The sequence below is a fragment of the Mixta intestinalis genome, assembly GCF_009914055.1.
Classification (GTDB): Bacteria; Pseudomonadota; Gammaproteobacteria; order Enterobacterales; family Enterobacteriaceae; genus Mixta; species Mixta intestinalis.
In genome coordinates this window covers 2,351,410-2,466,752 of the sequence record NZ_CP028271.1, presented here as the reverse complement: position 1 = coordinate 2,466,752, position 115,343 = coordinate 2,351,410, and the positions used below count along the sequence as shown (strand labels likewise).

Below are 115,343 nucleotides of genomic sequence, written 5' to 3'. Positions count from 1 at the left end.
CCTGTTTGTCTGGCGTTCTAACCTGCTGGGCTCCTCCGGTAAAGGGCATGAATATATGCTCAAATACCTGCTGGGCACCGAAAATGGCATTCAGGGCAAAGACCTGGGTGAGCAGGGCAGCGTGAAGCCGCAGGAAGTGGAATGGCAGGATAACGCTGGCGTCGGTAAATTGGATCTGGTGGTGACGCTCGACTTCCGTATGTCCAGCACCTGCCTCTACTCCGATATCGTACTGCCTACGGCAACCTGGTATGAAAAAGACGATATGAATACCTCGGATATGCATCCGTTTATTCATCCGCTTTCTGCCGCTGTCGATCCGGCCTGGGAAGCGAAAAGCGACTGGGAAATCTATAAAGGTATCGCTAAACGCTTCTCCGAACTTTGCGTAGGCCATCTGGGCAAAGAAACCGACGTGGTTACGCTGCCGATGCAGCACGATTCTGCCGCAGAGCTGGCGCAGCCGTTCGGCGTGCAGGAGTGGAAAAAAGGCGAATGCGATCTGATTCCAGGCAAAACCGCGCCGCATATCATCACCGTTGAACGTGACTATCCGGCTACCTGGGAGCGCTTTACTTCCGTGGGTCCGCTGATGAATACGCTGGGTAACGGCGGTAAAGGTATCAGCTGGAATACCGACACCGAAATCGATCTGCTGAAAAAACTCAACTACGTCAAGCAGGATGGTCCGGCTGCCGGTCGTCCGAACATTGACAGTGCGATCGATGCGGCAGAGGTTATCCTGACCCTGGCACCGGAAACTAACGGCCACGTGGCAGTCAAAGCCTGGGGCGCGCTGAGTAAAATTACCGGACGCGACCATACGCATCTGGCGCTGAATAAAGAAGAGGAAAAAATCCGCTTCCGCGATATTCAGGCGCAGCCGCGTAAGATTATCTCCAGCCCGACCTGGTCTGGCCTGGAAGATGAGCATGTCTCCTATAACGCCTGCTACACCAACATCCATGAGCTGATTCCGTTCCGTACGCTGAGCGGTCGTCAACAGCTTTATCAGGATCATGAGTGGATGCGCGCCTTTGGTGAGAGCCTGCTGGTTTATCGTCCGCCGATCAATACGCGTGCCGTAGAGCCGTTGCTGAACAAAAAACCAAACGGTAACCCGGAGAAAGCGCTCAACTTCCTGACGCCGCATCAGAAGTGGGGTATCCACTCTACCTACAGTGACAACCTGCTGATGCTGACGCTGTCACGCGGCGGGCCAATTGTCTGGATGAGCGAAGACGATGCGAAAGAGCTGGGCATTGAGGATAACGACTGGATCGAAGCCTTTAACGCCAACGGTTCTCTGACGGCGCGTGCCGTAGTCAGCCAGCGTATACCGGCGGGTATGACCATGATGTATCACGCTCAGGAACGTATCGTGAATATTCCAGGGGCGGAAATCACCGGTCAGCGCGGCGGTATTCATAACTCAGTAACGCGTGTTTATCCGAAACCGACCCATATGATCGGCGGCTACGCGCAGCTGGCCTACGGATTTAACTATTACGGTACCGTAGGTTCGAATCGTGATGAGTTTGTAGTGGTCAGAAAGATGAACAATATTAATTGGTTAGATGGCGAAGGCAACGATGATTGCCAGGGTACCCGTCAGGAGGCTCAGCAATGAAAATTCGTTCGCAAGTCGGCATGGTGTTAAACCTCGACAAATGCATCGGCTGCCATACCTGTTCGGTCACCTGTAAGAACGTCTGGACCAGTCGCGAGGGCATGGAATATGCCTGGTTTAACAACGTAGAAAGCAAACCGGGCGTCGGCTATCCGCACGCCTGGGAAGATCAGGAAAAATGGAAGGGCGGCTGGATACGTAAAATCAACGGTCAGCTACAGCCGCGCATGGGTAGTCGGGTTGGCCTGCTGTCAAAAATCTTCGCCAACCCGGACGTACCGGCGCTGGACGACTATTACGAGCCGTTTGACTACGACTATCAAAATCTGCAAAACGCACCGGAAAGTAAACATCAGCCGATCGCTCGCCCGCGCTCGCTGATTACCGGTCAGCGGATGAAGAAAATCGAAAACGGACCGAACTGGGAAGAGATCCTCGGCGGCGAGTTTGAGAAACGTTCGAAGGATAAGAACTTCGATAACATCCAGAAGGAAATGTACGGCCAGTTCGAAAACACCTTCATGATGTATCTGCCGCGTCTGTGCGAGCACTGCCTCAACCCGGCGTGCGTGGCAACCTGTCCGAGCGGCGCAATTTATAAGCGCGCGGAAGATGGCATCGTGTTGATCGATCAGGACAAATGCCGCGGCTGGCGTATGTGTCTGACCGGTTGCCCGTACAAAAAAATCTACTTCAACTGGAAAAGCGGTAAATCAGAAAAATGTATCTTCTGTTACCCGCGTATCGAGTCCGGTCTGCCGACCGTTTGCTCCGAAACCTGCGTGGGGCGTATCCGTTACCTGGGCGTGCTGTTATATGACGCCGACCGTATCGAACAGGCCGCCGCGGTTGAAAATGAGAAAGATCTCTACCAGAGCCAGCTGGATATCTTCCTCGATCCGCACGATCCAGCGGTTATCGAGCAGGCACTGAAAGATGGCATACCGCAGGGCGTTATCGAGGCGGCACAGAAATCACCGGTATATAAAATGGCAATGGACTGGAAGCTGGCGCTGCCGCTGCATCCTGAATATCGTACGCTGCCGATGGTTTGGTATGTTCCGCCTCTGTCTCCGATCCAGTCTGCTGCTGATGCGGGCGTGCTGGAGCAGAAAGGCGTCCTGCCGGACGTGGAAAGCCTGCGTATCCCGGTACAGTACCTGGCGAACCTGCTGACCGCAGGCGATACCGCACCGGTGCTGCTGGCGCTGAAACGTATGCTGGCGATGCGTCACTTCAAACGTGCGGAAAGCGTGGACGGCGTAGTGGATACCAGCGCGCTGGAACAGGTGGGTCTGACCGAAGCTCAGGCGCAGGAAATGTATCGTTACCTGGCTATCGCCAACTACGAAGATCGCTTTGTTATCCCGTCCAGCCATCGTGAGCTGGCGCGTGAAGCGTTCCCGGAAAGCAAAGGCTGCGGCTTTAGCTTCGGCGACGGCTGTCACGGCAGCGATACTAAATTTAACCTGTTCAATACGCGCCGTATTGATGCTGTCGACATCACTCGCCAGACCAACCGTCAGGAGGATGCCTCATGATGGCACTACGTATCATAGCGCGCCTGCTGGATTACCCCGATCGTGCGTTGTTCGATCACCAGCAGGATCTGGAAGAGGCGCTGGCGTCAGCCAGCGAACTCCAGGAAGCGCAGCGCGATCGTCTGCTTGCGGTGCTGCGCGATTTTAGCGCGCGCCCGCTGCTCGATCTGCAGGCGGATTACTGTGAGCTGTTCGATCGCGGGCGTGCTACCTCGTTGCTGCTGTTTGAACACGTTCACGGCGAATCACGCGATCGCGGTCAGGCAATGGTCGATCTGCTGGATCAATATCGTGCGGCAGGTCTGGAACTTGACAGCCGCGAGCTGCCAGATTTTCTGCCGCTCTACCTGGAATACCTGAGTAGCCGCAGCCCTGAGGATGCCCGCGAAGGTTTAGTTGATATCGCTCCGATCCTGGCGCTGCTGAGCGCGCGCCTGCACCAGCGTAACAGCCGCTGGGCCGATCTGCTCGATCTGCTGCTGACGCTTTCTGAAAGCGGCGTCGAGGCTCAGGCCCTGCAGGCGCAGGTAGAGCAGGAAGCGCGCGACGATACGCCGCAGGCGCTTGATGCGGTCTGGGAAGAGGAGCAGATCCGCTTCCTGGGTGAACAGGGCTGCGCTTCGGCGCAGCAGGAAGCGCATCAGCGCCGCTTTGCCGGAGCCGTTGCGCCACAGTATCTGGATGTGGCGCAAGCCACGATGGGAATGACAGGACGCTGATCATGCACTTCTTGAATCTGTTTTTCTTTAATATTTATCCTTACCTTGCCGGTACGGTATTCCTGGTCGGCAGCTGGTTACGTTATGACTACGGGCAGTACAGCTGGCGCGCTGGTTCCAGCCAGATGCTGGATAAAAAAGGGATGCGCCTGGCGTCTAACCTGTTCCACATCGGTATCATCGGTATCTTCTTCGGCCACCTGGTCGGGTTGCTGACGCCGCACTGGATGTATGAGTCATTCTTGCCGATTGCGGTAAAACAGCAGCTGGCGATGGTGGCTGGCGGTATCTGCGGTGCGATGACCCTAATTGGCGGTGGTCTGTTGCTGAAACGTCGTCTGACCAATCCGCGCGTACGCGCTACCAGCAGCACCGGCGATATCCTGATCATGACGTTGCTGGTGATTCAGGCAGCGCTGGGCCTGCTGACCATTGTTTTCTCTGCCCAACATATGGACGGCATTGAAATGATGAAGCTGGTTGGCTGGGCGCAGGCTATTGTCACCTTCCAGTCTGGTGCAGCAGCGCACCTGGAAGGTGTCGCGCTGGTCTACAAAATCCATATGGTGTTGGGCATGACGTTATTCCTGCTCTTCCCATTCTGCCGACTGGTGCACATCTGGAGCGCCCCGGTAGAATATCTTACCCGTCGCTATCAGCTGGTGCGTAACCGTAACTGACAGCGTTTGCCGCAGGCCAGCACGGCCTGCGGCAGTTTTGTTCTTTCAGCGCTTTTCCCTGATTTTCTGTTTTCCCGCCCTGATCAATTATCAATTTTACTCCCGACAGGCTTACGGGCTTTCGCTCAGGTTGTTATCTGTTTTTAACTATGTCCAGACATGAAACCGCCCAATCGGGAGCGTAATTCGGATAGTTTTCCCGCAGAGGCAGCCTTATCATCTCTGGCTCCGGTTTAATTTTAGGAGCCCGCTATGTCTGCCCCCATCAAGCTGATCAAAGAGAAACTGCTGTCGGAAAACTGGTTTGTTCTGCGCAACTACACCTATGACCTTACCACCGGCAGCGGTGAAACGGTGCGGCATAAACGTGAAGTCTACGATCGCGGCAACGGTGCCACTATTCTGCTCTATAACCGTGATAAAAACAGCGTGGTGCTGATTCGACAATTCCGTATGGCGACCTGGGTGAACGGCAACGAAAGCGGCATGCTGATTGAGACCTGCGCCGGTTTGCTGGATGATGACACGCCGGAAGACTGCATTCGCAAAGAGGCGATTGAAGAGACCGGTTACGCCGTCGGCAAAGTTGAAAAACTGTTTGAGGCCTATATGTCACCTGGCGGCGTGACGGAGCTGTTACATTTCTTCGCCGCTGAGTACGATGAATCGCTGCGCGACAATGCCGGAGGAGGGGTGGAAGATGAGTCGATCGAGGTGCTGGAGCTCTCTTTCCCTCAGGCGCTGGCAATGATTAAAAGCGGTGAAATACGGGACGGTAAAACCATTATGCTATTGCAGCATGCACAGCTCAGAGGCTGGCTACACGCCTGACTTTTGACCTGGCTATCGCCTGGATTGTTCTGTTACATGAGCCGCTAAATATGTCTTCTTAATAAGATATTTTTACGCATAGTCCGGCTCATTTATCCTTTCATATCCGTTATCAAGCGTTAAAAATATTATGCTCAGTTTTATCTTAATAAGATTAACTGCGCATAAGTCCGTTATCTTTCCCTGCTAATAATGCTGACTTCATAAAATACAGGTGAGCCTTTGAGATGTAATCCTTTGCTCATGCTCTCATTATTTGCTGTTGCTGCGTAAAGTTGAACTGATGTCGTTACCCTTAGCTGTTCAGACATTCTTGACGTAGTGAGTAAAAAATGCGCTTGTACCACCGGTTTTTCCGGTGAATTTGAACCTTTTATGACATCTTTGTAGAGTGCGAGAAATCTGATTGAGCTAGAGTGAGAGGCAAAGGATGATGAAATATACCGTTACGCTATCACCGCATCCGCTCATGTGCATTACAGGTTCCTTTTTCTGCCGGTTGGGGAAAGCATGGTGAACTGCCGTCGTTGCGCTATCATCAATGAATTAATTTAGGGATTGGGTCATTAGATGCCTTACTGGATGAAATCGCTGTTGCTGCTTTTCTTTTTCAATGCCAGCGTACAGGCGGCACCGTTGCAAAAAACATTTACTGACTGGCAAATCACCTGTAATAACCTTAATTATTGTGTGGCGCGTAATATTCCTGGTGATAATGGCCTGGTGATGACAATCTCGCGCCACGCTGGCGTTAACGATCGTCCGTTGCTGCGCATTGATTATGGCAACCGCTATACCGGAGAGCTAAAAGGGGAGGCGTTAGCGGACAATTTACTTCTCGATCAGCAACGTCTGCGGCCAGATTTCAAGCACTGGACGATAGAGATGCACCACCTCACGACATCACATCCTATCGCTATTGATGAATTCCTGGCGCAGATAATAAATGCCGATAACATCCAGTTTACTGCGCGCCCGCAGGCGATGATTTCCCTGCATGGATTAAAGGCTGCGTTGCTGTTGATGGATGATATCCAGGGGCGTGTTGGCACTCTTAGCGCCTGGATTAAGCGCGGTAACCGCAAAGTCTGGGAAGTGCCGCCGGAGCCTGCGCTGCCGCTGTTGCGTCGTTTCGATCGTTCTCCGGCTCCGTTGACCCGGGAAGAAACAAGCGGACTTATCGATTTTGGTACCTGGCGAGTAAATGCTGATGAGTGTTCGCTGGACCCGATGCGCCGCGAGGTTAGAGTCGCGCCGTTAACGGATTCGCGTGCACTGTTGCTGGTCAGCTGTGAAATGGGCGCGTATAACGTTATCGATCTGGCTTTTGAAGTCACCCGTTCGCAGCCCTGGGTTGCGCGCGGACTGACGCTAACGCTGCCTTTCGTACCGCCGCAGCGTACTGAAAAAAATATGGAAATTATTAATGCCGAGTATGATGCGGCAACCGGGCAACTCTATACTTTTGCTAAAGGGCGTGGGCTTGGCGACTGTGGAAATGCCAGCCGCTGGCAGTTTAACGGTCAGGAGTTCGTGCTGGCGGAATATGCCGAAGAGAGCACCTGTGACGCCTGGCACGGCAGCGATGACTGGCCCACGCTCTGGATCAGCCAGCGCCCGGCATCACCTTAGCAGGCCTTACGCAATGCGCCGGGACTGGCTGAACAGGAGCGGGCAGAATAAAGCCGCGCCGCTCCGGGTTTATCATTTTATTGAATCGCCTGTACCAGCATCGGCGAGCCGGTTTTATTGCCGACCAGCTCTGCCAGCAAGTCATTAACGCCGTCGCTCATGGCGCGAAAGCGCGTTAGGTTGGTGCGGGTAACCACTACAAATACGCCAACGTTATGCTGTGGCACCATTGCCATATAGGTGATAAATCCGCCGCCGCCGCCGGTTTTCTGGATAATGCCCGGATGACCGTCAGCAGGCGCGATATAAACCCAGCCCATCCCCAGCGCCTCCGCTTTGCCGGGCACATCCATTCCCTCAATCTTACTGAGCTGGCTGCGCCGATAGATAAGCGTTTGCAGCCGATCGGTTTGTGGCGTACGCGTATTAACATCGGAATTCAGAAACTGCTGCATCCAGCGTCCCATATCATCAGGCGTTGAATAAACACCGCCGCTACCGATGGCGGCCAGCGTTGATGTACAGGGGCTAGCTCCGCGTTCGGGCACCATCAGCCGTCGACACTGATCCGGTGAAGGGGTAAAAGTCGTATCCTTCATACCCAGTGGGCGAGTGATAAACTGACGAAACAGATCGGGCCAGGGCTTACCTGCTGCGCGCGCCAGCGCATCGGCCAGTAAATCATAGGCAAGGTTAGAGTAGGCGGCATGTATGCCCGGTGGGGTTTTCAGCGGTGCCTGCTGTAACCAACGCCAGCGTTCAGCTTTGGTCGGCCAGACAAAAACCGGACGCCCGGCCTGTCCGCCAGGCTGTTCACGAGGTAATCCGCTGGTATGGGTAGAAAGGTGAATCAGCTGAATAGGTTGACCACCATAGCTGGGAACGCGCATTCCGGGCGGCGCATATTTTGCGAGCGGATCGTCCAGACGGATCTTTCCCTGCTCCGCCATTTTTACCATGATTTCGCTGGTCATCAGCTTGCTAAGCGAAGCAATGCGAATCAGCGAATCTTTTTGTGGACGCGTTTCATTGCCGGGGCGCGTTTCCCCAAAGCTGGCGAAGACACGTTGATTACCATCTATCGCCACCAATGCCATCCCGGTAGCGGCGCTGCCATAAAAAATATGTTCTGCATAACGATCAACAATTTGTGAAGCCAGTAGCGGATCGGGAGACGAAAGAGACTGAGCCTGACTGCGTAGCGGCAGGGTGGCAATGATAGCGGCCAGAAGATAAAAGCGCGTTTTCAACGGGGTAGCATCCAGTTAGGTTAATAACCAGCAATAATAATTGTTTTTCCATAAGAATAAAGATGTAGTTAAGCGCGTTTTTACTATCTGATTATCGTAATAGCACGTTATGCTTAGTTAAAATCCAGAGTGCAATAATTAATTTCTAAACGTTATTTATTGCCAGTTAAGTATGGTCTTGTTTGGTCAGGCTATATTTTGTGGTATTGCAACAATCGCTATAAATATATTCACTGGTTGTTTTATGTTTGGATGAATTACTATACTTCCTGTTGTTGTACTATGTTAGATTTCATCTCGCTAACACATAGTAGCAATAATATTTAAATTTCATATTCAGGAGAAAAAATGAAAGAATTAACTATGGAACAAATCAATGTCGTTTCTGGTGGCAACAGCGAAGGTCTGTTTGATAGCCTGTTTGGCGCGGTTGTTGGCGCTGCAGCTGGTGCTATGGGTGGTGTATGGGCAGCTTATAATATCACCGCTAAAGCACCTATGCTGGCTGGTATCCTCGCACCGGTTCAGGGCGTTATCGGCAGCGTTATTAACGGCCTGTGGGGCGCTGTGTTTGGCCTGATTGGCGGCGCGGCTGTTGGCCTGGATGAATCTATCATGCGTCTTAATGAAGTTTGGGATAACATTAACAACGCTGGTTAATAATTATAATAAATACTATATGCTTACTGATTAATTACCTTGCATAAGGTAACGTGTCATTTTGCCGCTTTTTACTTGTTATATTTTTTTTGAGTGGCGTCAGATTAAAATAATGATAAACAAACTGACATTGATTTTATCTTTAAGTTGTTATTTAGATCGGGGCGAAAAAAGTCGCCCCGATTGTTTATCTTATCCTCCATCCCGATAAGTACAGTTTCGACGTAGCCGTACGATTTCCTGCTATAAAATTCTCTCTGGTACTATCCCGTTCAATGACAAGCCCTTAGAGACGTACCTGCGACTATGGTTCTGTCCCGATTTAAATTCGACGATCTCCTGAATGTCGGCTTACTGCCTTAACTGTGAGCCTCGTTAATTAACACAGCAGTAAAATAAATTAGTTTTCGAAGTGTATCGATAAGGCTCAGATTATTGCATAACGGCCCGTTTTGCTGTTAAGTCATCTTCAATAGCCATTTTATTAAAGCAGGATCGCACGCTTCGCTGAACAAAACAGATCGGTAAATTCATCAATTCCCGGTTGTTAAGAAAATAAGAGTATATCTTATAAATGCATCTGGCTGGCACAGTAAAAAAGGAGGATATTTCATTGAAATATTGCCCAGCGCCAGTCAGGATGCCATCTCAGGGCCGAACCGCCAGGGATCTGTCGGTATCCGTGCGGTGCAATAAAACGTCAGAAGGGCAAAGATTTCTGCGATAATAATAGTATGGCTCAATGTCAACCGGAAAAAACAGCACAAAAAAATTGCTGCATATTCTTCATCTGGGGATTTATCTGAATAAATAGCGTTTTATTTTGATTTATTTATCAGTAAACCATTTTAATAATAAATAATATCCCTGTCTGATTACAGGAAGCGAAAAAAGGGGAGTATAGATAGGTTTGTACCAATAAAAATACGCCCGCAGGCGCATTTTTTTACTTTAAACGTTAAGTCGTTTCCTGAGAAACGGCTTTCGGTTATTTATCGATCAATGCGGTTTTAACAGCGCTTCAGCATGGCTGACAATGTTTTCTACCGTAAAGCCGAATTCAGCAAACAGCTTATCTGCCGGGGCGGATTCACCGAAGGTAGTCATACCAACAATGGCTCCGTTCAGGCCGACATATTTATACCAGTAATCAGCAATACCCGCTTCTACCGCTACGCGTGCAGTAACGGTTGAAGGCAGAACTGATTCACGGTAAGCCGCATCCTGCTTATCAAACAGGTCGGTTGACGGCATAGAAACCACACGCACTTTGTGTCCGGCGCGGGAGAGTTTATCCGCTGCGCCCAGGGTGATCTCCACTTCAGAACCGGTGGCGATCAGGATAACGTCCGGCGTACCGTCGCTGTCACGCAGGATATAACCACCACGGGAGATATCGGCCAGCTGTTGCGGCGTACGTTCAGGTTGCAGCAGATTCTGACGTGACAGGATCAGTGCGGTTGGGCCGTTATGACGCTCAATCGCATGCTTCCACGCGACAGCCGTTTCTACCTGATCGCAGGGACGCCAGGTGCTCATGTTCGGCGTCAGGCGCAGGCTGGCAAGCTGTTCTACCGGCTGGTGCGTCGGGCCATCTTCACCCAGGCCGATGGAGTCATGGGTATAAACCATAATCTGCCGCGCTTTCATCAGCGCCGCCATACGTGCGGCGTTACGCGCATATTCCACAAACATCAGGAAGGTGGCGGTATAAGGCACAAAGCCGCCGTGGTGAGCGATGCCGTTAGCGATAGCAGTCATGCCGAATTCACGTACGCCATAGTGGATATAGTTACCGGCAGCGTCATCCTTAATCGATTTAGAACCGGACCAGATGGTGAGGTTACTTGGTGCCAGGTCAGCCGATCCGCCAAGGAATTCTGGCAGCAATTTACCGTAAGCTTCCAGCGCATTCTGGGAGGCTTTGCGGCTGGCGATTTTGTTGGCGTTGGCCTGGAGCTGCTCGATAAATTTCTGCGTTTCCTGCTGCCAGTTTTCCGGCATGCCGCCGGTCATGCGGCGCGTATATTCCGCTGCCAGCTCCGGCCAGGCGGCTTGATAAGCGGCGAACTTTTCGTTCCACGCTTTCTCGCGCTCGGCGCCCGCCTGCCTGGCATCCCACTGCTGATAGATGTCCTGCGGGATCTCAAACGGCGCGTGGTTCCAGCCCAGCTGTTTACGCGTCAGTGCGATTTCGTCATCGCCCAGCGGCGCGCCGTGCGACTCCTCTTTACCTGCCTTGTTCGGCGAACCAAAGCCGATAATGGTGCGGCAGATAATCAGTGAAGGCTTATCGGTTACGCTCTGCGCTTCTTTAATCGCGGCGGCGATCGCTTCTGCATCGTGACCGTCGATTTCACCGACCACGTGCCAGTTATAGGCTTCAAATCGTTTTGCCGTATCGTCGGTAAACCAGCCTTCGGTTTCGCCGTCGATGGAGATGCCGTTGTGATCGTAGAAGCCAATCAGTTTACCGAGGCCCAGCGTACCCGCCAGCGAACAAACCTCATGAGAAATACCTTCCATCAGACAGCCGTCGCCCATAAAAACCCAGGTGTTATGGTCGATGATGTTGTGGTCAGGGCGGTTAAACTGCGCGCCCAGCGTGCGTTCGGCGATGGCCAGGCCAACAGCGTTCGCCAGCCCCTGGCCCAGCGGGCCGGTAGTGGTTTCCACCCCAGGGGTATAGCCTATTTCCGGGTGGCCAGGCGTTTTTGAGTGCAGCTGACGGAAGTTTTTCAGCTCTTCAATCGGCAGATCGTAGCCGGTCAGGTGCAACAGGCTGTAAAGCAGCATCGAGCCGTGGCCGTTAGAGAGAATAAACCGGTCGCGGTCAGCCCAGGTCGGGTTGGTCGGGTTATGTTTCAAAAAATCACGCCATAGCACTTCGGCAATATCTGCCATGCCCATTGGCGCGCCCGGATGGCCCGATTTTGCTTTTTGCACCGCGTCCATGCTCAGCGCACGAATCGCATTCGCCAGTTCTCTACGTGAGGACATGTTTTTCTCCCTTGAAGGAAATAAAGAGGGGGATGAAAACGGGGCGAAAATTCGCCCCTGAATTAACGTTGTTAGTCGCCGTTACAGCCGGGCGGCCAGCGTCTCTTCCAGTTTTATCTGGTCAGCAGCAAACTGGCGGATACCTTCAGCCAGTTTCTCTACCGCCATCGGGTCCTGGTTATGTTCCCAACGGAATTCCGCTTCAGAGAGCGGAGCCGGTTCGTGGAAGCCTTCCGTAGACGGCGTCAGTTTACGTTCAACCGGTGCATCGCTGGATTGCAGCTCCTGAAGCAGGTTAGGGGAGATAGTCAGGCGATCGCAGCCCGCCAGCGCCAGAATCTGCTCGGTTTTACGGAAGCTCGCGCCCATAATGATGGTTTTGTAACGGTGTGACTTGTAGTAGTCATAGATATTACGTACAGACTTCACGCCCGGATCTTCATCAACGATATAGGGATCGAGCGGTTTGCGGCTGTTGTACCAGTCGTAAATGCGGCCCACAAACGGAGAGATCAGGAAAACGCCCGCTTCGGCACAGGCACGCGCCTGGGCGAAGGAAAACAGCAGCGTCAGGTTACAGTTGATGCCGTTTTTCTCCAGCTCCTCTGCCGCGCGGATGCCTTCCCAGGTAGAGGCGAGTTTAATCAGAATTCGTGAACGATCGATGCCGTTGTCTTCATACATCCGCACCAGTTTTTCCGCTTTGGTGACGCACATGCCACGATCGAAGGAGAGGCGCGCATCCACTTCGGTCGAAACACGGCCCGGCACGCTCTTCAGGATTTCCATGCCGAGGTTAACCGCCACTTTATCGCTGGCGTTGATAATCTGCGTTTCTTTGCTGCCGCCCTGTTTTTTCGCGTAGTCGATCGCGTCGTCAATCAAATGCTTATAGGATTCAAGACCAGCGGCTTTCAGGATCAGAGACGGGTTAGTGGTGGCATCTTCAGGATGGTAGTTACGAATAGACTCAATATCACCGCTGTCCGCCACGACGGTAGTAAACTGTTTCAGTGCGTCTAGCTGATTCATCTCTTATCTCCTTGGTACCCAAAGGGTAATACGAAAGTAAACGTGATTCCCGACGGCTGTCCGGGGAACGCTGTCCTTTGTTACAGGCGATCCACATTGCACCAGCTGCCTGACAGGGGGAATGCGTTTTCTCTGATTGTTGCAATGGGCTCATTCAATAGCGGTACGCCCGCCGACACGCTGCGATCTGACGAACCTGAACGCTATGCAGATGCCGCGACGTCTTCAGGCAGGATGCCACGTGAATAGCACATTGACTTGATGACCAGTGCCTCTTGCGCCAGCGCGAGCACTTTCCCGCTGGCAGAAAAATGACCGCCATAACGCCCCTCCGCCAGGGGCGGATTGCGTCACAATTGGACCATTAAGAAGCATAGCAGATGTGAAAAATAGCGTGTCTGACGCCCAGGTAATGTGCAATTCATTATAACGGGTTGGACAATTCTTCGGTCCGCTTCAAGTTTTTCTGCGGTAACGCGCTTTTATACTGCGAGGGTGAAGCTTTAACCCACGTTATCAATCGAAGGAACCGCTGATGGACGATCAACTGAAGCAGAGCGCGTTAGATTTTCACCAGTTCCCCCAGCCAGGAAAAATTCAGGTCTCTCCCACCAAGCCGTTAGCAACGCAGCGCGATCTGGCGCTGGCCTATTCGCCGGGCGTGGCGGCACCCTGTCTGGAGATTGCCGAAGATCCGCTTGCCGCGCATAAATATACCGCGCGCGGCAATCTGGTCGCGGTGATTTCCAACGGGACAGCGGTATTAGGGCTGGGAAATATCGGCGCGCTGGCCGGGAAACCGGTGATGGAAGGTAAAGGTGTACTGTTCAAAAAGTTCGCCGGAATTGATGTGTTCGATATTGAAATTGATGAGCTGGATCCGGATCGGTTGATTAACGTTATTGCCGCGCTGGAGCCGACCTTCGGCGGCATTAATCTGGAGGATATTAAGGCACCGGAATGTTTCTATATTGAAAAAGCGCTGCGCGAGCGCATGAAAATCCCGGTGTTCCATGACGATCAGCACGGCACCGCGATTATCTGTACGGCGGCGGTACTCAACGGGCTGCGCATCGTAAAGAAAAACATTTCCGACGTGCGGCTGGTGGTTTCCGGCGCGGGCGCATCCGCTATCGCCTGTATGAACCTCCTGGTCGAACTGGGGATGGAGCGCCGTAATATTATCGTCTGTGATTCAAAAGGGGTAATTTACCAGGGGCGCGAGGCGCAGATGGTGGAAACTAAAGCCGCCTATGCCATTGAGGATAACGGTATGCGTCGGCTGGAGGAGGCGATCGTCGATGCGGATATTTTCCTCGGCTGCTCCGGGCCGCAGGTGCTGACGCAGGAGATGGTAAAGCGTATGGCACCGGACCCGCTGATCCTCGCGCTGGCAAATCCTGAACCAGAAATTCTGCCGCCGCTGGCAAAAGCGGTGCGCCCCGATGCGATTATCTGCACCGGACGTTCGGACTATCCCAACCAGGTTAATAATGTACTCTGCTTCCCGTTCATTTTTCGCGGCGCGCTGGATGTGGGCGCGACGGCGATTAACGAGCAGATGAAGCTGGCGGCGGTACATGCCATCGCCGAGCTGGCGCTGGCGGAGCAGAGTGACGTTGTGGCATCGGCCTATGGCGAAGAAGAGCTGTCGTTCGGGCGCGACTACTTAATACCCAAGCCTTTCGATCCGCGCCTGATCGTGAAAATTGCGCCAGCGGTAGCGAAAGCGGCAATGGAATCGGGTGTGGCAACCCGGCCAATCAAGGATTTTGACGCCTACCGCGAGAAGCTGACCGAATTTGTTTATAAAACTAATCTCTTTATGAAGCCCGTTTTTGCTCAGGCGCGTAAAGATCCACAGCGGGTAGTGCTGGCAGAAGGGGAAGAGGCGCGGGTACTGCATGCCACGCAGGAGCTGGTGTCGCTGGGCCTGGCGAAGCCAATCTTGATCGGGCGCCCTAATGTGATCGCCATGCGCTTACAGAAGCTGGGGCTGAAAATCGAAGCCGGGAAAGATTTCGAGGTGGTAAATAACGAATCCGATCCACGCTTTAAAGCCTACTGGAATGAGTATTACCAGATGATGAAGCGGCGCGGTGTATCGCCGGAGCAGGCGCAGCGCACGGTGATCGGTAACCCGACGCTGATCGCCGCCATTATGTTACATCGCGCAGAGGCGGATGCGATGATTTGCGGCACGATAGGCAATTATCAGGAGCACTACGATATCATTGAGCAGGTGCTCGGCTTCCGTCAGGGAATCAACGTGGCGGGCGCGATGAATGCATTGATGCTGCCGAGCGGCAACACCTTTATCGCCGATACCTATGTCAATGAAGATCCCACGCCGGAGCAGCTGGCGGAGCTGACGCTGATGGCGGCGGAAACGGTACGGCGCTTTGGTATCGAGCCAAAAGTGGCGCTGCTCTCTCATTCCAGTTTCGGTTCTTCCGATGCGCCGGCGGCGCGCAAAATGCGTGAAACCCTGGCGCGGGTACAGGCGTTGGATCCGACGCTGGAAATCGACGGCGAAATGCATGGCGATGCCGCGCTGGATGAAAGTGTGCGCCGGGATCTGATGCCCGACAGCCCGCTAAAAGGCTCCGCAAATGTGCTGATTATGCCGAACGTGGAGGCGGCGCGAATCAGTTATAACCTGCTGCGTGTCTCCAGCTCAGAAGGGGTAACCGTGGGGCCGGTACTGATGGGCATCGCCAAACCGGCACATGTGCTGACGCCGATCTCATCGGTACGCCGCATCGTTAATATGGTGGCGCTGGCGGTAGTGGAGGCGCAAACCCAGCCGCTGTAGCTCTGACGTTCAGGCGGTGGGCCTGCGCGGTAACCGTGAATAAAGCCAGCCGCCGTTACTCCCGCGTCGTGCAGGGGGCGGAAGTAACAGCGTGAGATCTACAGTATTTGCTCTTGTCAGGTATTATTTGCCAGCCAGTCTTTAACCGGCAGGAAATCGCGGTAGAGCGCGGCCTCCGGTGAATCCGGCTGTGGCTGATAATCATATTCCCAGCGCACCAGCGGCGGCATCGACATCAGGATAGATTCGGTACGTCCACCGGTTTGCAGGCCAAACAGCGTGCCGCGATCCCAGACCAGATTAAATTCTACATAGCGCCCGCGACGATAGAGCTGGAACTGACGTTCGCGCTCGCCCCACGGCGTACCTTTACGGCGTGCAACAATCGGCAGGTAGCCGTCGAGGAAGCCTTCGCCAACCGCGCGGGTAAAGGCGAAGCATGTGGCGAAATCGGGGGCATTCAAATCGTCGAAAAACAGGCCGCCGATGCCGCGCTGTTCGTTGCGGTGCTTCAGAAAGAAGTAATCATCGCACCATTTCTTGTAGCGAGGATAGCGATCGGCACCAAACGGCTGGCAGAGATCGAAAGCGGTCTGATGCCAGTGCACCGCATCCTCCTCAAAGCCGTAATAGGGCGTGAGATCGAAACCGCCGCCGAACCACCAGACCGGATCGGCGTCCGGCTTTTCAGCAATAAAAAATCGTACGTTGGCGTGGCTGGTCGGGATATAGGGATTTTCCGGATGAATCACCAGTGAAACGCCCATCGCTTCAAAGCTGCGCCCCGCCAGTTCAGGCCGGTGTGCGGTAGCGGAAGCCGGCATCTGGTCACCGTGGACGTGGGAAAAGTTTACCCCGGCCTGCTCAAAGACTGCGCCCTGACGCAACACCCGGCTACGACCGCCACCGCCGCCGGGTCGTGTCCAGCTATCTTCCTGAAACTGCCCGACGCCATCCGCCAGCGTCAGTTGCTGACATATCTTGTCCTGTAACGTCAGCAGGAAGGCTTTTACCTGCTCAATATTGGGAGCACTCATATTCACTTCACTGTTGTAGAAAAAAGGACCGTCGTTTGGCCCTTTGGTTGCAGGTCAAAGATTATACCTAACCCGGACGCTGATTGCGGCGGTCAAATTCAGCAAATTACGTTTTAGCGGTGGCCGTACCTGCAGGCTGATATGTTCGCTGTTTGCCAGTGCCTGTAAAGTAAAAAAAGCGTTATAACTTAACGGCAGACGAGGTGGCGACGGGCGAGCCGTTTCAGGCTTTTGCTATTTATTTCAGCTAAATAAATAGCAAGCATCAATTTTTTTCCCGACAGGCGCGCTGCGAGGGTTGCGCCGCCGAAAGAATGCGTGATAATCAATGAATTGTGAGTAACCTCTGAGAAAATTTCATGGAAATCCGCGCATTCCGCCAGGAAGACTTTGAAGAAGTCATTACGCTTTGGGAACGGTGCGATCTGCTACGGCCGTGGAACGATCCGGAAATGGATATCGAGCGTAAGCTAAATCACGATCCCGATCTGTTTCTGGTTGCGGTCGTTGGTGGCGAAATTGTTGGTACCCTGATGGGCGGTTACGATGGCCATCGTGGTTCGGTTTACTATCTGGGCGTTCATCCCGACTACCGCGGGCGCGGCTTTGCCAACGCACTGCTGAATCGTCTGGAGAAAAAACTGATCGCGCGCGGCTGCCCGAAAATCAACCTGATCGTACGCGAAGAGAACGATGCGGTTATCGGTTTTTACGAGAAGCTGGATTACGATATGCAGGATGTGGTCTGCCTTGGCAAACGTATAATTGAAGATCGTGAATATTAATCTTGTCCGGTCGCGGCAGCGCGGCTAACCCTTTCTTTATGTTACCTTTCTCTCCGGATGATTATGACGGTAAAGGCCAGCTGCGTTTGCCGCTGGCCTTTTGGGCGATTCTGCTATTGCAGGCGCGCACCTGGGTGCTGTTTGTGATGGCTGGCGCATCGCGTCAACAGGGTAATGCGCTGCTGTCGCTCTTCTATCCCGATAGCGGCGCTTTCTGGCTGGGGCTGGGGCTCGGCGTACCGGCGGCGCTTGGGCTATTGCTGACCGGCTATCGTCAGCGGCTGCCGCGACTTTGGCAAAGCTGGCGCTGGGTATTGTGCGCCAGCCTGCTGCTGAGCGTGGCGCTGATGGTTTGGCAAAGCTGGCAGGAAGGCGATCTTGCTACGCCAGCGCTGTGGCTGCCCGCCTGCTTTGACCTGCTGGCGCTCTGCTGGCTGCTGCTCAGCCAGCGGCTGAAAGCCTGCTTTGATGCGGATTTGAACCGTCCAGAATAAAACTTTTTGCGCTTATGCGACTCCAACCTGACTGGCGAAAGTCGCATTACCATCTCAGGAGTTGAAATGAAATCAGTACGATCGGCATTGATTGTCGCTACCTTATTACTGGTAAGCTGCGCCAGTAGCGGCTCACACCATAGCGAAGCCAGCTGGTGGAATCCGCTTGACTGGTCTTGGTCTACCCTGTGGCCGGGCAACTGGTTTGGCGCTTCGTTAACGGTTACCGAGCAGGGCGTTGGCGCGGTTAACGGCGAAACGCCGTTGCAGGAAAGCGCTATCAGCGAAGCGCTGAACGGCGATTATCGGTTGCGGCAGGGGATGCGCAGCGAGCAGGGCAGCATCGTCAGCTTCTGGCAGGCACTGAAAGATGATGAAGTCAGGCTGATCCTGAGCGGTAAAGAGAGTGTCAGCCGCATTGAGATTAGCGATCCGGATATTGCCAGCGCCGACGGCACGCGTATCGGCGATGCGTTCAGCAAACGCTATCAAAAAGCCTTTGGGCACTGTCAGCCCGTAGTGAATGAAGCTTCAGTGCTGTGTCAGGCACCCGACAGCCAACACATCAGCTATCTCTATCAGGGGAAATGGGCCGGTCCGCAGGGGTTGATTCCGCCGGATGACGTATTACAGAGCTGGCGCGTCAGTAAAATTATCTGGCAGCGTTAAGCGTTAATCGCGGCGGCTGCCTCACTTTTTGCCGCCGCTTTCCGGTATGATATGGCCCTGTTTTTTCATTTCCGGAGTAACGCCTAATGTCTCAGCATCAGAGCGGCATCCTGACCGAACACAGCCGCTTTGCCATCTGGCTGGAAGCCACCGTCCACGGCGATCTGCAACAGGTGCGCCAGGGCGTCAACGATTTTTATCAACAGTTAACCGCACTGCAACAGCGCTATGCCGATGCTGAACTGGGCGCGGTGATTGCCTTCGGCAACGCGCTGTGGCGTGACCTGGCACCGAAAGGAAGCGCGCCGGAACTGAAGGATTTTCAGCCGCTGGGAAAAAATATGGCACCCGCTACCCAGCGCGATCTGTTGATTCATATTCAATCTCAGCGTCATGACGTCAACTTCTCATTGGCACAGGCGGCGCTGGCTGCTTTTGGTGCGGCGCTGCATATTGAAGAAGAGACGCACGGGTTCCGCTGGACGGAAGATCGCGATCTTTCCGGCTTTGTGGACGGCACAGAAAATCCGCAGGGCGAAAAACGTCAGCAGGTGGCAATTATCGCTAATGGCGTGGATGCAGGCGGCAGCTATATCTTCACCCAGCGCTGGGAGCATAATCTGTCGCAGCTGAACCGCCTGCCGGTGGCGAAGCAGGAGCAGATGATCGGGCGTACCAAGCTAAGCAATGAGGAGCTGGAGGGCGATGCGCGTCCTGATACCTCGCATCTCAGCCGGGTCGATCTGAAAGAGAACGGACAGGGGCTGAAAATCCTGCGTCAGAGCCTGCCTTACGGCACCGCCAGCGGTACCAATGGGCTCTACTTTATCGCTTACTGTGCCACGCTGTATAATATTGAACAGCAGTTGCTGAGCATGTTTGGTGAACGCGATGGTAAATATGATGCCATGTTGCGCTTTACCAAACCGGTTAGCGGCGCATGGTGGTTTGCCCCTTCCATTGAGACGCTGTTAGCGCTGTAAATATCCAGGCGACGTCGTTTCAGGCGTCGCTTTTCCCGTCTGCCTGAGGCCACTTTTTTCTGCCGCTTCTTTTGCTGGTTTGCTGCTAACCTTTCCCGCCTACTTATGCTTTTTTCGACTTTAAAATCAGCAAACGATATATAAAACCGTTACAGCTTTGCGCTGAGTTATAAATACACTGAGCATACGGTGCATGAGCCGGAATATGACTCAGGGTGTGAAATGACATTTTCCGTAACGAAAAGGTTTCTCAGTGGTACAGCGCTCTGCTTGCTGTTAACCGCCAGCGCGCAGGCGACCGAGCTGCTTAACAGCTCCTATGACGTATCGCGTGAACTCTTTACCGCGCTGAATGCCCCTTTCATTAAACAGTGGGATGAAACGCATCCTGGCGACAAGCTCACTCTGCGTCAGTCTCATGCCGGTTCGTCAAAGCAGGCGTTAGCGATTCTTCAGGGTTTGAAGGCTGATGTGGTGACCTACAACCAGGTTACCGATGTCCAGATTCTGCACGATCGCGGCAGGCTGCTGCCTGCTGATTGGCAAACGCGCCTGCCAAACAACAGTTCGCCTTTCTACTCCACTATGGCTTTCCTGGTGCGCAAAGGTAATCCGAAACAGATCCACAGCTGGAACGATCTGGTGCGCAGCGATGTAAAACTGATATTCCCGAATCCTAAAACCTCTGGTAACGGGCGTTATACCTGGCTGGCGGCATGGGGCGCGGCGGAGCTGGCGAATCACGGCGATCGTGCCAAAACCGAACAGTTTATGCAGCGGTTTGTGAAGAACGTTGAGGTTTTCGATACCGGCGGGCGCGGCGCGACCACTACCTTTGTTGAGCGTGGGTTAGGTGACGTGCTGATCAGCTTCGAATCGGAAGTAAATAACATCCGCCAGCAGTACGCCAGCCAGGGTTATGAAGTGGTGGTGCCCGATGTGGATATTCTGGCTGAGTTCCCGGTGGCGTGGCTGGATAAAAACGTACAGCAAAATCATAGCGAAGAGGCGGCGAAAGCCTATCTCAACTATCTCTACACGCCGACGGCGCAAAAAATTATGACGCAATTTTATTATCGGGTAAGCAACCCGCAGCTGATGGCGCAGGCGACATTCCCGCAAACTGAACTGTTTCGTGTTGAAGATCGCTTTGGCAGTTGGGAGCAGGTGATGAAAATCCACTTCGCCAGCGGCGGTGAGCTGGATAAGCTGTTAGCGGCGGGGCGTGGCTAATGTTTGCTGCAAGTAGTAAGCGCGTACTTCCAGGATTCGGCATCAGCCTTGGCAGCAGCCTGTTTTTTACCTGTCTGATTCTGCTGCTGCCGCTGAGCGCCCTGTTAATGCAGCTGGCGCAGATGTCGCTGGCGCAGTATTGGGAAGTGATTACTAACCCACAGGTGGTGGCCGCCTATAAGGTCACGCTGCTTGCGGCAGGTGTCGCTTCCGTTTTCAACGCCGTATTCGGCATGTTGATGGCCTGGATTCTGACGCGCTATCGCTTTCCAGGACGCAGCCTGCTCGACGGACTGATGGATTTACCTTTCGCGCTGCCGACGGCGGTAGCCGGTTTGACGCTGGCGGGCCTGTTTTCGGTTAACGGCTGGTACGGTCAGTGGCTGGCGCAGTTTGATATCAAAGTTTCCTATACCTGGCTCGGCATTGCGGTGGCGATGGCTTTTACCAGTATTCCCTTTGTGGTGCGTACCGTTCAGCCGGTGCTGGAGGAGCTGGGACCAGAATATGAAGAGGCGGCGCAAACCCTGGGTGCTACGCCATGGCAGAGTTTTCGTCGCGTAGTGCTGCCGGAAGTCGCACCTGCGCTGCTGGCGGGAACGGCGCTTTCGTTTACCCGTAGCCTGGGTGAGTTTGGCGCGGTTATTTTTATCGCCGGTAATATTGCCTGGAAGACGGAGGTCACCTCGCTGATGATTTTTATCCGTTTGCAGGAATTTGATTACCCAGCCGCCAGCGCTATCGCGTCAGTCATACTTGCCGCCTCGCTGCTGCTGCTGTTTGGTATTAACACCTTACAAAGCCGCTTCGGGCGTCGTCTGGGAGGTCACTGATGGCCGATGTCACTCAGTTGAACGGCGTGGAACGCCAGCCTGTTAACTGGAGTAAGTGGTTACTGATCGCTGTCGGCGCGCTGGTTTCATTTCTGCTGCTGGTGGTGCCGCTGATCGCCATCTTTACCGAGGCGCTGGCGCAGGGCGTTGGCTCGGCGCTGACCAACCTCGCCGATGCCGATATGCTGCATGCCATCTGGCTAACGGTGCTGGTGGCGCTGATTACCGTCCCGGTTAATCTGGTGTTCGGTACGTTGCTCGCCTGGCTGGTAACGCGTTTTACCTTTCCGGGGCGTCAGCTGCTGCTGACGCTGTTCGATATTCCTTTTGCGGTATCGCCAGTGGTTGCCGGACTGATCTATTTGCTGTTCTGGGGCGTTAATGGACCGGTGGGCGGCTGGCTGGATGCGCACAGTATTCAGCTGATGTTCTCCTGGCCCGGTATCGTGATGGCAACCATCTTCGTTACCTGTCCGTTCGTGGTACGCGAACTGGTGCCGGTGATGCTCAGCCAAGGCAGCCATGAGGATGAGGCAGCGGTGCTGCTGGGTGCCTCCGGCTGGCAGATGTTCCGCCGCGTAACGCTGCCGAACATTCGTTGGGCGCTGCTGTACGGCGTGGTGCTGACCAATGCACGCGCCATCGGTGAGTTTGGTGCGGTCTCGGTAGTATCGGGATCGATTCGCGGCGAAACCTATACGTTGCCGCTACAGGTTGAATTACTGCATCAGGATTACAACAGCGTCGGGGCCTTTACCGCCGCCGCGCTGCTGACCCTGATGGCGATAGTGACGCTATTTCTGAAAAGCGCGCTGCAATGGCGGTTAGAGAACCAACAGAAGCGCTTACAGCAGGAGGGAAATCATGAGCATTGAGATTAACCAGATCAACAAATCCTTTGGCCGGACGCGTGTGCTTAACGACATCTCGCTGGATATTCCTTCTGGTCAGATGGTAGCGCTGCTTGGTCCATCCGGCTCCGGTAAAACCACGCTGCTGCGTATTATTGCCGGGCTGGAACATCAGAACAGCGGGCATATCCGCTTTCATGGTAAAGATGTTAGCCGTCTGCACGCGCGCGATCGCCAGGTGGGTTTTGTCTTCCAGCATTACGCGCTGTTTCGCCATATGACGGTATTTGACAATATCGCTTTCGGCCTGACGGTATTGCCGCGTCGTGAACGTCCAACGGCGCAGGCGATTAAACAAAAGGTAACGCAGCTGCTGGAGATGGTGCAGCTGGGGCATCTGGCTAATCGCTACCCGGCCCAGCTTTCCGGTGGACAAAAACAGCGCGTGGCGCTGGCGCGAGCATTAGCCGTCGAGCCGCAGATTCTGTTGCTGGATGAGCCGTTTGGCGCACTGGATGCGCAGGTGCGCAAAGAGCTGCGTCGCTGGCTGCGTCAGCTACACGAAGAACTGAAGTTTACCAGCGTGTTCGTTACTCACGATCAGGAAGAGGCGATGGAGGTTGCCGATCGGGTAGTGGTAATGAGTCAGGGCAATATCGAACAGGTGGGTACGCCGGACGATGTCTGGCGCGAACCCGCCAGCCGTTTCGTGCTGGAGTTCCTCGGTGAGGTTAATCGCTTCGATGCCAGCGTTCATGGTTCGCAATTCCACGTTGGTGCTCATCACTGGCCGCTGGGCTTTACGCCAGCGCAGCAGGGCGCGGTTGAACTCTTTTTACGCCCCTGGGAGATCGACGTTAACCGTCACAGTAGTCTGGAGACGCCGTTGCCGGTGCAGGTGCTGGAAGTCAGTCCGCGCGGACACTTCTGGCAGCTGCTGGTTCAGCCCGCAGGCTGGCAGGCTGAGCCGTTCAGCCTGGTGTTTGATGGTGAACATATCGCGCCGCTGCGCGGGGAACGCCTCTATGTAGGTCTGCAACAGGCGCGCCTCTATCAGGGCAATACTCCACTGCGTACGGTTGCCTTTGCCGAAAGCGCCTGATATTTTCTCACTTCTTTACTATGGCGGGCTATTCCTGCCCGCCATATCTTGCCTGCCAGGATAAATATTGTGACCACGCTGGAAAGCACCATCGGTAATACGCCGCTGATTAAACTGCAGCGCCTGACGCCTGCTAACGGCAGCGAAATATGGCTAAAGCTTGAGGGCAACAATCCTGCCGGATCGGTAAAGGATCGGGCCGCGCTGTCAATGATTCAGGGCGCAGAGCGGCGTGGTGAAATCAGCCCCGGCGATCGGCTGATTGAAGCAACCAGCGGCAATACCGGTATCGCGTTGGCCATGATCGCGGCGATTAAGGGCTATTCGCTGAGGTTGCTGATGCCCGACAATATGAGCGCCGAGCGTCAGGCAGCAATGCGCGCCTATGGTGCTGAGCTGGTGCTGGTCAGTCGCGAGCTGGGCATGGAAGGCGCACGCGAGCTGGCGCAGGCAATGGCGGCACGTGGCGAAGGCAAGGTGCTGGATCAGTTTAACAATCCCGATAATCCGCTGGGGCATTACACCACCACCGGGCCGGAAATCTGGCGGCAGAGCGCTGAACGTATCACCCACTTTGTCTCCAGTATGGGCACCACCGGCACCATTACCGGAGTTGGCCGCTATCTGAAAGAGCAAAATCCACAGGTACAAATTATCGGATTACAGCCGCTGGAAGGTAGCAGCATTCCCGGTATTCGCCGCTGGCCTGCCGCCTGGATGCCGGGGATCTGGCGTCCGGAACTGGTCGATCGCATCATAGATATGGGCCAGACGGAAGCAGAAGAAACGATGCGTCAGCTGGCGCAGCGTGAGGGGGTGTTCTGCGGCGTCAGTTCCGGCGGCGCGGTAGCCGGGGCACTGCGCATCGCCGCCGAACATCCAGATAGCGTGGTGGTGGCGATTATTTGCGATCGCGGCGATCGCTATCTCTCCACCGGCGTCTATCAGTAACGCAGCCCCTGGTGGGGCCACGGTTATTCGCGTTCCAGAGCGTGAATCGGATCGAGCCGGGCAGCACGCCGTGCCGGGAAGAAGCCGAAAATCACGCCAATCAGGCTGGAGCAGATAAAGGCTGCCACGATAGAGAAGGGCGAGTAGATCATGCTGAAGCTGTTGGTCACCTGAGCGAGAATCAGGCCCGGCACCAGCGACAGCAGCACGCCGATAATGCCCCCGGTCAGGCAGACCAGTACCGCTTCAATCAGGAACTGCTGCATGATATCGCTGGCGCGCGCGCCTACCGCCATACGAACACCAATTTCCCGCGTGCGCTCGGTTACCGATACCAGCATGATATTCATCACGCCAATGCCGCCTACCAGCAACGAAATCAGGGCAATCATCGCCACCAGCAACGTCATGGTATTGGTGGTATTTTCAATGGTCTGACGGATGCTGTCGGCATTGAAGATGAAAAAGTCTTTATCGGTGTGGCGCTGCGTCATCAGGCGTGTAACACCCTGTTCCGCCAGCGCCAGATCGACATTATCCTTCACCCGCACAGTAATGCCGCTGAGCCAGGTTTGCCCCACCATACGCTTCATTACCGTGGTGTAAGGCAGCCAGATATCAAGGTTACTGTCGTTAACGAAGCTGCTCTGATGGGTAGCGACGCCCACAATGCGCACCGGCATATTTCCCAGCATTAACACCTGGCCCAGCGGATTTTCACCGTTGGCAAATAGCCGATTAAGGGTATTTTTATCAATCACCGCCTCCTGCGCCAGCGTATCAACGCTGTGGCGGTCAAAAGCTTTTCCACTGGTAATCTGATAGCCACGCACGGCAAAAAATTGTTCGCCGACGCCGTTAACCGAGACCGATAGCGCCTGATTACGATATTTCAGCGTGGTATTGGTAGAAAGCAACGGCGTAACGCTGTGGACATAGGGTTGATGTGCCAGCGCGTCCGCATCGCTGGCACGCAGCGTCTGGATCGATGAGGCATGCATGTCGCCAAAATCTTTCCCCGGATAGATCTCCAGCGTGCTGGTACCCATTGCGCTGATTTCATTGAGGATTTTTTGCTGCGAACCCTTGCCAAGCGCCACCACCGCCACCACCGAAGCGATACCGATAATAATGCCCAGCATGGTCAGGAAGGTGCGCAGCCGCTGCGACAGCATAGAAACCAGCGCCATACGGAAAGCTTCGGTGAGACGATCGCGCGCGGCGCGCCAGGCGCTGCCTTTATCACGCGTAGCCAGCCGCTGCGGTGGCGCGGAGCTGGCTTCCTCACGCCGGGTATCGCTAAGAATTTCACCGTCACGAATTTCAATGATGCGCTGGGCGTGCTGCGCAATGTTCATATCGTGCGTCACGATAACGATGGTGTGCCCCTGCTGATGCAGATCGTGCAGAATACGCATCACCTCTTCGCCGCTACGGCTGTCGAGCGCGCCGGTTGGCTCATCGGCCAGAATCACTTCGCCACCGTTCATCAGTGCACGCGCAATACTGACGCGTTGCTGCTGACCGCCGGAAAGCTGGCCGGGGCGGTAATGCAAACGCTCACCCAGGCCGAGACGGGTTAGCAGGGCGGTAGCGCGTTCCCGGCGTGCCTGTGGTGCTTTACCGGCATAGATAGCGGGCATTTCGGCGTTGCCCAGCGCCGTCAGCTCGCTCAGCAGGTGATAACGCTGGAAGATAAAGCCGAAGTGCTCACGACGCAGCGCCGCCAGCGCATCATCGTCCAGCGCTGAGACGGCACGTCCGGCAACGAGATAGTCCCCGGAACTGGCTTTATCAAGACAGCCGAGGATATTCATCAGCGTCGATTTGCCCGATCCTGATTGTCCGACGATAGCAACAAACTCTCCGGCTTCGATAGCGAGATGAATGTTGTGCAGCACCTGCACTTGCTGTTCGCCGTTCTGGAATGAACGGCTGATATTGTTAAGTTCCAGCAGCGCCATTAGCGTGGCCCCGGTCCGGGAGGTGCATCGTTGGCGGCCGCCTCACTACGCTGACCCAGCACGACTTTTTCGCCCACTTTCAGGCCGGAAACAATTTCGGCTTCGATATTATCATTCAGCCCTACCTGCACTTCGCGGCGCGTTAGCTGCTGGTTAGCCTCTAACACCTGCACCGTGGTTTTGCCATCGACGTTGTCAATAGCGGTGGCAGGGATGACCAGCGCGTTTGGACGCTCGCCCAGCACGATATGCACTTCCGCCGACATAGAAATACGCAGGCGATGCTGCGGGTTAGGCACGTCAAACAGACCGTAATAGTAGATAGCCTTTTTATCGCTTGAGCTGCTGGAAGAACCGGTCAGGCTGCTGCTCTCTTCATTAATGGAGTCTGGCGCGGGTTCAATGGCGCGCAGGGTTGCTTCGTAACGTTTATTCGGTTCGCCAAGAATAGAAAACCATACCTTCATGCCTGGTTCGACTTTAATCACATCCGCTTCGGAAATTTGCGCTTTCACCGTCATGGTATCGAGATTGGCAACTTTCATCAGCGTCGGGGCGCTTTGCACGGCGTTAACCGTCTGTCCGGCCTCGACCGGTACGGAAACCACGGTGCCATCAATCGGTGATACGATGCGGGTATAGCCTAAATTTACCTGCGCGGTATTTACCTCAATCTGTGCCTGAGCAATCTGCGCTTCCAGCGCACGAATTTCCGCTTCGGTGGCGCTTAGCGTCGCCAGCGCGCTGTCATAATCCGCTTTCGGCGTCAGGTTTTTCTCTAACATTGCTTTCTGGCGTGCAAAGGCGGCGCGGAAGTTGGTGAGCTGGGCCAGCTTTGCCGCGCGCTGTGCTTCAATATTTTTTAGCGCCGCCTGCGCGTTTTGCAGGGCATTTTGCTGTGTCATGCTGTCGATTTCTGCCACCAGCTGCCCCTGTTTAACCTGATCGCCCAGATCTACCAGCAGGCGTTTGATCTGACCGGACGCCTGTGCACCGACGCTGACCAGCTTGCTGGCAGAAAGCGTACCGTCTGCCAGGACTTCCTGCTGTAGCGGACGCTGCTCAACGGTGGCGGTCAGAAATTCTGCGGGAGCCTGATGTGGGCGCAGCAGTAGCCAGGCGATAACGGCGGCAATCAGCAAAAAAATCAGCAGTAAGAAGCCTTTACGTTTAAATAAGGTGCGGCGTAATGCCATGACGGAGATCCCTGAAACGAAGAAAGCACTGGTATAACGCAAAAGGCTGCCACAATAAAGCGAAACGACCGTTCAATAAGGTGCCATTCTCTGTAAGGATTCAGTAAAACCTGCTGCGCAACGACAGGCTTACGGTCAAAATAGCGTCAACCGTGATTGAGAGTAGATGTATGAAGATTCTGTTAGTTGATGACGATCTTGAGTTGGGCACCATGCTCAGCGAATATTTATTGGGTGAAGGCTTTGAAGCCTCGCTGGTGCTGACCGGACAGGCGGGTATTGATGGCGCGCTGTCGGGGAAATTCCAGGCGGTGATCCTGGACATTATGCTGCCGGATATGAGCGGCACCGATGTGCTGCGTCAGGTACGGCAGAGCAGCCGCATTCCGGTAATTATGCTGACGGCGAAAGGGGACAATATCGATCGGGTTATCGGCCTGGAGATGGGGGCTGACGATTATGTGCCTAAGCCCTGCTATCCGCGTGAGCTGGTGGCACGCCTGCGTGCAGTGCTGCGTCGCATAGATGAGCAGCCGATGCAGTCGGAGAAAAAAGAGGTGGTGCGCTGGGGCGACCTGACGCTGAATCCGGCCACGCGCATCAGCGAATGGAAAAACAAGCCGTTTGATTTAACCGCTTCAGAGTTCAACTTACTCGATCTGCTACTACGCTCGCCCGATCGCGTGGTAACAAAAGATGAGCTGTCCGAGAAAGGTCTGGGGCGTCCGCGTGAGGCTTATGATCGTAGCGTTGATGTGCATATCAGCAATATTCGACAGAAGCTGGCGGGGCTGGCCGGTGATGCGATCAATATCGAAACCGTGCGCAGCATCGGCTACCGCATTCGATGAGTAGCCGTTTTCAGGGGCGTCTGTTCTGGAAAATCCTGTTTGGCTTCTGGCTGGTCTTTTTTCTGATTAGCCAGCTGCTGTGGCTGGGTTTTACGCTTTATGGCAAACATCGGGAACCGCCGGAACATATTGCCACGCGGCGCATCGTTAATTTGCAAATGGCTTCGGCGGTATCGGTTTTGCAGCATGGTGGCCTGCCTGCGCTGGATAATATGATGTCGGACTGGTCGCCCGGTGACCGACGCTTTTTTTCAGTAACGCCGATGCCTTTTCCGCCGCAGGAAATGTCGCGCCGTCAGCTTAACGCCACACTACAGGGGAAGGGTTATCCCGATCAGGTGATAGAGTGGGTGACCGGCGCGGACGGGCAGCAGTATCAGCTGCGTTACGATGTAAAAGGGCTGCGCGAGGATAGCGAGATGGGTGGCCCGCCGCCTAAAATTCTCAATATCCCGGAGCCGATTTTCTGGTTTGCCGGGCTGATGGGGCTGCTGTTCAGTTCGCTGCTGGCCTGGAACCTGACGCGTCCGATGCGCCAGCTCCGGCTGGGATTCGCCCGCGTCTCAAATGGCGATCTTTCCGTACGGCTCTACCCGCAAATGCGTCGCCGCCATGATGAACTGTCGGTTGTGGCGCGCGATTTTGACGCTATGGTGGAGCGCCTCGCGGTGCTGGTAAAGGCGCGTGAAGAGCTGCTGCACGATATTTCCCATGAGTTGCGCTCGCCGCTGGCGCGTTTGCAGCTGGCAACCGGGCTGGCTCGACAGACGCCGGAAACGGTGCAGGCGTCTCTCGATCGCATTGATGACGAGGCACGACGCCTGGATAAGATGATCGGCGAGTTGCTGACGCTGTCGCGTGCGGAAAATGAAAATATGCCCGACGAGCAATATTTCGATCTCTACGGTCTGCTGGAAACGGTGGTCAACGATGCCCGCTATGAGGCGCAGTTGCCCGGCGTGGAGATAGTGCTGGAGGCGGACCAGGACGCAGATTATACCGTGAAGGGCAATGCGGAGCTGGTACGGCGGGCGGTAGAGAATGTGGTGCGTAACGCGCTGCGCTATTCGTTACAGGGCCAGCGGGTGATGATCGCTTTACGCGCTGAGGACGGCTGGCTTGCGGTCCGCGTCAGTGACAGCGGCCCAGGCGTGGACGCCGATAAGCTTTCCAGTATTTTCGATCCCTTTGTGCGGGTGAATTCGCCGTTGCAGGGTAAGGGATATGGGCTGGGATTATCTATCGTGCGCAAGGTAGTGCTGGCGCATCATGGCGAAGTACAGGCGGCAAACGGGCGTAACGGCGGGCTGGAGATGACAATTCGTCTGCCGCACTGGCAGGGGAATTAAATAACAGGCATCAAGTATTAAGCAAAATAAAAACGGCGCCCTGAAGCGCCGTTCGTTTTATGACGTTAGCCGTTATTTTTTAATGCGGATAACTGGCGTTTCACCTACGGTGACCTGACCAGTGAGCTTGGTCAGCTCTTTAATTTCATCCATATTAGAGATCACAACCGGCGTCAGCGTAGATTTGGCTTTCTCTTCCAGCAGTGGCAGATCGAACTCAATAACAACATCGCCTTTTTTCACTTTCTGGCCTTCTTCCGCGATGCGTTTAAAGCCTTCGCCTTTCAGCTCTACGGTATCAATACCAAAGTGAACAAACAGCTCAATGCCGTTCTCAGATTCGATAGAGAATGCATGGTTGGTTTCGAAGATTTTGCCGATGGTGCCATCAACCGGAGCAACCATTTTGTTGCCTGCCGGTTTAATTGCGATACCATCGCCGACAATCTTCTCCGCAAATACTACGTCTGGCACGTCTTCGATATTTACGATCTCACCAGAGAGCGGGGCGACGATCTCAATAGTGCCAGATGCGCTTTCTGTTTTATCACCAAAAAGTTTGGAAAAAAAACCCATGATCTTCTCCTAAGCAGTAATGTTGGGCCAGCGTATCGCGGAATCAGCAGAGTGTTTTTTCTTTAATGAACTTGTTGACCAGGTTCATCAACTCTTCCGCGGTCGGTTGAGCCAGAGCCTGCTCTGCTAATGCCTTAGCATCTTCGAAGTTCGTATTACGAATGATCTTCTTGATGCGCGGGATAGAAATGGCACTCATGCTGAATTCGTCCAGCCCCATTCCCAATAACAGTAGTGTAGCACGTTCATCACCTGCCAGCTCACCACACATGCCGGTCCACTTACCTTCGGCATGAGAAGCATCAATAACCTGCTTGATCAAACCAAGCACCGACGGCGTCATTGGGTTATAAAGATGGGAAATCAGATCGTTACCACGATCCACCGCCAGAGTATACTGCGTTAGGTCGTTTGTCCCAATACTAAAGAAGTCAACTTCTTTTGCAAGATGACGAGCAATGACCGCCGAAGCCGGGGTTTCAACCATAATCCCCACTTCAATGGCTTCGTCGAAGGCTTTGCCTTCTTCACGCAGCTGCGCCTTCAGCATCTCCAGTTCCGCCTTCAGGAAGCGAACTTCTTCTACCGAGATGATCATCGGGAACATGATACGCAGTTTGCCGAACGCAGAAGCACGCAGGATTGCGCGCAGCTGCGCGTGCAGAATTTCTTTACGATCCATGGCGATACGGATCGCACGCCAGCCGAGGAACGGGTTATCCTCTTTCGGCAGGTTCATATAAGGCAGGTCTTTATCACCGCCGATATCCATAGTACGGACGATGACCGCCTGCGATCCCATTGCTTCGGCAACGGCTTTATAGGCCTGGAACTGTTCTTCTTCGGTCGGCAGCGCGTCACGGTCCATAAACAGGAACTCGGTACGGTAGAGGCCGACACATTCAGCGCCGTTGCGCTCTGCGCCAGGGATATCGCGCACGGTACCGATATTGGCACCTACTTCAACCTGATGGCCATCCAGCGTAATTGCTGGCAGATCTTTCAGCTTGGCCAGTTCATTTTTTTCGCTCAGGTACTGATGCTGTACCGCTTTCAGCTCTTCGATGACTTCAGCAGTCGGGTTAACGTAAATCTTGTTGTTAACGCCATCCAGAATCAGATAATCATCGTTCTTAACGCGACTGGTGACGTCACCGGTGCCGACAATAGCAGGCAGCTCAAGCGAACGGGCCATAATAGAGGTGTGAGAAGTACGACCGCCCAGATCGGTAATAAAGCCCAGCACTTTTTTCAGGTTCAGCTGTGCGGTTTCAGACGGCGTCAGATCTCTTGCAACCAGGATGACTTCATCTTTAATCGCGCTCAGATCAACAATGTGCAGGCCGAGAATGTTTTGCAGCAGACGTTTACCGATGTCACGTACGTCAGCGGCACGTTCTTTCAGGTATTCGTCATCGAGCTCTTCCAGCGCCTTCGCCTGGCCTTCGATCACACTATGGGTCGCGGCATCGGCAGAAGCCAGTTCATCTTTAATCAGGCTGATGATTTCCTGCTCAAGCTCTTCATCTTCCAGCAGCATGATATGACCTTCGAAGATGGCTTCTTTCTCTTCGCCGAAGGTTTCACCTGCTTTAATTTTGATGGCTTCCAGCTGTGCAGCCGCTTTACGGCGACCTTCAATAAAGCGCGCAACTTCTTGATCAACCTGATCGGCAGAAATTTTCTTCCGGTTGATAACGATTTCATCTTCTTTCAGCAGAAGTGCCTTGCCGAAAGCGATACCCGGTGATGCTAAAATGCCTGAAATCATAACCCTACCTTTTTATAACGATGCCTACCAGGCTAAACGAGGTGCCAGGATCCTGCGGGACCGTATTGTACTGAGGCAACAACGCGGACTTAATGTCCGCGATCGATATGTTTGCACTCAGTTGCCTGATGAAACGGTTTTTCGTCGACTGGTCGATTACTCGAGTTCAGCCATCAGTTTAACCAGATGCTCAACGGCCTGCTGCTCATCTTCACCTTCAGCAGACAGCGTCACCACGGTACCCTGAGTCAGACCCAGCGTTTGCAGTTTAAACAGGCTTTTTGCACTGGCGGATTTGCCGTTGGAAGTCACGGTGATTTCAGAGGCAAACGCTTTTGCTTCTTTAACGAACTGAGCAGCCGGACGAGTGTGCAGGCCATTAGGTGCGGTGATGGTAACTTCTTGCTGGAACATTATATTTCCCCAACTTAATTAGGTTTGGTGTTTTGTCTCTAAAGTCTAGCCTGGCGGTCAGACTTTAGCCTGTGAAGGTCGCGCTGGTTCGAGTACGGGACTCACCAAAAGATGCGCAGTTAAGGCATGAGAGCCAGCGGCGCAAAAACAAGTTTTCGCTTCGCTGCTCCACTCCTCATTATGCCGCCTGTTACGCTATTCCGCCAAATCAGTAAATCGATTCAGCTTGATCCAGTTCAAGCGGCGATTAATTTTGTGGTTCGAAATAATTGCATGCTTAAATACCAGAGCCATTACCCTGAATCAACGCTTATGGGGGGTAAAGTTTGATGTATGCCACAAAAAAGCGCCCCTTTGGGCGCTTTTTGCTACATTTTTAATTTTCTGGCACTGTTATTGCATTTCTTTTTCGCTGAACAGATCGGCAAACAGCGCGGTACTTAAATAGCGTTCACCGGAAGAGGGCAGGATAACGACGATATTCTTGTTAGCGAAAGATTCATCTTCCTGTAACTTAAGCGCAGCGGCAACGGCGGCACCGGAAGAGATACCGGCCAGAATGCCTTCTTCGTCCATCAGACGACGAGCGGTAGAAATGGCTTCTTCATTCGTTATGGCAACCACGCGATCCACCAGGCTCAAATCAAGGTTACCTGGAATAAATCCAGCCCCAATACCCTGAATCTTGTGGGGGCCAGGCTTCACTTCCTGTCCGGCCAGGGTTTGGGCGATTACCGGCGAATCAGTCGGCTCTACCGCAACGCTAATCAGCGATTTTTTTCCTTTGGTGTTCTTAATGTAGCGCGTCACACCTGTCAGCGTACCGCCGGTGCCGACGCCGGAAATAAAGACGTCCACTTCGCCATCGGTATCTTCCCAGATCTCCGGGCCGGTCGTTTTTTCGTGGATCTCCGGGTTTGCCGGATTACTGAACTGTTGCAACATCAGAAACTTATCAGGATCGCTGGCAACGATCTCTTCCGCTTTGGCAATGGCACCTTTCATGCCTTTGGCACCTTCGGTCAGCACCAGGCTGGCACCTAATGCTTTTAACAGCTTACGGCGCTCAACGGACATCGTTTCCGGCATCGTCAGCGTCAGCTTATAGCCGCGCGCAGCGGCAACGTAGGCCAGTGCGATACCGGTGTTACCGCTGGTTGGCTCTACCAGCTCAATGCCCGGTTTCAGGATGCCACGTTTTTCCGCATCCCATATCATATTGGCACCGATACGGCATTTGACGCTGAAGCTGGGGTTACGGGACTCAACCTTCGCCAAAATGCGACCATTGCCGATGCGGTTCAGTCGAACCAGCGGCGTATGACCGATTGTCAAAGAGTTGTCTTCATAAATCTTGCTCATAGCCCGTCCTTAACTGTATGAATTTTGGGAAACCCTGAGAGCATACCTTTTCCAGTTTCGCAAGGAAGGAAGGAAATAGTATATGGATATGTTTAGTCGAAATAAGCCGCAGTGAAAATGCATAAGCGCCTAAGCCTGCGGTAATAATCGCCCGCCGCGCCGTAGAAAAAGGCGGCGCGGCGCGATTTATCGTATGTCGTTACGCCGCCGCGTATCCTGCCCCAACTGATGACGATAGCGATCGACCCACATTGCCGTCGCGCCGCAAACCGCTACCGGCATAATCGCCAGATTCAACAGCGGGATCATAGTGAACAGGCTGACCAGCGCGCCAAACTGCATATTGTCAGTTTTGTGCTGGCGCAATGCGCTACGCATTTGCGGAAAACTCACCTTATGATTATCGAAAGGGTAATCACAATATTGAATCGAAAGCGTCCAGGCGCTGAACAGAAACCACAGCACTGGCGCAACGGTCTGGCCGAAACCGGGAACAAAGTAGAGCAGCAGCAGGCCCAGTGCGCGCGGTAAATACCAGGCGAGCTTCTGCCACTCCCGCTTCATGATGCGCGGAACGTCTTTACACATCGCCAGCCAGCCGCTGTCCGGCATTGGCTGCCCCGTCAGACGGCCTTCCAGCTGTTCCGCCAACAGCCCGCAAAAGGGGGCGGCGATCCAGTTGGCGAGGGTAGAAAAGAAATAGCTAAACACCAGCACGATGGAAAGGACGGTCAGCGGCCAGAGCAGATAGCTTAGCCACTGTAACCACTCCGGTACGTGCGACATCAGCTGGGGTATCCAGCGCCCCAGGCTGTGAAATAGCCAGGCAAAGGCACCGCCAAGCAGGATAACATTCACCAGCAACGGAATAAGGACGAAGCGGCGAATGCCCGGCAGGCGGATTAATTTCCAGCCCTGTGCAAAATAATGGATGCCGTTACCGGCAGCGGGAGGATGGGTGGTCATCAACAGTTTTTCTCCTCGATTGGTCAGGCGAGGCTATCATAACCTGACTTTTTTCGCATACCAGATGTCTGGTGGCTGAAAAAGCAGCAAAAAAGCGAGGTGTCTCTATCTTATTTGTCATAAAATACGGCGCAGACTTGCACTTGTTTAGCGGGACAAATACAGTTAGAGGATAAAGTTTGCCGTGGTGGCAAGGTATTGGAACAACAGAGAATACAATGATGCAGGATTTGCGTCTGATATTAATCGTTGTTGGTGCGATCGCCATAATAGCGCTTCTCCTTCACGGCCTGTGGACCAGCCGTAAAGAGCGCTCATCCGTTTTTCGCGATCGCCCGCACAAGCGTTTAAAACAGGATGATGAAGAGAACCTGACCGGGGATGATGATTCCGGCGTGGGCGAGGTACGCGTGCGTCGCGCACCCGCGAAGTCTTCCCATAATGAACCCTCTTTTGATGGCTTTGCCGCAGAGGACGAAGAGCCAGTGCCACGTCCTGTACCGCGTAAGCCGCAAACGGCTCGTGGTGGCGTTCCGGTTGCCGCACGCCCGGAGCGCGATCCGCTGTTTGACAGCGAGCCAGCCGCAGAGGCTGATAACGAGACGCCGGTAATTGAACCACAGAGCGAGCGGCAGCCGGTTGCTGCGCCGCGCACGCCGCAGCCAGCGGCACCGCGTCAGCCTGAAGAACCAACCATAGCGCTGCCGGAAGAAGATAATCCGCAGTGGCAGGATGAGGACGACGAACCGACGCTTGCTGCGCCTGCTGAAGAGTCTACCGCGCCTGCACCCGCTGCGCCGAGAGAAGAAGCGCGTCGTAAAGAGACGGTGCTGGTTCTGCACGTAGCAGCCCATGCTGGCGGTACGCTGAATGGCGAAAGCCTGCTGCAGGGGATTTTGCAGGCGGGCTTCCAGTTCGGTGAAATGAATATTTTCCATCGCCATCTTAGCCCGGCTGGAAGTGGGCCGGTGCTGTTTAGCCTGGCGAACATGGTAAAACCTGGCTCGTTTAACCCGGATGCGATGGGTGATTTCACTACGCCCGGCGTCTCTATCTTTATGATGGTACCGTCCTATGGCGATCCGAACCAAAACTTTAAGCTAATGCTACAGTCGGCGCAGCGCATTGCTGATGATGTCGGCGGCGTTGTGCTGGATGATGAGCGTCGCATGATGACGCCGCAAAAACTGGAAACCTATAAGGCGCGTATTCGCGACGTTATCGACGCTAACGCCTGATTGACCGGTTTACTTTTCCTTTTCTGAACCCCCGCTTGCGGGGGTTTTCTTTCTCTGATGGTGCGTTATGGAATCCGTACAAGACAAAATTACCGAGCTGCGAACCACGCTTCGTCATCATGAATATCTCTATCACGTGCTGGACGCGCCGGAAATTCCCGATGCGGAATACGATCGCCTGATGCGTGAGCTGCGGGCGCTGGAAGAACAGCATCCCGATCTGATTACGGCGGATTCGCCTACCCAGCGCGTTGGTGCCGCACCGCTGACGGCGTTTGAGCAGGTGCGTCATGAGGTGCCGATGCTGTCGCTCGATAACGTATTCGATGAGGCGGGCTACCTGGCGTTTAACAAGCGCGTGCAGGATCGCCTGAAAAGCAGCGATGATATTACCTTCTGCTGCGAGCTAAAGCTGGATGGGCTGGCAGTCAGCCTGCTGTATGAGGATGGCTTGCTGGTACGCGCCGCTACGCGCGGTGATGGCACCACCGGCGAAAATATTACCGCCAACGTGCGAACTATTCGTGCGATTCCGCTGCGTCTGCATGGCGATAACATCCCGGCTCGCCTGGAAGTGCGCGGCGAAGTGTTTATGAACCAAAGCGGCTTTGAAAAGTTGAACGAAGAAGCGCGCCGCACCGGTGGCAAAGTCTTCGCCAACCCGCGTAACGCGGCGGCGGGATCGCTACGTCAGCTCGATCCGCGCATTACGGCGAAACGCCCGCTTACCTTCTTCTGCTACGGCTTTGGGCTGGTAGAAGGCGGCGAGTTGCCGCATAGCCACTGGGAGCGGCTACAACAGTTTAAAGCCTGGGGAATTCCGGTCAGCGATCGCATTCGTCTTAGCCACAGCGCGGAAGAGGTGCTGGCTTTTTATCATCAGGTAGAAAAGGAACGCCCGGAACTGGGCTTCGATATTGATGGCGTGGTGATCAAGGTAGATTCACAGGCGTTACAGGAACGGTTGGGCTTTGTTGCACGCGCGCCGCGCTGGGCGGTTGCCTTTAAGTTTCCGGCGCAGGAGCAGCTTACCACGGTACGTGACGTTGAGTTTCAGGTAGGGCGCACCGGGGCCATTACGCCGGTTGCGCGACTGGAGCCGGTGCAGGTGGCGGGCGTTATGGTCAGCAATGCGACATTGCACAACGCAGATGAAATTGCCCGCCTGGGGCTGCGCATTGGCGATCGCGTGGTAATTCGCCGTGCGGGTGATGTCATTCCGCAGGTGGTTAACGTGGTGGAGTCGGAGCGCGGCAGCGATACGCGAGAGGTGGTTTTCCCCAGCCATTGTCCGGTATGCGGCTCGGATGTCGAGCGTGTCGAGGGCGAAGCGGTAACGCGCTGTACCGGTGGCCTGATCTGCGGTGCTCAGCGTAAAGAGGCGTTAAAGCATTTCGTTTCACGGCGCGCGATGGATGTTGAAGGAATGGGCGATAAAATTATCGACCAGCTGGTAGAGAAAGAGTATGTCAAAACGCCTGCCGATCTGTTCCGCCTCAGCGCCGGGATACTGACCGGTCTGGATCGAATGGGGCCAAAATCGGCACAGAACGTTGTGGACGCGCTGGAGAAGGCGAAGGCCACTACGCTGCCGCGCTTCCTCTATGCGCTGGGCATCCGTGAAGTTGGCGAAGCGACAGCGGTAAACCTGGCGAACCATTTCGGCACGCTGGAAAAGATCATGGATGCCGATCTGGAGGCGCTGATTGCCGTGCAGGACGTTGGTAAAATCGTGGCGACGCACGTGCGTAACTTTATGGAAGAAGAGAGTAACCGCGAGGTCATTCGTCAGCTGGTTGAGGATATCGGTATTCACTGGCCGGAGATCACCCTGATTAACGTCGAACAGCTGGATAATCCGTTCGCGGGTAAAACCGTGGTGCTGACCGGTTCATTGAGTATTATGTCACGCGACGAGGCTAAAGATCGCCTTAGCGCGCTGGGGGCAAAGGTCAGCGGCAGCGTCTCGAAGAAAACCGATCTGGTGATTGCTGGCGAGGCCGCAGGCTCCAAGCTGGCGAAAGCGCAGGAGCTGGGTATCGAAGTGATTGATGAAGCGGAGATGATCCGCCTGCTGGATGCTTCGCATGGATAAGCAGCAGCTGGTGGAGATCGCCAATACCCTGATGCCGTTTGGTAAATATCAGGGACGGCGGCTGATCGATCTGCCGGAGCCTTACCTGCTGTGGTTCGCCCGTAAGGGCGAATTTCCGGCAGGAAAACTGGGAGAGCTGATGCAGCTGACGCTGGCGATTAAAATCGAAGGGCTGGAAAGCCTGGTGCAGCCGCTGAAACAGTAAAATTAATCGGCGCCGCGTTTAACGGCGTCCGTTTGCTATTTCTGAATTTCCACCGTGGTTTTATCCTGCGTGGCCTCATTTTTTTTATGGTAACGCTGGGCGATAAACGAACAGACCATCAGCTGTACCTGATGGAATATCATTAGCGGCAACACGATAATGCCCACCGAAGCGGCAGGAAACAGAATGTTTGCCATCGGTACGCCGTTCGCCAGGCTTTTCTTCGATCCACAGAACAGAATAGTAATCTCATCGGCGCGGTTAAAACCAAACAGACGCGCCGCCAGTAGATTTATCACCAGTACGATAGCCAACAGCAGGATACTGCCTGCCAGAATCCAGACCAGCGTCATCACGCCGACGCGATGCCAGATGCCGTTCACTACCGCTTCGCTAAAAGCGGAATAGACCACCAGCAAAATTGAGGACTGATCCGTTTTACCGATCAGACCGCGATGGCGTTCCACCCAGCCGCCGATCCAACGCCGTGACAGATGCCCCAGCACAAAAGGCACCAGCAGCTGCAACATAATGCGGCCTACCTGCTCCAGTCCGTTGCCCGGCATTTCGCTGTGAATATTCATTACCAGATTAACCAGCAGCGGAGAGATAAATACCCCGAGCAGGCTGGAAGCGGATGCGCTGCATACCGCCGCGGCGACGTTACCGCCCGCCATTGAGGTAAAGGCGATGGCGGACTGTACCGTTGCAGGCAGAATGCAGAGATAAACAAAGCCGGTATAAATTTCGTCGCTAAGGTTAACCGGATGCCACCAGACCAGCAGCAGACCCAGAATCGGAAACAGGACAAAGGTGCTGAACAGAATCCACAGATGCAGACGCCAGTGGCTGCTGCCCGCAATGATTTTTTCACGCGACAGCTTGGCCCCGTGCATAAAAAACAGCAGGGCGATAGCGGCGGTGGTTAGCCAGTCGAACAGCGGGACGAATATGCCCTGAGCGGGTAAAAAGGTGGCGAGCAGTACCACAATCAGCAGTTTGACCATCATCGGGTCGAGGCGAAAAATTCCCATTGTTAAAACCTGGTTAAAAATGGATGGATGTATTGTGCGTCAGCGGTGTTTAGAAATAAAATTGATTTATTGCATCCATTAATGAATATATTCGATGAATTATACCTTACGTCAGCTACGGGTGTTCGTTGCCGTAGCACAGCAGGGCAGCTTCAGTCAGGCGGGGCAGGCGATAGGTTTAAGCCAGTCCGCCGTCAGCCACAGCATTAAAGAGCTGGAGGCAGAAATGGGAATACGCCTGCTGGATCGAACCACACGTGAAGTGATTCTGACCGGAGCCGGTCAACAGCTTGCGACGAGGCTGGAGCATCTGCTGGAAGAGTTGCACACCACGCTGCTTGATAGCCGTAGCTTTGGTCAGCAGCGCAGCGGCACGGTCAGAGTTGCTGCCAGCCAGACTATATCGGCTCATTTAATGCCCCAGTGCCTCGCCGCCAGCCAGCGTCGTTACCCGGAAATTAAGGTGACGCTGCGCGATCGCCCTCAACAATGGGTGGTGCAAAGCGTGCGCGATGCGGAAGTTGATTTTGGCATTGTGGTCGGCCCGCTGGCGGCAGGCGAGTTTGAATCTCAGTCAATTCTGGCGGAGCCTTTTCTGCTGCTTTGCCGTCAGGATGATGTGCTGGCGCAGGCAGAAACGGTTTACTGGTCGATGCTGAGCGGGCGCACCATGGTGTTGCAGGATTACGCCTCCGGCAGTCGGGTACTGATTGATGAGGCGTTGAAACAGCAGCAGGTTTCGGCAGAGATCGTACAGGAGATTGGACATCCCACCACGCTCTATCCGATGGTGGAAGCGGGGATCGGCATCAGTATTTTACCGGCGCTGGCGTTGCCGCTACCGGCAGGTCGCCCGTTGATGGTGCGCAGGCTGGAGCCGGAAATCAATCGTACCTTAATGCTGATTCGGCGCAAAAACCGCTCGTTGTCGCCAGCGGCTGAGGTGATTTGGCAGGAAGTACGCCAGCAGGCGATGCTGCTGACGCAACAGCGGCAACAAATGCCCGCTTTTTAGATATAAACGTTAATCTGATTATTGTCAGTCGGACGGTTAACGCCATCGGCGATTTTTGTGTTCTCGCTGTCGTTTTCGTGCGTCTGTTGTTTTTTATTCGCCTCTTCTGCCTGCTGGCGCTGTAGCTGGGCCAGCTGCGCCTGTAACAGCTTAATTTGCGCCTGTAGCTGCTCCTGCTGCTTCTGTTTTTCCTCGGTAGTGGAATCGGAGTTATTCACCTCCTTTAGCTGCTGTTGCAGTTTAGCCACCTGACTGGTGAGGCGTGAAATTTGCGATGAAACGTCACTGCTGCCGCTGGCGTTACCGGAACTGACGGCACTGGTAAAGGTATTGATGGTTGTCATGACTGTCTCCCTGGTTATAGGTCACTATAAACATCGGTCAGCGCAAGATGGATCTTAAGTTGTCCTGGCGTAAAATATTTGCAAAGAAAGCGAAAAGCTCATAAATGTTTTAATTAAAGTGGGGATGAGCAACGCGGAAAACACATTACAGTCAGTACTATGCCTGAAGCCAGGAAACCCTGATAAAAGCGTTATCCGTTATCCGCGTTATTGTCTTGCTGGCCTGTGGGAGCGCTTATTCGTGATACAAAGATGGAGAACCTTTGATACCCAGTAATCTATCCACTTTCCGTGTAATCAGGAAGCTAATTAAGCTCATTAACGCGCCGATAATAATGGCATAAATGCCATAGGGCTGCCCCAGACATTGCCATATTATCCCTGCCAGGGTGCCGACAATAATCGACAATAAGCCAGCGCGCGGTGTAACGTAATCCGCCAGCAGGCCGTACAGATAAGCGGCAAACGGGCCGGTAGCGCGAATCGTAAAAGCGAAAATCAACAGCTCAATAATCTGCTGGCTAAAGAAAGCGATAATAATAGCGATAACACCGGTAATGATTACAATTCTTTTACTGCTCTTTAGTTCGCTTTCCGACGTATGCGCTTTTTTATTAATGAAACCGTAATAGATATCTTTAACCATAATACTGGAGGCACCCAGTAAATCACCAGAGCCGCTCGACATGGTAGCAAACAGAACGGCGGACAATATCACGCCGGCAAACAGCGGCGGTAGCTTATTCGCGGCGGTAATTGCCAGCGCATCGTTAGCCGTAATATCAGGATAATAGACGGAGGCGATAAGACCGAAAATAGCCGGTACCAGCGCATAGGCCGCGATCACCAGGCCGCACAGCAGGGCACCGCGTATCGCTATTTTTTCATTTTTAGCCGAGTAAAAACGCTGAACCGCTTCCTGTCCGGTACAAAATGTCATGAAATACATAACGATCAGACCAATGATTGAGCCCCAGCCCAGGCGGGTGGTGGATAATTTTTCCTGAGGCAGGGCGTGGAAAACGTGCGTCCAGCCAGCGGGATCGCTGGCCAGAATATAGATCACAGCAATGGTGAAGCCGAAAACGATAATAAAAAACTGGATGAAATCGGTAAGCGACAGGCTCCACATGCCGCCGACCCAGGTATAAAAAACCAGCAGGCAACCGGCAACCAGCAGCGCTATCGAAAAATGAATATTCAGCATTACGCTGACCACGGTCGCACAGGCGGTAATCTGCGCTGCCGCCAGGGAGATTAAAGAAATAACCGACAGGATACTGGTAATTAAATGGCTGCTTTTGCCATAACGTCTGCCGATGATTTCCGGCACCGTTGTCGCCATCGCCCGGCGCATATAAGGCGCAATAAACGCCACCAGGAAAATACCGATACCGGTAGCGATAACATACCAGGCAGCGGAGATACCCCATTCCCCATAGGCTTTAGCCGTTACGCCAATGGTGCTGCCGCCGCCAATTTCCGTGGCTGCCAACGTGCCTGCCAGCATAACTGTACCTAAACGTCGCCCGGCAAGATGATAATCGTCTGAGTTGTTTATACGTGTTCTGGCATAGAGAGAGACGCCAATCATTATAAGGACATAGAGAATAACGATGACGGTAATGACGGTATGGTTACTCACGCTGTTTCTCCTCTGGTTTAAACTGACAGCTTTTGAGCAAGAAACAGACCAGCAAACGGCGGGCAAGGAGATACGCGGCTCAGGCAATTGATAGGAGACGCTGATGGCGGCAGGGAATAATTACTGGTTAATTATTTGTTGCGTTATTTATTTCCTTGCTAATTGATAATCCGGTATTAATAAAGATGTGGTGAGAGTGATAAGAATCTCAAAATGAGAGTCATTTATCAGATGGATAATAGAACGTGCAGGATGACTCGGCTTCGCCTCGCCCTTCGGGTCGTTGCCGCTGGCAACGTTGTCTCGCCTGCGCTCGACTCGCACCTGCCGCAGGTTCTCATCCTGCCGATTTTGCATAGCAAAAAGGCACCTTTAGGGTGCCTTTCTACATTGGTGGGTCGTGCAGGATTCGAACCTGCGACCAATTGATTAAAAGTCAACTGCTCTACCAACTGAGCTAACGACCCGATGGTGGGTGATGACGGGCTCGAACCGCCGACCCCCTCCTTGTAAGGGAGGTGCTCTACCAACTGAGCTAATCACCCATTTCGGTGCGACAATCAAAGATGGTGGGTGATGACGGGCTCGAACCGCCGACCCCCTCCTTGTAAGGGAGATGCTCTACCAACTGAGCTAATCACCCATCTTTGAAGTTGTCTTACACTGCGGGCCTTCCGAAGAAGATGGTGGGTGATGACGGGCTCGAACCGCCGACCCCCTCCTTGTAAGGGAGATGCTCTACCAACTGAGCTAATCACCCCCGCTGTGTGGAGTCGCATTATAGGGAGAGTTGGCAATGAGTCAACGCTTTTTAAATTGAAAATGTTTGTTCGTCTTAAAATTAGGCATCCTGTCGCGCTTTTAGCCGAAACTGCTGCCGAACCCGATGAAAATTCAGTGGCCTGATGCATCATCACCGGGTTTGCCGTTGAGGAATCAGGGGCAGGTGATAGAATATGCGCACTGAACCTATGCATGAAAAACACCTTTTCTGTCATTCCGCAGAAAAACTGCGCACTAAGGCAAGCTCAATGAAAATCAAAACCCGTTTCGCGCCGAGTCCGACCGGTTACCTGCATGTCGGCGGCGCCCGTACCGCACTCTATTCCTGGCTGTTTGCTCGTAACCACGAAGGTGAATTTGTCCTGCGCATTGAAGATACCGACCTGGAGCGCTCCACGCAGCAGGCCATCGACGCGATTATGGATGGCATGAACTGGCTGAATCTTGACTGGGATGAAGGCCCTTACTATCAGACTAAGCGCTTCGATCGCTATAACGCGGTGATTGACGAGATGCTGGAAGCGGGAACGGCCTATAAATGCTACTGCTCGAAAGAGCGTTTAGAGCAGCTGCGCGAAACGCAGATGGCAAACGGCGAAAAGCCGCGCTATGACGGTCATTGCCGCGACAGCCATGAGCATCATGCCGCAGACGAGCCGCACGTGGTGCGCTTCCGCAATCCGCAGGAAGGCTCGGTAGTGTTTGACGATCAGATCCGTGGTCCGATTGAATTCAGCAATCAGGAGCTGGACGATCTGATTATTCGCCGCACCGACGGTTCGCCAACCTATAACTTCTGCGTAGTCATTGATGACTGGGATATGGAAATCACCCACGTTATTCGTGGCGAAGACCATATCAACAACACGCCGCGCCAGATCAATATCCTGAAGGCTATCGGCGCACAGGTGCCGGTCTATGCGCATGTTTCCATGATTCTGGGCGACGATGGCAAAAAACTTTCTAAACGCCACGGCGCGGTAGGGGTCATGCAGTATCGTGACGATGGCTATCTGCCGGAAGCGCTGCTCAATTACCTGGTTCGCCTGGGCTGGTCACACGGCGATCAGGAAATTTTTTCGATTGACGAGATGAAACAGTTCTTCTCGCTGGATGCGGTAAGCAAATCTGCCAGCACCTTCAATACCGAAAAGCTGCTGTGGCTGAATCATCACTATATCAACACGCTGCCGCCGGAATATGTTGCTACGCATCTGCAATGGCACATCGAGCAGGCGCAGATCGATACCCGTACCGGCCCTGAACTGGCACAGCTGGTAAAACTGCTGGGCGAGCGCTGCAAGACGCTGAAAGAGATGGCTGCCTCCTGCCGCTATTTCTATGAAGACTTTGACACGTTTGATGCGGATGCCGCGAAAAAACATCTGCGTCCGGTAGCGCGTCAGCCACTGGAAATGGTACGCGACAAACTGGCCGCGATCGGCGACTGGACGGCAGAAAACGTACACCATGCCATTCAGGCGACGGCGGACGAGCTGGAAGTGGGAATGGGCAAAGTAGGTATGCCGCTGCGTGTCGCCGTAACGGGAGCGGGGCAGTCGCCTGCGCTGGATGTCACCGTACAGGCAATCGGCAAAACCCGTACCGTTGCGCGCATCGAGCAAGCGCTGGCATTTATTAGTGAGCGCGAAGCGCAGGGCTAAGGTTTAACCCTGACTGTTTACCATCGAAACCGGGAGCCTGAGCTTCCGGTTTTTTTACTCATCTTCAATATTCAGCCGTTGCAGTAATCCTTTCACACCTTCGCGCAACAGCAGCTTTTGCAACGTCTCCTGTTCCAGCGGCGTCATCTGCTGAACGCAGGAAAGTAATAGCGTAGGCAAGGTTCCCTGTTTCGCCAGATAGGCACCCGCCGGTTCAGCGACATGACGGGCAGCATTCAAATAGTTAGTGACCCGCTCATCGATTTTTACAACGCGTGCTTTTCCACCCTGAACGCCCGGTTTGGGCTTAGTGATCCAACCCTCGCGCTTAATCCATTTATTGATCGTCTGGCGCGTATAGCCTGTTCGTTGGGCAAGCTCATCCGGAGTTAGCCATTCCTCTTTCACGTTTCCCTCCCTGTAAACTTAAATAACAGGTCAATATATTACATGAAAACGTGATGTGATTAACTAACGTGGATCACTAACAGAAAAGGTGTTGTCCTCCCCCTTCAGGCGGAGGACAGCAGACATTAACGCGAGGCGGGAGCGGCTTCTGGGGCAGGGCGGTAAGCAAGGAAGTAGGCGAGGCCAACAAATACCGCGCCGCCAACAGCGTTGCCGAGGTAAACGCCAATGAAGTTCGGCAAATAGTCGGCCCAGGTCAGCTGACCGGCAAAAATCGCCGCCGGAACGATAAACATATTCGCCACCACGTGCTGGAAGCCGATAGCGACGAAGGCCATTACCGGGAACCAGGCACCGAGGATCTTGCCAACCATATCTTTACTGGCGAATGCCAGCCAGACGGCGAGGCATACCAGCCAGTTGCAGCCGATACCGGAAATAAACGCGTGGGTAAAATCGGCGTTAACCTTGGCGCTGGCGATAGCGACGGTTTTGTTCAGATAATCCCCTTCGGTCATCCCCAGCATATGACCAAAGAACCAGGCCACCGCCACGCTGCCGATGAAGTTAGCGATAGTGACCCAGAACCAGTTGCGCAGCACGCTGAAGCCGCTGACCTGACGGGCAAACCAGGCGACAGGCAGAGCCAGCATATTGCCGGTTAGCAGTTCACCGCCAGCAAGAATGGTCAGAATCAGGCCAACGGGGAATACGGCAGCCCCGAGGAAGCCACCGAAGGAGCCCCAGTCGGCAGGCAGTTTGTTGATAACGTGCAGGTCGAGCAGGAAACCGACCGCAATAAAGGCGCCAGCCATAAAGCCAAGAATTAACAGAGTGGAAACCGGCAAACGGCTTTTTGTCACCCCCGACTGGATAGCGATGGCGGCGATTTCTTTAGGTGAATGCAAGGACATAGTAGCTCTGGTGTGTTAGTCAAAAGATCATGCTGGTTTTCGCCTCTTACCGGCGGCAGGGCGCGGCTGATAAGGGATGCGATTAACCATTCAATTAGTTAGCGCGCGAAGTTTTGCATAGCATATTAACAATAACAAGCAACTTTTTATAATTACATTAACCATAAGTTAACAAGCAAGACGCCGCCAACCGTGCCTGCCAGCGGGAAATCTTTCCACAACGCCAACTTGCCTCATGAACTCACTCTACGCCCTGCGATTGAGGATAATTATCCGGTACTAAAATTTTTCACCGGCGCCGGCAACTACGCCCCGTTTGACGCCTTTTTCAGCGATCGGACACAGATTTTAAATTTGCCGTTGACACCCTGGAGGCGGTTTCATATCATGCGCTCCGTCAACACGACACGATTATCCGGTTCGGGGCTATAGCTCAGCTGGGAGAGCGCTTGCATGGCATGCAAGAGGTCAGCGGTTCGATCCCGCTTAGCTCCACCAAATCCTATCCCAAGGGGTTTGGCAACGGTTAATCACTATCTCTGATGTGGGGGTATAGCTCAGCTGGGAGAGCGCTTGCATGGCATGCAAGAGGTCAGCGGTTCGATCCCGCTTATCTCCACCATACGCTTCTTTCTTTTCCCGTTATCTTCTTATCGTTGTAAATCCACGCTGTTCTTTTCTCTGCGTTTACCGCTTGTTACCTTTTATTCGTCTGCATCTGGACAACGCTAAAACCGCCTCTCCTGGTCTGTGACGCTTTTGGTTTGCAGCCTGCTGTCGGGCATAAAAAAACCGGGCAAGGCCCGGTTTTCTGTATAGGCTGGGGGAATCAACCACCTAATACCAGCCCTGCGATAGAGGCTGAAAGCACGCTCACCAGCGTAGAACCGTAAAGCAGCTTCAGGCCGAAGCGCGAAACCACGTTGCCCTGTTCCTCATGCAGACCTTTAATCGCACCGGCCACGATGCCGATAGAAGAGAAGTTAGCAAAGGAGACCAGGAACACGGAAAGGATGCCTTCGCCGCGCGGTGAAAGTTGAGTGGCAATTTTTTGTAGCTCCATCATCGCTACAAATTCGTTGGAAACCAGCTTGGTAGCCATAATACCGCCTACCTGCAACGCTTCGTTTGCCGGTACGCCCATAACCCAGGCGAACGGGAAGAAGATATAGCCAAGTACGCCCTGGAAGCTGATGCCGAAGATGGCGTCAAACAGCGCGTTGATGCAGCTAATCAGGGCGATAAAGCCGATCAGCATCGCCGCGACGATAATCGCTACGCGGAAACCAGCCAGAATATATTCACCCAGCATTTCAAAGAAGCTCTGATCTTTATGCAGATCGTTAAGCTGTAGATCTTCTTCATTTTCCACGCTGTAGGGGTTGATCAGCGACAGCACGATAAAGGTACTGAACATATTCAATACCAGCGCGGCAACCACATATTTTGGTTGCAGCATCGTCATATAGGCACCGACGATCGACATGGAAACGGTGGACATCGCGGTAGCGGCCATGGTGTACATGCGGCGCTGCGACATCTTGCCAAGGATATCTTTATAAGCGATAAAGTTTTCTGACTGTCCCAGAATCAGTGAACTGACCGCGTTAAATGATTCCAGTTTACCCATGCCGTTAATTTTTGACAGCACGGTGCCGATAGCGCGGATAACGATCGGCAGAATACGCAGATGCTGCAAAATACCAATCAGAGCGGAGATAAACACAATCGGGCAGAGGACGTTAAGGAAGAAGAACGCCATACCTTTATCACTCATACCGCCGAATACGAAGTTGGTCCCTTCAGCTGCGTATTTCAACAGGTAGTCAAACAGGCCAGCAAAGCCTTTTACGAATCCCAGGCCAGCTTCAGAGTTGAGGAAAAACCAGGCAAGCAGAACCTCAATCACTAACAGCTGTATAATAAAACGGACGCGGATGCGTTTGCGATCGCGGCTCACCAGCAATGCCAGCAAGGCAACCACAACCAGCGCCAGAACAAAATGCAAAATGTGGGACATGTATGCTCCGATTTTGAGGCAGGTTATATTTCGCTGCGTATTCTATGTAACAGCGAGCGTAAAAACGAGATCAAGTCCACAATATAACAATTACTTGTCGCCGTACTCACCAGAAAGGTCTTACCGATCACAACTGTAACACTGATTAAAAAACCCACATATTTATTGTTAACATTCCATGCATGACATAGAGTTAATGGGTTGCTGAATTTTGAACACTCCGCTATTGTAAATAAAAGTATAGCCATTGCTATACTTTATAGCGCGAGCTATCACAGCGATAACGATAACCAAATTTTACCTTGGCTCCAGTCCCTTTACTCTGTAGAGGTGACATGACTTTCAGACAGGATAATAACTATGTTAGAAGGCCGCACCGCGGAACGAGCAGCACGCGGAGCCCGCAAAATCAAGCTGGCACTGCTGGGGCCGGCTTTTATCGCGGCAATTGGCTATATCGATCCTGGAAACTTCGCCACCAATATTCAGGCTGGCGCTTCCTACGGCTATAAGCTGCTGTGGGTGGTGGTATGGGCCAATATTATGGCGATGGTGATCCAGCTGATGTCCGCCAAGCTGGGCATCGCTACCGGGAAAAACCTCGCAGAACATATACGCGATCGCTTCCCGCGCCCGGCGGTATGGTTTTACTGGGTACAGGCGGAAATTATCGCCATGGCTACCGATTTGGCGGAGTTTATTGGTGCCGCGCTCGGTTTCAAAATGCTGTTTGGCATCTCACTGTTACAGGGCGCGGTACTGACCGGTATTGCGACCTTTCTGATACTGATGCTGCAAAACCGCGGGCAGAAACCGCTGGAGCTGGTGATTGGCGGGCTGCTGCTGTTTGTGGCCGCTGCCTATATCGTTGAGCTGTTCTTTTCGCAGCCGAAGATGAGCGAGCTGGTGCAGGGGATGGCGCTGCCCTCATTGCCAACCGCAGACGCGGTCTTCCTCGCGGCGGGCGTGCTGGGCGCGACCATTATGCCGCACGTTATCTATCTGCACTCCTCGCTGACGCAAAACGGCGGGCGCGGCAGCTCACGTGGCGAGCGCTATTCCTCCACCAAGCTGGACGTAGCGATTGCCATGACTATCGCCGGATTCGTTAACCTGGCGATGATGGCGACGGCGGCGGCGGCCTTCCACTTTAACGGGCACTCCGGGGTGGCGGATCTCGATCAGGCCTATCTGACGCTGAAGCCGCTGCTAAGCGATGCCGCCGCGCTGGTCTTTGGGCTGAGTCTGGTAGCAGCGGGCCTCTCCTCAACGGTAGTCGGTACGCTGGCGGGCCAGGTGGTGATGCAGGGCTTTATTCATTTCCATATTCCGCTCTGGCTGCGTCGTGCTATTACCATGCTGCCTTCTTTTATTGTGATTATGGCGGGATGGGACCCGACGCGCATTCTGGTGATGAGTCAGGTGCTGCTAAGTTTTGGTATTGCGCTGGCGCTAATCCCGCTGCTGGTATTTACCGGCAAGCAAGAGTTGATGGGCGATATGACTAACTCGCGTATCATGCAGGGCGTAGGCTGGCTGATTGTCGGGCTGGTAGTGGCGTTAAATATCTATCTGCTGGCAGGCGAGGCGCTGGGCCTCGGCTGAAAGAACGGTGCCGCACAGGCGGCACCGGATTAATCGTGATGATGACGGTGATGTTTTTCCCACTGGCGGTGATGGTGCTCGCGGGCGCGCTCATGGTGCCGCCACTCCCGCTCCCGCCGCCATTCGCGATGCCGCCACTCCCGCTGACGTCGCCACTCCTCATGACGCCACCAGCGTCCCTGCTGCCATTCATAGCGGTCACGCCACCAGCGCCCATCGCGCCAGCGGCCGCCGTCCCAATATTGTCCGTGACGATCGCGATCGCCCAGCTGTAGGGTAACGCCAGGAAGCAGAGTAAGCGTAGCGCCGTCGGCACGTGCTGTGTGTATTGTGAAAGGGGACAAACATGCCAGCAAAGCGGCAATAATAATGGCGCGTTTCATATTTCTCCTTATCAGTGCGCAAACAGCAGCACCGTAGTACCAGCATATAAATAACGCGCACAAATAGCAGCCACCGCTATCTGAAAAAGATAAGGATAATCTGGATTGGGAATTTTCTGGCTGCACACAGGCAGCCAGAAAGGGGGAGGGAAATTAGCTTAGCAGCGCGTCGATCTCCTGTAGTTCCTGCGCGCTAAGCGGGCTTTGCTGAAGCATTTCTACCGCGTCATCAATCTGACTGGTTTTGCTGGCCCCGATCAGCACGCTGGTCATGGCGGGCTGGCGCAGCACCCATGCCAGCGCCATCTGCGCCAGTTTCTGACCGCGACGCTGAGCGATAGCGTTTAACTGCTGCACTTTCGCCATTTTCTCCGGCGTCAGCTGATCGACGTTCAGGAAGCGGCTGCCGCTGGCAGCGCGTGAATCTTCCGGTACGCCATGCAGATAGCGATCGGTCAGTACGCCTCCGGCCAGCGGAGAAAAGGCGATACAGCCAACCCCGTTATGTTGCAATACTTCCAGCAACCCTTCTTCCGGCTGGCGCTCAAACAGCGAATACTTTGGCTGGTGAATCAGGCAGGGCGTGCCCAGCTGACGCAGAATCTCAATCGCCTGCGCCGCAAGCTCTGCGGGGTAGTTGGAAATAGCGGCATACAGCGCTTTCCCCTGACGCACCACCTGATCGAGCGCCATCATGGTTTCTTCCAGCGGCGTTTCCGGGTCCGGACGATGGTGATAGAAAATATCCACATATTCCAGCCCCATACGCTTCAGGCTCTGATCGAGGCTGGAGATAAGATATTTACGCGATCCCCAGTCACCGTAGGGGCCGTCCCACATGGTGTAGCCCGCTTTGGTCGAGATAATCAGTTCATCACGATAGGAGCGAAAATCCTCGCGCAGGATCCTGCCAAAATTCTCTTCAGCCGATCCTGGCGGCGGGCCGTAGTTGTTCGCCAGGTCAAAATGGGTGATGCCGCGATCGAAGGCATGGCGCAACAGCTCACGGCTGTTATCGACGCGAGTGCTGTCGCCGAAGTTATGCCACAGACCAAGTGAAACGGCAGGCAGCTTAAGGCCGCTGCGGCCTGAGCGACGATACTCCATCTGCCGATAGCGGGCGGTGTCCGGTTGATAATGCATAGCAGTTCCCTGAAAGAAGTGGAGAAAAGAGGCGTAAGCAGCTTAGCAGTGTATACGTTTACACTTAATGAAAAGCGCGCGGTAGCTCGCAATTACAGAAATTTCTTTAAGCGTAACGCCCGGTTGCCACGGCGGTAAGGTGGATAACAATATCGTATGTCGACGTGACGACAGAATATTCGATACTGAAATGACCTGATTGCGCAAGGAGTCTGCTATGTCTGCCTTCACCGTAAGTGATTATCTGCTACAGCGCCTGAATGAAATCGGTATCAATCATCTGTTTGGCGTGCCGGGCGATTTTAACCTGACGTTTCTTGACCGGGTCATCGCTCATCCCCGTCTGGCCTGGGTAGGCTGTGCCAACGAGCTGAATGCCGCTTACGCGGCGGATGGCTACGCCCGCAGCCGCGGCGCGGCGGCGCTGTTGACCACCTTCGGCGTTGGCGAGCTGAGTGCCATCAACGGTACGGCGGGCAGTTATGCGGAATATCTGCCGGTTATTCATATCGTCGGCGCGCCTTCACTGGCCGCCCAGCGACGCGGCGATCTTATTCACCACTCGTTAGGCGACGGCGATTTCAGCCATTTTCTCCGTATGCAGCGTGAAGTAACTGTAGCGCAGGCGGTGCTGAACGCTGAGAACGCCTGCGCTGAGATCGATCGGGTTATTGGCGAAGCATTAAAGCAGCGGCGTCCCGGCTATCTGCTGTTGCCGGTGGATGTGGTGGGCGCTGCCGTTGATGCACCCGCGCAGCCGCTGTTGCCGCGCAACGTCGCCGATACGCAGGTGCTGAATGCCTTTCGTGCCGCGGCGGATAAGTTACTGGCGCAGGCGGGCAGCGTTTCGCTGCTGGCAGATTTTCTCGCCGATCGTTTTGACGTAACGCAGCAGCTGGCGCACTGGCTGGAGGCGGTGCCGCTGCCGCACGCCACGCTGCTGATGGGGAAAGGCATACTGAATGAGCAGCAGCCGGGGTTTGTCGGCACCTATGCGGGCGAAGGCTGCGCGGAAGAAGCGCGTCGGGCGATTGAGCAGGCGGAGGCGATTATCACCGTTGGAGTGCGCTTTACCGATACCATTACCGTTGGCTTTACCCAGCGCATTGCGCCTGCCAGAAATATAGATGTACAGCCGTTTAGCGCGACGGTGGCGGGCGAGCATTTCTCCCCGCTGCCGATGGACGCGGCGGTTACCGCGTTGCGCCAGCTGTGTGAACGTTATGCCGCTCGCTGGCCGCAGCCTGTCTGCTCGCCCGCGCCGTTGGCACAGGACGATCGCCCCGTTATGACGCAAAATGCCTTCTGGCAGGCGATGCAGGATTTCTTGCGGCCAGGCGATCTGATACTGGCGGAGCAGGGCACCGCCGCCTTTGGCGCGGCGGCGCTGCGTCTGCCTGCCGGTGCGCAGCTGGTGACGCAGCCGCTGTGGGGATCTATCGGCTATACTTTGCCGGCGGCCTTCGGCGCGCAGACGGCGCAGCCTGAACGGCGGGTCATTTTGCTGATTGGTGACGGCTCGGCGCAGCTAACGGTGCAGGAACTCAGTTCGATGATGCGCGACAATCTGAAGCCGCTGATTTTCCTGCTGAACAATGAAGGTTATACCGTAGAGCGCGCTATCAACGGTGCCGATCAGCGCTATAACGATATCGCCGCCTGGAACTGGACGCAGATACCGCAGGCGCTGAGCGAATCGTGTCCGGCGCAGAGCTGGCGCGTGGTTGAGCCGGTTCAGCTCACTGAAGTCATGAAGCTCATCGCCGACGCGCCGCGTCTGTCGCTGGTGGAAGTGGTGCTGCCGCGGCTTGATTTACCGCCGCTGCTGCAACAGGTTTCCGCTTCGCTAAACCAGCGCAATTCCGCATAGCGATTTCAGAAAGTTGGTGCTGTTCAGCGTCCGCGTTCACGGTTATGGTAGCGGGCGATTTGACAAAACGCCCACCTTTCCTTGCGGTGGGCGTTGTTGTTTTACCAGGGGAATTTTATAGTGTCCCGTAAAGAATTACTTTAAGCGGAGCAGCAGAATAATGACGAAATACGCTTTGGTGGGCGACGTTGGTGGAACCAACGCGCGCCTGGCGCTGTGCGAAGTTGAGACCGGCCTGATTTCTCAGGTCACCACCTATTCCACCTCGGAGCATCCCAGCCTGGAGGCGGTGATCCGTCTGTTTTTGCAGGCTCAGGCGCTGGAAGTGAAGGATGGCTGCATCGCTATCGCCTGCCCAATTACTGAAGACTGGGTTGAGATGACCAACCACGACTGGGCGTTCTCGACCCAGGCGCTGAAAACCAGCCTCGGTTTCGATCACCTGGAGATCATTAATGACTTCACTGCGGTATCGATGGCGATCCCGATGCTGACGGAAAACGACGTATTGCAGTTTGGCGGCGGCGCAGCGGTAAAAGATAAGCCGATTGCCGTTTACGGCGCGGGTACCGGGCTGGGCGTGGCGCATCTGGTGCATGTCGATCGCCGCTGGGTGAGCCTGCCGGGCGAAGGCGGGCATGTCGATCTCGCGTCGAACAGCGTTGAAGAGGATATGATTTTGCAGGTGCTGCGTGAAGAGCTGGGCCATGTCTCCGCCGAGCGCGTGCTGTCAGGTTCTGGCCTGGTTAATCTCTATCGCGCTATTGTCAAAGCGGATAATCGCGTGCCGGAAAACCTGAAGCCGAAAGATGTCTCGGAGCGGGCGCTGGCCGATAGCTGCACCGACTGCCGCCGTGCGCTGTCGCTGTTCTGCGTGCTGATGGGGCGCTTCGGTGGCAACCTGGCGCTTAACCTTGGCACTTTCGGCGGCGTCTATATTGCTGGCGGTATCGTGCCGCGCTTCCTGGAGTTTTTTAAAGCTTCCGGCTTCCGCGCCGCCTTTGAAGATAAAGGCCGCTTCCGCGACTATGTACATGCCATCCCGGTCTATATGATCACCCACGATCAGCCGGGGCTGCTGGGCGCGGGCGCGCATCTGCGTCAGACGCTGGGGCGCGTGCTGTAAACGCTGGCGGGCAGCTGTGGCCCGCTACCGTCACAGGTGCATCAGCTGGCGAAAGGTCTTCACTTTGCTGCGGCTCACCGGGACCTGAAAATCCAGGTCACGCAGCCGCAGTAAATAGGTGTTGTTAAACCAGGGCTCGATTTCGCGGATTTTATTGAGATTGACGCAGAACGAGCGGTGGCAGCGGAAAAACTGGTTCTCCGGCAGCCGACTGCAAAATTCCGTGATTGCCATCGACATCACATACTCTTCCCGCCGCGTATAAACAAACGTCAGCTTCTCGTGCGCTTCCACATAGTAAATATCGTTAATATCGGTCACGATAATCCGCTCATCCTTGATCAGATTCACGGTCTGTACCGCCGGGCGCAGCGTCTGTACCGCCTGCTGATGCTGCTGTTGCCAGTGCGCCTCCAGCTTGTTCAGCATGGTAACGATACGCGATTCATGGTAAGGCTTGAGGATATAGTCAAAAGCCTCCAGCTCGAATGCCTCTACCGCATGCTCTTTCCACGCGGTAATAAAGACAATCTGCGGCTTACTGGCGAACTTACTGATGTTTTGTGCCAGCAATACGCCGTCCAGCGAGGGGATATTAATATCCAGGAAAATCACGTCTACTTCGCTGTGCTGGAGGAATTTCAGCACGTCGAGGCCGTCGTCAAAGCAGGCGACAATCTCAATGGCGCTGTGCTGCTTAATGATCCAGCTCAGCTCCTGCTGCGCCAGAAACTCATCTTCAACAATAATCGCTTTCACTTACTTCTCCTGCTCAGGCCGTCAGGGACCGCGTTTTTTCCGGCAGCTTTTCGCCGTTTTTACTGATATCAAAGGCGATTTCCGTGCCCGGGTGCAGTTGGGTAATCTGTAGCCCGCCGCCATACAGCAGCTTCACGCGATGATGGACATTCAGCAGACCGATCTTATTGCCCGGCATTTCATTGCGCGCCACGCGAGCGATCACATCGTCGCTGATGCCGTTGCCGGTATCGCGCACCGCGATACGTACCCGATCGCCGTGATCCTCTACCGACAGCGTCACCACGCCTTTGCCACGGCAGGGCTGGATGCCGTGAACGATGGCGTTTTCCACCAGCGGCTGGATCAGCAGGCTGGGCAGCGTACAGTTTATCTCTTCATCAATGTGGTAAAGCATCGTCAGCTTATCGCCGAAGCGCGCCTGCTCGATAGCGATGTAGTCCTTCACCTGATACAGCTCTTTTTTAATATCGATCGGCTCATCGTCATTCAGCTCCAGGTTGTAGCGCAGATAGCGCGACAGATTAATGATCAGCTGGCGGGCGGTATCGGGATTCAGGCGAATCGAGGAGGAGATAGCGTTCAGTGCGTTGAACAGAAAGTGAGGATTAATCTTGCTTTGCAGAGCGCGCAGTTCCGCTTTATTTGCCATCTCGCGCAGCTGCTCGGTACGCGATACTTCCAGCTGGGTGGAGATAATCTGCGACAGGCCCACCGCCATCTCTTTCAGCGACCAGGTAATACGGTGCGCGTGGCGATAGTAGATTTTCAGCGTGCCGGTTACCTCACTTTTTTCCCATAGCGGAATCACGATCATTGAGTGGATATCACGCGAGCGCCACGCCTCATCGTTGTTCTTAATAATGATTTTACCGTAGTTGAGCGCCTGCTGTGTGGTGGGGCTGAGGCCGTCGTCGCCGTCGTGGTAAAGCTGCTCACCGTAGCCGACATAGGCGAGGATCTGATGTTTATTCGTGATCGCCACCGCATCAGCGTTAATGTCGTTACGGATGATTTCACACACTTTGCGTAGCGAATCACTGTTGACCTGACGGAACAGCGGCAGGGTTTTGTTGGCAATATCCAGCGCCAGCTTGGCATGGCGGGCGGCGATTGCCTCTTTCTCACCTTCGACGCTCTGCACCAGCAGCACAATCAGGCCGATGCTGACCGCGCCGAGGATCATTGGAATTGCGATTTCCGAGACAATTTCGATGCCCAGCGCGGCCGGGCGCGCCCAGAGAATAATCAGCAGCATGGTCAGCGATTCGCACAGCATGCCGCCAAGTATTCCCAGCCGCCAGCGCTGTTCTTTCGCTACTTTTACATTGATCCAGCCTGAAACGATACCGGCGAGAATACTGGTAATCAGACAGGGGACGGCGGAGACGCCGTGCATATCAATTAAAAAGCGATGCAGCCCGGCGATAATACCGGTGGCGATGCCAACCCAGGGGCCGAACAGAATGCCGCCGGACATCACGGCGATGATGCGCACGTTGAGCAGCGAACCGTCAACGTTTACTGCCGACCAGGTGCTGAACAGCGCAAAGAGCGAAAAGATAGCGGTGACTGCCATCAGCTCCTGGCGCGAATGCTCATCTTTTTGCAACAGCTGGCGAAAGTGGCGCGTACGCGTCAGGAAAAAGAGGCAAATCAGCATCAGGGCGGCGCGGTCAAACACCGCCAGCAGCATATCGAATATGGATTGCACAGGCGTCTCGTGGCTTACTTCATCAGTCGCTATAATAAGAAAAGTCTTTACTGCACGCCACGATCTTCCGCTTTTTCCTCTCGTTGTCCGATAGCTGGACGATAACAATTTATTTCCATCGACCCGTCGACAAAATGACCGCTGCCAGGCTATGGTCAATCTTCGACCGCATCGGCGGTCAGCGTCGCTCGGACGGTCCGGGCGCTTACGTATTCACAGAGGTTACTATGGCTGATAACAGCTCGTCTCGCCGTTTTTCCCGTATTGAACGCCTTCCTCCCTATGTATTTAACATCACCGCTGAGCTGAAAATGGCTGCGCGACGGCGCGGCGAAGATATTATCGATTTCAGTATGGGCAATCCCGATGGCGCGACACCGCCTCATATTGTGGAAAAGCTTTGTCAGGTGGCGCAGCGTGACGATACGCACGGCTACTCCGCATCACGCGGCATTCCCCGCCTGCGCCGGGCGATCTCCCGCTGGTACGCCGATCGCTATCAGGTTGAAATCGATCCTGAATCAGAAGCGATCGTGACGATTGGCTCGAAAGAGGGGCTGGCGCATTTGATGCTGGCAACGCTCGATCATGGCGATACCGTGCTGGTGCCGAATCCCAGTTATCCGATTCATATTTACGGTGCGGTAATTGCTGGCGCGCAGGTGCGCTCGGTGCCGCTGGTGGCAGGCGTTGATTTCTTTAACGAGCTGGAAAGGGCGATTCGCGAAAGCTATCCCAAGCCGAAAATGATGATCCTCGGCTTCCCCTCCAATCCTACCTCACAGTGCGTTGAGCTTGATTTTTTTGAGCGGGTGATTGCGCTGGCGAAGCAGTACAACGTGCTGGTGGTACACGATCTTGCCTACGCCGATATCGTTTATGACGGCTGGAAAGCGCCTTCCATCATGCAGGTGCCGGGCGCGCGCGATGTGGCGGTGGAGTTCTTTACCCTGTCGAAAAGCTACAATATGGCGGGCTGGCGCATCGGCTTTATGGTGGGCAACAGGGAGCTGGTGGCAGCGCTGGCGCGAATCAAAAGCTACCACGATTACGGCACCTTTACGCCGCTACAGGTGGCGGCCATCGCCGCGCTGGAAGGCGATCAGCAGTGCGTACGTGATATCGCCGAGCAGTATAAGCGGCGGCGTGATGTACTGGTCAAAGGGCTACATGAGGCGGGCTGGATGGTGGAGATGCCGAAAGCCTCAATGTATGTCTGGGCGAAAATTCCTGACTACTATGCGCATCTTGGTTCACTGGAGTTTGCCAAACGGCTGTTGCAGGAGGCGAAGGTGTGCGTTTCGCCCGGTATTGGCTTCGGCGACTATGGTGATACGCACGTGCGCTTCGCGTTGATTGAAAACCGCGATCGTATTCGTCAGGCGGTGCGGGGAATTAAGGCGATGTTCCGTGCCGATGGCGTTCTGCCGGGTGCGGTAAAAGGTAGCGAGCTCCTGCCGGAGTAAAATGAAATTGGGCGACGTTGTGCGTCGCCCCCACTTTGCTCGTTTACAGCATCAGCACGAAAGTGCCGACCCAGATCAACAGGAAGAAAGAGATTCCCATCAACGCGTATTTCACCTGAATACTCCTCTGAGCGGTTACGACGGTGGCGATCCCAGGCCAGCGCAACGCGAACAGAATGGCAACAAGATGCGCTTTCTGACGTGCGGCATCGTTGTTTCCGGGTCGTTCTGAGTAACTCAGAACAGGATCGCGCGCTAATTTACGCGCATTCAATGACAAAATAAATAGGCATAATCCCGACAAAGGAATGCTTACTCCACGCCAATCTCCGGCACCACCGACATACCGACGCGCAGACGCGCCAGATTGGGCTGCTGCGTATCGAGCGTGATTTTCACCGGCAGACGCTGCACCACCTTAGTAAAATTGCCCGTGGCGTTATCGGCGGCGATAGCTGAAAACGTGGCGCCGGTAGCGGGCGCGATGCTGTCTACGTGGCCATGAAAACGCTGGCCGGGCAGGGCGTCAACGGCAATCTCCACTCGCTGTCCCGGTTTTACCTTATCCAGCTGGGTTTCCAGGTAGTTGGCGGTAATATAGATCTGCTGTAACGGTACCAGCGCCAGCAGGCGACTACCGGCAGAGACATAGGCACCCTGTCGCAGCGTGCGCTGACCAACCATGCCGCTGACCGGTGCCACGATGCGCGTATAAGAGAGATTCAGCTGTGCCTGATCGACGGAGGCTCTGGCGGCGGCGATATCCGCTTCCGCCTGTTTCTGGCTGGCCTGCAAAATAGCGATCTGTTTTTCCGCCGCCACTGCTGCGGCGCGGTTCTGCTCCACCTGCGCCGCAGCGGATCGCATTGAGGAACTGGCTTTCTGCTGCTCGTCGGCGGTGGCGGTGCCGCTTTGTAACAGGCGGCGATAGCGCTCGGCATTCTGCCCGGCATAGCTGAGCGTCGCCTGACTGGCGTTTACCGCCGCTCTGTTTTGTGCGATGACCGCCTGCTGTTGCTCGCGCTGGGCAATGATGGCCGCCAGCTTCGCCTCGCTCAGCTGTAAATTAGCCTCTGCGCTTTCCAGCGCTACGCGATAGTCGCGGTCGTCCAGCGTAGCGAGCAGATCGCCCGCTTTGACCGGCTGGTTATCACGCACCAGCACCTGGCTGATATAGCCGGAAACTTTCGGCGCAACCAGCGTATAGTCGGCGCTTACCCAGGCATCATCGGTGCGGTAGTCGGCACGGGTCATCACCGACCAGATAAAGCAGGCGATCGCCAGCAGAATAATTAGCAGCGCCGTTAACAGAGCGGTGCGTTTAGCAGGTGTAAAAGACATCATCAGTTTCCCGGTTTTGGCATAACAGGTTGTTGTAGTAAGGTTTGCGGTGGCCAGACGCGCTTTGGCAGCCAGGCGGTGAGCAGAATCAGCAGCAGGGCGAAGACGATCAGCAGCAGATAAGCGTCGCTGATGCTCAGCACCTGCGCCTGATGCCTCACCAGCGTAGAGAAATGGGCGATGTTTTCCGTCGAGCTGATGCTGCCATCGGGCAGCAGCGGCATTGCAGCGCTGGTTTCGCTGGCAGAGCCTGCGCTCATCAATCCGCTACGGCTGGCGGCACCGTCCAGCAAAATATGGGAGTGGAACTGCTCGCGATGGCTGATAAACCACTCCACCAGCGTTCCCGCCGCCACGCTGGAAAAGCCGCGTACGGTATTAAACATCGCTGACGCAAAAGGCCCTTCAGGAGGAAGCACCACCGAGGTGGCGCTCATCAGCACCGGCAAGATCATCATCGGCTGACCGAAAGCCTGCATCACCTGAATCAGCCAGAAGTTTTGTCGCGCCCAGTCGCTGGTGATCTGCGATCCCATCAGGCAGGAGGTGGCCAGCAGCAGCGCGCCACAGCTCAGCATCCAGCGGCAGTCGATCCAGCGAATATTCAGCAGCATGGCAAGGAACGGTGCGATCAGCAGCTGTGGGGCGCCGATGGTCAGCGCCAGCGGCGCAAACTGCGCGGTGCGGAATCCTTCAACCTGAGCAAAATAAGCCGAAGGCAGTGCCGAGCCGGAGAGCGCAATCAGCAGCACTCCCGCCAGCGTCAACAGGCCGTGTGCCAGATTAGGGCGCGCTAACATTTGCAGCCGGAACAGCGGCAGCGGATGAAACCACTCATTGATCAGAAACACCGTCAGCAGCGCCAGGCTTGCCAGCAGCATCGCAACAAGCATGGGCGAGGCGAGCCAGTCCAGCCGCTCGCCCTGGTTCAGCACCAGTATTAACAGCGCCACGCCGCTACAGCCGGTCAGCATGCCAAACAGATCGATTTGGCGAAAACGTTCAGGGCGTGCTGGATCCTGCGGAATACCCCAGCCGATGAGCAGCATAGCGATCAACATCGGAGGGATCACCTGCCAGAAAACAAACGCCCAGCCCACGCTGTCGGTCCAGAAGGCGGCCAGCGAAGCCGCCATATTTGGCCCGAAAGTGGCGGTCAGGGCGTAGGCGCTCAGACCATAGAGCTTAAGCGGCGGCGGCAAAAAGCGTAGCGCCACCGTCATCAGCAGCGGTGGTAGCGCGCCACCGAACGCGCCCTGCAATACTCGCAGCGCCAGAAACAGCGGATAGTGTGTGGCAAACGGCAGCAGCGCGGCAACGGCACCGAAGCCAAACGCCACGCCCAGCGCAAAGCGCCGCAGCGAGAACGTGACGGCGAACCACGGGGCGATCATCATCGCGGCGACTTCCGCCGCCTGATAGCCCGCAATCAGCCAGCTACCCTGGTCATAACCAATACCGAGCGCGGCGCGGATATCCGCCAGCGCGATATCGGTAACGCGGTCGTTAAGGCCGGAAGAGAGCGCGGCGATCAGCACGCCGACCAGCCCCAGCGCCAGACGCAGGGTAAAAGGGTGGGGAGCCGGTGCAGCGGCAGGCTGACCGTTCATAGCAGGTACTCCATACGATTTCTTATTATGAGAAGGTGTATTGTGATGCGATACAGTGAGGGCGAATCTTACATGGCGACTTAATGTATTGCAATGTGGTACAGGCTGGGAAAGCACGATAAAAAGCGCTACAGTAGCGGCGCCCTTCATGGAAAGAGAAGATCATGTTTGACAAAGCGCCGCATGGCGGCGATGAAAAAAACGGCGGCATCCAGGTTATTGCACGCGCTGCGAAAATCCTTAATGCGCTGGGTGAACATCCGGCAGGAATGAGCCTGGGGGAAATCGCGCAGGCGGTGGCATTGCCGCGTTCTACCGTGCAGCGTATTGTGGCGGCGCTTGATGCCGCGCAGATGGTGCGCAGCCATGGCGCAGGTGGTGTGCGGCTGGGCCCGGCGCTGCTGCGCCTGATCTCCAGCGTACATACGGACGTGGTGGAAGTGACGCGTCCGGCGCTCCAGGCGCTGAGCGACGCCACTGGCGAAACCGTATCGCTGGCGCGCGCCAGCGGCAGCCAGCTGGCCATCGTGCATTTTATCGTGGCCGATCGCGAGCTGCGCGTGGTGCCGAGAATGGGCCTTAATCTGCCGCTGTACAGCACGTCCGGCGGGCGGGCGCTGCTGTCGCTGGAGAGTGACGAAGATGTGCGTGCGCTGGTAGGGGAATCCTTTGATGCCATTACCGAAAACACCATTAAAACGCTGCCGGAGCTGCTGCGTCAGCTGAAGGCGATTCGGCAAAGCGGCGTTTCCTTCGATCGCGGTGAAACGCTGGAGGGTATCTCCACCATGGGCGTAGCGCTGGATACTCTGCTGGGACGCTTTGCGGTATCGCTACTGGTTCCGGCAGCACGCTTTCACAAGAATGAAGCGCTCTATCGTCATGAAATACTAAAATGTAAAGAGGCGATGACGCGTGAAATCGGTAAACATCTGGCGCACGATTAAGGAACAAGAATATGACAATGCTACTGGTTGCTGTAGATAATTCGGATGTTTCGCGCAAAGTCGTTGCGCTGGCGGTGGAACAGGCGCGTGCGCTGAAGGCGCAGGTTATGGTGCTGTGCTGCATCGATCCCGCTTATGCCACCTGTGGCGAGCCGCTGGATATTACTGCCGCAGAAGATCCGGCAGATTTTGGTGCGGCGCTGGATGAGCAGAACACCGCCGAGCTGGTAATTCGTCATGCGCTGGCGCAGCTGCTGGGTGCCGGTATTGAAGCGCGTGGACGTATTGTGGCGGGCGAATCGGCAGAAACCATCGTGGCGCAGGCCAGCGCGCTGGACGCACAAATGATTATTATGGGGCGTCGCCATCTGTCGCCGTTTAATCGCCTGCTGAAAGGTTCAGTAAGCGCAGCGGTGATTGAACGTGCACACTGTCCGGTACTGGTTGACGTACGCGCACAATAGTCAGCATCCGCTGAGACGCCATTCTCGCACTTCCTCCCAAAACCTGCGCCAGCTTTTTGCGTATTATGCAGGCTTCGCGTCAGCGCTGGTTAATCCATAAAAAAGCCCGCTCGTAGCGGGCATCAAAGAGTCAGATCGTTGATATTTATAGTTATATAGCCTGGTGTATGGCACAGACATTGTGACGTCTGGGTTGATAATCGCATCCTGGCAGCCTCACGACTAACCGTTTATCTGAATTAATTCAATCGGTCAAAACGTTGATAATGCGTTGTTTATTGCGGGGCATTCCGATTGTATATGCGTGGTTGCCTGTTAAGATGTCGCACCAGCATTAAGGAACAAAGATGAAGAGTAAAATTTACGGCGCTCTGGCGCTGTTTTTATTAGCAGGCTGTACCACCAGTAAACCTGGGGCTTTTGAACGCGTGGATGAGGATCCCGTTTCACATACGGTCCAGTATCGTTATCATCCGCAAAATGTGGATAAAACGGCAATGGAACGTGATGTGGCACACTATTGTAGCGCACAGGGTTTTGATCTGGTTGCACCGTTGCCGCCACAGGAAAGTTATATTCCGGGTTTGAAAACCACCTGGTATCAGTGTAACTACGCGATAAAAGGGTAATAAAGAAATGGGCGAGAATATTCTCGCCCAATTTTTCTTACTTTATATTTATAATATTGCTGTGTGCAGGCTTTGCCGCGAGGTGCGCTACATGGCGCACCCGTTTAGAATCCTTTATCTGCCGCGATGATGATGCCAGCCGTGATGGTTACCACGATCGTGGTGCCATCCCCCGCCTGGGCCGCGGTCGTGTGCAATTATACAGCCGCTGAGCATACTGACAATCGCCAGAACAGAAACGGTTTTTACCATCATTCGCATCTTGCATTCCTTCATTGCCTTAATGACCGTTACTTTAACGGTTAAAAGTGAAGGAATAACGGCTCCATTGTAGAGTTAATTAATTAAATATTTATAAATGTTTCATTAAGTTCAGAATAAGAGAAAAGGACCGGTGAAAAATATAGGAATGAACTGAATGCAGGGAAAGAATGGCAGGAATTTTCTTAAATAAGAGTAATTTTATATTCTCATTCTCATTTGCCGTCCAGATTAATTTTTATCGCTACAAAAGGCTGTTAATAAATACAGGGTTGCTGTTTTTCTGTTGCTAATGTTCATCTGACGGCTGCTTGTTTTCCTTGCGCAAAATAGCGATCGGGCGTTAAGCGTAGTGACAGGCAATGAGGCAATCTGCCGGGATGAATCAGAAAAAATAGTTAAAACGAAGAAAAAGACCTGCTTCCATCTGTTATTTGATTTCTGCTGTCGCTAACGGCTTGATTAATCTGCCTGTAAATGGGCAACAACCATAGTGCTGCCGATCGGCTTCACGTTTTTACCAATGACATATTGAGCGTGTGCCCAAAGCTGGTAGAGTAAGGGCGCTGGATTGTTACTGCATATGCAGGCAAAACCCGATCTCCTGGCCTGTGCCAGGAATCGGGTTTTTTGTTTTTGAGGGAAGCATGAAGATCACCAAAGTGCTTAATAATAACGTCGTGGTCGTTCTGGATGAGCAGCAGTGCGAACAGGTGATCATGGGACGCGGTTTAGGTTTTCAGAAGCGAATCGGCGATACCATTGACAGTGATAAAATAGAGAAAGTGTTTGCCCGTCAGAATGATGCGATGGTGGCGCGCTTGACGGAGTTATTGAGCCAGATCCCGCCAGAGGTGCTGACGACCTGCGATCGCATTACTGAACTGGCGCGTCAGCGGCTGGGTAAGCTACAGGATAACCTTTGTATTGCGCTGGCCGATCACTGCTATTTCGCAATCGTGCGGCATAACGACAATGTTCTCTTGCCCAACGCGCTGCTGTGGGAAATTAAACAGCTTTACCCGCGCGAATTCAGCATTGGCCTTGAAGCGCTGGATATTTTGCAGCAGCGGCTTGGCGTGGCGCTACCGGAAGATGAAGCGGGCTTTATCGCGCTTCACCTGGTGAACGCTCAGCTTAACAGTGAAATGCCGGAGGTGATGCACATTACCCGCGTGATGCAGGAGATACTGCATATCATCAAATATCATTTGCGGCTGGAATACGATCAGCAATCGCTCAGCTATCAGCGTCTGGTCACCCACCTGAAATTTTTCGCCCAGCGCATGTTGAGAAGAAAAACGGTAGCGGACGATGACGCCATGCTTTATCTGCCAATAAAAGAAAGGTATGCCAGCGCATGGCGCTGTGCCGGCAAGATAGATCGGCATCTACAACAGCAATATCAGTGTACGCTAAGCAATGAAGAAAAAATGTTTCTTGCTATCCATATCGAAAGGGTACGTAAAGAGACCGTCTAGCGTTTTATTCAGTAAATAAATTCTGGATTGTTACTGCTTCGGCAGGCAAAACCTGAAGGCAGCCTTATTAACAAGGCCTGTCGTCAGGTTTTTTTTTATTAGCACTATGCCGCCTGTAGGTGGCCGTTATAAAAGGATTGAATATGCCGAATCAACAGATAGCCAGGGATATTATTAGCGGTGTAGGCGGAAGCGATAATATCGTCAGCGTAATACACTGCGCTACCCGGTTGCGCTTTAAATTAAAGGATAACGCGCTGGCCGACAGCGAGGGACTCAAAGCGCACCCCGGTGTGATTATGGTTGTGATTAGCGGGGGGCAGTTTCAGGTAGTAATTGGTAATCATGTGCATGAGGTCTGGCAGGCGATTTGCCAGCAGCTGGGCTATAAAGATGATGCACCCGTCACCACGGAAAAAAAGGGTAAAGAGAAGCTATTTAACCGCCTTATCGATACTATCTCCGGTATTTTTACCCCTTTTCTTGGTGTACTTGCTGGTGCCGGGATCCTGAAAGGTATCCTGGCGCTCTGCGTAGCCTGCGGATGGATGACGACGGAAAGTGGAACCTATAAAATCTGGTTTGTCGCCAGCGACGCGCTGTTTTATTTCCTGCCGATAGTGCTGGGCTATACCGCCGGGAAAAAATTTGGTGGCAGTCCGTTCCTGACAATGGTGATCGGCGGTGCTTTAACGCATCCGCTGATGATTGAGGCGTTTAACGCCAGTACCCAGGCTGGCGCGCCCGCCCAGCTGTTTTTGGGTATTCCTGTTACCTTTCTGAATTACAGCGGTTCGGTGATTCCGGTTATTTTCGCCGCCTGGCTCAGCTGCTGGCTGGAGAAACAGTGCGTGAAGGTTCTGCCTGACGTAATAAAAAACCTGTTTACGCCGCTGATCTGTCTGCTGGTAACCGTTCCGTTAACTTTCCTGCTGATTGGGCCAGTAGCTACCTGGCTTAGCCACGCGCTGGCTGAAGGTTACCAGGCTATTTACGCCTTCGCTCCCTGGCTGGCTGGTATCGTTGTGGGCGGCTTCTGGCAGGTCTGCGTTATCTTTGGTCTGCACTGGGGCTTTATCCCGTTGATGATGAACAACCTGGCCGTGCTGGGACAGGATACGCTGGTACCGCTGGTGCTTCCCGCCGTGATGGGGCAGGCCGGAGCCAGCTTAGGGGTGATGCTGCGTACCCGCGATGCGCAGCTGAAAATGCTGGCAGGTTCGGGAGCGACGGCAGCGGTATTCGGCATTACCGAACCGGTAGTCTATGGCGTAACGTTGCCGCGTCGTCGTCCGTTTATTTTTGGCTGTATCGGCGGTGCGCTTGGCAGTGCGGTAGTCGCATTGTGTGGAAGCCATGCCTATTCCTTTGGACTGACCAGTATCTTCAGCCTGGCGCAGTTTATCCCCGCGTCCGGAATCGATCTGAGCGTCTGGGGAGCGATTGGCGGCGCACTGCTGGCGCTGCTGGTCAGCGCCGTGTTGACTATCATTGCGGGTCTGCCCACAGCTGCGGCCGGTACGACAGCATCTGCCGCAGCTGAAGCCGATAGCGCCACGAATGCGCCTGCCGATATATCCCGTTCAGCCTTAACTTCCGATCGTCATTCTGGCGTTGAGACGCTGCTGGCACCGCTTAGCGGCACCGTTGTTGCACTAGACCAGGTTCCCGATGCCACCTTTGCCAGCGGGCTGCTGGGTAGCGGCGCAGCGATTGTGCCGCAGGATGGCGTCGTCGTCTCGCCTTTCTATGGCGAGGTGGCCTCACTGTTTACTACGCGTCACGCTATTGGCCTGCTCAGCGATAGCGGCATTGAACTACTCATCCATATCGGTATTGATACCGTTAAGCTCAACGGCGAGCATTTTACCGCGCACGTCAAGCCGGGCGACGCCGTCAAGCCGGGCGATCTGCTGCTGGAGTTCAATCGTCAGGCGATCCTGGACGCCGGATTCGATCTCACTACGCCGATCGTGATCAGCAATAGTGAAGACTTTACCCAAGTGGTTACGCTGGCCGACAGCAATACCATCCACGCAGGCGCGCCTTTTCTTGGCGTGCACCACGACAACAAGGAGTGAATATGAAACGCTTTCCGGATAATTTCTTATGGGGTGGGGCAATTGCCGCTAATCAGGTTGAAGGGGCATGGCAGGAGGATGGTAAAGGCTTATCCACCTCGGATGTACAGCCACAGGGTATTTTTGGACCGGTTATAGAACGCGTGCCGGGCGATCGCTCGCTGAAAGATATCGCTATCGATTTTTATCACCGTTATCCAGAAGATGTGGCGCTGTTTGCCGAAATGGGCTTTCGCTGCCTGCGCATCTCTATCGCCTGGACGCGTATTTTCCCGCAGGGCGATGAAACGCAGCCAAACGAAGCGGGTCTGGCCTACTACGATCGGCTGCTTGACGAACTGGCGCGCTATAATATTCAACCGTTGGTGACCCTTTCCCATTACGAAATGCCAATGGGGCTGGTGAAAAAATATGGTGGTTGGGGCAATCGTCAGCTGATTGATTTCTTCCAGCGCTATGCGCGTACCGTTTTCCAGCGCTATCAGCATAAAGTGAAGCTGTGGCTTACCTTCAATGAAATCAATATGTCACTGCATGCGCCTTTTACCGGTGTTGGGTTGCCCGGCGACAGCAGCAAAGGCGCGATCTACCAGGCGATCCATCATCAGCTGGTTGCCAGCGCGCTGGCGGTAAAGGCCTGTCATGAAATTATTCCTGACGCGAAAATCGGTAACATGCTGCTCGGTGGTTTGATGTACCCGCTCAGCTGCAAGCCTGAAGATGTGTTTGCTACGTTACAGGAGAACCGCAGCTGGCTGTTCTTTGGCGATGTGCAGTGCCGTGGCGCATGGCCTGGCTACATGCTGCGCTTCCTGCGCGAGCAGCAGATCGAACTGGATATTACCGAAGAAGATCGCCTTGCGCTGCGCGAAACCGTCGATTTTATCTCGTTTAGCTACTACATGAGCGGCTGCGTGACCACTGATGAAGCGCTGAATCAGAAGGCGCGAGGCAATATTCTCAGCATGGTACAGAATCCGCATCTCGCCTGCTCTGAGTGGGGCTGGCAGATCGATCCGATTGGCCTGCGCACGCTGTTGAATATGCTGTGGGATCGCTATCAGAAACCGCTGTTTATTGTGGAAAATGGGCTGGGCGCGAAAGATAAGCTGGAAGCTGACGGCACCATTCAGGATAGCTATCGCATTGACTATATGAACGATCATCTGGTGCAGGTTGCCGAGGCGCTGGAAGATGGCGTAAATGTGATGGGCTACACCAGCTGGGGGCCAATCGATCTGATCAGCGCTTCAAAAGCGGAGATCTCAAAACGCTACGGCTTCATCTACGTCGATCGTAATGATCAAGGCGAAGGAACGCTGGCACGCTACCGTAAGCAGAGCTTCTGGTGGTATCAGCAGGTTATCGCGACCGGCGGTGCCAACCTGAAACCTTAAGACGTTTGTCGATTTTACCGCACGGATAAACCGCTCCACGCCGATTTCCGCTACAGTTTAGGCATCAATCCGCTAGTGAAAAAGGAGCGTGCATGAACTGGCAAGTGGAGCGTGTTTTACCTATTGAAACGGAGCTGGGTGAATGCCCGCTATGGTCAACCGCAGAGCAGGCGCTGTGGTTTGTGGATATCCTGGCTCCGGCGCTGCACCGCTTCGATCCTGCAAGCGGTGAGCATCAGGTTTTTCCCCAGCATGAAGAGATTGGCTGTATCGGTCTGCGCCGCGAGGGAGGGCTGGTGGCTGCGATGCGCAGCGGCATCTGGTTTCTGGATGAACAGGGCAGGCCGCAGCGCAAAGTGGCGGAGCATCCCGGCGAGGCCAGCAAAAGCCGCTTTAATGACGGAAGGGTCGATCCCTTTGGCCGCTTCTGGTGCGGGACCCTATGGGAGCCGCAGGATCGCAACGGTGCGATACTCTGTCGTCTTGATAGCGATCTTCAGTTGCATATTATCGAAAATGACCTCCAGATATCTAACGGACTGGCGTTTTCGCCCGATCGTCGCTGGGCTTGGCACAGCGATACCTCTAACCATGTTATCTGGCGTTATCCGCTCGATGCGGTAAACGGTAACCCCGGCAAGCGTGAACTGTTCCGCCGCTTTAGCGATGGGCTACAGCCTGATGGCGCGGCGGTGGATGAAGACGGTTTTTACTGGTCGGCGATGTTTGACGGCGGGCGCATTGTGCGTATCGATCCGCGCTCCGCTGAGATTGTTGATGAAATCCCGCTGCCGGTGCGCTGGCCGACGATGGTGGCCTTTGGCGGCGACGATCTGAAAACGCTCTATATCACCAGCTCGCGTGAGAACCGCAGCGCAGAGGAACTGGCACAGTATCCCTGGTCCGGCAGCCTGCTGGCGGTGCGTATGCCGGTCGCCGGTCAGCCGGAACCGCTGTTTGGCTAATAACAAAACGGGCGAGTCATTGACTCGCCCGCAGCGGTAAAAGGATTAGCTACGCTGCCAGAGCGGTGACAGGCGGTGCTCCCGGTGTGGTATACGGATAATGAGTGACATCACCAGCGAAATCACCAGCAGCGTCATAATCAGGCTAAAGGTGACGGTAAAACCGCCAAACAGCGAAGCGATAAGCGAACCCAGCACGCTGCCAATACCAAAGCCAAGATAGATAACGCCGTAGTTCTTCGTCAGGTTGTTCAGCCCAAAGAAATCACTGACCAGCGAAGGATAAACGGTAATGGTGCCGCCAAAGCTAAAGGCAACGCAGGCGACGGAGATAAAGAAAGTCATTTCATTCATATGGGTGAACAGCAAAATGCCCATCCCCGCCAGCGAAACGATCTGCGCCAGAGTAATAACCCGAATGCGCGCCATTTTATCGGATAACACGCCGAGTACCAGACGTCCGCTCAGGTTGGCGATGGCGATAACGGTAACCGCGTTGGCTGCGGTTTGTGCGCTGAGATGTACCATGCCTTCGCCAATATCCTTAGCTACGCCAATCACATAGAGGCCGCTCATGCAGGCGGTCAGGAACATCAGCGCCAGCATCCAGTACTGCGGCATACGCATCGATTCTGCCAGGCTGTAATCGCGGGCGGCGGGCTGGCCCTGACGTGAAGTCATCTCCTGACGCGGCGCATCTTTCATCAGCAACGCACCGATAATCACCATGCTCATCGCCAGCACGCCCCAGATCAGGAAGGTGGTTTCCAGGCTGAAATGAAGCAGCAGGCTGCTGCAAATAAATTTAAAGCCGAGGCTGCCGAGGCCATAGGCACCGATGGCGCAGGCGGAAATCACGCCTTTACGTTCCGGAAACCATTTGACACAGTTGGATAACGTCAACAGATAACCGGCACCGTCCGCCAGCCCTACCAGTACGCCTGCGCTCAGCCACAGCATTAGCAGCGAATTGGCCTGTGACGTCAGATAAAAGCCCAGCGCCATTAATATGCCTGCGCCAATGGTGACGTTACGCACGCCAAACCGTTCCTGGAGCTTACCGGCAATGGAAGAGGAGAGCGCCAGCCCAAGACTCAACAGGCCAAATGAGAAGGCGACCTGGCTCACCGGAGCATCAAGTTTCTGTGATAGCTGGCCGTTAAACAGGCTCCAGGTATAGACCGAGCCCAGCGCAAATTGGGTAATGATGGTGCCGGTTAGCGTCAGCCAGCGAACAAGATTTTGTGGGTAGGTTTGCTTCGTTTTGTTCATCATCTCTCTCCCATGCGGGAATGCCTGAATTAAGCTGATGGTAGAGCGACCCTGATAAACGCAGGGGAAAATGCCATGAATAGCCACTAATCGGGAATGAAATGCCGCTGAGAAGGTATGAATGGCATTGCACGGCGACTGACGCTGAAAGAGGGATTAACGCAGTAGTGTTAAACAGGGTGATTGAAAGTTGAATATGTGTGTCTTTTGTGCCTGACAGGTAAATTATTCTAATGCAGTTAACCGCGTCAGGCAACCGCCAGTACGTCAGTTTCGCCTTTAAGCGTTGTAAACAAGCCCATGTACGGCAGCGACAGGCTCTTTTCGTTAACCAGGCCAGTAAATCGCAAGCAAACCTCAATAAGCGTTGCAATATATTTCACAGGCGAGACGGTTGCGGCACGAAACCATCCTGTGTGCCAGACTAATTATTTAGATAACGGGAGGAAATATGAAAAATGCTACATATGAATCCACTGGTACCGTAGAAAAAGAAGATGAGGTCTGCTGTTTGATCGGGCGCGCCGTAGTTGCGCTGAGCGAAGCCAGGCAGCCGGTAAATAAATCTACACTTTCCCTTAAGCTGCTGTCGATGGCCGATCACGAAGGAGACGATGAGAGAGTACTTCTTTACTGGCTGGCAAGGCGTGCTCTTAATCAACCCACTCGCCTTAATCCCGGCGCTCCCCGTCCTCCTGTGATGCGCTAACCGGGAACGGACAAGGCGGTATGGCTGACAGGCTATGCCGCTCTGCTATTAAAAGAGCCGACCTGCGCCTAACCAAAGTTAAGGCAGTTAATCAATTTACAGCACAACAGTGTAATAACTCTGTGGTTTTTCGTATCAGATAAACAATCTTGCGCATCTTTCACGATAAATAGTATAAGAAAATCGCACACTATTCCTTTCTATTTTTTGCTTTGATCCCCCAAATATTATGTCCTGAATGCAGCTATTTCAGGTTGCTGTCTGGTTCACTTCAACGTTAACGATGCAGTTTTTTACCTGCAATTATTGCTGAAGTCATCATGCCCGTTAATAAAATATCGTATAAATATATGCTGTTTTGATTGTTTTATTTTTTAATGTTTTGTTTGCTATCGATCTGCGCAGCTAATGCAATAGCAAAATTATTATTTATATTTTGGATTTATTAATTTGGTGGTTTTAAATTATTTATTATTTTGAGGTTGGTTATTTAATTTGATGAAAATCAATTATTTATTCTAATATTGTTTTTATCCTGATATTTAAACCTACGGCAGTATAAATCACTTTTTATATTTTTAAAGTCAATATTTATGCTGTATGTGAACCATCTGGACAATATTGTTTTTATCTAATACTTAGAAGAAAATTCTGAGTATTAACTTCATATCAGATCTTTGATCCGTTAAGTTGATCTGTATTGACATTTTGCTCTAGGATTAACCCGAAATTTGCCGTACTGAATGTTCATCGTATTTTTAATAAAGGGAATTTTATGGCTGATACCTTTCAAAATGAGGTGCCAAAAGCACGTGTAAATATCCGGCTCGATCTCCATACCGGTGGGGCGCAGAAAAAAGTCGAGCTACCGTTAAAACTGCTGGCAGTAGGTGATTTTAGTAACGGGAAAGCTGAATTACCGGTGTCAGAAAGAAGCAAAATTAATATTAATAAAAATAATTTCAACAGCGTTCTTGCTGACTATGCCCCCGATGTCAATCTCACCGTTGAGAACACGCTGGCCGGTGACGGCAGCGAAGAGAACGTTCGCCTTTCTTTCCGCGAGATGAATGATTTTACGCCTGAGCAAGTAGCGCGCCAGATCCCACAGCTGAAAGCGATGCTCGCAATGCGCAGTCTGCTGCGCGATCTGAAGGCGAACCTGCTGGATAACCAGGCGTTCCGTCGGGAACTGGAAAAAATTCTCCAGGACCCGACGCTGAGCGACGGGCTGCGCAGCGAACTGTCTGCGCTGGTGCCGGATCAGGCGTGACGGCAACGGGATTAACGGATTAACGAGAGAAGATGCTGATGTCTGTACAAAATGAAAACGCCGCAGGCGGCGAAAGCCAGGTGCTGGAACGTTCTGAAGCGGGTAGCGTTTACGCCTCGCTGTTTAAAAAAATCAATCTGAACCCGGTGACGCGGCTGAGCGCGCCGGACGTATGGCAGGATGCGCAGGCGATGTCGGACGCGACGGCAGATGAGCGACTGACGGCGGCTATGCAGGTATTCCTGGAGCGCCTGAGCCACGCGGGCACGCGGGTAGAGAAGCTGGACAAGACGCTGATAGATCACCATATCGCGGAGCTGGATCAGCAGATAAGCCGCCAGCTGGATGCGGTGCTACACCACCCTGAGTTTCAGGCAGTGGAATCACTGTGGCGCGGCGTGAAATCATTGGTAGATCGGACAGACTTCCGTCAAAACGTGAAGCTGGAGCTGCTGGATCTGTCGAAAGAAGATCTGCGCCAGGACTTTGAAGACGCGCCGGAAATCGTGCAGAGCGGGCTTTACCTGCAAACCTACGTGGCAGAATACGACACGCCGGGCGGCGAGCCGATCGGCGCGCTGATCTCGGCCTATGAATTTGATGCCTCGGCACAGGACGTGGCGCTGCTGCGCAACATTTCTAAAGTATCAGCGGCGGCGCACATGCCGTTTATCGGCTCAGCCGGGCCGAAATTCTTCCTGAAGGAGACGATGGAAGAGGTGGCGGCCATTAAAGATATTGGCAACTACTTTGACCGTGCGGAGTACATCAAGTGGAAATCTTTCCGCGAGACGGACGATGCGCGCTATATCGGTCTGGTAATGCCACGCGTGTTGGGACGTCTGCCGTACGGACCGGACACGGTGCCGGTACGCAGCTTCAACTACGTAGAAGAAGTGAAGGGTCCAGACCACGGACGCTATCTGTGGACTAACGCGTCGTTCGCGTTCGCGGCGAACATGGTGCGCAGCTTTATTAACAATGGCTGGTGCGTACAGATACGTGGTCCGCAGGCGGGCGGCGCGGTCCATGACCTGCCGATACATCTGTATGACCTGGGAACAGGTAACCAGGTGAAAATCCCGTCGGAAGTCATGATACCGGAGACGCGGGAATTTGAGTTTGCCAGCCTGGGCTTTATTCCGCTGTCGTATTACAAAAACCGTGACTATGCCTGCTTTTTCTCAGCGAACTCAACGCAGAAACCTGCGCTGTACGATACGGCAGACGCTACCGCGAACAGCCGCATCAACGCCCGTTTACCCTACATCTTTCTGTTATCACGCATCGCTCACTATCTGAAGCTTATCCAGCGCGAGAATATCGGGACGACGAAAGATCGACGCCTGCTGGAGCTGGAGCTGAACACCTGGGTACGCGGTCTGGTAACCGAGATGACGGATCCCGGCGACGAACTACAGGCATCGCATCCGCTGCGTGACGCGAAAGTCGTGGTGGAAGATATCGAAGACAACCCAGGATTCTTCCGCGTGAAACTGTACGCGGTGCCGCATTTCCAGGTTGAGGGAATGGATGTGAACCTGTCGCTGGTATCGCAGATGCCGAAGGCTAAAGCATAAAGCAGGCGATCGAGCATGAAGCGCTATCGCTCATTATGGACTGACGGGGTCGCACTGGCCCCAGAGCAATGTCAACAGCAGGTCCGCCGGGATACCTCTCCCTCTACGGTTCAGGAGCCGGACAGGATTGAGAGCGTACTGTCTTTGCCGTCAGCTAACGGCGGTCATCTTCAGGCAGGGCAAGGTCGCGAACGCTCAATGCGCTGCTCTTTTCCACCAGCCCTTTATTAATGCAGAAAATTAAACGCTTATTGCTTCGCCAGCGGGCGTGCCGCAGGCGTCTGATAACGATGCGCGGTGAAAGCAAGGTTACCGATAATGACGCGCCGGAGGAACGGGCAGAGCACCGACGCGTGAAAAACCGTCCGGTACCGCTGGCAGATGACTGCCAGGAGCCGGGCGAAACCCCGGTGTCACCGAAGGAAGGTGACGCTTTTTAGAACAGATACGTCAACTTCCTCAGGCAGTTGTTAACGCGGCGGCAGGAAGGATGAGGCGTATAAATGGAGAAAATCACATGGCAATACCCGTATATCTCTGGCTGAAGGATGACGGCGGCGCGGACATCAAAGGTTCGGTGGACGTGCAGGACCGCGAGGGGAGCATCGAGGTGGTGGCGCAGGAACACAACCTGTATATCCCGACGGACAATAACACCGGGAAACTGACGGGAACGCGCATCCATACGCCGTTCCTGTTTACAAAAGAAATCGATGCCTCCAGCCCGTATCTGTACAAAGCGGTGACCACCGGTCAGACGCTGAAAGAAGCCGAGTTCAAGTGGTACAAAATCAGTGATGCAGGCCAGGAGGTGGAGTATTTCAACACCAGGCTGGAAAACGTGAAGGTGGTGAAAGTAAACCCGGTCATGCACGACATCAAAAATCCGGCGTTCGAGAAGCACAACCATCTTGAGCAGATAGAGCTGCGCTACGAAAAAATCACCTGGACGTACAAAGACGGCAACATCATCCATTCTGATTCATGGAACGAGCGGGCAACCGCATAAGCCAGTGCGGGCGGGGAAACCCGTCCGCCTTTTTTGCCGAGTGCCTGCCGGGCGGGTCTTCAGCAAAAAAGCGATCATACCACTCTGACCTTATGCGCTTGGGTAAACAGCGAAGGGCGGTAGCGTGTCAGGGACCAGATAAAGAGAGAAAATTATGGAAAATCCAGCCGTTCTGTTACGTCGTCTCAATCCTTACTGCGCGCGTGCGCTCGAAGGGGCAGCCTCGCTGTGCCAGACCCGCGCCCATGCAGAGATCCTGCCGGAGCACTGGCTGCTGAAACTGCTGGAGCAGGGCGAAGGCGATGTAATGGTGCTGGCACGCCGTTATGAGTGGGATATGGATACGCTCTGGCAGGCGCTACTGGGCTGGCTGGATAACCTGCCGCGCTCCGTGCGCGAACGTCCTCAGCTGTCGGACAACATTCAGGCGCTGATGCAGGAGGCGTGGCTGCGCGCGTCGCTGGCTGACGAAGAGCAGATCCGCAGCGTTCATTTAATGATGGCGCTGGTGGATAAGCCGAAATTGATACGCTGCGATGCGCTGTGGCCGCTGCTAACGCTGGCGCAGAGCCAGCTTGAACGCCTGCGCCCGCTGCTGGATGTACAGTCAGATGAGCGCCCGGATGTTCAGCAGGAGGCAGAACTGGCGCAGAGCTACAGCGCGGATACCGGGCTGGCGACGACGCCAGGCGAAGCGGCCGTTAACGGAGGAGCGCTGTCACCGGCACTGCAAAACGCGCTGGATAAGTTCACGCTGGATATCACCGCTAAAGCAAAAGAAGGCAACATCGATCCGGTATTTGGGCGCGATAATGAAATTCGTCAAATGGTCGATATTCTTTCCCGCCGCCGCAAGAATAATCCCATCCTGGTTGGAGAGCCGGGCGTCGGCAAAACGGCGCTGGTTGAAGGGCTGGCGCTGCGTATCGCAGAAGGTAACGTACCGGAAAGTCTGAAATCCGTGGCGCTGCGTACGCTGGATCTCGGCCTGCTTCAGGCGGGCGCGGGAGTAAAAGGGGAATTTGAGCAACGGCTGAAAAACGTGATTGGTGCCGTACAGCAATCGCCCACGCCGGTGCTGCTGTTTATCGATGAGGCGCATACGATTATCGGTGCCGGAAATCAGGCGGGTGGTGCGGATGCGGCGAACCTGTTAAAGCCTGCGCTGGCGCGCGGTGAACTGCGTACCATCGCCGCCACGACCTGGAGCGAATATAAGCAATATTTTGAGCGTGATGCGGCGCTGGAGCGGCGCTTCCAGATGGTTAAGGTGGATGAACCGGATGATGATACCGCCTGCCTGATGCTGCGCGGGCTGAAGTCTCGCTACGCCACCCATCACGGCGTGCACATTACCGACGCGGCGGTGCGTGCGGCGGTCACGCTTTCCCGCCGCTACCTTACCGGGCGTCAGTTACCGGATAAGGCTGTCGATCTGCTGGATACCGCCGCCGCACGTATCCGTATGGGCCTCGACACTATCCCTGAAATCCTTACCCGACTTAAAGCGCAGATTGGCGCGCTGGAGCTGGAAGAGCAGGCGCTGCTGGAAGATATCGCCGTTGGCGGCCGCCACGATGACGGGCGTCTGACCGTGATCGAAACGCTGCGTCACGAGCTGGCACATCAGTTAAGCCAGGGGGAGGAGCACTTTGCCCGGCAGAAAGCGCTGGCGCAGCAGCTGATGATTTGCCGTCAGGATATCAGCCGTCAGGCGGAAATCCATGTGTTACAGGAGGAACTGGCAGAGATTCAGCAGGATAATGCGCTGATCCAGATCGATGTCGACAGCCGCACCGTGGCGAACGTGGTGGCCGACTGGACCGGCGTGCCGCTCTCCTCGCTGATGAAAGACGAGCAGACCGAACTGCTGACGCTGGAATATGAGATCGGCAAACGTGTCGTCGGGCAGGATGTGGCGCTTGAGGCGATCGCCCGTCGCCTGCGCGCCGCCAAAACCGGTCTGACGTCGGAAAACGGACCGCAGGGCGTTTTTCTGCTGGTGGGGCCAAGCGGCGTGGGAAAGACTGAAACCGCCCTGGCGCTGGCAGACTGTCTGTACGGTGGGGAAAAATCGCTGATTACCATCAATCTTTCCGAATACCAGGAGCCGCACACGGTTTCCCAGCTCAAAGGTTCGCCGCCGGGCTATGTGGGTTATGGTCAGGGCGGCATTCTTACTGAAGCGGTACGCAAGCACCCTTATAGCGTGGTACTGCTGGATGAGGTAGAAAAGGCGCACCGTGACGTAATGAACCTGTTCTATCAGGTATTTGACCGCGGCTTTATGCGTGATGGCGAAGGGCGCGAAATCGACTTCCGCAATACCGTGATTCTGATGACGTCCAATCTGGGCAGCGATCATCTGATGCAGCTGCTGGATGAGCAGCCGGAGGCGAGCGAAGGCGATCTGCACGAACTGCTGCGTCCGCTTTTACGCGATCGCTTCCAGCCTGCGCTGCTGGCGCGCTTCCAGACGGTTATCTATCGCCCGCTGACGGCAGCGGCGATGCGCACTATCGTGCAGATGAAACTTGAGCAGGTTAGCAAGCGCCTGCAACGTCATTACGGCCTGACCACCTGTATCGCAGAAAATCTGTATGACGCGCTGACCGCCGCCTGCCTGCTGCCGGATACCGGCGCGCGCAACGTTGACAGCCTGCTCAATCAGCAGATTTTGCCGGTGCTGAGCCAACAGTTGCTGATGCACATGGCGGCGAAGCAGAAACCGCAGGCGCTCACGCTGGGCTGGAGCGAAGAAGAAGGGATTGAGCTGGCGTTTGATATTGCGGTGGCGCAGTAAGCATCGCGGCGTAATAAAACGCCCTGTTTACCTTCTGCCTTTTCTTCAGGTAGCAATAACAAATATAAACCAGCGGTGCTCTGTCTGCTCTGTGCCGCAAGTGAGAGCACCGGTGCTGACTGAACACGCAGCGGAATAGACTTTATGACCACACTGAATACCCTTTTAAACCTCTGCGGGGAAGAGCCGCAGACGCTGATGCTGCATATGCAGGATGCGCTTGACCTGTGGGAAAGCTGGCTGGTGCCCATTTCTGAGCCACGACCGACGGGCGAGGATATCGGCTACGATGACGATTTCCAGCTTATTCGTGAAGAAGTCAATAAGCTCTCCGGCATCAACAGCGAACTGATCTGTACGCTGGCGGAAAAGCTGCTGGTGCAGAGCAGTAAAGATATCCGTGTCGCCGCGTTTTACGTCTGGGCGCGCCTGCAACAGGATGGCGAAGCGGGTTTCATTCAGGGGCTTAGCCTGCTTGCCGCGTTGTTGAAACGTTATCAAAACGATCTCTACCCAAAACGTGAAAAGCAGCGTAAAGCGGCGCTTGACTGGCTGGCGGGCAGCAGAGTGCTCGATACCTTATCGCTGCATCCTGAAGTCAGTAAAGAGGAATTTACGCAGGAAGTTGGCGCGCTGGCGCTGATTGCACAGGTAACGGAAAGCTGGGATAGCGCGGCGCAGCCTGAACTGGGCGCGCTCTACCGTGCGCTGGAAAACCGTATGGCGCAGTCTGGCGGTATGAATACGCTGGTGCCGCAAAACAGCAGCAGCGACGAACAGTTAAAAGCCAGCGGCACGGTATTTAACGCCCAGGCCACAACTATCGCTTCCGGGCGTGAGCTGATGGAGCAGGCCAGACAGTTGGCGAACTATCTGCGTGACCAGCCGGAGGGATGGCTCTCTGCCCATCGCCTGATGAAAAGCGTGCGCTGGGATACGCTGCATCAGCTGCCTGCACTGGATGCGCAGGGGCGAACGCGTCTGGCCCCGCCAAAGGCGGAATATCGCGCCCAGCTTAAACGGCTTTATTTACAGCAAAGCTGGCTGGAACTGATGGAGCAGGGCGATCGCATGTTTGCCGAAGGGGTAAATCATCTCTGGTTCGATCTGCAATGGTATCTGCATCAGGCATTAAGCCGCTTCGGGGGTGCGTATGAAGCCTGGGCTGAAATTGTGCGCCGTGATTTGCAGGGATTGCTGAGCCGACTGCCCGGTGTAGAAAGCCTGGCCTGGAATGACGGCAGCCCTTTTGCTGATGAAGCGACGCTTAACTGGATAAACCAGCAGGTGCTGGACAACCTCAACAGCTGGGGCAGCGAGGCCGAAACCGTACAGTCGCCTGCCCAGGATGATATTTTGCTGCTGGAGCCAGAAGCGCTGGCAATAGCGGATAAAGAAGGTATTGAAGCGGCGCTCGGCTGGCTTCAGCATCGCCCGGAGGCCGAACGGGCACGCAATCGCTGGCTGCTGCGCCTGCTGATGGCGAGAATCGCCGAACAGTATGGAAAAAACGAGCTGGCGGCGCATATCCTGAACGAGCTGGACGGAGCCGCAACCAGGATTACGCTGGCACAGTGGGAGCCGGGGCTGGCGTTTGAGGTTAAAGCCCGCGCCCTGCGGTTGCTGCGGCTGAAGGCCAGCCGCAGTGAAAGCGATAAGCAGCGGCTACAGCCGCAGATGGATGCCTTACTGAACGGATTAATTCAGCTCGATCCGGTAAGGGCGGCGGTGCTGTGTGGATAACGCCAGCGTCCAGGCGCATCCCCTTAAACTGAATCAGCCAACGCTTTTATTGCTACCGGCTAAGGAGTAACCATGTCTTATATTCATCATTCGCCTTCGCTTTACGAAATGCTGAGCGGTAACTTTACCGGCGGTCTCGAGCTGCATCAGGTTAACGAGGAAAACCAGCTGATCATGTCGGTGCTGGATAATATGCAGCGTATTCTCAACGCCCGTGCCGGTACGCTGGCGCATCTGCCCGATTATGGCCTGCCGGATATGACAAAAATTTTGCAGGGCATGCCCGGCACCGCTCATCAGCTAATGACCACGCTTTCAGACGTGCTGCTGAAATATGAGCCAAGGCTGAAAAAAATTGAGGTGGTCATGCTGGAACAGACGCAGCCGGGTGAGCTGCGTTACGCCATCGATGCTGAGCTGAAAGGAATAGGGCTGGTACGCTACGGCACTGAATTTATGCCTGAAGGCAGGGTACTGTTGCGCCATCTGAAACAGCAGCAGTTTATCACCAGCGGCTCTTCTTATTAATTCTCCTCTCTATCTTCCCGGAATAATCGCGTGAAAAATGCTAACGATATTAAAACCGGCGGCGATCCGCGTACGCTGCCAGATTATGCTGCCTTGCGCAATGAACTTAGCAAGCTATCCCATCCCGCCAGGCCGGACGTTGACTGGCGGCACGTTGAAACGCTCAGCCTGGCGCTGTTCGGGCAGAACGGCGTAGATTTGCAAACCGCAGCCTGGTACAGCCTTGCGCGCACGCATATTGATGGCCTGTCTGGATTAAATGAAGGGCTCGCGCTGACGGAAACGCTGGCGACACGCCACTGGGCGGTGATGTGGCCCACCAATACGCACGGGCGAATTGAAATTCTTTCCGGCCTCAGCCTGCAGTTACAAAAGGCTTTCCGTACGCTGGCGCTCAATGACGCTGACGATTTGCCGCTGCTTTACCAGATAGAAAAGCGGCTGAGCGATCTGGGGGAAACGCTGGCGCGGCATAAGGTCAGACAGGCGGCCGGATCGGATATCCTGTTACAGCAGATTAAGCAGGCGATTGTCCGGCTGGAAAACCTGGTTTATGCCGAGCAGGCACCGCCCGCAGTGGTTCTGCCCGTAGAGGCCCTGACGCTGGCGGAGCCAGAGCCAAAGCCCATCGTGGATAATGTTATTCCGCTGCGTCCCAGTGCCGGTAACGAGACGGCTAAGCCGGAAAGCAGAGGCGGCTTCAGATACTTTATAGCGGGCGTCGGTGTCACGTTGCTGGCTGGCGCGGCGCTGCTGTGGGGCTGGAAAGGGCTGCATCAGCCCGTTGCCGAGGAGGAGCTATTGGCGGCAACAATGACGCCGCTGCCGCTGTTTTTATCCGGGAGGCAGCTACAACAGCTGCAACAGTCAGAGAGCATTATGCAGCGAAGCGAAGAGTGGGCGGAGCAGACCTACGCTCAGTTGGAGCGCATGATGACGCTGTCGCCCGACTGGCGTCAGCGCTACGGTGAGCAACTGGTATTACAGGCGCAAACGATGTGGCCGGATAATCCGCAAACGCATGAGGTTGTTAGCCGCTGGCAGCAGAGTATTACCGCGAATGCGCTCCCCACCGAAGCGCTGAGCAGCTGGCACGATGGCATGCGTCAGCTACAGCAGTTGGCGGATCGCCTGAACGCACTGGATGAAAAGCACGGTAAATATATGACGGTCAGCGAACTGAAAACGGCGGTGTATGCGGCGCAGAAAGCGTTTAACCGGGCACAACCGGCAGAAGAACGGTTACGAAAATATGCTGCCGCGCAGGAGCGGGGGGCGGTCGCCGGATCGGAACAGCGGCAGGCCGCTACCGCGCTGGAACAGCTGCAAAATCGCTATTTTTTGATAAGTCAGCAAAGTACAGCAATCCACGTAAATTAGCGGGCAAACAGGGCATTGTTTAACGCCAAAGAAAGTTATTACCGTTATTCGCATGCCCGTTATTATTTAACGGCATAATTATTAAAGATATCAAGAGTCATTGTTTCAGGCCGCAATCTACGTGTCAGCAGCCTGTCGATAAATTTCATTGGCTGGCAAGGTAGTTATTATCCTGGTTTTGACGAGTATGCGTTCCCTGTTTCAATAGATTGATCTTTCATAATAATGCGAAGAATAGCTTTATTTATATCAATTAAAATTATGAACTTTAATATTTCCCCTGCTTGTTGTACTTGTCGGATATGGGGTAGGGGTAAATTTTTCTTAAAACAATCAGTTATATTTCACGTAACAAGGAGAGGTGCTAATTACTGCTGGAAAAATCTTAGTATTTATACGATGTAAGATGGTGAGAACGGTAATTGATTATTTCTCTCACGGTAACTTATTATGGTTTTTTAGTGAAAAGTGATGCAGGGAAAATTTCACTCAGCGACAAAAGGATTTATTAATGGATGAAGCACTCCAGCGGAAGATAGCGCTGGTGACTGTTAACCCGAAACCTGAACGGCATACCGGCCTGGCCCCACAAGGTATGGAATTACTCCTGACCCTGCCGCTCGCCAGTAATTTTAATAAACGCAGCAAAATGCTGCTCTCTCCGAAACGTCAAAATATTAATCAGAAGAGCGTGAACAGCGTTCTTGCAGCGATGCCCCCAGAAAAAATATCTCACAACCCGACGCTGAGGGTTGGGCTGCGCAGCGAGCTGTCTGCGTGGGGAGCCGATCGGGCATCGCGGCGACAGGCTTAACGGATTAACAAGGGAAGATGCTGATGTTAATACAACATGGAAACACGACGGGCGGCGCGAGTCGGATGTCGGAACGCCCGCAGTCAGCGAGCATAGATGCCTCGCTGTTTAGACACACCAACCTGCAACGGCATAAGGCAGGTAAATAATGAAAACGGAACAACCTTTATGGGGCCGCGGCATTATGATCGCCCCCCAGCATTTTCAGCAGCAGGCCGCCTGGACGGCCTGGACCACAGAATGTATTGCTCAAATGGGGCTCAACCATCCGTGGGGCGTGTTTGAGGCTGCCTTTGAGCCGGATATGCTGAAACTGGGACGTTTGCAGGCACGCCGCCTGCACCTGCGTTTCCAGGACGGTACGCTGATTGATACCAGCAACGCCGATCCTTTGCCGCCCGTGCTGGCGCTGGACGGTGAGCAGCAGCAGGTGATTGTGGTACTGGCGCTGCCGCTGCTGCGTGCCAACGGCGGCAACTGTTTGAAACCGGAAGAGACGGCGGAGCGTCCGGTACGCTATCGCCAGCGCTGGCACGATATCCGTAATCAGTTTGGCGATGACGATCGGCAGATTGCCGTTATGCAGCCGGAGCTGACGCTGCGCTTTGCACATCAGAACAACAGCGATTACCTCACCTGCCCGCTGGCGCGCCTGCAACAGGATTCACAGGGTAGCTGGACGCTGGATGAAACCTTTCTGCCGCCGCTACTTACCCTGAGCGGCAGTCGCTGGCTGATGACCCAGCTGGAACTGTTGATGACGCAGCTACGTGCGCGTCTGAATCGCCTGATGGCAATGCGCCGCGAAAGCAATGAGCGGATGGCAGATTTCGCGGTAGCGGACGTTTCGCTGTTCTGGTTACTGAACGCGCTCAACAGCGCCGAGCCGGTACTCGGTCAGTTTCAGCACTTTCCACAAAGCGCGGCGGAGCGGCTCTACCCAGAACTGGCACGTCTGGCAGGCAGCCTGCTCACTTTCTCGCTGGAACATCAGGTCAGCGCGATTCCGGTTTATCAGCATGAACAGCTCAACCACGTCTTCCCGCCGTTATTTGAACTGTTAAGCGATCTGCTGGAAGCCAGCCTGCCGTCACGTGTGATAGCGATTGAGCTGACGCACGATAAGCGGATGCGTCAGTGGCTGGCCCGTCTACAGGATCCGCGTCTGCGCGAAGGCGCGGATTATTACCTCTCGGTGCGTTCGCCGCTGTCGGTGGCGCAGCTGCAGGAGCAGTTCCCGCGCCAGTGTAAAGTCGGCAGCCCCGACTATGTCACCAGCCTGGTTAATGCTTCCCGTCAGGGGATCCCGCTCAGGCCGCTGCGGCATGTCCCGGCAGCGATTCCGCTGCGCCTGGAAAACCAGTATTTCTCTCTCGATCTTTCCCATCCCGCCGCGCAGGAAATGCTGGAGAGCGGCAGCTGCATGTTCTACACGCCGGGTACGCTGGGAGAGCCTGAACTTGAACTTTTTGCGGTACTGAGAACATGAGTGACAGCAAACGCGGAATCGCCGCGTCTATTGATATCGATGCGCTGCTCCAGGATACGTGGTTACAGGTGATCAGCCTGCACCACGGACCGGAGTTTAAGGATGGTGAAGGACGCATCCTGTGGGAACGCTGCGTTAATGATGTGGAGCACGTGCAGAAGGCGCTGCGGGAAGCGGGGCTTGATGAAGCGAGTTGCCAGCACATTCTCATTGCCCAGTGTGCGCTGCTGGATGAGGCGGTAAAAGGCCGCGGCGTACAGGATGATGCCTGCGTGCAGTGGTATAACCTGCCGCTGCAGGGCCATTTCCTCGGTACTATCGAAGCCGGAGATACGCTGTGCGATCGTATGCGTGATGTACTGCGTGAGCCCGCGCCAGAAACGGCGGTAATTACCTGTTTTCATCGCGTTATGCTGCTGGGTTTTCTCGGCGGCTATCGATCGCTGCACGCGCCCGATCGTGAAAAGCTGGTAAAAGCGCTCAGCGAACAGGTTCCCCCGTTTAGCTATCCTCAGGATCAGCCTGTCCTGGCGCAGGCAACGGCTGGACGCGGCATGGGCAGCTGTTTTGCCTCCTGGCCGATGCGTATTGGCGTCAGCGTGCTGGTGCTGGCGGCGCTGTGGTGGGGGCTGGATCTCTGGCTCGATCGAATGCTGATAACGCAGCTGCCTGAGGTGGTAAAATGAGTGCCCTACAGCGGCATATGCTGGCGCTGTGGGCCGCGTTTTTGTCAGCCGTTGTCTGTCTGGTTTTTCTGCCGCTATCGCGTTTAAACGCCCTGTTGCTGATGCTGACCATCTGGGCGTTAATCGCGGTAATCAGCTATATTGCCAGCCGCCGTCAGGCCTGTGAATCCACCCTTAACCTGGATAATTTGCCGGATGTCACCTACCGCCAGCCGATAGTGCTGGTTTGTGGCGACGTTCCGCAAAGCTGGCCGAATGAGACGCCGGTGCTGACGGTAACCCAGGGCTGCTGGATCAGGGTAGAAAACTATCTGCAGATTGAACCGGTTGTGCGCCAGCTGCTGTGGCAGCGGCCCGGCTGGGGACGTCAGCTGGCGGTAATGGTGATGGTTTGTCCACAGCAGCACAGCGATACGGAATCCCTGACCAGCCGTCTGCTGGCGCTGCGCTGGCAAATCAGCCAGCTGCGTAAGGCGAGCGGGCATAGCATTCCGCTGGTGCTGAACGGTCTGGCGGGCAGCGCCATTATGAATGATATGCTTTGGCAATCGGTGGTTGCAGGCGAGACGCCTGTTCTCTGGCGTGCCGGGGCTGCACCCTGCTCGGTCACCTCCTGGATCGCCAACGGCGGGGCCAGCGCCATGCGGCAGCAGGTGCTGATAAACTATCTGATGTGTTGGTTTCAGCAGCACGTTTCCAGTGTATTTGTTGATGAGAACCCCGACATCCCACCGGTGTCTCCCGCCGCCGTTGTCTGGGGGATGGGACCAGCGCTGCCCGCAACCTTAGCCGCGTCGCTCTGGACCGCCTGGCTACAGCGACATACCGCGCTACAGAACGTAGCGGGCTGGCAGCCGATCGATACGGCAGCCGCCTCGTCATCGCTACTGCCTGATTTCATTTTTCCTCTGCTTCCCACGGGACAAGGACTGACGCCGCGTCAGCGGGCATGGCGCAGCGCGCTGTCTGTTTTCACGCTCGCCGCCGCCGCCGCCCTGTGCAGCAGCGGCTGTAACAATCGTCAGCTGTTGCAGCGTCTTAGTTTCGATATCCGGCACTATAACCATATTTCGATGGACGATTATGAGCCTAAAGCCAGAGCCGTGACGCTATTACGTACGGATGCGGCGCAGCTGGATGACTGGGCGCGCAACGGCGAACCGTTACGAATGAGCCTGGGGCTTTATCAGGGGGGACGCCTGCGCCTGCCGCTACTGGAGGCCATCCGCTCTTATCTTCCGCCGCCGCCTCCACCTGAGCCTGCGCCCGTGCCAGAACCGCCGCCGTCCATTGTACGCCTCGATAGCATGTCGCTGTTTGATTCCGGTAAGGCGGCGCTGAAGCCCGGCTCAACGCGGCTGCTGGTGAATTCACTGCTGGGCATTAAGGCGAAACCAGGCTGGCTGATCGTGGTTGCGGGCCATACCGACAACACCGGTAGTACCCAGAAAAACCAGGCGCTCTCCCTGAAGCGCGCTGAAGCGGTGCGTGACTGGATGCGTGACAGCGGCGATGTAGCAGAAAGCTGCTTTGCGGTGCAGGGCTACGGCGAAAGCCGTCCGGTTGCCGACAATGATACGCCGGAAGGGCGAGCGCTGAACCGGCGAGTAGAAATCAGCCTGGTGCCACAGGAGGATGCCTGTCAGGCGCCAGACGCTGAGTAACGATCCCACAATTTGCAACCAGACCTGATGCGCTTGGGTAACAGCGACGGGCGGTAGCGTAGCTAAACAGCGGGCATGTTCCAGAAAAATAAACTGAAAACACGGCATGCCTGAACGCGGGAAAGCACCAACGGAAGGAGACAACGCATGAGCACTAATCCTACCTCCATAAGGTTCAGCCACAGCCATCATCTGCTGGCGGTGCGGGACTGCCACACCATACTGGACGTGCTGGCTTTTGAGGGGGAAGAACGGCTAAGCCAGCCGTTTCGTTACCGCATCGAGTTTACCAGCCCCGATCACGCGATCAGTCGCGATACAATGCTGATGAAACCGGCCTCCCTGACGTTACAGGCACCGGTAGCGCAGGGATTCGGCCTGAAAATCCAGCAGCCGGTACGTGTCATGCAGGGCGTGGTTACCGGATTTGAGCGCCTCAGCACCTCACGGGATGAAACCCGCTACGCGCTGACGTTACAGCCACGTCTGGCGCTGCTCGATCGATCCCATCAGAACGCGATTTATCAGGATATGTCGGTACCGCAGATTGTGGAAAAAATCCTGCGCGAGCGTCACGGCCTGCGCGGCCAGGATTTTCTCTTTTCGCTGAGTCAGACATACCCGCGTCGTGAGCAGGTGATGCAGTACGGCGAAGACGATTTGCACTTTATTACTCGCCTGCTGGGCGAGGTGGGCATCTGGTTTCGTTTCACCACCGATACGCGCCTCAACATCGACGTTGTAGAGTTCAGCGACAGTCGGCAGGGCCACGAAGCGGCGATAACTCTGCCTTCGGTGCCGCCTTCCGGGCAGCACGACGAGGGAGTGGAATCGGTATGGGGCATGGAGAGCCGCCACCGCGTGGTAGAGAAACAGGTCAGCACCCGCGACTATAACTATCGCCAGGCGACGGCGGAGATGAATGCGCAGGCTGATGTCTCCCGCAGCGATGTCACCACCTATGGCGAAGCCTATCACTACGCCGACAATTACCTGACGGCAGGCAATGCCGCTGAGCGCTATCCGCAGCCGGAAACGGGTGCATTCTATGCTCGTTTGCGCCATGAGCGTTACCTGAACGACCAAACGCGGCTTAAAGGAATAACCAGCTGTGCAACGCTGACGCCGGGCCAGCTATTACAGGTCAGCGGCGGAAAAGAGGTCACGGAGGTTTTCACGAAGGGCGTGGTGATTACGCATATGCACAGCCATGCGCGACGCGACAGAAGTTTCGAAATCCATTTTGACGCCATCCCGGACAGCACCGATTACAGCTTCCGCCCCGCGCCGGGCGAGCGCCCGGTAATGGCGGGTACGCTACCGGCACGCGTTACCAGCACCACTGAAAACGATACCTACGGGCATATCGATAAAGACGGACGTTATCGCGTCAATATGCTGTTCGATCGCGACATCTGGGAAACCGGCTTCGAAAGCCTGTGGGTGCGCCAGGCGCGCCCCTATGCTGGCGACACTTACGGCCTGCATTTGCCGCTGCTGGCGGGCACCGAGGTAGCGATAGGCTTTGAGGATGGCAACCCGGATCGTCCCTATATTGCCGGCGTGCTGCATGATTCGGCCCACCCGGATCACGTCACTATCCGTAACTACAAGCGCAACGTACTGCGCACGCCGAGTAATAACAAAATTCGTCTGGACGACAGCCGCGGCCAGGAGCATATCAAAATCTCCACGGAGTATGGTGGCAAAAGCCAGCTGAACCTCGGCCACCTGGTGGACAGCGAGCGGCAGCAGCGGGGCGAGGGGGCCGAAATCCGCACTGATGACTGGATCGCCGTTCGCGGCGGTAAAGGTTTACTGCTGACAACGCAGGCCCAGCCGAAAGCGATGGCGCAGCAGTTGAGTATGGATGAAATTAAGCGTCAGCTCGCTGATGCATTAGCGCTGGCGCAGTCGCTGTCTGATGTCCTGATAACGGCAAAAATTGATGGATTGGATGAGAACAGTCAACAACAGTTTTTGCAGCAAAGCGTAGACCAGCTTCAAGAGCCGGTTATCGTTGCCGGAGCGCCCGGAGGTATAGCACTGTCCACGCCTCAGCATATTCAGCTGAGCGCAAACCATAACCAAATATTTACTGCTGGTGGTAATACAGAGGTCAGTGCGCTCAAGCGCATGGTTCTGGCGGCTAAAAAAGGCTTTGTTGCATTTGTGCATGAATTAGGCATGAAACTGGTAGCAGCTAAAGGAATGGTTGAAATTCAGGCACAGAGTGATGGTATGGATATCATTGCTGCCAAAGCGCTTTCTGTTACCAGTACCGATGATGAAATTATCATTTCAGCTAAGAAGAAAATTACGCTGCAATGCGGTGGCTCTTTTCTGACAATTGACCCGACAAAAATAGAGAACGGCACCGGTGGTGAGTTTAACGTGAAGAGCGCTGACTTTAATTACGCTGGTCCTGCAATGCAGCAGGCTCCGTTCCCTAAATTTACCGCCTGTGAAAATGCAGCATCTGAAGCGCTTATTCAGGGCAGTGCTACCGTACCGTTGAAGTGAGGACGCAAAGATGCAACCACACTACCTGGAAAATCCGCTGCCATTAGGCCAGCATGATTTTGCCATTATTGACAGAATGCAGCATCCGGATATTGATAAATCGTGGCCGGTGCTGGAAATGGTTTCACCCATGCTGCAACCTCAGGCTCCGCTCTATCCGTGGTTGCTGCCGCTAAAAGAGATGAAGGCGGATGGTTGGCAAACGTTGATGCAGCAGCTGGGTCAGGCGACGTCTTCAGACGTACCTCCGCTATGTAAGTTAGTGTTTCGAAGCGACAGCTCTGCGCAAGAGATTCGCAGTTCGCTGATTAAAGCCATGCTTTTTACTGATGAAAGGCATCAAAACTATATCATTCGTTACTATGATCCGCGCGTGTTAATTCACTTTTTCTGGATGTTTACATGGAAAGAGTTAATGGCTTTCCTTCCTGTTAATCAAATCACACACTGGACTCTGTGGATTGAAGGACAATGGCATAGCTTAGAGTATCGTTCCTCGCAAAGCGGTTCTGCTGACGCAGAAAGCGGCAATACTCCGCCATTTTCCCGGTTGCAAAATATTGGTTTGATAAACTGCGTACTAAATGAAATGGAAATTGGTAGTAATATTCAGGAGCGCCAGCGATGCAGTCAGGAGATTGAAAATTTATTAAATCAGGGAAGAGGTTTGGGGCTTGAGCACGACGATGATTTAATTATTTTCACCTGTAGTGCCTTAACTCGTTCACCTGATTTTTGGCGCGCTCCTGTAATCCAGAATTTGCTAAAATATGCAAACAATAAGCCGGGAATATTTTTCCGAACAGTAAGAAACCTGAGTGATATTCAATGGCAGGAGATCGTTATTCAGTCAGGGCGTTGAAAGGAATGTGACGATGGAAAAAAGTAATCAGGGGTGTGGTTTTTGCAGTCGCTATGGTTTACCCGTTTTACCAATACGTCCCGGCATTGCAGATAAGAACGATAAAGTTCCTCACTTACCGGAAGAAGTTTATCCGTCTATTGTTCCTGGTGGAAAAACATCCTATACGGGGCGTTTACTGAGGGAGGGCTATCTCCATGTCTATGATGAGATGATCGACCGCTGGCAGGATTATTATGTAACGAAACAGGGCTATTATTATCCTTTACCTGGCTCTGGTTATATACCACCAGGCTTGTTAAGCGGTGAAATGAAGCCCTGCATAACTAAACCAGATGAGCTGGCTCGCGCTTCTCTGGTGACTTTGCCGATAATGCCCCCTCCCATGAAGAACGGTGTATTCTGGTTTGGCTGGTCGGAAAATAAATGGACACCAGCGATCAGGAAAAAATATGAAGATCCCAGTGTTCGTCAGAGAACGATGCAAAAGTTTGATATGGACGCCTGGCTTAACAACGGGCAGGGAGAAAATCTGCTAGCGCTTTCCCGGTTGAGCGAAGTTGTTGCTGAACATCACTCTTTATCCGTTTATGCTGAAATGAAAGATTATTCGGCATCCTCTTTTCAGCCGCTTCCTGCTGCTGGCGCTAATTTATTGCAGGCTGCAGAGCAGTTAATGCCCGGCAGTGGTGCCATGATAGTTCTTCAGGATCCGGTTGCCGTCTTACAGGAAATTTCATCACTGTTGTCTTATCAGATAGTGCGTGATCTTTACGCCAATGAAAAACACCTGTGGAAATATGTGCTTGCCAGCACGATAACGGGCATGAAGGAGGCAATGATTCGTCAGTGTGCTCGCGATGTCATTTCAGAAACTGAATTTAGGGCGATGAGGGATAAGCTTGGAGTTAATACGCGCGGAGCAATGCCTCTTTTGCCATCAGCGGAACTTGCAGAGCAAAGTAATGCTTATCTGGATAGTAACCTGCAAAGGATAGTGCATGAAAAGTGGCAAACTTACGCGGCGCACTACGATGAAAAACAGCTTGAGCAGTCTGTTAAAGAATTTAACGGGGAAATAAAAAATTACGATGGCTCGGTTATCATACCCGCGTCTGAAATGTATCTGGCATGGTTCAAAAGTGAACTGACTACGAGTTACTTTAAATATAACTTTGATGAAACAAATATCGAGAGCGGATTCGACTATATTCAAACGGTTAATTACTGCATTACTGGTATGCAGGACAAAGCGTTGACGTTTCGCTATTTCACCGAGCAGCTGAAAAAGAGAACGGATGATAATGATAATATTCTAATGCGTGCGCTGGTGTTTAATCAGGATAAATTTTCAGAGCGCTTTGAGGCCTACTTTCAGGATAAGAGCAGTCTATGGGATAAGCCATGGAGCTCTTTTGCTGATGCGTTCAAGGATACGCTGGGCCAAATGCATGAGGCAGGAGCAGGCTACCTTGGTGCATTTTTGGGTAATCTGACCGGTAGCGTTTCTTATCTTTTGCAAACGGCAGCCAAAAGCCGTTTAAGCTATCGGCTGTTTGGTATAATGGCGGCCAGCGTTCGGCGCGCCTTTATACCTATACCCCGAGTGGCGACAGAAGCTGAATTTGTTGAAGATATTGTCAGGGTGATGGGCCGAAACGCTGGCATTGCAGGTGATAAAACGGAAGATGTCTTACGTATGTATGTTCGCTGGGAAGTGCGTCGTCTGAAAATTGATGGCCTGCCTCTTAGCGGGAACGGCGAACGGAATTATGTTGGCGCTATTGATTTGGAAACTTTTGATAAACTGGCTGCATTGCCTGAAAACCAACGTAATTATCGCCTGCAAGAATCTTTGCGTACCGAAGCTGAGGTTGACAGGCTGCTGTTCGCTCGCTGGCAAAATCATGTTAATGCCAGCTTTAGCTCGATAAGGCAGAGTGTGCCGCTGGCGCTTGGTGTTGTTTCCATGGCTTTACAAACGGCGGCGCTATGGGTAAGTATGGATTTTAGCCATAAACCTCTTACCGCAAGCCAGCAGGAGGCCAGAAATCGCTTCTGGGCAGGCACGTTATCCTTAACGGGAACAACGGCTGGAACAATAGAAACGGCGATTATACGCTTTAATAAACTAGGCGCTGCTTTTTCTGCTTCTGCTGCAGAAAAAATTGCCGGATGGTTTGCTGCAACAGGAAGATATTTTGGCGCTGCAGGGGGATTAATGTCGGCATATTATGATGCTGTTCATTTTAAAGAAGAGTGGAATAATAAGCGTAGAGGCTTAGCCTTTGCGTATGGTGCATCAGCAATTTCAGGGTTGTATTTATCAGTAGCGCCATTTATCAGCTGGAAGTTTGTTGGGGATATCATTGCTATTTTGGGAATACGTGTAGGATCCGCTACATTGGGTTCGGTGGCAGTCAGTATGGAAATCGTTGGCCTTACTCTTGGATGGATTATGGCAGGAGTGCTATTAATATCAGCTTTTTATATTTCTTATAAACAAACTAATGAGTTGCAAAAATGGCTGGAAAAAACCATGTGGGGAATTACTCCATCAGGATTAGCTCCTGAAAAACACCCAACGATGCAGGTTGAAATGCAAAGCCTAAAAGATATTATGCACATGGAGTAAATATGGATTACGAAGGTTTAATGATTAAATATAAGTACCGGGCATCGCCTGTGCTTACTGAAGATGAAATGAATAACCAGTTGCACCAGAATGAAAAAATCGATCTGGGCGATCGAAACATTATGGATGATACGGCCGTAATCCATTTCAGTTCAGGTTATATGGAAATAGTGGATAAATGGTATTCGGTTAAAGGTTTTCTAACAGTATCTGCGCTTGGCTCTCTGGTTCTCTGCATTGCAGGCGATTTTTACATGCCTTATAATATGTTTGTGCATTATTTTCTGCAGCATGATTATGATACTTCATTTTACGTTATAGGTCTTATCGCTCTGACAATAACCCTGCTATTAACCTTTATTTTCTGGCGAATGCTCAGGGTGGAGTGTTTCCGCTGGACACACTATCCCGTCAGATTTGATCGTAAAAACAGGCGGGTACATGTTTTCAGCACCGACGGAGATATCTACAGCGCTCCGTGGGATGAGATTTTCTTCACCACCGGCTGTTATACAAAAACAAGATTTAAACGTAAATATTACGATATCCGCGGCCACGTGCTGGCGGAAGACCGTAAAACGGTGCTGAGAACCTTCACGTTCCCGGTTTCCGCCGCGCGCCGCGAGGAGCTGTATGCCAACTGGGAGTTTGTGCGCCGCTATATGGAGGAGGGGCCGGAGGCCGTGGCGCACGTGCTGAAGCTGATGCCGCCGGTGGAGGGGCGGCGTGAAGGTATTTTATTTGGCTACTGGTACCTGATGCTCAGTGCTGCCTACGGCGCGCCGTTGTTTTTGGTTCCCTTTCTGATGGTGCTGTACCTGACGGTGTGGCCGTTTCGCCTGTTTGCGATGTACAGCTGTAAAATCCCGCGCTGGAGCGCGGAGGTGGAGGTGCAGTGCGTGATTGCCCCGGATGACCCGTGGGATATCAGCGCGGTACACAACCCGCGTCCGCTCTGGCGCTGGATGGTGGGGCTGGATATGGCGCACAGCATGGTGGACAAAAAGCAGGCCATGATAGCAGCAGCAAAGGCGGCTGACAGCACGCAAAAAATAGAAAAGAAAATTAAGAAAGGGATAAATAAATGAAGGGTATTATTCGTATTGGTGATAAAACAACGCATAGTGGTAAGGTGCTCTCGGGTTCCGTCAATATGAAATTTCAGGGTATTGGTGTGGCTCGTTTAAACGATCCTGTAAGCTGCCCTATTCCAGGTCATAAACCGTCATATATAGCGGAAGGTCATCCCACGATGAAAGATAACGGTTTGCCAGTTGCATTTCATGGGCATAAGTGTACCTGCGGTTGTAAATTAATCTCATCCCTTAGCAACGCAAAGACGTTAAATTAATGCCTGTCGATCTCTCGATTATTCCGCCTGTTATTAAACGTAAAAAATCGCCGTCATTAAAACGTTGGTTGTTTTTCCTTTTTATTATGACAGTATGCAGCGGTTTATTAGTCGCATGGTTGTGGCCAACCAATAAAGAAAACCAGACAATGGTTTTTTGGATTTATGCAGTTGGTGTGCCAGTATTATCATGGCTAATTTTTTTTAGCCTGCGCTGGTTAATATATCTCGTATCCATAAGTTTGTCCGATGGCTGGAATCATGAACGTGAAAAAGATATAGCTGATGAAATCCAGCGCGGACAACGCTATTTAGCATTAAAAGGATTTTGTGTACGCCTGCCTCATATTGTTACTTCTGGAGCGTTGACAGAGCAATTTATGTTATCACAAGGGGTAGTATTGCCAGCTGTAGTCAATGAGTTAACCCAGAGTGTTGATCACAAGGCTTACTTCAGTGATAAAGGCCAGCCTGTTACCTGTCGGATAATCAAACAAATTCAGTATCTCCTTATCGACGAAGAAATCCAGAAAGAATTGCTGAAAATAAATAATTCAGCGGTTGTTAAAGTAATTATACAGGTTGACAGTGATAGCATATTAACAGAGGACACCGTTAAGGCCATTGATGAATGTGTTGGTCCGCAGGTACCACCTCATGCTCAAATCATTTTTTCTTCACACTTTGGTTTAACTGATATTGATAACTGGCTGGATAATGAACAAGCTATCGATACGCTACTGATACTTTCAGTTAAAATTCATGCGGAAATAAAAAATGGCGAAGGAGAAGCAGCGGTCGCTTTAATTTTTCATTCATCGCCAGAAAACCTTTATTTGGAAAACTGCATCGCTCATATTCACAGGCCTGAAAAATTCTCGCCTGAAATAACCAGTGATACAACAGGCAATGCGTTATTATGGGGTAAAACGGCTATTGAAGAAATTAACTTGCTGTGGTTGGCTGGCATAAATAGTGAAGAAGCTACGGGAATGTTATTTTCTGGCAGTATTATCGATCCTCAGAGTAATTCACTCAAAGATAATTTTATTAATATTAATAACCATAGTGGCGATATTGGACTTGTTACGCCATGGCTTGCAATCATACTGGCTGCTGGCTTTAACAGCTATCCATCATCGCACTTAGTAGTAAGTAAGTGTAGTCAGGATGCTTCTTTATGGTGTCTGGTCGTTCGCCCGGTAAAAATTTAGTTATATACCGGGTGTTGTGTAGAGCAGCATCTCAAATTACCAAAAGCGTGGCTATATCTGATCACTCTGTTTCGGAGGCGAGAGTGGATAATATTTTAAAGGGATTGAAATCTAAAACATTTCAGTTATGGTTAGTGTTATTTGTTTTTTTATGTCTTGGAATTATTATTTGCCTGGTAATAAAAAACCAACCTATATTGTTAAATATTACTCCAAAATCTGTCTGGCAGGAGCGCTTATTTACTCTATTTATGGTTTTAACCGGAAGTCTGCTTCTTTTTATTATTCTTTTCTTTTTTATGTCCTATTTTTATGGCAGACGCGTTTACCACAAAGCCAAAACGCTGGCTTCCGGGCACAGCGATAATTATGCACGGAATAAAATAGATAAATTATCATCGGCGGTAGCTGGCTTACAGCAGTTAAAAGAGCACCTGCGTCGTCGTTACGGCCTTTTCTGGCGCGGTAAAGTCCGTCTGCTGCTGCTCACCGGCGATGACGCCGCCATCGACCAGCTTATTCCTGGTTTACAGGCCAGTTTGTGGCTGGAAGGTAACCGTACCGTTCTGATTTACGGCGGCAGCCTGGCCGCCGATCCCGACAGTGAAAAATATAAGGCCCTGCGCAAACTGCGCCGCAGCCGCCCGCTGGACGGAATCGTTCGCGTTATCAACGAGAGGCAAAATCTGACGCCGCAGATAAGCGATAACGATTTACGCGGGCTGGAAAAAGCAGGTGAGGCGTTGCGCTATCAGCCGCCGGTTTGGCTGTGGCAGCTGTGCGATAGTGACTGGCCGCAGGCGGGAAGAATAAACCAGGCCGTGGGAATGACGCTGCCGGCGAAGGCTGCGCCGGATGACGTGGCGATGCAGCTTAACAGGCTGTTGCCGCAGCTGCGGGAGCAGGGTATGGCGCAGGTTGCGCAAAACCACGCCTGCGATTTCCTGCTGCGCCTGGCGCAGCGGCTGGAGCAGGGCGAAAGCGAGGGCTGGAAGGCGCGACTTACTCCCTGGCTGTACGGCGCGCAGCAGCACGTTCCGCTGCGTGGATTGATGTTCAGCCTGGCAAATCAACCGGAGCCGTCGCTTGACGCAGAGATTAGCGGCAGCGCAGTGCTTTCGCCGCTGCATCGTCATGCGTTGACGCTTCCCGCCAGCTGGCAGGGGATTGTTACCGACTGCACACGCGTACGTGGACGCCGCGTCGGTATGCGCTGGGAGCAGGCATTGGCCTGGACGTTATTAACCTTTATCGGCGTCTGGATTTCGGGTCTGCTGCTGTCATTTATCGTCAACCGCCAGCAAATAATTTCAATCGCTGATAAAGCTCACACCCTGGCGGAAAGCCGGGTGCTCTCTGATGCCCAGCTGATCGCGTTGCATGAGTTACGTAATGATGCCGGACGGCTACAGCACGCTTTACAAAAAGGCGCACCGTGGTATCAGCGTTTCGGCCTGGATCATAATCAGCAATTACTGAGCGCGATGCTGCCCTGGTATGGCGTGGCGAACAACCGGCTTATCCGCGATGCGGCAAACGAGGCGCTGGCGGCTAAGCTGATAACGCTCACCAATACCGCACCAAACAGCGCGCAACGTGCGGAGCTGGCTAAAGCGGGCTATGACCAGCTAAAAGCCTGGCTGATGATGGCGCATCCCGATAAAGCTGACGGCGCCTTCTATGCGCAAACCATGAAAACGGTGCAGCCGGAACGCGCAGGGTTCTCAACCAGTCTGTGGCAGAGCCTTGCCGCTGATTTATGGCGATTTTATATTGATGAACTGCCGCATCAGCCGCAATGGAAAACGGTTCCAGATGCTGAACTGGTCACCCAGAGCCGTCAGGTATTGCTGCAACAGATTGGACGCCGTAACGCGGAAAGTACGCTGTATCAAAACATGCTTAAGTCGGTACGGCGTAATTTTGCCGATGTGACGCTGGAGGATATGACCAGTGGGACCGATGCGCGCCGCCTGTTTACTACCGATGAGGTGGTGCCGGGCATGTTTACGCGTCAGGCATGGGAAGGTGAGGTTCAGCAGGCTATCGATAAAGCGGCAAACTCTCGCCGCGATGAAATCGACTGGGTGCTGAGCGACAGCCGTAAAACGGTTGCCGCAGATATTTCGCCGGAGGCGCTGAAGGCGCGTCTTACCCAACGCTATTTCACCGATTTTGCCGGAAGCTGGCTTAACTTCCTTAACAGCCTGCGCTGGAACCCGGCGCACAATATCGCCGACGTTACCGATCAGCTAACGCTGATGAGCGACGTGCGCCAGTCGCCGGTGATTGCGTTGATGAATACGCTTTCCTGGCAGGGGCAGACCGGACAACGAAGTCAGGGGCTGTCAGATTCGATTATCAAATCAGCGAAGGATCTGATCGGCAACAGAGAAAAGCCGGCGATCGATCAAAGCGCCGCAGGGCCGCAGGGGCCGCTTGATGAAACATTCGGGCCGCTGTTGTCACTGATGGGCAAAAACAAAGCCAGTAATGTGATGTCGGCAGACAGCTCGTTAAGCCTGCAAACTTACCTGACCCGCATTACCCGCGTGAGACTGCGTCTGCAACAGGTAGCCAGCGCATCGGATCCCCAGGAGATGATGCAGACGCTGGCGCAAACGGTATTTCAGGGTAAGAGCGTTGATCTGACCGATACCCAGCAATACGGCAGCCTGATCTCTGCCAGCCTGGGCGAAGAGTGGAACGGTTTTGGACAGACGATGTTTGTTCAGCCGCTGACCCAAGCCTGGGAAACGGTGCTCCAGCCTTCGGCCGCCAGCCTGAATGTTCGCTGGAGCCGGGCGATAGTGGCGAACTGGCGTACGGCGTTTGAGGGGCGTTATCCCTTTGCCGCCAGTAAAAGTGATGCTTCTCTACCCATGCTGGCGGAGTTTATACGCAAGGATAGTGGCCGTATTGAACGCTTTTTATCCAGCGAGCTTAGTGGCGTGTTACATAAGGAAGGCAGTCAGTGGGTACCGGATAAAACTAACAGCCAGGGGCTGACGTTTAATCCGCAATTCCTGAAAGCCGTCAACCAGCTAAGCCAGCTGTCGGATATTCTGTTTACCGACGGCAGACAGGGCATCAGCTTTGATCTGCAGGCGCTTCCGGCCGCGCAGGTGGTGGAAACGCAGCTGACCATTGATGGACAAAAGCTGCGTTACTTTAATCAGATGGCTGACTGGCAAACGTTCCGTTGGCCGGGTGATACCTGGAAACCGGGTACAATGCTCACCTGGAGCACCACCAGCGCCGGTGCGAGACTGTTTGGCGATTACAGCGGCACCTGGGGATTTATCCGCTGGCTGGAGCAGGGCAAGCGGCAGCAGCTTGACCGCAGCCAGTGGATGATGAATTTTAACACGCCGGACGGGCGAACATTGCAGTGGGTGCTGCGATCGCAGCTGGGCAAAGGGCCACTGGCGCTGCTGGCGCTGCGCGACTTCAGCTTACCGGAGCAGATTTTTAGTGTTGATGCCGCAACCACGGCACGGCTGCTGGCTAAAAATAGCGGAGCAGAAATGGATAGCATGGAAGAATAGCGTTATCGCCAGTGGCAAAGCCGCCGCTGCTTAATGCTGTATAACCGTTATTTATTATATGGAGATTATATGAATAAGCTGAATTCATTACTATGGATTGGTCTGGCCAGCAATATTATCTTTTGGATCTTGCTCTTAATAGATTATATGGGATTACATGGATCTGAAGCGGAGTATATCTCTACTTTTTGGTGGCTTTGTTTTTTATCTATTATTATACAGTTTATTAGTATTCCATTGTTACTTAAAGCACCATTAACAGGGCAAATAGTGGGTGTTTTAGGTTCAGCCCTTATGCTGCCAACAGGAATAGCTTTTATGTTTGGCTGTTTCTACAGTGTCGAAAAATTAAAAAATCAGCAAGTAGCAAAGGTTGCTGCTCAACTGCATAATCAGCAATGTATTCAGAAGACTGCATACAGGAATAAGATACAGCTTAAGATTGATAATGTTAGTGGGTTAAAACAGCCAGCGGAGCCACTTTCAGATGAGGTAATGCAAGATAACGACGTGCAATTGAAATTTAAAACCATACATTTTTTGATAAATGATTTGGTGGTTTTTATATCTGGTGGGATATTTCTTATTTGCATGGTAGGCGGTAATGAAACATTATTCATCCTGTTTTTACTACTTTTTATTAGTGGTTGCTTTCTTAGAAATCGTATCTTTATCGCTCTGGATAAGGGGAGTCTGATTCTCACGCCGGGACTTTATGCAGAAACTTATCGTGTTCCTTTAGATGATGTTTTACTCGTTCATGATAACCAAAAATCTTTCGGGCTGTTGGTTAAAACACCGGGTGAAGAACAATTTTACGAGTTAAAGAAAAATTTAATCCGGGGTAACAATGCCCAGGAAAGACTCGGAGAAATATTGTTAAGGCTGGACCGTATCTCCTAAAGGAAACGGTAAGCCGTTCCTGGTGTTTTCATGACAGAAATCACAGCAATAATGTAATAATAAATCTCCTGCGTAACCAACATAAAACTTTTTTCTGTTGGTTACGCGGGCAGGAATAAATAATAATTTAGGTGCATTAATGGATGATCTAACCCTGCGTTATTATGACGCTGAAATGCGTTATCTGCTTGAAGCGGGCGAAGAGTTCGCCCGTGCGCATCCCGATCGGGCGGCAATGTTAAACCTGGATAAGGCCGACGCGCGCGACCCTTACGTCGAACGTCTGTTTGAGGGCTTCGCCTTTTTAATGGGGCGGCTGCGCGAGAAGCTGGATGACGATCTGCCGGAATTAACTGAGGGGCTGGTCAGCCTGCTATGGCCGCACTATCTGCGTACCGTTCCATCCATGTCGATTGTCGAATTCACGCCGGACTGGCGTGAGATGAAAGAGATGATGCGCATTACAAAAGGCTTTGAGGTACTTTCACGCCCGATTGGTGAAAAGAGTACGCGCTGTCGCTACACCACCACCAAAGAGATTAGGCTACAGCCGCTGACGCTGGAGCGAGCCACGCTGACGACCGATAGCGATGGGCGCTCGGTCATCAGCCTGCGCTTTGCCTGTAGCCAGCTTGCCGACTGGAGCCGCATCGATCTTAGTACGCTTCCGCTCTATTTCAATGCCGATGCGCCGCTCGCCAGCGCCATGCATGAAGCCTTTACCATGAATGTTGCGCGCATGTGGTTACGGCTACCGGGAGATATAGATCGACGTCCGCTGAACGGCCATTTTACCGCGTTAGGTTTTGGCGACGACGATGGCCTGTGGCCGAAAGGAAGCAGCAGTTTCAGCGGTTATCAGCTGCTGATGGAGTATTTCACCTTCCGCGAAAAATTTATGTTTACCGGGCTGCGCGGGCTGGAGACGGTCGATTTCCCTACCGATCTGCAATGGTTTGCGATCGATATTGTGCTGGCCGAGCGCTGGCAGCACGATTTTAGCTTTACGGAAAAGCATCTGCGTCTTAACTGCGTGCCGGTGATCAATCTCTTTCCGCTGGAATCCGATCCGCTGACGCTAAACTCGCTGGAAACCGAATATCTGCTGCGTCCAATGCGCGTACAGGACGGTCATACTGAAATCTATTCGGTGGATTCGGTAATGTCATCCGGCAACCATACCTACGTGCCGTTTTCCAGCTTTCGCCATAAGGGCGGTATGCTGCGTCATGATGCGCCGGAGTATTACTACCATACCCGCGTGCGGCGCGGGCCGTCTGGCCTGCATAACACCTGGCTTATTCTCGGTGGCGAAGCCTTTGATAATCATACAGTACCGACGGATGAAAGCTTATCGCTGACGCTGACCGGAACTAATGGTCAACTGCCGCGGCGGGCATTGCAAAGCACGGTGCTGGATACGGTGATGAAAACCACCTCGGCAAGTATTCGGGTGCGTAACCTCTGCGCGCCAACGCAGCCCTGCTACCCGCCCGATCGCGATCGTTTTCACTGGCGCGTACTGAGCCATCTGGGAACCAACTTCCTCTCAATGATGGATAACGCAGAAGTGCTGCGCGGAACGCTGGCGCTGTATGAGTGGACCAATGGTGAAATGAATCGTCGTCGGCTGGAGGCGATTATTGATGTTCGCCACGGTGAAACCGAGCGTTTTGAGCAGGGTTATCTGCTGCGCGGCGTGCAGATAGAAGTGACGCTCGACAGCGGTGGCTTTGCGGGCAGAGGTGATATCTGCCTGTTCGGCGAAATGCTGAGCCGCTTCTTTGCGCTTTATACCGATATCTATCTGTTTAATCGCCTGATTATTATTCAGCAACCGACCGGGGAGCGTCTGGAATGGGAAGAGAAACACAATCGCCGCATTCCCGGCTAACGCCACGGCTGGAGGCGGAGCTAACGCGGATCAACTTTTATCGTTTCTGTCAGCTTCTGGAAAAACAGCAGCCGGGTAAGCCATTAATGGGCAGTACCAGCCATCCTGCCGACGATCCGGTACGTTTTCGTCCGCATCCGGGAATGGGATTTCCGGCCAGCGAGCTGAAAAGCGTTGAGTATGACGAAGAGAATGCAGCGGCACCGCCAACGGTGCGCACCACGTTTATGGGGCTGTACGGTGTCGATTCTCCGCTGCCGCCAGCCTATCTTGACGATATCGCCCAGGGCAGAGAAGGGCATGAAGTTCAGCAGCACTTTCTCGATATCTTCAGCCACCGCATTCTGACGCAGTTTTATCGCATCTGGCGTAAGTACTCCTGGCCCGCCACCTTCGCGTCGGGCGGCGCGGATAATATCTCACAGTCACTGCTGGGGCTGGTGGGGTTGGGCATTCCGGGTACCGCAAACCATATTGCTACTCCGATTTCGCGCTTTCTGGCGCTGCTTAGCGTGCTGCGCCAGCCGGGAAAAACTGCGGAAGGCGTGCAGGCGCTGGTGCAGCTTCTGGCATCGAATACCTCGGTGCGCGTCAGCCCTTACTGCCTGCGGCCTGTAGCGATCGGGCAGCCGCCTGGTTTTATCGGCGAAGACGATTTCCGGTTAGATGGCAATATGCCGCTGGGTGATGAGGTAATGGATACCAGCAGCCAGTTATTGATCGAACTGTTCACTGATAATGTGGATGAGGCGCAGGGCTGGATGCCGGAAGGCCAGCTTTATCAGGATTTTTTAGTCATGCTGCGCGTCTATCTTGGCTGGCGCTTTAAGGCCAAAATTCGCTTGACCGTAAGCTCTCATCTGTTGCCCGTTCCGCCTCTTGGTGAAGCACCGTTCTGGCTGGGCATGAGCGGCGTACTGGGCGTGGAGGAAAACCACGTTCCTGATGATGTGCCGCCAACCTTTACTACTGAAGTGGGGCATTATTGTGGTTTGCAGCCCGCAACACAGACAAAAGGAAATCGACGTGTTACGTACAAATTTGACTAAAACTGCTTTCTGGCTGCTGCCGCTGGTGGCTGCCAGTCATTCCAGCCCCTGAATTTGACGCTTACCTGGCCCTGACTGACAAAACCAATTGTAAAAATAGCGCTGTTAAAAAAGACGCTCAAGCGCTGACAGAATAATTAGATCATTTTTGGTCTACATTGAAAAAATAACGTTTTGCAACCAGCTCAGCAACTTCCGCAATTATTTTATAATGTAATTCTTTCATGAAAGAAAAAATTAAACAGGAAGTTTTGACAGGCCATAGCTCAGTAATAATAAAAGGAGACGCTAAAATGAGTACACAACATGGCTGTAAATTCTGTATTCGCTATGGCTTGCCGATTTTACCTATACGTCCGGCGGTAATAGCTCAGGATGATTTCCTGCCAGCGTTACCTTCGGAAATTGTTATGCCTGTTTCTGTTCAGGGGGAAACGCGCTATACAGCACGATTATTACGGGAGGGCTTTCTGAACATTTGGGCGGAATCTGATGCCAGTTGGATCAACTATTATGTTACTGGCGATGGTTATTTCTACCCATTATCAGAAAGAGGAGAGGTTCCTCCTGATATTGTCGCAGGCACGAGAAAACCATGCATTACGAATCCTGATGAATTGGCAATGGCATCTTTAATTACGTTGCCGGTAAAACCGATGGGAATGAAAAATGGCATATTTTGGTTCAGCTGGTCTGAATTTCAATGGACTGATGCCACTCGTAAAAGACATGAAGATGCCGCATATCGTAGTCAATACATGCAGAGTTTCGATATGGATGCGTGGCTTAACAACGGACGGGAAGAACAAGCATTGCCGCTAGCCTCTCTGTGTACCACGGTAGCGGAATATAGCAGTAAAGCTGGATCATGTGACCATAAAACCTGGTCTCCTGTACCTTTCAAAGCTATGAGAACGCTGGAAGGACTGCATATAATACAGGCAGCTGACGCGTTATATGCGGGAAAGGGGGCCATCGTAGCTCTTGTGGATCCTGTTGCCATTACTCAAGAACTGAGCTATTTATTCACCAGGCGTCTTACAACCCGTTTTGCTGATGATCCTAAATATTCTCGTGGAATCACTCTAACATCGGCATTATCGGGCCTAAAGCAGGTTATGACTGCACAGTTTCGGCGCGATTTGTTGAGTGACGATGAATTCAGCGTGCATATTTCACAAGCGATTGGATCCCGAATAATCGCTGGTGTACCAATGCCACCCGATAATCCTGAACATGCAGCAAAGGAAGCTGAACGAAACAGAAGAGAAACTTTTGATGAGCGGTTTGAACTACGAGTTAAGCAACGTTGGGCTGAATACGAAAACTATATTGACAGAAATAAAGAACAGGAATTTCTGAAAGAACTTAGTCTGGCAGTAAAAAAATATAATAATAGCGTTATTACGCCAATGACAAAAATGTATCTCTCATGGCTGCAAAGTACATCACTTACTGATTATTTTCTACATAACTTTGATACGAATAATGTTCATAGTGGGATCTGCTATTTACAAAGTGTGACTGACTGTTTGGAAGGGATGCAAGATCAAGCTCCGATATCCCGATGGCTACACAGCCAGATGTCGGCAGAAGCGTTTAGTGGTGAGAATTATATTTTACAGGCATTTGTTTTTAATAATGAAAAAATTTCCAATCTTATACAGGAAGCAGTAAAAAAATCTTCTGACATAAATAACGTCCCCTGGGAAAATCTTATGGATGCGATTAAAGATGCTACGGAAGATTATAGTAAAGTATTTTCTCTTAAAATGGAGCATTACATCAATACTATCAGTAGTGGATTTATCCGCTTGATTCAAAGAATGGCATGGAGCAAGCCCGCATTAGCGTTAGTCGCAATGGTCACAAGTAGTGGCTATGGATTGAAAACCATGGCGTTAACGGCTAAACGCAAGCACTTTCTTGAAGCTGCGCTGGAGCAAATTGCCAGAATGATAGATTTTGATGGTAGCGTGTCGCAGGATAAACTACGCCCTCACCTTGATAAAGCTCTACGCAAAATGGAACTGGACGGTATTCCTCTGGAAGAAACGCAGAAGCGGCATTTTATGGTACTTGTTGATATCAAGGAATCCAGGCGACTGGCTGCATTACCGCAGAAAGATAATTTAAAACAGATTGGAAGTATTCTCCATTCTGCAGAAGATATAACAAACTCTATTTTTCTGCGTTTATATCATCGTAATATGGCGGTGCTAAAGGGGATTAGTGCTAAATATATCGCCGGAATGACAGCTGGAGCCGTGCCCTTCTGGGGATGTATGGCTTCGGTGATTTTTCAGGGTATTGCTCTAAAAAGTGCGGCAGGAGATAAGGATTTACTAAGCTGGGAAAAGGGAACCCGGTTAGGTGCTAACGTAATTGGAGCCTTTGGTTCATCGCTGGAACTTGCGGAGCGAACGCTAAATGATTTGAAAGTACTCCGGCTTAAAAACATTGTACGTTCCAGTATGGGGGCTGATTTCTTGAAAAAGACTATGGTTGTTTTGAAAACTGGGATTAAATATTGCTCCTGGGCTGCTGTAGTAGCGATTGGATGGGATATTTTTAATGGTATAGATTATGCTCTTCAAAGAGAATGGGGACTTATGACCGCCAGCTTTATTTCAGGAATTGGTGGGATTATGTTGTCTGGTGCTCTTTTAGGTTTTGTTTTGGGGCCCCTCGGATTAGCCTGGGCAGTAGTTTTTATTTTTGGATCAGCCATCTATATGGCTTTCAAAGAAGGCGATGATATCCAGAAGTGGTTAAAGTCCTGTCTTTGGCGTAAGGCTAAAGAGGGGCTATATACACTACCGGAAATTTATCCCACGCAGGCAATGGAAATAGCTGCTTTTAACGAAGCAATAACATCAAAGGAAGACTGAATATGTCAGTGTATGGACTTTATCAGCCTTATAAAGTGAACCGCCCGTTAACCCGCTCGGAAAGAAATCATCGGCTACAACAGGGGACCCCCATAAAGGTCAAGTCCTTTAATTGTGGCGAATCAGTTATCAGAATGAATTCTACTTATCTGGAGACAGTAGATAAGTTTTATAAGGACGGGGGGACAAATACGCAGTTTTTTGCTTTGATGTTTTTTATGCTTGCTTCTATTTACTTGTACGCGGTTTTTCATTCGTTTTTTTTATCAGGGAAAGAAATTATCGATATTTTTATCGATGTGGCAGTAATCTCTGTGCCTATGTTTGGATTTTTATTCTGGTTTGGTCATCTTCTTTTAAAAGAATGGTTTAAATGGACGCATTATCCGATTCGTTTTAACCGGAAAAATAAAATGGTTTACGTTTTTCGAACCAATGGCACCGTATTAACTGCTCCCTGGAAAGATATCTGGTTTACTCAGGATAAAGAGCCAGGACCCTTACGTGAGTGGACGATCCGTGGACATATTCTTGATAAGGATGGTGAAACGGTACTGGAAACATTTAGCCTGGGGATTTGTGAAAATAAAGAATCTCTGCCTGGATACTGGGAATTTATCCGCTGCTATATGGAAGAAGACGTAGTGCAGGAACTGGCTGATTTAGTGGTGCTTTGCCCGCCGATAGAAGACCGTAAGGAAGGGTATATTTTCGGCCTGCAAAATCTGCTCTATATGGAATCCCGTCTGGAGTGGATTTATTTTCCTTTTATGCTGCCATTGAATGTGGAAGCGTCAGTCTGTCGTTATATTACCAGCCAGACAGGAAAGATTCCCCGCTGGCCGCAGGAGGTTCTGGCTGCCTGTGAGCCTGCAGCCGACGATCCGGTAAACGTCAGTGCTGCCGATAATCCGAAAAATATGTGGCGACTGGTGTTTGCCAGTGAGCCAATCAGAGTCTGGAGAAAAAGGTATAAGCGCATGGAAGATGCCACCAACAGAATTCACGATGCCCTGAAAAAACGATATGGGTAAATATTGTTGTGGTTTGCAGCCCGCAACACAGACAAAAGGAAATCGACGTGTTACGTACAAATTTGACTAAAACTGCTTTCTGGCTGCTGCCGCTGGTGGCTGCCAGCCTTACCGGGTGTGGACTGACCCAGAGCGTCACTGACGGTACCAAGAATGCAGTAACCTCTGTTTTTTATAAGAAGATAAAGGTTCTGCATCTTGATTTTATGGCGCGTGCCACACTGAATACCGACGCTCGTGAAAATAATTCGCTTTCTGAGCCAGTAGTCATCCGCATCTATCAGCTAAAAGATCGTTCGCTGTTCGATAAGATAGTTTACCAGCAGCTGCTGAAAGAAGATGAAGTGTTATTAAGCGACGTTCTGCTTGCCAGTCGTGAGGTAGTATTAAAGCCGGGCGGCAATGCCACACTGGATATGACGATGGAATCCGACGCTAAATTTGTGGCGGTAGCAGGGTTGTTTCGCCATCCTGACACGCAGAAGAACAGCTGGAAGCAGGTGCTGGAGCGCGAAGAGCTGGATCCAGATAAGCCGCGTGTGTTTGAGGCTGGCGATAACAGTCTCAAATTGCTGCCGTTTAAGGAGGATTAATACATCCTGACTTTGAAACGCTTAACGGCGAGGTAAATACCTTTGATGGCTGAGGGTGCTTTTTATGGCAAGCGGCAAGGCGCGAACGAGAGTTGGCGTTTTGCTGTACAGCGGCAATGGATAGACCTCACCCTCACTTTTATTTATCTGCTAATCCTTAACTTCCTTTTCCATCCTGTCACACCATTCATTCCTTTCATGCTTTTCCCCGGCAGAATCCCTATCACTCTTTTAGCGACGTTTCGCGGTTTCTTTACTGAATTTTCGTACCAGGTGATTCAGTGATTTCTGATACTGTTTTATAATTGATGCGATTGTAACAACTACGTTTGTTTTGAAAAATATTTCATGAAGTATGTTTCTTTGTGTATAGCGTTCGAAAAGATAGCGTGATTTTATCAGTGGATGCAGTGTCTTATTTTTCTGTCAGGTGTGTTTTTAACGCTACAAACAATAAAATCTCCGTAGTACAATTACATTTGCTTACAGATGACATTCTGTTTTTTTGATTCTGTCTCGCCTGGCCTCTGGGTTACTGACGGGGTTTGAATACCATTTATGGCTCTGGCCAACATAAATACAGTGCGATAATTAGGATGATTAGAATAACAAGAACCGTTATACCCGCCGCCGTTTTACAAAACTATATAACTGGCTACCCAGCTTTTATTGCACTTGTTAAAAAACAGCTTAATCCGGCCTGTAGCGCGTTATTTGCCAGCCCCGTGGTGGCGGCTGATGGTGCAATAGAATGGTACAGCGAGCTAAAGGGTGAACCGAAGCCGCTGGAACAATTAACTGAGGCCGATAAGGCCAGGGTAGAAGTGCTGCTTATACAGCGGCTGGCGGTTGTCGAACAGCTTTATCAGCGTCTTTCTGCCGCCAATGAGGAATCTGCCGATCTTTTGGCGATGCTGGCGCTGGCATATAAGCGTCCAAATGACGCAAAAGTGTGGGTGATTGAAGGGCAGCCCGTTATTGTTGATCTGCTTAACAGCGATATTATCCCGGCGACGCCAGTTGTGGCGTCGGTAAAAAAACGTGCCTGGTGGCCATGGTTAATGCTGCTGGTACTGCTGTTTGCCTTAATGATATTGCTGTTACGTCGCTGCCAGCCGTCAGGCGAGATTATCAGCCCGGATACGGCGGCAGTGAGCGCCGGGCCAGCGCCTGAAGCTGCATCGGTAAAAATGCTGTGCCCGGAGCGGCGGACAAAAGAGCAGGCACCTGAAATGATTATGGTGTTTGATGGTTCAGTCTCCATGGCTCTCAGTATGGATGTGACGCCGGATGAGCTACAGCTCTGGATGGAGAATAAATCCTCTCTTGATATAGAACGCGAGCCGCGCCGCATTACGCTGGCACGGCGCTCGGCTAAACAGATCGTTGATGCATTACCAGCAGATATGAACGTGAATCTTATCGCTGCGGCTGACTGTAAACGGGTAACTACCTCTAAGACGTTTTCCTTTCAGCAACGTTCGGAACTGAAGAAAACGATCGATGGCATTGAACCAACAGGAAAGACACCGCTGGCTGAAGCATTAATGAAAGCAGGGAAATTGGTCGATGGCGTCAAGCGCGATGCGATTATTTTGCTGATAACGGACGGCGAAGAAACCTGCGGCGGCGATCCCTGTGAAGTAGCCCGGCAGTTAAAAATGCAAAAACCCCGTTTGCAGGTTAACGTCGTTGATATTCTGAATACCGGCGCGGGAAATTGCATTGCCAGCAATACCGGCGGACAGGTTTTCGCTATCAATAGCGCACATGAATTTAATCAAATAATGAATGAAGCGGTAAGGGAATATATTCCACAAGGATGCGAATAAGGCGATAACATTGACGGCTTATTAAAGGTTATATAATCGCGACAGGCAGTTTTTAAGCTTTATTTGTTAATGTTGTATTACGAATTTTATATATTTATACCTTTGGGATGAATTGCCGATATATATTTGCGCTTATCTCTCAATCAATGTGATGAGCATTCGTTTCGATCGCCTTGATGGCCATCGGAAAATAAAAAATATCGCTCATTGCACTTGTTTTATTAACCGCAAGGGCATGCAACGTGAAAGAAATGTTTCTGTGCAGTGACAGGCTCAATAAATATCAGGCAATGGGTGAAAACGGTCAGGCCGTGCATATTTCCGCGCTACAGCTGCGGGAAACGTTGCGCCTGCGTAAACAGGGTGCGGTCGCGGATATGCTCGGCATACCGCAAATTAACGAGCATGGCGATCGTATTGACTGGTATGCTCCGTTTTCCGGTGATGTTGTTCCCTGGTCTGCCGCTACCGATAGTGAGCGCCAGGCAGCGTTAGCGCAGCTGGAAATGAATCAAACGGCCCTGCGTCAGCTCAGCGATGAATTACGGCGTAACGAACAGCCAGAACAAAGGCTGTTTGGTCAGCTGCTGGAAAAAGCGCTGCAGTTTCCTGACGATCGCCATATCTGGCTGGTAGCGGGAAAGCCGGTAATTAGCTTTTGGGGTTTCGTCAACGCGCGTCATCAGATGCGTCTCGATCCGCTGGACTGTCTGCGTCCTGCTCCGCCGTTAACGTCGCCCGTTACCGCCAGCACGGCGGTGCCCGAGATCGATTCGTCCGTTCAAAAAACAACGCGGCATGTCAGATGGTGGATATTACCCGGCTGGCTACGCTGGCTGTTGCCTTTATTGCTGCTGCTCCTGTTAGCGCTGCTGCTGTTGCGCAGCTGCGCGCCGCAGCCAGGCCTGCCTGATCTTTCTACTGAACGTACCGTGCTGCCGGCGGAGGTGGTGCCACATCCTGACGAAAGTTATACCGCAACGCTGACTACTCCCCCCGACGCTACGCTGGTGACCAGCACGGCGATTCCGGCACTGAGCGGTGAGCAACGGTTACCTGAGATCGTGGGGGAAGCGGTGCAGGATAACCTGCCGCCGCCGCGAACCGACGCTATCGATCCGGCATTCGAACCCGTTGTACCCGCTGAACCCATTGCTGGTGAACAGATTCACCAGCCCGTGCCCGACGCCGCGTCGTCTGATCCCGTGAATAACCTGCCCGCACCGGTTGATCCTGACGCGGTAACAAATAACAGCACGGTACCTGCGCAAACCAACGCACCGCTAACGCTTCCCGCCGCGGCTCTATCGCAGGGTAATACCGATTTTCTTAACGGACGCTGGCGTGCAGGTGCCGGGATTCAGGATCGGCGCACGGGCAAACCGCTGCGCCTGAATTATCAAATTAAAGATGGCAAGGGTGAAGTGCAGATGGTTCGCGGCGATGGCGTCACCTGTCGCGCTGCCGTCAACGCTGCGGTGCAGTCCGGCACTCTCGCGATTAACAATCAGGAAGAAGCACAGTGTTCGGACGGCTCGGTTTACCAGATGCCTGATATCCGCTGTGCGCCGGGTGCGCAAAGCGTTGCTGAATGTAAAGGCAGCTATGGCGCCAACACCTTTTTCCCTATCTCGATGAAGCAGGAGGCGAGTAACTAAATGCTGGCTGAACTCACTGATTTTAAACAACAGGTCAAACTTATCCGTGACAGCGGGATTCAGTTTCTTGACTTTGCCTTTACGCTGCCGGAACGCAAAGAGTATGGCGAGTTTTTGCGCCAGCAGGGAGAGGGTGCGGTACTGCGTCTGGTTTACAACGAGCGCGAAGATAAATATCAAATTCCGGCCACAGACAATGAATCCCCGCGTAACGCCGTGCCGGATTATTCGCTGGCGACAGAAGAATCCTTGCGGCTGTATCAGGGCATCTGGCTGCCGCTGCCGTTCTTTCGCTTTAATCCGCCCAGAGCGTTTGCGCAGGGGCCGACAAACTGGTCGCGCATACAGTTTCATCAGCTGCCGGAGCCGGATGAAAAAGGCAATACCTGGCGTGCAACACTGATTTTTGATACCAAAATATTCCCGGATCGCGAACATACTCAATACCTTGCCCCTGGCGAGGATGACGTTCGCTCCGGCGCAGGCTTTGCGTTGGCCAGCCATCCTCAGGAAATGGAAAGCTTTTTAACGCTTTCGTGGGTAGATGAGTGGCTGCGGGATGTCTATACCTCGCAGGCGCGCGAGGTACTGCATCAGCATTATGAAGATAATGAAGAGAAGCTGGCGCTCAAAGAACATCAGGCGCATTACCTGAATTTGCTGCACGTGCTGACGACCACGATCGCCGTGCCTGAAGTGCAAATTAACGACGTCAAAATTCGCGATACGGCGATTCCGGTTGATTTGGTACTGGATATCGGTAACTCACGCAGCTGCGGCATTCTGATTGAGGAACACCGCGATGATAACAAAGGGCTGTCGCAGCTTTATCAGCTGCAACTGCGTGATTTAAGCCAGCCACAGTTTGTCTATAACGAGCCGTTTGACAGCCGCCTTGAGTTTGCTCAGGCAGAGTTCGGCAAGCAGGATTTTTCGCTGAAAAGCGGGCGTAACGATGCCTTTACCTGGCCGACGATTGGGCGCGTTGGTGGCGAAGCGTTTCGTATGGCGGCACAACGTCTCGGTACTGAAGGGTCAACCGGTATTTCCAGCCCGAAACGTTACCTGTGGGATAACCAACCCTATTCTCCCGGCTGGCGATTCAGCCAGGCCTTTGTTAAGTCCGATCGTGAACCGCTGGCAACCGCCGCACCGCTGCTCTATATGCTCAACGATCAGGGGCGGTTGTTAATCCGTCTGCAAGAAGATGAGCGCATGCCGGTGTTCTCGCCGGTATACAGTCGCAGCTCGTTGATGATGATGATGCTGTCAGAAGTGCTGAGCCAGGCGTTGATGCAGATTAACAGCCCGGCGCAGCGCCTGAAAATGAATCATGCCAGCACGCCGCGTCGCCTGCGTAATGTGATTATGACCGTACCCCCGGCGATGCCAAAACCTGAGCGCGCCATCTTTGAACAGTGCATGCACGATGCTATTCGTCTGGTGTGGAAAGCGCTGGGCTGGGAAGAGATCGATTATGAAGGCGACGATAACGACCAGCTGAAGCATCCTCATCCCGGCGTCCATGTTAAGTGGGACGAAGCCACCTGCGGACAGCTGGTTTACCTCTACAACGAAACGCAAACCTATTTTGGTGGCCGTACCGACGAGTTTTTTGCCGCTACCCGGCGGCTGGATAATCAGATTACCGCAGGCGATAAGCGCAGCCTGAAAATCGCTTCGATTGATATCGGCGGTGGCACTACCGATCTGGTGATCTCCCGTTACACCCTTGATGAAGGGCAGGGCATTAACGTACGTATCACGCCGAAGCAGCTGTTCCGTGAGGGTTTCAAGGTAGCGGGCGATGATATTTTGCTTGATGTGATCCGGCTTTACCTACAGCCTGCGGTTAAGGCGGCAATGATGCAGGTCGGACACAGCGATATGGCTGCTGAGGCGATGATGTCGCAGCTGTTCGGCAGCGAATCCATTGAGGCGGGTAAACAGGTACTGCGTCAGCAGCTGACCCTGCAAGTTTTCGCGCCGCTGGCGCTGGCAATTCTGCATCGCTATGAAGAATACAGGCCGGAAAACGGACGCGAGGTGTTGAATTTCACGTTCCGCGAACTGCTGGCTGACAATACGCCGACGGAAAAAGTCCAGGATTACGTTAATGAGGTGGTTCGCCACGGGCAGCTAGCCAGCGAAGCGCCGTTCTCCATTCTTAATGTGCCGCTTGAGGTAGATCTGGCGCGCCTGCACAACGAATTTATCGATCCACGCAACGGACGGATGAATATCTGCCACAGCCTGCGTGCGCTTTGCGAGGTGCTCTGGCATTACAACTGCGATGTATTGCTGTTGACCGGACGTCCATCGCGTTTGCCGGGCATTCAGGCGCTGATACGTCAGCTCCAGCCGGTGCCGCCATCACGTGTATTGCCGCTGCACGGTTATGAAACCGGCGGCTGGTATCCGTTTAATAAAAAAGGCTGTATTGACGATCCGAAATCGACAGCGGTGGTGGGGGCCATGCTCTGTCTGCTGGCGGAAAAATCCAGGCTTAATAACTTCTACTTCCGTGCGGTCAATTTTAACGCCTACTCCACGATCCGCTATCTGGGCATGCTGGACGGCAATAACGTGATTAAAGACAGCAATGTCTTCTACCGCGATATCGATCTCGATGCGCCCAATTTCCAGCTACCGCAGGGCCAGGCTTTTGAGTCCCGCGGCGAAGTACGTATTGGTTTCCGCCAGCTGGATAACGAACGCTGGCCCGCCTCCGCCCTTTATACCCTGAAGATCGTTAACCCTGAGCTGGGTAGCGAGCTGGCGGGCGATGCGGTGATGCGCATTGAGCTGATGGCGGAACAGGGCCGTCCGAGAAACGGTGAAGAGGCGGTCAGCCCGGAACGATTCCGTATTGAATCGCTGGAGATGGAAAACGCCAGACGGAACTACGGACGCAAAGATGTGGCGTTTCAGTTGAACACCATGGTCGGTAACGGTATGGGTGAAACCCATTACTGGCTGGATAGCGGGAGCATTAAGAGCTAATGAGCAGCATGAATCCTGAGCAAATTATTCACAGCTGGCAGAGCGTTGAACGCGGCGCGGGCCAGGCGATTGACTGGATTGCAGCGGTGCGTCAGGACGCGCCACGTCTGAATACCGAAGCGGATCGCTTAACCATTAATTTGCGCCGCAGCCGCAATAAGGCGCGCCGTCTGGCACAGGCGGCGGCAAAACCGATGACCATTGGTTTTTTTGGCCTGTCGCAGGCGGGTAAATCCTACCTAATTTCGGCGCTGGCCGCCGGTGAGAACGGCAAGCTGGAAACCCGTCTCGGCGGCAGCCAGCTCGATTTTCTGACCCATATTAATCCGCCCGGCGGTGGTAAAGAAGCCACCGGCCTGGTGACGCGCTTTAGCCGACGTGCAATTGACGGGGATGAGCGTTGGCCGGTAACGCTGCAACTCTTCAGCGAAATGGAAATGGGTAAAATTCTCGCCAACGCGTTTATTCACGATTTTAATCAGGAGAAATTTGACTGGCAGTATGACGACGCGCGCATGAACGATCTGCTGGCGATGCTGGCAAAACGTCGCCGCCCCGCGCGGGTTCCGGGCGTGAGTGAAGATGATGTGGTCTCGCTGTGGGATTACCTTATCCGTCATGCGGAGAAAAGCCAGAGCCGTCTGGCGCTGAACTACTGGCCGCAGGCGATTGCGCTGGCACCGTGGCTGGCACCGGAAGATCGTGGGCAGCTTTTTTCCGTGCTGTGGGGCGATGTAGCGGAGCTGACCGAGGCGTATATCCGCTTTGCGCAGACGCTGCAACGCCTCAGCGGTGCGCAGGAAGTGCGGGCACCGTTAACGACGCTGGTACGCGAAGAGAACGGCCTGCTGGTGCAGTACGACAGCATTATGAACGTCGATATGCTGGAGCGCCTGAATAAAGAGACTGATGCACGCGTGGAGGTCTGTCCGGTGCTGGAAGGCCAAATCGCGGCCCCGGTTACGCTGTCTCTCGCCGAACTGACTGCGTTAACGGTGGAACTACATATTCCGCTGGTCGCCTCGACCCGTGAGCCGCTGTTTGAAACGGTCGATCTGCTCGATTTTCCCGGCTATCGCGGTCGCCTGGGCGTGGAATCAATGGACGATATCCGGCGTGCGGTGAATAGCGAAGAGAGTAACCCGCTGGCGCAGCTGATTTTGCGCGGCAAAGTTGCTTACCTGTTTGAACGCTACACCGAAAACCAGGAGATGAACGTGCTGGTGGTCTGTACTGCCTCCACCAAGCAGTCAGATGTGAAAGAGGTTGGCGGTGTGCTGGATGAATGGATCCGCTATACCCAGGGGAAAGATGCCGAAGCCCGTGGGCGTCGTTTACCCGGCCTGATCTGGGCGCTCACCATGTTCGATCTGCGTATCACGCAAGGTCTGGCGCATGACGAAGCCCTGCTGCGTCAATACTGGGGGCAGGGTGGCATGATCAAAATGGCGATGACGGAGCGTTTTGGTCAGTACAAATGGATGCAGGAGTGGTCACCCGGCCAGGCATTTAATAACACCTTCCTGGTGCGTAAGCCGCGTCAGCAAACGCCGTTTATCCGTATAAAAGCGGGCGATGAGGCGGAGTTTAGTGAGGAAAACACAGCGCAGCTGGCGTTG

92 protein-coding genes, 6 tRNA genes and 1 other RNA gene (2 of these 99 only partly in view) are annotated in these 115,343 nt (G+C 53.3%); 68 read left to right on the top strand and 31 right to left on the bottom strand.

Going from position 1 to position 115,343, the window contains the following annotated elements; translation table 11 throughout:
- From C7M51_RS11445 to C7M51_RS11420, 6 genes are all read left to right on the top strand, one after another.
- Positions 1-1,630 carry the end of a nitrate reductase subunit alpha gene (locus C7M51_RS11445; protein WP_160621907.1) on the top strand. The gene continues 2,132 nt to the left of window position 1, outside the view, so 1,630 of the gene's 3,762 nt are visible here — the last part of the coding sequence; the start codon falls outside the window, past its left edge; it ends in the stop codon at positions 1,628-1,630.
- A complete protein-coding gene (narH, locus tag C7M51_RS11440) occupies positions 1,627-3,171 on the top strand; it encodes a nitrate reductase subunit beta (protein WP_160621906.1) in 1,545 nt (514 codons plus the stop codon). The genes C7M51_RS11445 and narH overlap by 4 nt, the downstream gene beginning before the upstream one ends.
- Positions 3,168-3,890, top strand: coding sequence for a nitrate reductase molybdenum cofactor assembly chaperone (gene narJ, locus C7M51_RS11435; protein WP_160621905.1), 723 nt, complete (start codon positions 3,168-3,170; stop codon positions 3,888-3,890). Before narH ends, narJ begins: the two co-directional genes overlap by 4 nt.
- 2 nt (positions 3,891-3,892) lie before the next feature.
- The gene (gene narI / locus C7M51_RS11430; protein WP_160621904.1) at positions 3,893-4,570 is read left to right on the top strand and encodes a respiratory nitrate reductase subunit gamma; all 678 of its coding nucleotides are present in this window, start codon (positions 3,893-3,895) and stop codon (positions 4,568-4,570) included.
- 252 nt (positions 4,571-4,822) lie between these two features.
- Positions 4,823-5,401 (top strand): GDP-mannose pyrophosphatase NudK, encoded by a 579-nt coding sequence (nudK, locus tag C7M51_RS11425; RefSeq protein ID WP_160621903.1) that lies wholly within the window; start codon positions 4,823-4,825, stop codon positions 5,399-5,401.
- A gap of 570 nt (positions 5,402-5,971) precedes the next feature.
- Entirely contained in the window at positions 5,972-7,033 is a 1,062-nt protein-coding gene (locus C7M51_RS11420) for a DUF1176 domain-containing protein (RefSeq protein ID WP_160621902.1), read from the top strand.
- A 77-nt stretch (positions 7,034-7,110) separates the two neighbouring features.
- Here the strand turns inward: C7M51_RS11420 and ampH are convergent, their stop codons facing one another.
- Complete coding sequence (ampH, locus tag C7M51_RS11415) at positions 7,111-8,283, bottom strand: D-alanyl-D-alanine-carboxypeptidase/endopeptidase AmpH (RefSeq protein WP_160621901.1); 1,173 nt, start codon at positions 8,281-8,283, stop codon at positions 7,111-7,113.
- Positions 8,284-8,631: 348 nt separating this feature from the next.
- Between ampH and C7M51_RS11410 the strand changes: the two genes are divergently transcribed.
- The gene (locus C7M51_RS11410; RefSeq protein WP_160621900.1) at positions 8,632-8,943 is read left to right on the top strand and encodes a hypothetical protein; all 312 of its coding nucleotides are present in this window, start codon (positions 8,632-8,634) and stop codon (positions 8,941-8,943) included.
- Positions 8,944-9,942: 999 nt separating this feature from the next.
- Here the strand turns inward: C7M51_RS11410 and tkt are convergent.
- Together tkt and tal are read right to left on the bottom strand one after the other, a co-directional pair.
- Positions 9,943-11,943 (bottom strand): transketolase, encoded by a 2,001-nt coding sequence (tkt, locus tag C7M51_RS11405; protein WP_160621899.1) that lies wholly within the window; start codon positions 11,941-11,943, stop codon positions 9,943-9,945.
- A gap of 81 nt (positions 11,944-12,024) precedes the next feature.
- On the bottom strand, positions 12,025-12,975 hold the full coding sequence (gene tal / locus C7M51_RS11400) for a transaldolase (protein ID WP_160621898.1): 951 nt from the start codon (positions 12,973-12,975) through the stop codon (positions 12,025-12,027).
- Positions 12,976-13,510: 535 nt separating this feature from the next.
- Here tal and maeB point away from each other — a divergent pair.
- Positions 13,511-15,790 carry an NADP-dependent oxaloacetate-decarboxylating malate dehydrogenase gene (maeB, locus tag C7M51_RS11395; protein WP_160621897.1) on the top strand — a complete coding sequence of 760 codons (2,280 nt, stop codon included), beginning with the start codon at positions 13,511-13,513 and terminating at the stop codon, positions 15,788-15,790.
- 116 nt (positions 15,791-15,906) lie between these two features.
- On the opposite strand, the gene hemF is transcribed toward maeB, so the two are convergent.
- Entirely contained in the window at positions 15,907-16,827 is a 921-nt protein-coding gene (hemF, locus tag C7M51_RS11390) for an oxygen-dependent coproporphyrinogen oxidase (protein ID WP_160621896.1), read from the bottom strand.
- 359 nt (positions 16,828-17,186) lie between these two features.
- Here hemF and C7M51_RS11385 point away from each other — a divergent pair, with 359 nt between their 5' ends.
- The 9 genes from C7M51_RS11385 (at position 17,187) to cysM (ending at position 24,728) form a co-directional block, all read left to right on the top strand.
- Positions 17,187-17,612 carry a GNAT family acetyltransferase gene (locus tag C7M51_RS11385; protein WP_141175958.1) on the top strand — a complete coding sequence of 142 codons (426 nt, stop codon included), beginning with the start codon at positions 17,187-17,189 and terminating at the stop codon, positions 17,610-17,612.
- 38 nt (positions 17,613-17,650) lie between these two features.
- Entirely contained in the window at positions 17,651-18,106 is a 456-nt protein-coding gene (locus C7M51_RS11380; protein ID WP_160621895.1) for a DUF2919 domain-containing protein, read from the top strand.
- A 66-nt stretch (positions 18,107-18,172) separates the two neighbouring features.
- On the top strand, positions 18,173-18,775 hold the full coding sequence (locus C7M51_RS11375; protein WP_160621894.1) for an RpoE-regulated lipoprotein: 603 nt from the start codon (positions 18,173-18,175) through the stop codon (positions 18,773-18,775).
- An 86-nt stretch (positions 18,776-18,861) separates the two neighbouring features.
- Positions 18,862-19,758, top strand: a complete 897-nt coding sequence (locus tag C7M51_RS11370) for a Dyp-type peroxidase (protein WP_160621893.1) — start codon at positions 18,862-18,864, stop codon at positions 19,756-19,758.
- 222 nt (positions 19,759-19,980) lie between these two features.
- Entirely contained in the window at positions 19,981-20,991 is a 1,011-nt protein-coding gene (locus C7M51_RS11365) for a sulfate ABC transporter substrate-binding protein (RefSeq protein WP_160621892.1), read from the top strand.
- A complete protein-coding gene (cysT, locus tag C7M51_RS11360; RefSeq protein WP_160621891.1) occupies positions 20,991-21,824 on the top strand; it encodes a sulfate/thiosulfate ABC transporter permease CysT in 834 nt (277 codons plus the stop codon). The genes C7M51_RS11365 and cysT overlap by 1 nt, the downstream gene beginning before the upstream one ends.
- Positions 21,824-22,699, top strand: a complete 876-nt coding sequence (cysW, locus tag C7M51_RS11355; protein ID WP_160621890.1) for a sulfate/thiosulfate ABC transporter permease CysW — start codon at positions 21,824-21,826, stop codon at positions 22,697-22,699. Before cysT ends, cysW begins: the two co-directional genes overlap by 1 nt.
- Positions 22,689-23,777, top strand: a complete 1,089-nt coding sequence (cysA, locus tag C7M51_RS11350; protein WP_160621889.1) for a sulfate/thiosulfate ABC transporter ATP-binding protein CysA — start codon at positions 22,689-22,691, stop codon at positions 23,775-23,777. The genes cysW and cysA overlap by 11 nt, the downstream gene beginning before the upstream one ends.
- Positions 23,778-23,846: 69 nt before the next feature.
- Positions 23,847-24,728, top strand: a complete 882-nt coding sequence (cysM, locus tag C7M51_RS11345) for a cysteine synthase CysM (protein WP_160621888.1) — start codon at positions 23,847-23,849, stop codon at positions 24,726-24,728.
- A 23-nt stretch (positions 24,729-24,751) separates the two neighbouring features.
- Here the strand turns inward: cysM and C7M51_RS11340 are convergent, their stop codons facing one another.
- Positions 24,752-26,692, bottom strand: a complete 1,941-nt coding sequence (locus C7M51_RS11340) for a MacB family efflux pump subunit (RefSeq protein WP_160621887.1) — start codon at positions 26,690-26,692, stop codon at positions 24,752-24,754.
- On the bottom strand, positions 26,692-27,888 hold the full coding sequence (locus C7M51_RS11335; protein ID WP_160621886.1) for an efflux RND transporter periplasmic adaptor subunit: 1,197 nt from the start codon (positions 27,886-27,888) through the stop codon (positions 26,692-26,694). Before C7M51_RS11335 ends, C7M51_RS11340 begins: the two co-directional genes overlap by 1 nt.
- A 170-nt stretch (positions 27,889-28,058) precedes the next feature.
- Between C7M51_RS11335 and C7M51_RS11330 the strand changes: the two genes are divergently transcribed.
- Positions 28,059-28,739, top strand: coding sequence for a response regulator transcription factor (locus C7M51_RS11330; RefSeq protein WP_160621885.1), 681 nt, complete (start codon positions 28,059-28,061; stop codon positions 28,737-28,739).
- Positions 28,736-30,088, top strand: coding sequence for an ATP-binding protein (locus C7M51_RS11325; RefSeq protein WP_160621884.1), 1,353 nt, complete (start codon positions 28,736-28,738; stop codon positions 30,086-30,088). The genes C7M51_RS11330 and C7M51_RS11325 overlap by 4 nt, the downstream gene beginning before the upstream one ends.
- Before the next feature lie 72 nt (positions 30,089-30,160).
- On the opposite strand, the gene crr is transcribed toward C7M51_RS11325, so the two are convergent.
- The 5 genes from crr to cysZ all read right to left on the bottom strand — a co-directional run bounded on the left by crr (position 30,161) and on the right by cysZ (position 35,177).
- Positions 30,161-30,664: a PTS glucose transporter subunit IIA gene (gene crr, locus C7M51_RS11320; protein ID WP_160621883.1), complete on the bottom strand. Its 504-nt coding sequence runs from the start codon at positions 30,662-30,664 to the stop codon at positions 30,161-30,163.
- 43 nt (positions 30,665-30,707) lie between these two features.
- Entirely contained in the window at positions 30,708-32,435 is a 1,728-nt protein-coding gene (gene ptsI / locus C7M51_RS11315) for a phosphoenolpyruvate-protein phosphotransferase PtsI (RefSeq protein ID WP_160621882.1), read from the bottom strand.
- Positions 32,436-32,591: 156 nt separating this feature from the next.
- Positions 32,592-32,849 (bottom strand): phosphocarrier protein Hpr, encoded by a 258-nt coding sequence (gene ptsH / locus C7M51_RS11310; RefSeq protein ID WP_038624898.1) that lies wholly within the window; start codon positions 32,847-32,849, stop codon positions 32,592-32,594.
- A 393-nt stretch (positions 32,850-33,242) separates the two neighbouring features.
- Complete coding sequence (cysK, locus tag C7M51_RS11305; protein ID WP_160621881.1) at positions 33,243-34,211, bottom strand: cysteine synthase A; 969 nt, start codon at positions 34,209-34,211, stop codon at positions 33,243-33,245.
- Between the two features lie 186 nt (positions 34,212-34,397).
- Positions 34,398-35,177: a sulfate transporter CysZ gene (gene cysZ / locus C7M51_RS11300; RefSeq protein WP_160621880.1), complete on the bottom strand. Its 780-nt coding sequence runs from the start codon at positions 35,175-35,177 to the stop codon at positions 34,398-34,400.
- A 218-nt stretch (positions 35,178-35,395) separates the two neighbouring features.
- Here cysZ and zipA point away from each other — a divergent pair, with 218 nt between their 5' ends.
- The 3 genes from zipA to C7M51_RS11285 all read left to right on the top strand — a co-directional run bounded on the left by zipA (position 35,396) and on the right by C7M51_RS11285 (position 38,715).
- A complete protein-coding gene (gene zipA / locus C7M51_RS11295; RefSeq protein ID WP_160621879.1) occupies positions 35,396-36,415 on the top strand; it encodes a cell division protein ZipA in 1,020 nt (339 codons plus the stop codon).
- Between the two features lie 67 nt (positions 36,416-36,482).
- Complete coding sequence (gene ligA, locus C7M51_RS11290) at positions 36,483-38,510, top strand: NAD-dependent DNA ligase LigA (RefSeq protein WP_160621878.1); 2,028 nt, start codon at positions 36,483-36,485, stop codon at positions 38,508-38,510.
- Positions 38,503-38,715, top strand: coding sequence for a DUF3820 family protein (locus tag C7M51_RS11285; protein WP_160621877.1), 213 nt, complete (start codon positions 38,503-38,505; stop codon positions 38,713-38,715). Before ligA ends, C7M51_RS11285 begins: the two co-directional genes overlap by 8 nt.
- A gap of 35 nt (positions 38,716-38,750) precedes the next feature.
- Here C7M51_RS11285 and C7M51_RS11280 read toward each other — a convergent pair whose 3' ends face one another.
- A complete protein-coding gene (locus C7M51_RS11280) occupies positions 38,751-39,749 on the bottom strand; it encodes a bile acid:sodium symporter family protein (protein WP_160621876.1) in 999 nt (332 codons plus the stop codon).
- Between the two features lie 94 nt (positions 39,750-39,843).
- Here C7M51_RS11280 and C7M51_RS11275 point away from each other — a divergent pair, with 94 nt between their 5' ends.
- Positions 39,844-40,764, top strand: coding sequence for a LysR family transcriptional regulator (locus tag C7M51_RS11275; RefSeq protein WP_160621875.1), 921 nt, complete (start codon positions 39,844-39,846; stop codon positions 40,762-40,764).
- Here C7M51_RS11275 and C7M51_RS11270 read toward each other — a convergent pair.
- The 7 genes from C7M51_RS11270 to C7M51_RS11240 form a co-directional block, all read right to left on the bottom strand.
- Positions 40,761-41,108, bottom strand: a complete 348-nt coding sequence (locus C7M51_RS11270) for a FlxA-like family protein (RefSeq protein ID WP_160621874.1) — start codon at positions 41,106-41,108, stop codon at positions 40,761-40,763. The two genes, C7M51_RS11275 and C7M51_RS11270, sit on opposite strands and share 4 nt — an antisense overlap.
- A 235-nt stretch (positions 41,109-41,343) precedes the next feature.
- Positions 41,344-42,753 carry a sodium:solute symporter family protein gene (locus C7M51_RS11265; protein ID WP_208852094.1) on the bottom strand — a complete coding sequence of 470 codons (1,410 nt, stop codon included), beginning with the start codon at positions 42,751-42,753 and terminating at the stop codon, positions 41,344-41,346.
- 236 nt (positions 42,754-42,989) lie between these two features.
- Positions 42,990-43,115: non-coding RNA, RtT sRNA (locus tag C7M51_RS11260), on the bottom strand.
- 29 nt (positions 43,116-43,144) lie between these two features.
- Positions 43,145-43,220 (bottom strand) — tRNA-Lys (locus C7M51_RS11255).
- A 2-nt stretch (positions 43,221-43,222) separates the two neighbouring features.
- Positions 43,223-43,298: transfer RNA gene (locus C7M51_RS11250), tRNA-Val, on the bottom strand.
- A 22-nt stretch (positions 43,299-43,320) separates the two neighbouring features.
- Positions 43,321-43,396, bottom strand: a tRNA-Val gene (locus C7M51_RS11245).
- Between the two features lie 41 nt (positions 43,397-43,437).
- Positions 43,438-43,513, bottom strand: a tRNA-Val gene (locus tag C7M51_RS11240).
- A 271-nt stretch (positions 43,514-43,784) separates the two neighbouring features.
- Here C7M51_RS11240 and gltX point away from each other — a divergent pair.
- Positions 43,785-45,200, top strand: coding sequence for a glutamate--tRNA ligase (gene gltX / locus C7M51_RS11235; protein ID WP_160621873.1), 1,416 nt, complete (start codon positions 43,785-43,787; stop codon positions 45,198-45,200).
- A gap of 54 nt (positions 45,201-45,254) precedes the next feature.
- Here the strand turns inward: gltX and C7M51_RS11230 are convergent, their stop codons facing one another.
- Together C7M51_RS11230 and C7M51_RS11225 are read right to left on the bottom strand one after the other, a co-directional pair.
- Positions 45,255-45,608 (bottom strand): YfeC-like transcriptional regulator, encoded by a 354-nt coding sequence (locus C7M51_RS11230; RefSeq protein WP_160621872.1) that lies wholly within the window; start codon positions 45,606-45,608, stop codon positions 45,255-45,257.
- A gap of 125 nt (positions 45,609-45,733) precedes the next feature.
- Positions 45,734-46,522: a formate/nitrite transporter family protein gene (locus tag C7M51_RS11225; RefSeq protein WP_160621871.1), complete on the bottom strand. Its 789-nt coding sequence runs from the start codon at positions 46,520-46,522 to the stop codon at positions 45,734-45,736.
- Positions 46,523-46,944: 422 nt separating this feature from the next.
- Between C7M51_RS11225 and C7M51_RS11220 the strand changes: the two genes are divergently transcribed.
- Positions 46,945-47,020, top strand: a tRNA-Ala gene (locus C7M51_RS11220).
- A 48-nt stretch (positions 47,021-47,068) separates the two neighbouring features.
- A tRNA-Ala gene (locus tag C7M51_RS11215) sits at positions 47,069-47,144 on the top strand.
- A gap of 207 nt (positions 47,145-47,351) precedes the next feature.
- Here C7M51_RS11215 and C7M51_RS11210 read toward each other — a convergent pair.
- The gene (locus C7M51_RS11210) at positions 47,352-48,542 is read right to left on the bottom strand and encodes a NupC/NupG family nucleoside CNT transporter (RefSeq protein WP_160621870.1); all 1,191 of its coding nucleotides are present in this window, start codon (positions 48,540-48,542) and stop codon (positions 47,352-47,354) included.
- A 360-nt stretch (positions 48,543-48,902) separates the two neighbouring features.
- Here C7M51_RS11210 and C7M51_RS11205 point away from each other — a divergent pair, with 360 nt between their 5' ends.
- Positions 48,903-50,147 carry an Nramp family divalent metal transporter gene (locus C7M51_RS11205; RefSeq protein ID WP_160621869.1) on the top strand — a complete coding sequence of 415 codons (1,245 nt, stop codon included), beginning with the start codon at positions 48,903-48,905 and terminating at the stop codon, positions 50,145-50,147.
- A gap of 29 nt (positions 50,148-50,176) precedes the next feature.
- Here C7M51_RS11205 and C7M51_RS11200 read toward each other — a convergent pair whose 3' ends face one another.
- Both C7M51_RS11200 and C7M51_RS11195 read right to left on the bottom strand, forming a co-directional pair.
- Complete coding sequence (locus tag C7M51_RS11200) at positions 50,177-50,530, bottom strand: DUF2502 domain-containing protein (RefSeq protein WP_160621868.1); 354 nt, start codon at positions 50,528-50,530, stop codon at positions 50,177-50,179.
- Positions 50,531-50,683: 153 nt separating this feature from the next.
- Positions 50,684-51,673 (bottom strand): aldo/keto reductase, encoded by a 990-nt coding sequence (locus C7M51_RS11195; RefSeq protein WP_160621867.1) that lies wholly within the window; start codon positions 51,671-51,673, stop codon positions 50,684-50,686.
- Positions 51,674-51,890: 217 nt separating this feature from the next.
- Between C7M51_RS11195 and C7M51_RS11190 the strand changes: the two genes are divergently transcribed.
- Positions 51,891-53,543, top strand: a complete 1,653-nt coding sequence (locus C7M51_RS11190; RefSeq protein ID WP_160621866.1) for an alpha-keto acid decarboxylase family protein — start codon at positions 51,891-51,893, stop codon at positions 53,541-53,543.
- 160 nt (positions 53,544-53,703) lie between these two features.
- Complete coding sequence (gene glk, locus C7M51_RS11185) at positions 53,704-54,669, top strand: glucokinase (protein ID WP_160621865.1); 966 nt, start codon at positions 53,704-53,706, stop codon at positions 54,667-54,669.
- Between the two features lie 30 nt (positions 54,670-54,699).
- Here glk and C7M51_RS11180 read toward each other — a convergent pair whose 3' ends face one another.
- Both C7M51_RS11180 and C7M51_RS11175 read right to left on the bottom strand, forming a co-directional pair.
- Positions 54,700-55,428 carry a LytR/AlgR family response regulator transcription factor gene (locus C7M51_RS11180; RefSeq protein ID WP_160621864.1) on the bottom strand — a complete coding sequence of 243 codons (729 nt, stop codon included), beginning with the start codon at positions 55,426-55,428 and terminating at the stop codon, positions 54,700-54,702.
- Positions 55,429-55,441: 13 nt separating this feature from the next.
- The gene (locus C7M51_RS11175) at positions 55,442-57,124 is read right to left on the bottom strand and encodes a LytS/YhcK type 5TM receptor domain-containing protein (protein WP_160623635.1); all 1,683 of its coding nucleotides are present in this window, start codon (positions 57,122-57,124) and stop codon (positions 55,442-55,444) included.
- A gap of 245 nt (positions 57,125-57,369) precedes the next feature.
- Between C7M51_RS11175 and alaC the strand changes: the two genes are divergently transcribed.
- On the top strand, positions 57,370-58,608 hold the full coding sequence (alaC, locus tag C7M51_RS11170) for an alanine transaminase (protein ID WP_160621863.1): 1,239 nt from the start codon (positions 57,370-57,372) through the stop codon (positions 58,606-58,608).
- Positions 58,609-58,651: 43 nt separating this feature from the next.
- Here the strand turns inward: alaC and ypdK are convergent, their stop codons facing one another.
- The 3 genes from ypdK to C7M51_RS11155 form a co-directional block, all read right to left on the bottom strand.
- The gene (ypdK, locus tag C7M51_RS11165; RefSeq protein ID WP_128178783.1) at positions 58,652-58,723 is read right to left on the bottom strand and encodes a membrane protein YpdK; all 72 of its coding nucleotides are present in this window, start codon (positions 58,721-58,723) and stop codon (positions 58,652-58,654) included.
- A 197-nt stretch (positions 58,724-58,920) separates the two neighbouring features.
- Complete coding sequence (locus C7M51_RS11160) at positions 58,921-59,949, bottom strand: HlyD family secretion protein (protein ID WP_160623634.1); 1,029 nt, start codon at positions 59,947-59,949, stop codon at positions 58,921-58,923.
- A gap of 2 nt (positions 59,950-59,951) precedes the next feature.
- Positions 59,952-61,559 carry an MFS transporter gene (locus C7M51_RS11155; protein ID WP_160621862.1) on the bottom strand — a complete coding sequence of 536 codons (1,608 nt, stop codon included), beginning with the start codon at positions 61,557-61,559 and terminating at the stop codon, positions 59,952-59,954.
- A 164-nt stretch (positions 61,560-61,723) separates the two neighbouring features.
- Between C7M51_RS11155 and C7M51_RS11150 the strand changes: the two genes are divergently transcribed.
- The 3 genes from C7M51_RS11150 to C7M51_RS11140 all read left to right on the top strand — a co-directional run bounded on the left by C7M51_RS11150 (position 61,724) and on the right by C7M51_RS11140 (position 63,599).
- Complete coding sequence (locus C7M51_RS11150) at positions 61,724-62,506, top strand: IclR family transcriptional regulator (RefSeq protein ID WP_160621861.1); 783 nt, start codon at positions 61,724-61,726, stop codon at positions 62,504-62,506.
- A gap of 11 nt (positions 62,507-62,517) precedes the next feature.
- Positions 62,518-62,970: a universal stress protein gene (locus C7M51_RS11145; protein ID WP_160621860.1), complete on the top strand. Its 453-nt coding sequence runs from the start codon at positions 62,518-62,520 to the stop codon at positions 62,968-62,970.
- A gap of 347 nt (positions 62,971-63,317) precedes the next feature.
- On the top strand, positions 63,318-63,599 hold the full coding sequence (locus C7M51_RS11140) for a putative periplasmic lipoprotein (protein WP_160621859.1): 282 nt from the start codon (positions 63,318-63,320) through the stop codon (positions 63,597-63,599).
- Between the two features lie 114 nt (positions 63,600-63,713).
- Here the strand turns inward: C7M51_RS11140 and C7M51_RS22255 are convergent, their stop codons facing one another.
- Positions 63,714-63,860: a hypothetical protein gene (locus C7M51_RS22255; RefSeq protein WP_167522367.1), complete on the bottom strand. Its 147-nt coding sequence runs from the start codon at positions 63,858-63,860 to the stop codon at positions 63,714-63,716.
- Positions 63,861-64,507: 647 nt separating this feature from the next.
- Here C7M51_RS22255 and licT point away from each other — a divergent pair.
- From licT to C7M51_RS11120, 4 genes are all read left to right on the top strand, one after another.
- Positions 64,508-65,341: a BglG family transcription antiterminator LicT gene (gene licT, locus C7M51_RS11135; protein WP_160621858.1), complete on the top strand. Its 834-nt coding sequence runs from the start codon at positions 64,508-64,510 to the stop codon at positions 65,339-65,341.
- 143 nt (positions 65,342-65,484) lie between these two features.
- Complete coding sequence (bglF, locus tag C7M51_RS11130) at positions 65,485-67,422, top strand: PTS beta-glucoside transporter subunit IIABC (protein ID WP_160621857.1); 1,938 nt, start codon at positions 65,485-65,487, stop codon at positions 67,420-67,422.
- A gap of 2 nt (positions 67,423-67,424) precedes the next feature.
- The gene (locus C7M51_RS11125) at positions 67,425-68,819 is read left to right on the top strand and encodes a glycoside hydrolase family 1 protein (RefSeq protein WP_160621856.1); all 1,395 of its coding nucleotides are present in this window, start codon (positions 67,425-67,427) and stop codon (positions 68,817-68,819) included.
- A 92-nt stretch (positions 68,820-68,911) separates the two neighbouring features.
- The gene (locus tag C7M51_RS11120) at positions 68,912-69,784 is read left to right on the top strand and encodes an SMP-30/gluconolactonase/LRE family protein (protein ID WP_160621855.1); all 873 of its coding nucleotides are present in this window, start codon (positions 68,912-68,914) and stop codon (positions 69,782-69,784) included.
- A gap of 45 nt (positions 69,785-69,829) precedes the next feature.
- Here the strand turns inward: C7M51_RS11120 and C7M51_RS11115 are convergent, their stop codons facing one another.
- Complete coding sequence (locus C7M51_RS11115) at positions 69,830-71,056, bottom strand: L-lactate MFS transporter (RefSeq protein ID WP_425281010.1); 1,227 nt, start codon at positions 71,054-71,056, stop codon at positions 69,830-69,832.
- Positions 71,057-71,507: 451 nt separating this feature from the next.
- On the opposite strand from C7M51_RS11115, the gene C7M51_RS11110 reads away from it, so the two are divergent.
- The 31 genes from C7M51_RS11110 to C7M51_RS10960 all read left to right on the top strand — a co-directional run.
- Positions 71,508-71,765 carry a hypothetical protein gene (locus tag C7M51_RS11110; protein ID WP_160621853.1) on the top strand — a complete coding sequence of 86 codons (258 nt, stop codon included), beginning with the start codon at positions 71,508-71,510 and terminating at the stop codon, positions 71,763-71,765.
- 775 nt (positions 71,766-72,540) lie between these two features.
- Positions 72,541-73,038, top strand: coding sequence for a type VI secretion system contractile sheath small subunit (tssB, locus tag C7M51_RS11105; protein ID WP_160621852.1), 498 nt, complete (start codon positions 72,541-72,543; stop codon positions 73,036-73,038).
- Positions 73,039-73,070: 32 nt separating this feature from the next.
- On the top strand, positions 73,071-74,618 hold the full coding sequence (gene tssC, locus C7M51_RS11100; RefSeq protein WP_160621851.1) for a type VI secretion system contractile sheath large subunit: 1,548 nt from the start codon (positions 73,071-73,073) through the stop codon (positions 74,616-74,618).
- Positions 74,619-74,908: 290 nt separating this feature from the next.
- Positions 74,909-75,058, top strand: a complete 150-nt coding sequence (locus C7M51_RS11095; RefSeq protein WP_160621850.1) for a hypothetical protein — start codon at positions 74,909-74,911, stop codon at positions 75,056-75,058.
- A 77-nt stretch (positions 75,059-75,135) separates the two neighbouring features.
- On the top strand, positions 75,136-75,627 hold the full coding sequence (gene hcp, locus C7M51_RS11090; protein WP_160621849.1) for a type VI secretion system effector Hcp: 492 nt from the start codon (positions 75,136-75,138) through the stop codon (positions 75,625-75,627).
- 154 nt (positions 75,628-75,781) lie between these two features.
- A complete protein-coding gene (tssH, locus tag C7M51_RS11085) occupies positions 75,782-78,430 on the top strand; it encodes a type VI secretion system ATPase TssH (protein ID WP_160621848.1) in 2,649 nt (882 codons plus the stop codon).
- 144 nt (positions 78,431-78,574) lie between these two features.
- On the top strand, positions 78,575-80,173 hold the full coding sequence (gene tssA, locus C7M51_RS11080) for a type VI secretion system protein TssA (RefSeq protein ID WP_160621847.1): 1,599 nt from the start codon (positions 78,575-78,577) through the stop codon (positions 80,171-80,173).
- A gap of 72 nt (positions 80,174-80,245) precedes the next feature.
- A complete protein-coding gene (tssE, locus tag C7M51_RS11075; protein WP_160621846.1) occupies positions 80,246-80,701 on the top strand; it encodes a type VI secretion system baseplate subunit TssE in 456 nt (151 codons plus the stop codon).
- Between the two features lie 30 nt (positions 80,702-80,731).
- Entirely contained in the window at positions 80,732-82,081 is a 1,350-nt protein-coding gene (locus C7M51_RS11070; protein ID WP_160621845.1) for a VasL domain-containing protein, read from the top strand.
- A 511-nt stretch (positions 82,082-82,592) separates the two neighbouring features.
- Positions 82,593-82,895 carry a hypothetical protein gene (locus tag C7M51_RS11065; protein WP_160621844.1) on the top strand — a complete coding sequence of 101 codons (303 nt, stop codon included), beginning with the start codon at positions 82,593-82,595 and terminating at the stop codon, positions 82,893-82,895.
- Positions 82,896-83,040: 145 nt separating this feature from the next.
- Positions 83,041-84,384 carry a type VI secretion system baseplate subunit TssK gene (gene tssK, locus C7M51_RS11060; protein WP_167522387.1) on the top strand — a complete coding sequence of 448 codons (1,344 nt, stop codon included), beginning with the start codon at positions 83,041-83,043 and terminating at the stop codon, positions 84,382-84,384.
- Positions 84,381-85,070, top strand: coding sequence for a type VI secretion system protein TssL, short form (gene tssL / locus C7M51_RS11055; protein ID WP_160621842.1), 690 nt, complete (start codon positions 84,381-84,383; stop codon positions 85,068-85,070). Before tssK ends, tssL begins: the two co-directional genes overlap by 4 nt.
- Entirely contained in the window at positions 85,067-86,734 is a 1,668-nt protein-coding gene (locus tag C7M51_RS11050) for an OmpA family protein (protein WP_160621841.1), read from the top strand. Before tssL ends, C7M51_RS11050 begins: the two co-directional genes overlap by 4 nt.
- 147 nt (positions 86,735-86,881) lie before the next feature.
- Positions 86,882-89,257, top strand: coding sequence for a type VI secretion system Vgr family protein (locus C7M51_RS11045; RefSeq protein WP_160621840.1), 2,376 nt, complete (start codon positions 86,882-86,884; stop codon positions 89,255-89,257).
- A 10-nt stretch (positions 89,258-89,267) separates the two neighbouring features.
- Entirely contained in the window at positions 89,268-90,119 is an 852-nt protein-coding gene (locus C7M51_RS11040) for a DUF4123 domain-containing protein (protein ID WP_160621839.1), read from the top strand.
- Between the two features lie 13 nt (positions 90,120-90,132).
- On the top strand, positions 90,133-92,754 hold the full coding sequence (locus C7M51_RS11035) for a T6SS effector BTH_I2691 family protein (protein WP_160621838.1): 2,622 nt from the start codon (positions 90,133-90,135) through the stop codon (positions 92,752-92,754).
- 2 nt (positions 92,755-92,756) lie between these two features.
- On the top strand, positions 92,757-93,842 hold the full coding sequence (locus C7M51_RS11030; protein WP_160621837.1) for a DUF6708 domain-containing protein: 1,086 nt from the start codon (positions 92,757-92,759) through the stop codon (positions 93,840-93,842).
- Positions 93,839-94,105 (top strand): PAAR domain-containing protein, encoded by a 267-nt coding sequence (locus C7M51_RS11025; protein WP_160621836.1) that lies wholly within the window; start codon positions 93,839-93,841, stop codon positions 94,103-94,105. Before C7M51_RS11030 ends, C7M51_RS11025 begins: the two co-directional genes overlap by 4 nt.
- Positions 94,105-95,319, top strand: coding sequence for a hypothetical protein (locus tag C7M51_RS11020; RefSeq protein ID WP_160621835.1), 1,215 nt, complete (start codon positions 94,105-94,107; stop codon positions 95,317-95,319). The genes C7M51_RS11025 and C7M51_RS11020 overlap by 1 nt, the downstream gene beginning before the upstream one ends.
- Before the next feature lie 299 nt (positions 95,320-95,618).
- Positions 95,619-98,867: an ImcF-related family protein gene (locus C7M51_RS11015; protein WP_425280971.1), complete on the top strand. Its 3,249-nt coding sequence runs from the start codon at positions 95,619-95,621 to the stop codon at positions 98,865-98,867.
- A 69-nt stretch (positions 98,868-98,936) separates the two neighbouring features.
- Positions 98,937-99,770, top strand: coding sequence for a hypothetical protein (locus C7M51_RS11010; RefSeq protein ID WP_160621833.1), 834 nt, complete (start codon positions 98,937-98,939; stop codon positions 99,768-99,770).
- Positions 99,771-99,909: 139 nt separating this feature from the next.
- Positions 99,910-101,664, top strand: a complete 1,755-nt coding sequence (tssF, locus tag C7M51_RS11005; RefSeq protein ID WP_160621832.1) for a type VI secretion system baseplate subunit TssF — start codon at positions 99,910-99,912, stop codon at positions 101,662-101,664.
- The gene (gene tssG, locus C7M51_RS11000) at positions 101,628-102,713 is read left to right on the top strand and encodes a type VI secretion system baseplate subunit TssG (RefSeq protein ID WP_160621831.1); all 1,086 of its coding nucleotides are present in this window, start codon (positions 101,628-101,630) and stop codon (positions 102,711-102,713) included. The genes tssF and tssG overlap by 37 nt, the downstream gene beginning before the upstream one ends.
- A gap of 293 nt (positions 102,714-103,006) precedes the next feature.
- A complete protein-coding gene (locus tag C7M51_RS10995; protein ID WP_160621830.1) occupies positions 103,007-105,604 on the top strand; it encodes a T6SS effector BTH_I2691 family protein in 2,598 nt (865 codons plus the stop codon).
- Between the two features lie 2 nt (positions 105,605-105,606).
- Positions 105,607-106,638 carry a DUF6708 domain-containing protein gene (locus tag C7M51_RS10990; protein WP_160621829.1) on the top strand — a complete coding sequence of 344 codons (1,032 nt, stop codon included), beginning with the start codon at positions 105,607-105,609 and terminating at the stop codon, positions 106,636-106,638.
- Between the two features lie 47 nt (positions 106,639-106,685).
- Positions 106,686-107,231, top strand: coding sequence for a type VI secretion system lipoprotein TssJ (gene tssJ, locus C7M51_RS10985; RefSeq protein ID WP_160621828.1), 546 nt, complete (start codon positions 106,686-106,688; stop codon positions 107,229-107,231).
- A 45-nt stretch (positions 107,232-107,276) separates the two neighbouring features.
- The gene (locus C7M51_RS10980) at positions 107,277-107,516 is read left to right on the top strand and encodes a hypothetical protein (protein WP_160621827.1); all 240 of its coding nucleotides are present in this window, start codon (positions 107,277-107,279) and stop codon (positions 107,514-107,516) included.
- A 311-nt stretch (positions 107,517-107,827) separates the two neighbouring features.
- Positions 107,828-109,063 (top strand): VWA domain-containing protein, encoded by a 1,236-nt coding sequence (locus C7M51_RS10975; protein ID WP_160621826.1) that lies wholly within the window; start codon positions 107,828-107,830, stop codon positions 109,061-109,063.
- 251 nt (positions 109,064-109,314) lie between these two features.
- A complete protein-coding gene (locus C7M51_RS10970) occupies positions 109,315-110,721 on the top strand; it encodes an SrfA family protein (RefSeq protein ID WP_160623633.1) in 1,407 nt (468 codons plus the stop codon).
- Entirely contained in the window at positions 110,722-113,724 is a 3,003-nt protein-coding gene (locus C7M51_RS10965) for a virulence factor SrfB (protein ID WP_160621825.1), read from the top strand.
- A protein-coding gene (locus C7M51_RS10960) for a putative virulence factor (RefSeq protein ID WP_160621824.1) crosses the window boundary here: on the top strand, positions 113,724-115,343 show its 5' portion. The gene runs 1,047 nt beyond the window's last position; the window shows 1,620 of its 2,667 coding nt (coding positions 1-1,620); its start codon is at positions 113,724-113,726; its stop codon lies beyond the right edge, outside the window. The genes C7M51_RS10965 and C7M51_RS10960 overlap by 1 nt, the downstream gene beginning before the upstream one ends.

What these genes read in the sequence shown, in the direction of transcription:
- C7M51_RS11325 (WP_160621884.1), top strand. Translation starts at nt 28,736, where the DNA reads ATGAGTAGCCGTTTTCAGGGGCGTCTGTTCTGGAAAATCCTGTTTGGC.
- tssF (WP_160621832.1), top strand. Translation starts at nt 99,910, where the DNA reads ATGGATGATCTAACCCTGCGTTATTATGACGCTGAAATGCGTTATCTG.
- C7M51_RS11275 (WP_160621875.1), top strand. Translation starts at nt 39,844, where the DNA reads ATGAATTATACCTTACGTCAGCTACGGGTGTTCGTTGCCGTAGCACAG.
- C7M51_RS10980 (WP_160621827.1), top strand. Translation starts at nt 107,277, where the DNA reads ATGGCTGAGGGTGCTTTTTATGGCAAGCGGCAAGGCGCGAACGAGAGT.
- C7M51_RS11210 (WP_160621870.1), bottom strand. Translation starts at nt 48,542, where the DNA reads ATGTCCCACATTTTGCATTTTGTTCTGGCGCTGGTTGTGGTTGCCTTG.
- tal (WP_160621898.1), bottom strand. Translation starts at nt 12,975, where the DNA reads ATGAATCAGCTAGACGCACTGAAACAGTTTACTACCGTCGTGGCGGAC.
- C7M51_RS11095 (WP_160621850.1), top strand. Translation starts at nt 74,909, where the DNA reads ATGCGCGGTGAAAGCAAGGTTACCGATAATGACGCGCCGGAGGAACGG.
- ligA (WP_160621878.1), top strand. Translation starts at nt 36,483, where the DNA reads ATGGAATCCGTACAAGACAAAATTACCGAGCTGCGAACCACGCTTCGT.
- C7M51_RS11035 (WP_160621838.1), top strand. Translation starts at nt 90,133, where the DNA reads ATGGAAAAAAGTAATCAGGGGTGTGGTTTTTGCAGTCGCTATGGTTTA.
- C7M51_RS11030 (WP_160621837.1), top strand. Translation starts at nt 92,757, where the DNA reads ATGGATTACGAAGGTTTAATGATTAAATATAAGTACCGGGCATCGCCT.
- C7M51_RS11150 (WP_160621861.1), top strand. Translation starts at nt 61,724, where the DNA reads ATGTTTGACAAAGCGCCGCATGGCGGCGATGAAAAAAACGGCGGCATC.
- C7M51_RS11270 (WP_160621874.1), bottom strand. Translation starts at nt 41,108, where the DNA reads ATGACAACCATCAATACCTTTACCAGTGCCGTCAGTTCCGGTAACGCC.
- C7M51_RS11380 (WP_160621895.1), top strand. Translation starts at nt 17,651, where the DNA reads ATGTTACCTTTCTCTCCGGATGATTATGACGGTAAAGGCCAGCTGCGT.
- tkt (WP_160621899.1), bottom strand. Translation starts at nt 11,943, where the DNA reads ATGTCCTCACGTAGAGAACTGGCGAATGCGATTCGTGCGCTGAGCATG.
- C7M51_RS11050 (WP_160621841.1), top strand. Translation starts at nt 85,067, where the DNA reads ATGAGTGCCCTACAGCGGCATATGCTGGCGCTGTGGGCCGCGTTTTTG.
- C7M51_RS11375 (WP_160621894.1), top strand. Translation starts at nt 18,173, where the DNA reads ATGAAATCAGTACGATCGGCATTGATTGTCGCTACCTTATTACTGGTA.
- tssG (WP_160621831.1), top strand. Translation starts at nt 101,628, where the DNA reads ATGGGAAGAGAAACACAATCGCCGCATTCCCGGCTAACGCCACGGCTG.
- C7M51_RS11410 (WP_160621900.1), top strand. Translation starts at nt 8,632, where the DNA reads ATGAAAGAATTAACTATGGAACAAATCAATGTCGTTTCTGGTGGCAAC.
- tssL (WP_160621842.1), top strand. Translation starts at nt 84,381, where the DNA reads ATGAGTGACAGCAAACGCGGAATCGCCGCGTCTATTGATATCGATGCG.
- C7M51_RS11120 (WP_160621855.1), top strand. Translation starts at nt 68,912, where the DNA reads ATGAACTGGCAAGTGGAGCGTGTTTTACCTATTGAAACGGAGCTGGGT.
- cysW (WP_160621890.1), top strand. Translation starts at nt 21,824, where the DNA reads ATGGCCGATGTCACTCAGTTGAACGGCGTGGAACGCCAGCCTGTTAAC.
- C7M51_RS11190 (WP_160621866.1), top strand. Translation starts at nt 51,891, where the DNA reads ATGTCTGCCTTCACCGTAAGTGATTATCTGCTACAGCGCCTGAATGAA.
- C7M51_RS10995 (WP_160621830.1), top strand. Translation starts at nt 103,007, where the DNA reads ATGAGTACACAACATGGCTGTAAATTCTGTATTCGCTATGGCTTGCCG.
- cysZ (WP_160621880.1), bottom strand. Translation starts at nt 35,177, where the DNA reads ATGACCACCCATCCTCCCGCTGCCGGTAACGGCATCCATTATTTTGCA.
- licT (WP_160621858.1), top strand. Translation starts at nt 64,508, where the DNA reads ATGAAGATCACCAAAGTGCTTAATAATAACGTCGTGGTCGTTCTGGAT.
- gltX (WP_160621873.1), top strand. Translation starts at nt 43,785, where the DNA reads ATGAAAATCAAAACCCGTTTCGCGCCGAGTCCGACCGGTTACCTGCAT.
- C7M51_RS11365 (WP_160621892.1), top strand. Translation starts at nt 19,981, where the DNA reads ATGACATTTTCCGTAACGAAAAGGTTTCTCAGTGGTACAGCGCTCTGC.
- tssB (WP_160621852.1), top strand. Translation starts at nt 72,541, where the DNA reads ATGGCTGATACCTTTCAAAATGAGGTGCCAAAAGCACGTGTAAATATC.
- cysT (WP_160621891.1), top strand. Translation starts at nt 20,991, where the DNA reads ATGTTTGCTGCAAGTAGTAAGCGCGTACTTCCAGGATTCGGCATCAGC.
- glk (WP_160621865.1), top strand. Translation starts at nt 53,704, where the DNA reads ATGACGAAATACGCTTTGGTGGGCGACGTTGGTGGAACCAACGCGCGC.
- C7M51_RS10965 (WP_160621825.1), top strand. Translation starts at nt 110,722, where the DNA reads ATGCTGGCTGAACTCACTGATTTTAAACAACAGGTCAAACTTATCCGT.
- C7M51_RS11015 (WP_425280971.1), top strand. Translation starts at nt 95,619, where the DNA reads ATGTCCTATTTTTATGGCAGACGCGTTTACCACAAAGCCAAAACGCTG.
- C7M51_RS22255 (WP_167522367.1), bottom strand. Translation starts at nt 63,860, where the DNA reads ATGCGAATGATGGTAAAAACCGTTTCTGTTCTGGCGATTGTCAGTATG.
- C7M51_RS11125 (WP_160621856.1), top strand. Translation starts at nt 67,425, where the DNA reads ATGAAACGCTTTCCGGATAATTTCTTATGGGGTGGGGCAATTGCCGCT.
- narJ (WP_160621905.1), top strand. Translation starts at nt 3,168, where the DNA reads ATGATGGCACTACGTATCATAGCGCGCCTGCTGGATTACCCCGATCGT.
- C7M51_RS11025 (WP_160621836.1), top strand. Translation starts at nt 93,839, where the DNA reads ATGAAGGGTATTATTCGTATTGGTGATAAAACAACGCATAGTGGTAAG.
- C7M51_RS11335 (WP_160621886.1), bottom strand. Translation starts at nt 27,888, where the DNA reads ATGGCATTACGCCGCACCTTATTTAAACGTAAAGGCTTCTTACTGCTG.
- C7M51_RS10990 (WP_160621829.1), top strand. Translation starts at nt 105,607, where the DNA reads ATGTCAGTGTATGGACTTTATCAGCCTTATAAAGTGAACCGCCCGTTA.
- C7M51_RS11285 (WP_160621877.1), top strand. Translation starts at nt 38,503, where the DNA reads ATGGATAAGCAGCAGCTGGTGGAGATCGCCAATACCCTGATGCCGTTT.
- C7M51_RS11045 (WP_160621840.1), top strand. Translation starts at nt 86,882, where the DNA reads ATGAGCACTAATCCTACCTCCATAAGGTTCAGCCACAGCCATCATCTG.
- zipA (WP_160621879.1), top strand. Translation starts at nt 35,396, where the DNA reads ATGATGCAGGATTTGCGTCTGATATTAATCGTTGTTGGTGCGATCGCC.
- tssH (WP_160621848.1), top strand. Translation starts at nt 75,782, where the DNA reads ATGGAAAATCCAGCCGTTCTGTTACGTCGTCTCAATCCTTACTGCGCG.
- C7M51_RS11160 (WP_160623634.1), bottom strand. Translation starts at nt 59,949, where the DNA reads ATGTCTTTTACACCTGCTAAACGCACCGCTCTGTTAACGGCGCTGCTA.
- hcp (WP_160621849.1), top strand. Translation starts at nt 75,136, where the DNA reads ATGGCAATACCCGTATATCTCTGGCTGAAGGATGACGGCGGCGCGGAC.
- C7M51_RS11065 (WP_160621844.1), top strand. Translation starts at nt 82,593, where the DNA reads ATGGATGAAGCACTCCAGCGGAAGATAGCGCTGGTGACTGTTAACCCG.
- cysK (WP_160621881.1), bottom strand. Translation starts at nt 34,211, where the DNA reads ATGAGCAAGATTTATGAAGACAACTCTTTGACAATCGGTCATACGCCG.
- C7M51_RS11385 (WP_141175958.1), top strand. Translation starts at nt 17,187, where the DNA reads ATGGAAATCCGCGCATTCCGCCAGGAAGACTTTGAAGAAGTCATTACG.
- C7M51_RS11175 (WP_160623635.1), bottom strand. Translation starts at nt 57,124, where the DNA reads ATGCTGCTGGCGGTGTTTGACCGCGCCGCCCTGATGCTGATTTGCCTC.
- tssC (WP_160621851.1), top strand. Translation starts at nt 73,071, where the DNA reads ATGCTGATGTCTGTACAAAATGAAAACGCCGCAGGCGGCGAAAGCCAG.
- C7M51_RS11340 (WP_160621887.1), bottom strand. Translation starts at nt 26,692, where the DNA reads ATGGCGCTGCTGGAACTTAACAATATCAGCCGTTCATTCCAGAACGGC.
- alaC (WP_160621863.1), top strand. Translation starts at nt 57,370, where the DNA reads ATGGCTGATAACAGCTCGTCTCGCCGTTTTTCCCGTATTGAACGCCTT.
- C7M51_RS11370 (WP_160621893.1), top strand. Translation starts at nt 18,862, where the DNA reads ATGTCTCAGCATCAGAGCGGCATCCTGACCGAACACAGCCGCTTTGCC.
- C7M51_RS11420 (WP_160621902.1), top strand. Translation starts at nt 5,972, where the DNA reads ATGCCTTACTGGATGAAATCGCTGTTGCTGCTTTTCTTTTTCAATGCC.
- tssA (WP_160621847.1), top strand. Translation starts at nt 78,575, where the DNA reads ATGACCACACTGAATACCCTTTTAAACCTCTGCGGGGAAGAGCCGCAG.
- C7M51_RS11205 (WP_160621869.1), top strand. Translation starts at nt 48,903, where the DNA reads ATGTTAGAAGGCCGCACCGCGGAACGAGCAGCACGCGGAGCCCGCAAA.
- bglF (WP_160621857.1), top strand. Translation starts at nt 65,485, where the DNA reads ATGCCGAATCAACAGATAGCCAGGGATATTATTAGCGGTGTAGGCGGA.
- C7M51_RS11140 (WP_160621859.1), top strand. Translation starts at nt 63,318, where the DNA reads ATGAAGAGTAAAATTTACGGCGCTCTGGCGCTGTTTTTATTAGCAGGC.
- ptsH (WP_038624898.1), bottom strand. Translation starts at nt 32,849, where the DNA reads ATGTTCCAGCAAGAAGTTACCATCACCGCACCTAATGGCCTGCACACT.
- C7M51_RS11200 (WP_160621868.1), bottom strand. Translation starts at nt 50,530, where the DNA reads ATGAAACGCGCCATTATTATTGCCGCTTTGCTGGCATGTTTGTCCCCT.
- maeB (WP_160621897.1), top strand. Translation starts at nt 13,511, where the DNA reads ATGGACGATCAACTGAAGCAGAGCGCGTTAGATTTTCACCAGTTCCCC.
- C7M51_RS11010 (WP_160621833.1), top strand. Translation starts at nt 98,937, where the DNA reads ATGAATAAGCTGAATTCATTACTATGGATTGGTCTGGCCAGCAATATT.
- cysA (WP_160621889.1), top strand. Translation starts at nt 22,689, where the DNA reads ATGAGCATTGAGATTAACCAGATCAACAAATCCTTTGGCCGGACGCGT.
- C7M51_RS11040 (WP_160621839.1), top strand. Translation starts at nt 89,268, where the DNA reads ATGCAACCACACTACCTGGAAAATCCGCTGCCATTAGGCCAGCATGAT.
- nudK (WP_160621903.1), top strand. Translation starts at nt 4,823, where the DNA reads ATGTCTGCCCCCATCAAGCTGATCAAAGAGAAACTGCTGTCGGAAAAC.
- C7M51_RS11195 (WP_160621867.1), bottom strand. Translation starts at nt 51,673, where the DNA reads ATGCATTATCAACCGGACACCGCCCGCTATCGGCAGATGGAGTATCGT.
- ptsI (WP_160621882.1), bottom strand. Translation starts at nt 32,435, where the DNA reads ATGATTTCAGGCATTTTAGCATCACCGGGTATCGCTTTCGGCAAGGCA.
- C7M51_RS11145 (WP_160621860.1), top strand. Translation starts at nt 62,518, where the DNA reads ATGACAATGCTACTGGTTGCTGTAGATAATTCGGATGTTTCGCGCAAA.
- C7M51_RS10975 (WP_160621826.1), top strand. Translation starts at nt 107,828, where the DNA reads ATGATTAGAATAACAAGAACCGTTATACCCGCCGCCGTTTTACAAAAC.
- C7M51_RS11225 (WP_160621871.1), bottom strand. Translation starts at nt 46,522, where the DNA reads ATGTCCTTGCATTCACCTAAAGAAATCGCCGCCATCGCTATCCAGTCG.
- tssE (WP_160621846.1), top strand. Translation starts at nt 80,246, where the DNA reads ATGTCTTATATTCATCATTCGCCTTCGCTTTACGAAATGCTGAGCGGT.
- C7M51_RS11110 (WP_160621853.1), top strand. Translation starts at nt 71,508, where the DNA reads ATGAAAAATGCTACATATGAATCCACTGGTACCGTAGAAAAAGAAGAT.
- C7M51_RS11115 (WP_425281010.1), bottom strand. Translation starts at nt 71,056, where the DNA reads ATGAACAAAACGAAGCAAACCTACCCACAAAATCTTGTTCGCTGGCTG.
- C7M51_RS11330 (WP_160621885.1), top strand. Translation starts at nt 28,059, where the DNA reads ATGAAGATTCTGTTAGTTGATGACGATCTTGAGTTGGGCACCATGCTC.
- C7M51_RS11280 (WP_160621876.1), bottom strand. Translation starts at nt 39,749, where the DNA reads ATGGGAATTTTTCGCCTCGACCCGATGATGGTCAAACTGCTGATTGTG.
- narH (WP_160621906.1), top strand. Translation starts at nt 1,627, where the DNA reads ATGAAAATTCGTTCGCAAGTCGGCATGGTGTTAAACCTCGACAAATGC.
- crr (WP_160621883.1), bottom strand. Translation starts at nt 30,664, where the DNA reads ATGGGTTTTTTTTCCAAACTTTTTGGTGATAAAACAGAAAGCGCATCT.
- C7M51_RS11020 (WP_160621835.1), top strand. Translation starts at nt 94,105, where the DNA reads ATGCCTGTCGATCTCTCGATTATTCCGCCTGTTATTAAACGTAAAAAA.
- C7M51_RS11155 (WP_160621862.1), bottom strand. Translation starts at nt 61,559, where the DNA reads ATGAACGGTCAGCCTGCCGCTGCACCGGCTCCCCACCCTTTTACCCTG.
- hemF (WP_160621896.1), bottom strand. Translation starts at nt 16,827, where the DNA reads ATGAGTGCTCCCAATATTGAGCAGGTAAAAGCCTTCCTGCTGACGTTA.
- C7M51_RS10970 (WP_160623633.1), top strand. Translation starts at nt 109,315, where the DNA reads ATGTTTCTGTGCAGTGACAGGCTCAATAAATATCAGGCAATGGGTGAA.
- narI (WP_160621904.1), top strand. Translation starts at nt 3,893, where the DNA reads ATGCACTTCTTGAATCTGTTTTTCTTTAATATTTATCCTTACCTTGCC.